Raw genomic sequence first — 115,343 nt, 5'->3', positions numbered from 1 at the left:
CGATGAAACTCATCCTCAACTCGATACGCTATGTCGGACGATCAAGAACTCTCAACTTTGACGTGGACCCGGACGTAGTTATCCCTGGCAATATTGAGCTTAAAAAAATGATGCAGGAGAAGAAAAAATTTGGTTCCCCACTTAGATAGACCAAGAACGCATAGCCTCATAAAGATAACCAGACAAGGAGAATAGTATGGCCAAAAAAAATCAGAAGAAAGACAATTCCGAGTCTGCCAAGGAGATGCGCTTACTGGAAGGAACGGCTGCAAAAAATCGAAACACGAAGGAAGGCAATAATAAGACGGCTGTCTGGATCAAAAACAGCCACCTTAAGTATGAGATAGAATTAAAGAAGCTGCAGATTGAACTGATGAAACTGCAGAACACCATGAAGGAGACCGGAGAGCGAGTTCTCGCTATTTTTGAAGGACGGGATGCGGCCGGTAAGGGGGGCACCATCAAAAGGATAACCGCCCATCTCAATCCTCGAAATACCCGGGTAGTCGCCCTTGCCAAACCGAACGAAACTGAATCAAGCCAGTGGTACTTTCAACGCTATGTCGACCACCTGCCGTCAGCTGGTGAATTTGTAATATTCGATCGAAGCTGGTATAACCGGGCCATGGTGGAGCCAGTTATGGAATTCTGTACAGATGAGCAGAATAAGAGGTTTTTAAAAGATGTCCCGATGCTTGAAGAAATGCTGGCGAAGGACGGCATCCGACTTTTTAAATTTTATTTCTCCGTTTCCAAAGATGTCCAGAAAGAACGGTTTGAATCACGAAAAACCGATCCGTTAAAACAGTACAAACTCTCTCCCGTCGACAATCTTGCCCAGGACTACTGGAATCAATATTCGATACGCAAATTCCAGATGCTGACAGAAACCAACCGGACCATCGCCCCCTGGACCATTATCCGCTCTGACAATAAAAAGATGGCCCGCATTAACTGCATGAAATTCATCCTTTCATCCATGGAATATGACAATAAGGCACCCGCCGATGAACTCGAACCAAACAATGAGGTTATTATCTCAGGCATTGAAGAAATTCGGCATATGGAAGAAATGCTGATGCACCCGGAGAAATTGCGGGGCTAGAAGTATGGTGTCGGAATGAAACAACAAAGGCGGTAAGAAGCAACACCCTCACCGCCTTTTAACTTATGACAAACAGGGATTGGTAACGACCCTAATCAGCTTGTCTTACCGCAGCACCTTTTGTATTTCTTTCCTGAGCCACATGGACAGGCAGCATTACGACCGATTTTATCCCCGTCACGTTTGACGGTTTTGTCCTCCTCAAGCTCTTTGCCGGAGGCAGCTTTGTTCATGGCCAATTCCTGTTCTTTTTTACGGCGACGCTCTTCCTCAAGCTTCTCCACATCATCTTCCTGCATGATCCGCACCCGCATCAGGTTGGAAACGACCTGGTTTTTAATCCCCTCCATCAAGCCATTGAACAGTTCGAACCCTTCCCGTTTATACTCATTCAGCGGGTTCTTCTGCCCATAGCCGCGGAGTCCGATTCCTTCTTTCAGGTGATCCATTGAGAGCAGATGATCTTTCCAGCTTGCATCAACTATCTGCAGCAGAAGAATTTTTTCGATCTGACGTTGATTTTCCAACCCATTTCGTTTTTCCTGATCCGCATAGGCCTGTCGGGCAAACTCGGTTGTCATGGCATGCAGATCCTCTTCGTTCAGATCAGCCCTCTTGTCCTCTTCGACGGTACGGTCAATATTGAAAGCCTCTATGAGCCGCTCACGGTACCCGTCCCAGTCCCATTCCTCAGAATCAACACGATCCTGATAATATTCGGAAACAATAGTTGCGACCGTATCACCTATCATATCCTGTACCACACCGGCCACATCATCGTTTTCGAGTATCTCACGACGTTGCTGGTAAATCACTTCACGTTGCTTGTTCATGACGTCATCATACTCAAGCAAGTGCTTTCTGATATCGAAGTTATGCCCCTCAACCTTTCGCTGGGCATTTTCAATGGCCTTGGAGATCATGGAATGCTCAATCGGCTCATCTTCTTCCATACCGAGTTTGTTCATAATACCGGAAATCCGATCGGAACCGAAGATCCGCAACAGATCATCTTCAAGCGAGAGAAAGAATCTTGAAGATCCGGGGTCTCCCTGGCGGCCTGCACGGCCACGAAGCTGGTTATCAATACGGCGAGATTCGTGTCGGGAGGTACCGAGAATATGCAGACCGCCTGCCTCGACAACACCCTCGCCTAATTTAATGTCTGTACCTCTACCGGCCATATTGGTGGCAATTGTCACCTTGCCTCTTTGACCGGCATTGGCAATAATTTCCGCCTCACGTTCATGGTGTTTAGCGTTTAAAACCTCATGAGCAATCTTCTCTTTTTTAAGCATACCGGCAATCTTTTCGGAGACATCAATTGAGATCGTACCAACCAGAACTGGTCGCCCTGCTTCATACATATCCTTAATTTCACGAACAACAGCCCGATATTTTGCCGCCTCGTTTTTGTAGATAACGTCGGCATAATCATCACGAACCATGGGCATATTGGTAGGCATCACCACCACGTCCAAATCGTAAATTTTCTTAAATTCAGGAGCCTCCGTATCGGCCGTACCAGTCATACCCGCCAGCTTGTCATACATCCGGAAGTAGTTCTGAAAAGTGATCGAGGCCATGGTCTGATTCTCTCGCTCAATCTTGACGCCTTCCTTTGCCTCCAGAGCCTGGTGCAGCCCATCCGAATAACGGCGGCCCTCCATGGTACGACCGGTAAACTCATCGACGATCACAACCTGACCGTTGTTGACAATATAATCGACATCCCTTTTGAACAAGGTGTGCGCTTTCATCGCCTGATTGAGGTGATGCAGATGTTCGATATTGGAAGGGTCGTAGAGGTTCTCCACTTTAAGCATTTCTTCACCGAGGGCGATACCCTCATCGGTAAGACTGACCTGCCTGGCCTTTTCATCAATTACGTAATGCTCACCTTCCTTGAATCTCGGGATGATACGATTGACATTACCGTACAGCTCTGTAGAGATATCGGCGGGTCCGGAGATGATGAGCGGTGTTCTCGCTTCATCTATAAGAATGGAATCCACCTCATCGACGATGGCAAAATTAAATCCACGCTGGCAGAAATCTTCCAGCTCAAATTTCATGTTGTCTCGCAGATAGTCAAAACCGAGTTCATTATTGGTCGCATACGTTACGTCTGCGCCATAGGCCTCTTGACGTTCTTTATCGTCCATACCATGAACGATTTTGCCTACTGTCATCCCGAGAAACTCGTAAACCTGACCCATCCACTCAGCATCACGTTTTGCCAGGTAATCGTTGACCGTTACAACATGGACGCCCTTACCTGTTATCGCATTGAGGTAAACGGCCAGGGTCGAGGTAAGGGTCTTTCCCTCGCCAGTTTTCATCTCAGCGATTTTACCCTGATGCAGTATCACACCACCGACCAGCTGAACATCATAGTGACGCTCACCCAATACCCGCTTCGCCCCCTCACGGACGACTGCAAAAGCCTCGGGAAGCAGCTCATCGAGTGTTTCACCTTTCTCATACCGCTCTCTGAACTCCACCGTCTTGGCTGCCAGTTCCTCGTCCGAGAGGGGCTGAATAGAATTTTCCAGTTCATTGATCCGCTGGACAATGGGATTTATCTGTTTGAGAACCCGGTCGTTTTTACTTCCGAACACCTTGGTAAGAACTTTTCCGATCATGATATGTGGTCACGTGTAATGGTTACAGTATTAGTGGGATATCTTCGTTTCGTACAACCCAGAAAACAGCAACAGGTTGAAACCTTTCTTCAGACCAATCACTATTTTTTAAAAATCTTCTTGTGTGCTTCGGCCTCGATATGGGGAACGTTTTTAGCTGAACCACTCGCGGATGCCTGCTTTTCAATGCCCCTGTCTTGTATCGGGGGAAGCAGCATTGTCTGCCCTGCCCAGACACCTAACAGAAACATCCATAAAAAAATACAGAAGCAAACCACTCCCACACCGAGGACTCCACTTCGGGTGAGCTCGAACTTAATCTTCTTTACCGGTGGCTTTCGCCGTGTGGCCATGGAATGCTCCGCCTACATTTTTTCCGGTGCCGAAAGACCGGCCACGGTCAATCCATTCCGGAAAACCCTGAGCAGCCCAGTGATGAGACAGAGCCGAGCCTGGCTGAGAGCCATATCGTCCGTAATAACCTTGTGTTTGTTATAATAGCTGTGAAACTGCCCCGCCAGTTCCATCAGGTAAAAAATAACCTTATGTGGTGCCAGGTCCAAGGCGGCATTTTCAATCTGGCCAGGGAACTGTGACATGGTCTTCAGTAACTCCATCTCCTCCGGCTCCACGAGTAATTCCTGATCTATTTGCTCAAACGGTAGATTCTGAATACCCTTAGCCGCAGCCTGCTCGATGATTGAACACATCCTGGCATGACCATATTGTACGTAATAAACAGGGTTTTCCTGACTCTCCTTGGTAGCCAGATCCAGGTCAAATTCGAGCTGACTATCCGCCTTTCTCATCATGAAAAAGAACCGAACTACATCAACCCCAACTTCGTCGAGCAACTCATCCACAGTTATAAAGGTCGCCTTCCTGGTGGACATCTTCACCTGTTTTCCGTCCCTCATCAGGGTAACGAACTGGTGTAACACCACCGTAATCTTTGAATCATCGTATCCGAGGGCCCTCACTCCTGCCATCACATCCGGTACTGTTGCGATATGGTCAGAACCGAAGATATCGACCATCCAATCAAAATTACGCTTGAATTTTTCCCGATGATACGCCATATCCGGTAGCCTGTACGTCGGCTCCCCGGTATTCTTGATTATTACCCGGTCCTGCTCCTGCCCGAATTCAGTGGTTTTAAACCAGGTAGCATCATCCTTCTCATACACCAGACCTTTCTGACGAAGCTCGTTCACCACATCGTCAATGTGCCCGTCCTCATAAAGGGAACGCTCGTTGTAGTAATTGTCAAAAACAATACCCATGCGTTCAAGGGTTTCGGAAATATCTTTGAAAATGTATTTTTCCGCCCGTTCCTTAAAAGGGGTAACATCTTCATGATCTTTTAGAGAATCACCATGTTCATCGACAAGTAACTGACCGATCTCCGAGATATAGTCACCCTGATAACCGTCTTCAGGGAATTCAAAAGGAAGACCTAGTTGCTCCAGGTAGCGTGCCCTGGTAGATTCACCCAGAACGCGCATCTGGCGTCCCGCGTCATTATAGTAATACTCCCGGAATACATCATGCCCGGTCGCTTCAAGCAAACGTGCAATAGAATCACCGAGGATTGCCTGGCGACCATGCCCGATGGAGAGAGGCCCGGTTGGGTTAGCACTGACAAATTCGACAATCACCTTACGTCCCTGACCGACATCTCCTTTGCCAAAACCGTCACCAGCCTCAAGAACAGTTTCAATCACACTGCGCCAGACGGCTTTTTGGATGAAGATATTCACAAAACCTGGCCCTGCAATCTCCACCTTTTCTATAAGATCGTCATGTGCGCAGAGCATATCCCCAATAATCTGGGCAATCTCACGGGGGTTGCGTTTTTCTATCCCGGCCAACACCAGGCCGAAATTTGTGGCAAAGTCGCCCTGTCCCTTATGCTTGGGGAGTTCAACAGTAAACTTTCCTGCTCCGCTATCGGACCACTTCCCCTCTTCTATCCCTTTCTGGAAGCAACTGTCCAGAAGCTCTTTTACCTTTGCTCGAATCATCAATCTTACTCTGTATAAACTCTTTGATTATTGTTCCCGAGCATGCAGAGAAGCTCGTAACTGATGGTACCGGCCCAGCCGGCAATATCATCTGCGGTAATGGTTTCCTGCCCCTGACTGCCGAGAAGGACCGCCTCATCCCCCACTTCGACACCGTCTATCTCGGTGATATCGACCATACACAGGTTCATACATACCCGGCCAAGAATCGACGCCCGCTTTCCCTTGATCAGCACCTCGCCACGGTTGGAGAGGCATCGGGGATACCCGTCTTCATAACCAACCGGCAATACGGCAAGTTTTGTTTCCCTTTCAGTCACAAAGGTATGACCATAACTTATTCCTGTTCCCGCCGCCACCGTCTTTACCATCACTACACGTGTGGTAAAGCTCATAACCGGCCGTAAACGTTTATTGCCGACAACCGCATCCTCAGGATCAGTCGACGGAGGATACCCGTATAAAGCGATTCCGGCCCGACCCATGTCACAAATTGTCTCGGGGAAGTTAAGCACTGCTCCGGAATTCGCAATGTGATTTAACACATGCACCTGCCCTCCGATAGCTTGGCAAGCGGTTTCAAATGTTCTGTATGCCTTATTTGTACTCTCAGATTTAACATTATCTGATTCAGGGAAATGGCTGACCACGCCAGCCAGATGAACTCCAGGAAGAGATTCGATCAAACGGGCAAACCGGCCAACTTCACTTGGTTGAACACCAAGTCGGCTCATGCCGCAATCGACCTTCAGGTGAATATCAATAGTCGTATCCCGCTCTAGCGCAGTCTGTGCCAACAGTTCTATAGCTTCGCTGGAAAACACGACAGGGGTCAAGCAGGAAGTAAAATAGTGGGAGACCTGATCCGGTATGAAACCGACCATTACAAAGATGGCCCCTTCAATACCAGCCTCTCGCAGCAAAACCCCTTCACGAAGCTCAGCTACACCGAAGGTTACACACCCGGCCTTTGCAAAAGCTTTGGCAGACTCTATCATGCCATGTCCATACCCATCCCCCTTGACCATGGCCAGGAGTTCTATGCCTTCCGGCATAAGAGACGACAAGAGTCGATAATTATAGGCAAGAGCTGTAATATCAACCAAAACCCTGTTGTACGACTGTAGATCTGATAAATCTTTCATAAAAAACCGTTGTCAATCACGTATTTCTTGCATGCCAGCCGAGACGGCTTGAACGAATGAGTGCACAACCAATCATAACATAAAGGAATCCGAGAACAGGAAGAGGACAGGACGACATCCTGAGGATTATACCCATTCCCATCATAAGGAGAACCAGTCCCCAGGTTTTTGTAGAATACACCGCACCCAGGCAGGTACCATCCTTAAGATGAAGGATACGATCTATACTCTTTGCAGCTGTTTTATCCAGGATATACCTTGACTTCAACACACCGGCAAGCACTGCAGGGACCAGTACTGCAAAACTATCACTCTTAGCCAGCCAGTGCAGACCTCGTGCCGTCAAAAGACAGCCGATTCCGGTCCATAGAGAAGCAGCGAGCAGAAGATGGGTTTTCCTGTGCCCTCCAGGCTTAAATCGAGAAAGGTTCTGCAACATTTAGTGCCTTACTGTCCGATGGTCATCAGATATATCCGAAAAACGAAAAGGATGCCGGATCTGTTCCCAACAAGTAAAATCTGTTGCCTGCACATATATCTTTGGCTAAGGCTACAGTACAAAAAATCGGCAATCATTCAAATAAGACAAGCCCATCCTCCCTAAGGAGAATGGGCTTGTATAGCAAAACTGAGCAGTGCGTATCTTACATTTCGTTAACAGTAAGAGCGCCCTCAGGACAAACTTCTACGCAGGTCTCACAGCCGAGGCATTCGTCAGCTTCTACAGCCTCTGCTTTACCATCTACCATCTCGAATACCTGTGCAGGACATGCGGATACACATTCTTCATCGCCAGTACATTTATCTTTATCAACTAATACTTCAAACATAATACACCTCCATCAATAGGAAAAATTAGAGCTGTATTCTTCATACGTTATCCGCGTACTCAAAATACAGTCACGAACCAGTTACTTCGTGTAGTATTCCACTTAATGTACGCCCAGATTTTTGTCAAGAAAAATCACGCCTTGGAGCTCTCCTTGATAATCCACGTATTTCCAAGACCTTACCCCATAAGAGTATTCTTGAAAAGATGCATATTCCCTAACTATAATTGTAAAAATATAGAGTTACACATCTTGAATCAAAGTGCCTTATTGACGCAGGTTCACCCATTTATTGATAGAATAAGCATCTGCCAAGAAATTTTTTTATTTTTTATACCAATTCCAATAACCTCGATGCAGTTACGGAATATATGAGTTGACCGACCTGGCCGTTTATCATTATGTTGTCATTCTTGATAAGACAATGAGAATCCTCACCCGAATTTCTCATGAACAATATGTCTATTGGTTTTTTAACAAGCTCATGACATGACATTCAGTATTGTAGCGTCGATTACTAATTCGGGCTGATCATAAAACACACTATTACAGAAAGAGATGGCAAAGAAAAAGAAGAGTAAAAAACAAGTAAAGCAAGAACTTATCGCCGAAAAAAGTGAAATGGCAATGATCGAGGGCATTCTAGAAGGAAGCCCTGACGGCATTGGAGTGGCCGTGGTCAGACTGGATTGCGGCTGCCGTAAAATGGCAGCGGTCGATAAAACGGGGGAACCCGCCTCAAAAGTGATAGTTTACAGGGATAACGCCAAGAGCGTCTGTGACAAGTGCCAGGAAGACAACGGCGCTTTCATGCGGGTAACCGAATCATTTATTCACTTTGTAGATCCACCACCGCCCGTAGAAACCATGGAGATGATCAACGCCAAGGTGCTGGGTACAACCCCTACCCATTAACACCTGAGGGGAAGGAGGATAACTCTTCAGCTTCCCCTATTGGCGCTCCCCAGACGACAGGCCCTGCACTTGTCCACAAGCCCCTTCGCCCATGTTGGAGTCCCATCCGCGTGTACATGTGTGTAAAGGGCCAGAACATTCTTCCTACACAACCCATCCCTTTTATCAAAAAAACCTTTTCCCCGCTCCACCCTGAGGGTTAGTCGGGTATCAGTTGACCATGACCACTTGAGAACTGTAGAGTAGCGGAATTCATGCCCCTTCACCTCGGTGCCAACAGGGTAAAACGGGTTTTCCTCTTCAACGGTAAAAACAGAATAACCGTGGGCCTGCGGTTTTGGAGACATACCAAAACGTGCAGGAAACACGCCTGCCAACGGATAAACGACACCCTCCTGCTCCAAAGACTCACCAAGATATATGAGCCCGCCACATTCCGCATAGATTGGCAGACCGTCCTCTGCCGCCTGCTTCACTGATGCCCTGAAACTCTCATTTGCCGCCAGCTCCCTGGCACTCGTCTCTGGGAAGCCACCGCCGATATACAACCCGTCAAGTGGTGGTAACTCCTTATCGGCAAGGGCATTGAGAGGGATGATTTCCGCACCTTCACGCTCCAGGGCCTCAAGATTTTCCGAGTAATAAAACTGAAAGGCTGCGTCCTGCATAATGCCTATTTTGACTTTTTCACCTGTAAATTCAGATCGCACAGACAGAGAACTATTAAACGTGGTACCAATCGGTTTCATGATTGATTCTATCCGGTCGATATCGACGTTTTCACTCACCGTCTCTTTTAAAAAATCAAGTGCCCCACCACTGTTATTGTATTCCTGGTAAGGGATCATGCCAAGATGACGCATGGGAAAAATATCCCTTTCCATACGGGGAATTACACCTAAAACAGGAACACCTGTGTACTTTTCCACCGCCTCACTAACCAGCCTTCGCTGCCGATTTGTAGCTACATGGTTGAGCACAACACCTTTTATCTTAATACGTTCGTCCAGCTTCATGCAACCCAACACCATCGCCGCAACCGTCCTCGTGGTTTTGGTACAGTTCACCACTAGCAGTACCGGTAGATCAAGCAGGATCGCGAGGTCGGCAGTCGAGTAACCTCCATCAGCGGTAACCCCGTCGTACAACCCCCTGTTTCCCTCCAATAACGCAATCTCAGCCTCAGCAGAGTTGCGGATAAAGGAGTTTTGCAGAATCTCTTCATCCACTAGGTATGGATCCAGGTTGTAACATTTTCGCCCGGCTGCCAGCTGCAGCCAGCCCGCATCTATATAGTCGGGCCCTTTCTTAAAAGGCACAACCTCTTTACCGGCTGAAGCAAACACCGCTGTCAGGCCGACAGAAACCACACTTTTACCTGAACCTCCGGCCAGACCTGCCACTACTAAGCCTCTTGCACCGTTCAATGCCACCTTGCTCCCCATTATCTGCTTGTCTATCTGAGACATCATTTTAACTCAGTGTTCTGTTTTGCCCTGGGCCTGCCATACCTCTTCATAGAGTTCATTGAGCCGTGTTTCCAGCTCAATCCTGTATGGTTCAAATTCATCATTCTTCAGACGGGACGGTATCGGAAACGGCTCACCAAAAGCGATCTCCACCTTCGAAAAGGGTTTTGGGAAAACGGTCCTGTCCCAGGACCTTATTGCCCAATAGCGCGAAGCGGACCAGGCGACCGGCAAGATCGGCACACCTGCCATCGAAGCCACCATCAGTGCACCCGGCTGGGCAATCCTGGGAGGTCCCTGGGAACCGTCGGCAACTATACCGGCAGATTCTCCCTTGCGAACAGCCCGAATCATCTCTTTTAAAGCCTGAACACCTTTTTTATTTCGGGAACCCCGAACGGTTGAATAACCAAAGGTGTGAGCCAGCCTGGCAATATACTCCCCATCCCGGCTGGAGCTAACCATCACGACCCCTTTATACCGACATAGTCTTGCAAAGGCCCCGATAAAGGCATAGTGCCAGAACGACACCACCACCGGTTTGCCGGCATCAAGAGTCTTACAACAGTACTCTTCTCCGCGCACGTTTACCCTGCAGGTAAAAAACATTAGTCGTGCCACAATGCCTATCAGCGGCGGCAGAACCCGTAGAGCCACTTTCTCCAGAAAACCGTCTTTCATCCCAGTTCTATTTCCAGCTTTCGTAACATCTTTATTCTGTCCCGCAATTCGGCCGCCTGTTCAAAGGCCAACTCCCGAGCCGCTTCCTGCATCTGCTGTTCCAATTTCTTAATCTCTTTTTCAAGCTCCACAACAGAGCCGTATACCGACAAATCTTCTGCGGTCTCCAAGGCAGCCACCTGTCCATCCGATACATTATTATAGCCGGAATCCTTGAGGTGCTGCTGCATGGTGTCTTTAACCTTGGAGAAAATCGTCTGCGGAACGATTCCGTTGGCTTCGTTATACTCCCGCTGCAGAAGTCGCCGACGTTCCGTTTCCTCTATCGTATACCGCATGGAGCCGGTTACATCGTCACCATACATTATAACCATTCCGTTCACATTCCTGGCTGCCCGTCCGCAGGTCTGGACAAGAGATCGCTCGGATCGCAGAAAACCTTCCTTATCTGCGTCGAGGATGGCCACCAGTGAAACCTCCGGGATATCCAACCCTTCCCTGAGCAGATTTATACCAACCAGGACATTGTATTCACCGTTCCTGAGATCCCGGATCAATTCAATCCGGTCAAGGGTCTTGATATCGGAATGGAGATACCGAACGCGAACACCGAGTTTTTCATAATAATCAGTCAGATCTTCAGCCATTCTCTTAGTAAGCGTTGTCACCAACACCGCCTCATCACGTTCGCTTCTAATACGAATCTCTTCAAGCAGGTCGTCAACCTGGCTTGAGGCTGGACGCACCTCAATACGTGGATCAAGCAAACCGGTGGGCCGGATCACCTGTTCAACAATTCTCCCATCCGCCTGCTCCAGCTCATATGGACCGGGGGTTGCAGAAACATAAATCACCTGGTGAATTCGTTTTTTGAATTCATCAAACTGCAGCGGCCGGTTATCAAGTGCCGAAGGGAGCCGAAAACCAAAATTTACCAGTGTGGTCTTTCTTGACCTGTCACCATTATACATGCCATTGAGCTGCCCGATGCCTATATGGCTCTCGTCGATAAAGAGTAGAAAATCTTCAGGAAAGTAATCAAGCAGCGTGGGAGGTGGGGACCCAACAGGTTTTCCGGTAAGGTGTCGGCTGTAATTCTCGATCCCGTTACAATACCCAAGTTCCTGGATCATCTCCAGGTCGAACATGGTGCGCTGCTCCAGCCGCTGCGCCTCAACCAGGCGATTTTCTTCATGCAGGACATTCAACCGCTCCTGCAGCTCTTCCTTTATGGTGCGGTTGGCGATCTGCAGCCGGTCTTTCGAGGTTACAAAGTGACTTCCCGGAAACACCGTATATTCAGTCAATTTTTCCAACACAACACCTCGCAGCGAGTCGATAATTGTGATCGACTCTAGGGTGTTGCCAAAGAACTCGAGCCGGACGGCCCGCTCCTCTTCATGTACCGGGAAAATATCGATGACATCCCCCCTCACCCTGAAAGTACCACGGTGAAACGAGATATCGTTACGCTCATACAACATGTAAACCAACCGCCGTTGCACATCCTCCATGGGATACTCTTCATCCCGCTTCAGAAAAAGATGCATATTTCTGTATTCTTCCGGAGAACCGAGTCCGTAAATGCAGGAAACGGATGCAACAATCAAGACATCCCGCCTGGTCAAAAGAGATCGGGTTGCTGAGTGGCGAAGTTTATCGATGGCATCGTTTATAGACGAATCCTTCTCGATATAGGTATCCGACTGGGGGATATACGCTTCCGGTTGATAATAATCATAATAGGAAACAAAATATTCCACCGCATTCTCAGGAAACAGCTCCTTAAACTCGGTGAACAATTGTGCCGCCAGTGTCTTATTCGGGGCAATCACAAGGGTTGGCCGCTGCACCCGCTCAACCACACTCGCCATGGTAAAGGTTTTTCCCGAACCTGTGACACCAAGCAGGACCTGGCTTTTCAACCCTTCTTTAACCCCTTTTTCCAAAAGAGATATGGCCCTGGGTTGATCACCGGAAGGCTCAAATGCAGTGACAAGTTTAAAAGGTGTTTCCATTTGCAGTTGTTATACACACAAAAATATTGTCAAAAGGTCGACAATGGACAGGACTTTTCAACCGGAGGCCGGCACAGTCACCAGGTCACGTATCCCTCTCCAGAGTTGAGTGTCCGGCCTATCCAGAATTTCTCATCATCATTTTAGCAATTTGGTTGTACTCCATGTATTACCTGGCATTATTTTCTTACCAAATCACAATTGATGTTCATCCAAAGTCAGCCCATGCGACACCGCCTGAACTGATGAGATAATTGGGCTAACCGTGCTGAATTCAACGTTACCAGCGCGTGAGGATACCAGAAAGGAGAGGATTCCGCCACATACGGATTACCGTAAAACCATTATCGAAAAGTGCAATCAGCTAACAAAGAAAAAGGAATCTATCAGGTATTTTTAGGCAGGTGAACACAGAAAATGGTCCCGGAGCCAAGCTCACTGGTAAATGAGATATCACCTCCCAGCCCCCGGATAATGGAATAAGCGACAGTAAGGCCCAACCCGGTGCCCTCGACCTGCGGTTTCGTGGAAAAAAAAGGTTCAAAAATCAACTCGCGGTGCTCCTGCTCGATCCCCCCACCCGAATCACCGATACAGACATCAATGGTATCGTCCCCTCTGTCTGCCCGGATACGGATAGTGCCACCGCCGGGTGTCATCGATTCAATACTGTTGTTGATAAGGTTGATAAAGGCCAGCACAAGCTGTTTCCGATCGACAAGCAGGCGGGGTAAATCTTCCTCTAAATCGAGAACCGCTTTGACCCCGTTCTGCTCCATATTATACCGGGTAATCACCAGCACCTGTTCAAGGATCTCATTGATATCATGATCCTGGACTATGGACTCTCCATCCTGGTCCAGGGTACGCAATTCACGCACCAGCTGGTTCATACGATTGCATTCCTGGTAGGCCATGTCCAGCAGCTCCCTATCCTTATCCGAGACATTTTGACGGTCTTTCAGGTCCTTGATAACGGAGCGAATACCAAAAAGAGGGTTACCGAGTTCGTGGGCGATGGAGGAGGACAACCGATCGACAGCCTCCATCTTCTTTGAATTGATCAGCTGTTTCTGAAGCTGGATCTCATAGGTCATATCCCTGAATACACAAACTCTGTTGTTCCCCCCCCCCAGACTGTTGAAAATTGGGGACAGGACAGCAGAGACCATCAGAGTCGTCCCATAACGAGTGTGTTGTTTAAGAACCCCCTGCCACGGTTTTGCGGACAGCAACCGATCGTCAATCAGTTTCTTCTCCTCGGGATTTGTATAATCGATTAAATGCCCAAGATCGCGGCCGATCAGCTCCGATGAGGAAAACCCGGTTGAATGGACAACGCCGGGATTTACATATTCTATAACGTTCTCCTGACTGGTAATAACAACCATTACAGGTGCCTGTTGCACTGCTTCACTGAGCAGCGCGCGCTCCTGATTAAGTTGCCGTTCCTTACTGATATCACGGAAAAAGGCAATCGCACCTGAACACTCGCCGTCGTTAAATACCGGATACGCACGCAGGGAAATGTACCCGGTGGTTCCATCTGGACGTTTCAGAACACCGTCCGCACTCTCAACGGCGCATATCTTTTCATAGGCCTCCTGAATCAGGGCCTTACTCTCAGAGTATTCCTGATCAAAGCTGGTATAAGAAAAAAGGCTCGTTAACTCTGCTCCCAGCACGGCTTCGTAACCATCCAGGCCTAAAATCCTGAGACAGGCATCATTGGCAAAGCTGCAGGTCCCATCCCGCTCAACTCCTAATATCCCCTCCTCAGTTGCCTCAAAAAAGAGCAGCAGTCTCTGCTCACTTTTGCCCAGATCGTTATACGCCTGCCACCCCCTTTCCTGCATGGTGTTAATGCCAGCCACCAGCTGGTCGAGCTCATCTTCGTCATGAAAGGAACTCCGTTTCAGCCGGACAGGCGCATGTCCTCTGGCGATATCGTTTTCCCTTACCTGATTTGCGATGGAGACAAGATGCTTGGTTACCAGTTTCTGGGTCAGGTAAAACATGAAGCCGGTAATTAGAAAAACCTTTAATCCATTCTGGAGGAGAGTCAGGTAAAAACTACTCAGTACTTCACCCCTGACAGGGCTGCTGTCGACGCCGAGCTCAAACACACCTCTATTGCCGGGAGAATAACCGGTGGAAAAATGTTTGCGTGAAATATGAAGATAATCGCCTTCACTCTCCCTGCCACTCAACCAATTCTGTCCAGACTCAACGGTAACCCGACCATAATCGATATCGGGATTGGTAAGAATATCATCAAGGAGTGGTGTAACTTTTTCCCCTGAACCGGAGTCAAGCACCTGGGCTACATCATCTATAGATGAGTCGAGTTGCTGGTTAAGACGGGCTTCAAGCTTCTGTATATGGCCGCGGTAGTCAAGATACACCTGTATTCCCGATACCAGCAGCGTAACCATCAGGCCGAAGAGTATCGTTGCGGCAACCAGCTTATCGGCTATGCGGGTTTTCAAAAACTTCATCAGCGAAGAACCAGACTCCAGACAACATAAGCTGTTAATTTATAATATAATACACTATGAAGAATGGGCTCAAACACCACTTGAAGATCCAGCGCCCTTCCAGCCTATTGATACTACATAGGAAACTACCATGTCTATGCGCAAAATAACATAGGCAATTGCACGGACAGAGCGTAGGTAAATCTACGCACTGCTCTCACAATTAACCATAATTTATGAAGGTTTATCTCTAACTTGGAACGATTCACTTTACAAAGGTTATTCGCATGGAAGAAGCACATTTCACGACATTCTAGACAAGGGAAGACAAAGAGAATAAAACTGAGACAGTTACGAAAGTTACAAACAAAATCACTGAGAATTCAAAGACCAGTCATAATCGAGATACTTTATTATAAGTCTATCCCCTCCGGCCTGGAGACCGTGCTGTAATTCTTCACCGGCATGAGTACGCACAAAACCTGGAATATCGTCCTTAAAATCTTCCCCAAACCATTTGAATATTTTGGAGACAAAGAGGGTTGTTCCCTCTAATCTGGTAAAATGCGGGTCGTTCAGAAACCGTCTGGTATTCTCCTGTAACTGGTCATCAAGCAACTCACCCCTGTATGCTCTATTGAGAAGCGGCGGACAACTCAGGGAGGCACAATTCACTGCAAAATGTACCCGTGGTTCATCAAACTCCTTGCGGATAATATCGTGCTCAATGTTATCGAGTGTCAGTGTGTCTCCTCCCACGACCGCAAAACGGATTGACCAGGGCGACGAAAAAAAGCCTCCTATATCCTTGATCGAACGGGGAGGTGAACCTTTTCTGAAGTTCTGTAAAATCAATTTAATGGTATAGGCGTTGTACGCATTGATATAAAACGCCAATTTCTCATTCCCGGAGAGTTGTTCAGTCGGCACCTCGGCCAATTGATGTAAATATTCATCAAGCAGTTTTTCCTGCCGCTTGAAACCATTATAATCGACCAGACCGTTCTTCACGTGGACCTGGAGCAGGGAGTCCCAATTATCGTGTATTCCCCTTACCGCCGCATGACCGTATGTGCAAAACAACAGAACACTTACCCCAACAATCCATCGCACTGCCTTCTTCATCTGTGCAACTCCTTCAATACGAAACCGATTTACAGCTCATCCTGTTATCTGGAGGTCCCCTCTACGAAACGTTTCTTTAACAGTGGCAGCAACTTTTTCATGGTTAAGGGGAGAAGGCCGAGAAGGACAAAAGAAAACAATAACTCAGGGGACAGAATCCCGGCTGGAGAATCGATCTTCGCCAACTCCTTTCCGGCGTTTACATAAACGATAGTTCCGGGCAACATGCCAAGCTGCGACACCCAGAAGAAGGTCGTCAAGCGGATAGATGTTAATCCCATCACCAGATTTATCATGAAAAAAGGGAAGATAGGGATCAACCGCAGGGTGAAGAGATAAAAACCACCTTCCCGGGCGATACCGTCATTAATGGTGGCGAGTTTGTCCCCAAATTTCCCCTGCACCCAATCCCTGAGTAACGTGCGGGCCACAAGGCAGGCCAGCGTCGCCCCGATTGTCGAGGCAAAGGAGATAACCAGAGTCCCCACTCCAAGACCCAAAAGCCCACCTCCGGCCAGAGTCATAACCACAGCGCCTGGCAGGGAAAGTGCCGTTACCAGGATATAAATAAACATGTATGCGGCTATCACACTCAAACGATGTTCCGTATACAATTGCTGAAAACGCGCCTGTGATTCCTTGATATATTCCAGGGTGAGAAACCGGTCGAGATCAAAGTAGAAGAAAACACCAACAACCAATAACGCCGCCAGCACAATCAGCGCTTTTTTTATATGTCCCTGCGTCATAAAAGTATCTCCCATACACTTCTGTGTTTTGTCCGCTGTAACCAAACTGCAAAGCAGCCACGAGTAATTATTACTCCGTCTTTGCAGTACGGGCTTATCTGTATGAGTCTTTTAATCGTCATTTTCATCCCATCGAATACAATCTTTGGGGCAATTTTTTATAGCTTCACGCACAAGGTCCTCAGGATAATAAATATTGTCAATAACTTCCATACAGCCAGTCTGTTCATTATAACGAAATACTGAAGGAGCGGTTTCCACGCAGCCAAGACATTCTGAGCATCGCCCAATATCTATATAGAGAATTCGTTTCATAATTACCAGGAGTAGATTTTAACAGGAATGCTGATAAATGAATTCAGTAGCCAATGAAACTTGACTTTAATAATAATTATTACTAAAAAATATTCCCGTATAATCTCACCTCAATGAAAGAAAAGGAGGAAGGTCCGGCCAAATTAGGAGATGAATTTGAAAACGAAACAAGCGAGCAGCATATTTGCCTCGTTCCATTCAGCAACCCGGCTATATCTGCTTGTAATCGATCCACCTCTCCATTAAGATGTGTTGGACATATTTTTTTCATCCCACTAGCCAATATTTAAACTGTTTCCGGTTGTATTTAATCACGACACTATAGATTTTTTCAGGAAACGGTAAAAAACATACGATTTAACGGAGTAATTATGAGTAATACAGAGTTGGCAAAAGGAGTGTACTGGGTAGGGGCAGTGGATTGGGACGTCCGCGATTTTCACGGCTACTCCACCTATAGAGGTACAACGTACAATGCCTTTCTTATCGTGGACGAAAAAGTCACCCTGGTGGACACGGTTAAACGTTCCCATATGGGTGATCTTGTACGCCACATCAAGGCAATCATCGATCCGGCAAAAATCGATTACCTGATCGTCAACCATGTCGAAATGGATCATTCAGGTTCCCTGCCGGAGATTATTGAGCTTATAAAGCCAGAGAAAGTCTTCTGCTCCCCCATGGGTCACAAGGCAATGCTCGATCATTTTCACCAGGACGACTGGCCTTTTGAAATCGTTAAATCGGGGTCCGAAATCAGCCTCGGCCAAAGAACCCTGCAGTTTCTTGAAACCCGTATGCTGCACTGGCCTGATTCCATGTTCACCTATTTAAAGGAGGACGGTATTCTATTCTCCAGTGACGCTTTCGGCCAACACTATGCCACCAGCGAACGGTTTGACGACCAAGTTCCCATGTCAGAGGTAATGGAAGAGTGCGGGAAATATTATGCAAATATCCTTTATCTGTTTTCACCACTGGTACAAAAACTGCTGAAATCCGTCGCTGACATGAACCTCGATATCAAGATGATCGCCCCGGACCACGGTATCATCTGGCGTTCCAACATGAGCATGATCCTCGAAGCATACCAGAAGTGGAGCTCAGGGGTCTGCACGGAGAAGGCCCTGGTAATATACGACACCATGTGGCACTCAACCGAGACTATGGCAAAATCGGTTGCCGCAGGTCTGGAGGAAGCCGGAGTCAGCTGTGAGCTTATTAACCTCAGATACAACCACCGCAGCGATGTTATGACCAAGGTTTTGAACGCCAAGGCAATCGTGCTGGGCAGCCCCACTTTAAACAACGGTGTTCTCCCCCGTATGGCAGGGTTCCTGATGTATATGCGCGGACTCAAACCCCTCAACAAACTGGGAGCGGCTTTCGGCTCTTATGGCTGGAGTGGTGAATCAGTCAAATACCTGAATACGGCCATGGAAGAGATGAATATTACCTTGGTCGAGGAGGGATTCCGCCATAAATACGTACCCGATGCTGCAAGCCTTGAAGAGTGTATGGCGATAGGCATACGAGTGGGTAAGGCCGTTAAAGAAGCAATGGCTGACTGAATATAACAAACAACCTGACCGGGGAGATGGTGTGATCAAAATCGCCGAACACAAGATTCTGGTGACAGGAATTTCTTTTGAATCCTGCTGCAACCAGGTCCGCAAGTTTTTTGATCTCACCTCCCTGGTTCTCTACGATTGCATTGAAGTTCTGGATAAACAGTGCTGTTCAGGCCAGGACGACGAATTCTTCACCGCCTTGGCAGACGCCGAGCAAAGGAACCGTAAAAGTGTCAACTCACTAGTAAAAGAGTTGCAGCAAACCGGTGCCGCAACAATCCTTGATCTCGAAAACCTGGAACATGGATACCCCAGCAAGGTACTGCACCTACTCAGCCATTTCCTAGACGGTTTTATCGGCATAGACTCCTCGTTTTACAACCTCATCGACGACAGCCACTGGCTGCCGGAACACACGGCGGCGGATATCCGGACGAACCGGGCCCGTTATTGGCTTATACATATCGACTGCTACTCTGCGACACCTGAGGAAGCAAGTCTTTTACGTATGTGACCCTGTAGCGGGAGTATCCAGTTACAGGAAAGGAGCGTTCATGAATATACTGTCCCTCTTTCAAAGTACTGACAATATCAGCAGTGAGCAGGTTCGATTGCTCATCAAGGAAACACCAGCCGAAGATATACAGCTCGTCGATGTGCGTCAACCGTCGGAATACAAACAGGAACACATCCCCGGTGCTATCCTCATACCACTCAAGGAGCTGCCCCAGAGGAAACATGAGCTCAACCGACTGATCAAAACGATAGTCTATTGCCGCTCCGGTGTCCGCAGTAAAGCCGGTTGTCAGATTCTTAGGGAAAAAGGTTTCAAAGACGTACTGAACATGACAGGAGGCATCACCCGATGGCAAGGCCATAAGGCAGCTGGAAGTGAAATAGGCGGCTTTGAGTATTTTGTGCCCGGTGACTTTGAATCCGGCTGTATCATGGCCTGGGTGATGGAAAAGGCGTTGCAGCAATTCTATTTACTTCTTGCAGAAAAGGCCACAGAATCAGCAACCAGGGAATTACTTGAATTCATGGCCCATCTCGAAGATGGCCATATGTCAAAACTCGCCGCACAATACAAACAAATACATTCTGCAGAAATCGAACCCATTGATGTAGTTGAAGGGGGAATACGAACAGAAGATTTCCTGAGTTCATTTGATGGTCGTATCGGATCAACCGAGGAAATCCTCCATATAGGAATGATGTTCGAGGCCCAGGCCTATGATCTTTACAGTCGCCTTGAAAGAAAGGAAAGAGAACCGGAATTACGACGCTTTTACCAGAAGATGGCGGAAGAAGAACAAACACACCTGGAAAGGCTGACAAATGAACTTGAAAAACATATTATATAGTCACATATGCAATAACACACTTTATTGTTATTACGATCATATCAAGACAAGAGGGTAGCTTATGAGTATTTTCGTTTACACTGCCAGTGAGCTGTACAATTGGTTAATAGCCAAGGAAAACATGATTCTGCTCGATGTCCGAAACGACAAGGATTTTGCAAGATTCCAGGTTGAAGCACCCTATCCTTTCGAAATGATAAATGTTTCATATTATGATTTCATGGAGATTGAAGACGAATGTATCGCCAGAATTCCTCGTGATAAACCGGTTCGCGTTATCTGCGCCAAAGAGGGGTCGGCTAAATATGTAGCTGAAATTCTCCATAAAAACGGTTACGACGATATAGGTTATTTGCAGGACGGCATTAAGTCATGGGGTAACATGTTGGTACCGATGCTGCTCAATTCCGGCGAAAAGTACGAAATGTACCAGTTCATCCGTCCCGGTAAGGCATCATGCAGCTACGGGCTGGTCGTCGATGGAGAGATGAGGTTGTTCGATCCTTCTCGAAACACCGATTTCTACCTCAACTTTGCCAAAGAGAAGGAGTGTAAAATTGTGCAAACCTTCGAAACACACCTCCAGGCTGACTATATCGCTGGCAGCCGGATGTTGATGGAAGCGACCGGAGCTGAATTTATGGCAAATGAAAATGATTTCAGCGGTGCCCGGTTTGACTACACCAAACTCAAGGACAATCAGGTTATCAGGTGTGGGACAGCAGAAATTGAGATACGGGTGATTTTTACTCCCGGGCACACACCCGGCTCCACCTCCTACCTGGTTGATAATCGTTTCTTGATAACCGGTGATGCTGTTTTCCTACAATCCGTCGGGCGTCCGGATCTGGGCGGCAAGGTGGATGAGTGGTCCAATGTCCTGTTTGCAACCCTTCAGGATATCCAGAAAATGGATAAGGCGCTCCTGATCTTGCCGGGGCACTATATCGACTGGCATGAAGCAAATGATAAACTCTGTTTCTGTGCTCCTCTTGGCACCGCCATTGAACACAATAAAAATATCTACGCAATTGATAACAAGGCAGATTTCCTGGCCTTCATCAAAGCAAATATGCGTGAACAACCCGAAGAATACACAACCATCCGACTCATTAATGCCAACATTGAGCAGGTCGAGAACGACAAAGCGGAAGAACTGGATCTGGGTAAAAATGAATGTGCAGCCTCTGCCTATGCTGCGCAGCAGGCAGAGAACAAATAGCGGACATTTACCATAACAATGGGTTTCATTTAGCTGCCTCCTGAAAACAAAAGAAGTCCGTTTTTTTTCAACCCCGGACTTCTTTTTTGAAACTTCAGGACCGCTTACTTGAAATAGCGATTCAGCAAACCTGCAAATGCCTGACCGTGACGGGCTTCATCCTTACACATCTCATGAACGGTGTCATGAATCGCATCAAGATTGAGTTCTTTAGCACGGCTGGCAAGCTGTTTCTTACCCTCACAGGCACCATATTCAGCACTCACACGCGCTTCCAGATTTGCTTTGGTATCGGCAACAACAACCTCACCGAGAAGTTCTGCAAACTTTGCGGCGTGTTCCGCCTCCTCCCAGGCTATACGCTTATATGCTTCAGCGACTTCGGGATACCCTTCACGATCCGCCTGACGGCTCATCGCAAGATACATACCCACCTCAGTACACTCGCCCGTGAAGTTCATTTTCAGTCCTTCTACAATCTCTGCATCGACACCTTCCGCGACACCAATGAAGTGCTCGTCCGCCCATGCCAGATTCTCACCTGAGTGTACTTTGAACTTTGCGGCATCTGCACCACATTGGGGACATTTCTCGGGAGCTGCTGAACCTTCATGATTATATCCACATACTGTACATACATATTTCTGCATAGGTGTATCCTCCTTGATATATTTGATATTAATTATCATTACTGTTTGGGCATATTTATACAAATACACTCTCCATAATGCAACACTTTTTTTTTAATGGTGTTTAAAAAAAGTATCGCGTATATCTCTCTGTAATATTTTTGCAATCGGGGTAAACATGGTACCAGATCCAACATACGAGAATGAACCTGCAGATATCTTTGTCAACCTGCCACCGTCGATCTATCGTGAGTTATACGATCTCGAGATGTCCGGCTTCCAGGATGATGTTCAGTATTACCGAAATAGACTGTCTGGAAAAAGGACTGTTCTTGAGCTTGGTTGCGGAAGTGGTCGGATAACTCGCCTGCTTTCACAGACCGGTTTTTCCGTCACTGGATGCGATATTTCCCTGCCTATGCTGATTGAGGCAAAAAGGAATGCAGTTACTGAAAAGTATGTATGCATGGATATGCTGCACACGGGATTTTCAACCCGTTTTGATAGCGTAATTATTCCATACAACACTCTGAACCTGCTCATAACGCCTGACGCCATCAGGCAATGCCTGGAAAACTGCAGATCACTGCTGACCGAAAATGGTATATTGTTACTTCAGCTTTTCACCCCAAGTACAGATATCCTGTCTCTTTCAAAAGGAGAATCCTCCTTCCAGTTCCAGCTGTTCGATAACCCGCAAGGCGGCAAGGTAGTCAAAGAAGTCCTGCGCCGGTATGACCGAACAACCAACCTCCTGACGATGACTGAAAGGTATAGAATCCGTCCGATGCAATCATTAGCCGATAATATCAATTACAGCCAGACCCTTAAATTGTTTATCCCTGGATTCTCCTTTTGGTCCGAAATTCTCTCTTCTACCGGTTTCAATATTTATGATACAGTAAACGAATACGGTGCCGGTATACCTGCTGGCGCAGGCACCGTCTTAATCCATGCCCTAACGCGCTGAATTGACTCAGGAGACTGTCCGAGAAGACCCTGTCTTCCCAGCTCTTCGTCATTTTATATAAATAACGCAGCAATATCAGACACATGCCTGCGCTTGTTTTTCTAAAATGCCTCGATCTGAGAAAAAATGTCAACTCTCGGGAACCTCCTCGTTCATGTATCTGGACACAATCGTGTATGGAAAAATTGAAATGATTTTATAATTTTTTATTCTTTCTTGACCTAGATCAAAGAATTCAATCTGTACCTATACTACACTGTTCTTAAATCGCAGAGCTATCAAACTGCGGAAATCAGGATTCCGTATCGAACTGTTCGTCCCACGCCGGACGATCAGGAAAAACAAAACACATCAGGTGGCAACACCTACAAACATCAGCCCAGGAGGCAGACATGTTTTGTAACCAGTGCGAACAGACAGCCAAAGGTATCGGATGCACCCAAATAGGGGTTTGCGGTAAAAAGGAAGATATTGCAGGCTTACAGGATCTCTTAACGTATGCCCTGCAGGGCCTTTCCCTCGTTGCCGTAGAGGGAAGGAAAATAGGGATTACTGACAACGGAGTCGACCGCTTTACTGCTGAGGCTGTTTTTGCCTGCCTGACAAACGTTGACTTTGATGCAGAACGTTTCAAGTCCTGGATCAACCAGGCCGTGAAACTGCGTGAAGCGCTCAAGGAGAAAGTGGCCGCTGCTGGTGGCAACGTCACTTTCGAGGCCGAACACGCCAATTTCACTCCTGCCTCAACGGTGGCTGAATTAGCAGCCCAGGGTGCAGCACTTGATTACATTAACGGCCTTGATGATAATGAAGATCTGCGCTCCCTCAAACAGATCACTGTATATGGTGTCCGCGGGCTGGCTGCATACGCTGATCACGCAGCAATTCTCGGACAGGAAGATGACAGCATATATGCCTATATCCATGAGACGCTCGCAGAGTTCACCAGGAAAGGACAGGAACTGGGAGAGCTCGTTGCTATAGCCCTGAAGTGCGGTGAAGTTAACCTGAAGGCAATGGAACTGCTCGACACCGGCAATACAGGAACATACGGACACCCGACTCCGACGGAAGTCCCTCTCGGTGCCAAAAAGGGTAAGGCGATACTGGTGACAGGTCATGATCTTCGTGATCTGGAACTGCTGCTCAAACAGACCGAAGGCAAAGGCATTAACATTTATACCCATGGTGAAATGCTACCTTGTCACGCGTATCCTGAACTCAAGAAATACGATCATTTCTACGGTCACTACGGAACAGCATGGCAAAATCAACAAAAAGAAATGCCTGAATTCCCCGGCGCAATACTCTTTACCACAAACTGCATCCAGAAACCGGCAGACTCGTATATCAACAACGTATTTACAACCGGTCTTGTCGGCTGGCCCGAGGTGAGCCACATCGATAACAACAAGGATTTTACCCCCGTTATTGAAAGAGCCCTGGCCCTGGATGGATTTACTGAAGACACCGACAAGGGCAGCGTACTGACAGGTTTTGCACGAAACACCGTACTTGGCGTTGCAGATAAGGTAATAGATGCAGTTAAGGCCAAGGCAATTCGTCACTTCTTTCTGGTGGGCGGCTGCGACGGAGCCAAACCGGGCCGCAATTATTACACCGAATTTGTTGAGCAGGTACCGGAAGACTGCATGGTGCTGACCCTGGCCTGCGGCAAGTTCCGGTTCTTTGACAAGAAACTTGGTGATATCGGTGGAATCCCCCGTCTTCTCGATGTGGGACAGTGCAACGATGCCTACTCTGCAATCCAGATCGCTGTCGCTCTGGCCTCCGCATTTGATTGCGACGTCAATGACCTGCCGCTGTCCATGATTCTTTCCTGGTACGAGCAGAAGGCGTGCGTAATCCTACTCACCCTGTTGAGCCTGGGCATAAAGGATATCCGTCTCGGACCCTCCCTGCCGGCATTCATCACACCCAATGTACTGAATGTGCTTGTTGAGAATTTTGAGATCAAGCCAATAGCGGAAACACCTGCTGAGGATCTGCAGACAATCCTGGGCTAAATACTAACATTTTTTGCTTTGTCATTTATAATGACAACCAACCGGGTTGAGGCTCAGGCCTCCACCCGGTTTTTGCATTCCTATAATAAATAGAGAAATGACCCACCAGCGTTTTCAACATATAAAAGGATTCCGGGCGGAAGAACTGACCCCGGACGACCTCAAAATAATCGCGACACTACTTGACAAGCATGGGGTGGAAAAAGCCAGGTTCGGCACCGGGGGCAGGCTTGCCATCGCTGCAGCCCCCGATGTTATTCAAAATGTCAGCTCTGAACTGCAACTCTTTCCCCGTTTTGAGACAGCAAACGGAATAACCTATATACATTTCTGCCCAGGATACGATCAATGCAAATATGGTGTGGCAAATGGCAAAACAATTGCTGGCAAAATATCGCAAATAGTCTTACCAAAACCACTTAAAGCCAAAGTTAAAATTGCCATAGCAGCCTGCAAAAGGTGTTGTACCGAGCCTTATATCAGAGATGTGGGGTTAATTGCCACAGCAAAGGGTTGGAAGGTTCTCTTCGGAGGAAACGGAGGCGGACGACCAAGGATTGGAGACCTGATCGCAGAAGGCCTCTCTGATGAGCAGGCTGTTGAACTGGTGCGCAGATGCCTGGTTTATTACCAACAGAACAGCAGCGTAGAATTGCGTACAGCGCGATTTATGGAAAAGATTGGCAGTAAACGTCTCTGTCAGGCTGTATTGGCTGAGTCACTATAACCATTTCAGGTTATCAACTACCCCAGTGAAAGGGGTTCCCTGCCCCGGTCCATAATCTGAACTTCAAGGATACGTGAAAAATCTTTTGAAAACTATTTATAATTGACCCAGATCAAAGAATCTTCCCGAGCCTGTGTTATAGTTAAAACATACAAGATCAGCCTGCTCCTTAAACAAGCTTGAACAGAGTGGGAATGAAGCTACTATCACTGGAGGAAAGCATGAAAAATATACGGAAGATTATAAGGATCAATGAAGAACTGTGCGACGGGTGCGGACTTTGTGTACCAGACTGCGCAGAAGGATCCCTGCAGATAATCAACGGCAAAGCCAAACTTGTGGCCGATAAACTCTGCGACGGTCTAGGTGCGTGTCTTGGCTCGTGTCCTACCGGTGCCCTTGAGATAATTGAAAGGGAAGCGGATGAATTTGACGAAGAGGCAGTGGAGAAGTTTCTTGCCGCCCAAAAGGTAGAACAAACCAAAACCCCACCTCTAGGTGGAGGGTGCCCTTCTGCTCAGTTGCAGACATTTAAACCGGCTGCCACTCCATGCCAGGCTGCCAATGTTCCCCAGGCGATCCCGACTGCAGATGATACTCCTTCGGGACTTGCTCACTGGCCGATACAGATCAGGCTTATACCGCCTACCGCGCCGTTCCTGCAAAACGCAGATATCCTGATTGCCGCCGACTGCACAGCTGTTGCCGCACGACGATTCCAGGAAAAGTATCTGGACGGGAAAGTAGTCATGATGGGCTGCCCGAAATTTGACGATGCCGAGAATTATGTGGACCGATTCACGGAAATCTTAAAGAATTGCAATCTCAAGAAGATTACTATCCTGATCATGGAAGTTCCCTGCTGCTCATCCATGAATGTGATACTGCGTCAGGCCATTCAGAAATCGGGTGCCAAAGTACCGGTGGAGCAAGTGACCTTATCGGTTCAGGGTGAAGAAATAGAACGCAAGAGATGGTAAATCAGGGAAGCTTGATTTCCCGAGGCCAATGCAACTCCAACCCGAAGGGCGATTCCGAAACACGAATACCGAACGGTTGGAGAAGCTGAAACAGGGGTCGACCAAAGTAGAAAAGCTCATCACTAACCTTCAGTGAATGTTCTTTCGAAACCTTGTCACGAAACCTGAGATCTCCGTTTACAATATTTTGCAGATCCTGCTTGGACACATTTGGCTCCCCTGCTGCCAAATCCGGAAGGGACAAGAAATCGGGACAGGGAAATGTACCATCGTGCTCGACAATCAGTGGCCATAGCGGATCATCCTCTCCAATGATGTCGCGTCGCGTCAAGGTGTCTCGATTCACCATATCCAGTATTTTTTCAGGGTCCCAACATTGAAGGACCCGGCAGGCCAGAGGACGGTGTTCGTAAAGGGAGCAGCCAGTACTGCCGATATCGAAGTAACAACAGTTCCATTGCTTTCCGGTCCCTTTCAGTTTAACCAATTCCTGCTCCAGCGGCTGAACTTTCCCAACCACCGGGTTATGCGCCATTTCGCCCTTACGCAGTGTAATCAGGTTGCTCTGCGGAATACGACCGGATTGAATCAGCCCCAGATCAGGCCCATGCAGGGCGGCCCCCCCGTTCACACAACATTGACCGCACTGTTTACAGCTCTCCTGTTGCCTGCTTAGCGTGACATCTTCATTAGTATTCATTGCTGGAAAATTACCGGGTTTGGGGAATCATTCATCCCACCCCTTGGTGATAGGGATGGTTGAGATACTGTTTTTGGGTGAGCCGTCAATCAATTTATTTGAGTAGGTCAGATATACCAGGCAATTTCGTTTTTTGTCGTAAAAGCGAACAACCTGCATGGACTTAAAGAGAATTGATGTGGATTTTCGAAAGACCCGTTTACCATCCGCTTTACCCGATGCAACGTTTTGGGGCAGTGTGATTGCACCTGTCTGACGGCAGGAAAGGGATGCATCAGAACGATCCTCAGCTAAGCCGACAGACCCGGAAAGCCCCCCGGTCTTGGCCCTGCTCAAATAACATGTCGCTCCTGGTATATCCGGATCGTCAAAGGCCTCGATAACAATTTTATCGTTGGCCCCAAGCACTTTAAACCGGGTTCGAACCTCACCAATCTGCTCAGAAAAGGCAGATGGTGCCACGCAAAGAATTACAAACAAAATAATTGCGCCCCATATCACGCACCGGGACGACTGCAGGTGTATATTCATATCTTCCTGAATCGTATAATGAAATAATATTTGGATGAAACTAACTACAAACAACAGCCAAGACTATAACATCAAGCTATCAGAAGTCCATGATATAACCGAAAACTCCATCTTCAAGCCCGGAACTCACCTTCAGGCCTGAATGATTGAATATAGCCTGCATCCGCATATTCTGACGCAAAACTTCCGCAGTAAAACCGGAAATTCCACTCGACAAGGCAATCTTTTTCAGATGCTCAAACAGGAATGAGCCTATACCGAACCCCTGCCATTCATCCCGAATGACAAAAGCAACCTCTGCCCTGTTTGTTCGTTCATCGAGATAGTACCTGCCCACGGCAATAATCTCTTCCCCGTAAGCCTCAGGTAACGTACCCACAATAGCAACATCTTTCCGGTGGTCCACATAGACAAAATTCTGGATCTGCCTTTGGCCGAATCGCTGGTTATGATTCATGAAGCGATAATACACGGTCTCCTTGGAAAGATCATACACCAGATCACGCATCAGCGGTTCATCGGTAGGGTGAACAGGACGAAACAAGATCTGGGTTCCGTTTTTGAGCAGATAACTTGTCTTCATATAGTCGCGGGAGGCGACCACAAACTTGCCCTCGACCTCAGCGAATTCTGCCCGTATGAACTTTGCCTCAATTGCCTCTTTGAGCAGCCACTCACGATCATCCGGATGGGCAATGGAGATCAGGGCCAGGGTACGATCCTGTACGGACTTCCCATGGAGGTAGGCAACCCCATACTCGGTGACTACATAATGAACAGTACCACGGGTAATAACCACCCCGCTGCCGGTCCGCAAACGTGGGACGATCCTCGACTCACCATCAACCGTACGGGATGGAATCAGCATAACGGGTCGCCCACCTTCTGAAAGAGCTGCACCACGGTTAAAATCAACCTGGCCACCGATACCGGAATAAAACATACCGCCTTCCGAGTCAGAACATATCTGCCCGGTGAGATCAACTTCCAGGGCCATGTTAAAGGTGACCATCTTGTTCTGTTTACCAATAATATTGGAGTCATTCACATATTCCGTCGGCCGGAATGAAAACAATGGATTATCATCGACATATTCATAGAGCTGGCTGGAACCCATACAAAAACTGGCAACTATCTTGCCCCGGTCGAGTGATTTTCGCGCCCCGGTAATAACCCCGGCCTCGATGAGTTCGATGATCTGGTCGGTTATCAGTTCGGTGTGAATTCCAAGATCCTTCTTATCCTTAAGATACCGCAACACAGCCTGGGGAATACGTCCGTAACCTGGTACCCTGCCCAGGCCAAACTCAAGCGTCGACCCGTCCGGCACGAGAGCCGCGGCAAACCGGGCAATATGTTGACAGACCTCTTTGGGTTCCGGCTCACTCCTTTCAAGAAGCGGCACATCAGCCTCAACAAGGATGTCAAGATCATTGATGTCAAGTTGACTGGTCCCTCTTGTCCAGGGCATCTGCGGATTTACCTGGGCGATTACCAGGGAAGCGTTTTCCGCCGCACTCCTGACGATATCGACAGACACCCCGAGGCTGACCCGGCCCCGAGAATCGGGCGGGGTCACCTGGATCAGGGCCACGTCTATGGGCAGCTGACCCGAATTAAACAGTCTCGGGATATCAGATAGGAGAATAGGTGTATAATCGCCCCTCCCTTCAGAAAAAACCTCTCTAACATTATGCCCGATAAAAAAGGAATTTACCTTGAAGATATCAGCATATCGCCGGTCAATATATGGCGCGTCGCCCTTGGTGAGCAACTCTATGATCTCCACATCGGCTACCGATTTGGAGAGGCGTACCATCGCCTCCACCAGGACTATTGGCTCTCCACAACCGGTGCCAAGAAAAACCCTGTGCCCTGATTGGATATTCTGTACTGCCTGGGCTGCACTCATTAACATATCTTTATATGTTTCCTGCCAGTCCGGATCATATTTCATTGTAATTCACCTCAACAGAGGACATTGTTTATACCGTTATCTCGGCGGGGCAACCATCATCCGAACATCAGCAACAACAGGCTCCGAACCGATATCCCCTACAATAAAAGGATTGATGTCAAGTTCGAGTATTTGTGGGAAATCGGTGGTCAACTGGCTGATTCGCTGCAACCCGGAAGCAATGGCAGTAACATCAACACCACCCTGCCCCCGACGCCCTTCCAGCATAGCGTAGGAACGCGTCGATTTGAGCATGGTTACGGCCTCCGCCTCGGTGACGGGTGCCAGGTGAAACGTTACATCCTTCATCACCTCCACAAAGATCCCCCCCAGGCCGAACATCAACATCGGACCAAACTGAGGATCGCGATTCATGCCGATAATAACTTCCAGTCCTTTACGAATCATCCTTTCTACGTAAATTCCTTCTATTTTTGCTCTTGGTGCACGTTTACCTATTTTCAACATCATCAGATTGTAGGTATCCTCTACCTGCTCCATATTCTGCACATTGAGATAGACACCACCGAGATCGCTTTTATGGACAATATCCGGCGACAACACCTTCATGGCCACCGGGAAACCAATCTGTTCCGCGACCTCCAAACTTTCTTCCAGGGTCGCAGCCAACGCACCTTGTGGAATCTTGAATCCGTATGCGGCCAAGGCAGCCTTCCCTTTCACCTCACCAACAGATAAGCGGCCGGCACGCTGACTCCTGGTAATTATACGTTCAACACGCCGCTTATTAACCCGAAACCGCGTTACCATTCGTGGGGGACGTTTTTTCCAAAGAGCATACTCATACATAACCTTTAATGCAGCAAGAGCCTGTTCCGGTGAACCATAAACAGGTACTGTCCAACGGGAATGTTCATTACGATCCAGTCCGCCTCTTCCCATCAGGATGAGCATCACCGGTTTTTTCCCTTTCGGCAGAGCCAGGATTCGCTGTTTTATATCTTCAGGATGACTCATCGTCTGCGGTGCCAGGATGAGCAATATGGCATCGACTTCGGGATTTTCTTGGCTTTCCCGAATCGCCAGCAGATACTTGTCTACTGATGAATCACCGAGCACATATACCGGACTCGGTGTAGATGAAGAGCCCCTCGGTGTCTGTTCCAGCAACCGTATTGTCGGGCGCGGTTCGATAGAAGCCAGTCGCATACCTGCTTTTTCCACGGCATCTGCAGCCAGGGTGGCCGGCCCCCCTGCATTACTAATTATCAGGACCCGGTTTCCTGCCGGTAATGGTTGCAACGATAATGCCAACCCATAGTCAAACAGTGCAGCAAAGGAATCTGCCCGGATAATTCCAGAGCGCTTAAAGGCAGCTCCATAGGCGAGGTCATGGTCTACCAGGACACCGGTATGACTGGCAGCCGTCTTCATACCCGCCTCTGTCGTACCGGCTTTCAGCATAATCACCGGCTTATTCTCTGAGGCCTGTTCAGCGGCACGCACAAATCTGTCGCCAGTTGTTATATCCTCAAGATAGCCAAGTATTACCTTGGTCTGTTCATCTTCGGCCAACCCTTTGAGAAGATCAACCTCTGAGAGATCCGCCTTATTACCAACGCTGATCGCCTTAGCCAGACCGAGTTGCAGTGAAGCGGCGCAATCGAGCATGCCAGTCAAAACCGCTCCGGATTGGGAAAAGACGCTTAAACCACCTGCAGCCGGCAGGGATGGCCCAAAAGATAGATTCATCCTGTTTTCGGTATTGATCAGGCCCAGACAATTCGGTCCAAGCAATCGCACCTTATGACGAAGACAAAACTCCATCAGTTTTCTCTCAAGTTCCGTACCGTCTTCACCATCCTCCCTGAAACCGGAAGCGACCACAACGGCTCCTTTAATTTTGACCCCCACTGCATCTTCAAGTGCCTGTATTACCCTGCCGGCCGGTACTGCCAGTATAACAAGGTCAACATCCTCACCACACTCTGCAAGAGAAGCAAAACAAGGGACCCCCAGGATCGATGTCGCCTTGGGATTTACCCCATACAATCGCCCGTCAAACCCGTCCCGCAACAGATTTTGCAGGATCATGTACCCGACCTTATTCGGATTATCAGAAGCGCCGATAACACCTATAGATTGGGGAGTAAAAAACGGAACAAGAGGTGATACGACTTCAGGGGTGATCGATGAACGCATTATACATGCCTCCTGGATAGACATCTGATAAACTGTGATATATGTTTCTTACTGTAGCATTAAGGAGGTTAACAGATCAATTCTCTCCTTCCCATAATCGAAGAAAAATGACTCCACGGTTGAAGTCGACATGGCGATGGTTTATTTTGCAGCGACACTCTTGAGAGAAATAGGATAAATCGTGCAAATAATTTTTTATAAATCAAGTCTTTGTCCACGCTGTCGTCGTGCCGGTCACCACCTGTCCGAGCTGCTTAACGAATATAGCGACCACGAGCTGGAGATTGTGGACATCCTGAATAACCCGCTCCGCAGCTGGCAGGACGGCATACGGATGATCCCGGCCATTACGGCAGGTAACAGAAAACTGAGCGGACTATATCTCACCCGGCAAAACATATCGGATTTTCTTGCTCAAACCAAACAACCGTCCTCCGACAATAATAAATCGTGAAACAGATACTAATAGACTCAATCGGCCGCCTTGACCTCCTTGTCTGGATTCTGGTGATCCTCTTTTTCTGTGGCAGCGCCCTGTTTTTTGGTGGCAACCTCCAGCTTTCTTTTATCGGGGCAGCAGGAATAATAATGGAGATGGTCCTTATCGGCATGGCCATTGAAATCATTATCGAATGTCTGAAAAAGACAAAAGGCATCGGCACAATCACCGGGTTTATCACCAATGGACCTGAAGCAATCTGCCTGCTGGTAGGACTCATCGCAGGAGATATTATTTTTGCCGCATCCACCCCCCTTGGATCAAACTTCATGAATCCCGTCCTGCTGCTGGTAGCAACTATTGTCTGCGGTCAGGTTTATAAGACTATCAGAACCAGGAGTCGCTACACTGTTCCCACAATACTCAGTACCGCATTCTTTGCCGGACTGTTTTTCCTTCTTGATCCGCAACATTATCTTTACTGGGTTCTCGGTGCCACAGCACTCAGCATCACCCTCTTTCTCCTGCGACCAGAGGAACTGGAAACTGATTCAGTTGAGGACTACAGTGTCAACCCCAGGGTATGGTTGTTTCCATCTATTATAATCCTGACTGTAGCCGGTTATTTCCTGGACGGTGTTATCACCTTTGCCGCCGATAGCTCCCATGCTCCCAAAGGGGTAATCGGCTTTATCGTACTTGCAACTCTCACCAGCTGGCCGGAATTCAAGTCCTGCCTTGGGCTGCTTGCCCGCAGGAAACACCTTGCAGCAGTCCTTAATATCACCGTTTCCAATATAACCAATATCTGGCTTGCTGTTATTGGAGTAGCAACCTATCTGTTTCTATATTGATGCTGCCTGTATTTATCCCAACAGAAATCCCATTTGTCAGCGAAGAAAGACATACATACAATTAATGTTGCTTTTTCATCCTGTTTCGCGATAGGCTTTTGACGCTGACATCAATCATTCAGGGGCGGGATAAACATGGGACAAGAGCACAAACGCAGAAAATTATTTATCAATAAGAGGTATCAGGGACGACTGCTGGCAATTTCACTTCTTTTTGTTCTTGGTGGTTGCCTTCTGTTCATCGGTATTTTCAGCGCTTTTTTCTCTGATGTGCTCACCGTCAGCTATACCGAGAACAACATCCAGCTCAGCCAGACACCGGCAGAACTCTTAAAAAATATAGTTATTCAAAACTGGTTGATCATCAGCATTGCAATTCTTGCGGTTCTTCTCCTTGCAACATTGCTGTCACACCGGGTTGCCGGCCCCCTTTACAGGTTTGAACGAACACTCGAGCTAATGCATCAGGGTTACCTGAACTACACCATCCATTTACGGGAGAAAGATGAGGGACAAGAACTGGCAAACAAGATAAACGAGTTCAATTACCAGCTGTCCCTAACTTTGCGCACAGTTGCCAACAGTTCAGCAGCAATCGGCTCACTCATTGAACAGGCACAGCAGCTGGAGCTGGAGGAAGAGACAAAAGAAGAGCTTGCAAGTCTCTGCTGGTCTCTGGGAGCACACAATAGAAAGATATCTAGGGCCTGTAACTCATACAGGCTTCAGGACAAGGACATGAGTCCTTGAATCTGGTTGAGAATGGCAAAATAAGGTCACTCATCCCTTTTTATATGAGGCGTGGGGATTATTAATGCTGCAAATACCATTCATAGGCATTTTTCAGGCCAGCATCAAGACTGAAGAACGGCTGCCAGCCCTGGTCGTTAATCCGCCTGGTATCAAGCAACTTTCTGGGAGTTCCGTCCGGTTTACTCGCATCATATACCGTCTCCCCGGTAAATCCGACAATCCTGCGGATTTGTTCGGCGACCTCACCGATAGTGGCATCTACCCCTGTACCCACATTCAAAAAAGAAGGCGCATCTGCTGCAGGAGACCAGTTTTTCATGACATGCAAACAGGCCGCCGCCATATCGTCAACATGAAGGAATTCACGACAGGCTCTGCCACTTCCCCAGAGTACCACCTTTGGCTCCTGCTGAGGTAAAAGGGACGTGGAGTCTGCAGACAGGCCAATACCTTTTTTGATATCGGCCGGAATGGCCCCATACTTCTTTTCATCGTCCTGAATTGATTCCAGGTCCCTTTCCGACGCGAGTTTAGCAAGGTGGTACTTACGAATAATGGCGGGAATTACATGGCTGTTTTCCAGATGGTAATTGTCTCCCGGCCCATAAAGGTTCGTCGGCATAACGGACAGGTAACGCGTCCCATACTGCCGATTGTATGATTCACACATCTTAATCCCGGCTATTTTGGCAACAGCATAGGGTTCATTGGTTGGTTCAAGATAACCTGAAAGAAGCGATTCCTCTGCCATCGGTTGTGGACACAGTTTCGGGTAAATACATGAACTACCAAGGAAAAGAAGGTCTTTGATCCCCTTCTTGTAAGCACCATGGATAACGTTAGCCTGAATCATCAGATTCTGGTAAATGAACTCTGCCGGATAACTGTTATTGGCGTGGATACCGCCCACCTTGGCAGCCGCCAATACTACATTATCTATCGCTTCTGTTGCAAAAAAATCACTAACCGCCGCCTGATTGGTCAAATCCAGTTCATGATGGGTACGGGTAACAATATCATTGAACCCTTCTGCTTGAAGTTTCCTGACAATAGCCGCTCCCACCATTCCCCGGTGGCCGGCCACATACACTCTCTGACCAGGGATCAATCCCATTCTCTCTCCTTCGCAACTCTCATAATCATTTGTCCAACGGTTAGTCTGACAAGAGTACCTGGCTACTCATTATAGGCAAACGTCTGGAAACCTTCCCGCTGACAGAGAGCATCACGCCTGGCCTCTTCCAGGTCGGTCTGCACCATCTCCTCTACCAGTTGTTTAAAAGATATTTGAGGTGTCCAGCCGAGTTGGTTCCTGGCTTTCGCGGGATCTCCCAGCAAGGTTTCCACCTCTGTCGGTCGAAAATATCTGGGGTCCACACGCACGATCGTATCTCCGGGCCTCACCTTAACATCACCGGAGTCGGAGGTAACCGTATCTACGATACCTGTTTCTTTGATCCCTTCCCCCTCCCAGCGCAACCCAATTCCCAACTCTGCGGCTGCAATAGAGACAAAGTCACGAACGGAGTGTTGTTCACCAGTGGCAATGACATAATCCTCCGGCTTATCCTGTTGCAACATCAACCACTGCATCTCCACATAATCCTTGGCATGCCCCCAGTCACGTTTTGCATCCATGTTCCCCAGGTACAAACACTCCTGCAATCCCAGGAGAATACGGCTTACTGCTCTGGTTATTTTTCGGGTTACAAATGTTTCACCCCTTTTGGGCGATTCATGGTTGAAAAGAATACCGTTGCAACCATATATATTATAGGCCTCCCGGTAGTTCACCACTATCCAGTAAGCATAGAGTTTAGCAACGGCATAAGGGGAGCGAGGATAAAACGGGGTTTTCTCAGTCTGAGGCATCTCCTGCACCAGTCCATACAGTTCCGACGTAGATGCCTGGTAGAATTTTGTTTTTTCCACCAGACCAAGCATCCGAATTGCCTCAAGCAAACGCAATGTCCCTAAAGCATCTGAATTGGCTGTGTATTCTGGTTCTTCAAAAGACACCGCCACATGGGATTGCGCTGCCAGGTTGTACACCTCATCAGGTCGCACCTTCTCCATGATCCTGATAAGGCTGGAAGAATCGGTCAGATCTCCGTGATGGAGGATAAAGTTCCTGTTTTCAATGTGAGGATCCTGATAGAGGTGATCGATACGATCGGTATTGAAGAGGGAGGTACGTCTCTTGATACCATGTACCTCATATCCTTTTTCAAGCAGGAACTCAGCCAGATAAGCTCCATCCTGACCGGTCACACCGGTTATTAACGCTCTTTTATTCATGATATATGTCTCATGGTAGTATTGTTTACGAGTGATCCTGGTACAAAAACATTAAAGTTTACTACTTCTTTCCATGAGACTCAAGACGAATCAGGACAAGTTGTGATAAATCGTGATTTATCCCAGGGTAAAGATCACCGCCACCCTCGTTCACAAGTCACCCAAATCTTTTCTCACCATTCATACAACACCAGATTCATCCTCACCCGGAGGTCAGTAACCGACCTTCAGATGCAATAAAAAAGGATACCTACACCTGTTCTTTCCGGTTAAGGCAACTTAATACCGCTTTAATAGAGGCAATAATGATATCCGTATCCACCCCAACTCCCCAGGTTTTAGTGCCTTCAGGTTTCTCGATTTCTATATAGGCAGCCGCCCTGGCACTGGAGCCACCATTCATGGCATGCTCGTGATAGCTGCACAGTCTGAAGTCACCAGTAATATCAGCTTTCAGTGCAGTACAAAAGGCATCAAGAGGTCCGTTTCCGTTGGATTTGATTTTCTTTACCACGCCATTTACCTCAATATCCGCCTCAACTTCTGCCATGGATTGCGTCTCTCCAAAATCGATATGCCTTTTTACTACATGAAAGCCTCTAAGAGCATAAGGTGAAGTAGCAAAAAGATATTGCTTCTCGAACGTTTTCAGGATCTCGGCATGTTGCAACTCCCGACCTTCACGGTCAGTAACCTGCTGGATAACAGCCCCGAACTCAGGATGCATTCCTTTTGGCATCTTGAAACCAAAATCCTTATCCATAACATAAGCAACACCACCTTTACCCGACTGACTGTTTATCCGAATGATCGATTCATACGTTCGGCCAACATCCGTTGGATCGATGGGAAGATACGGCACCTGCCATAAGCCACCACCTTCCTTTTCATAGGCCTTCATACCCTTATTGATTGCATCCTGGTGGGAACCTGAGAAGGCAGTATACACCAGTTCACCAGCATAGGGATGACGCGGGTGCACAGGAAGACGGCACACCCTCTCGTACACATCAACCAGTCTGTTAATATCACTCAGATCAAGTCCAGGATTCACACCCTGAGTAAGCATATTGAGAGCCAGGGTAACAATATCTACATTACCTGTCCGTTCACCATTACCGAACAGGGTTCCTTCCACTCGATCGCCACCGGCCATCAAAGCCAACTCGGTAGCTGCCACCCCGCACCCACGGTCGTTATGGGCATGGAGGGAGATTATCGCCGAGTCCCTGTCCTGCATATTTTTGCAGAACCATTCGATCTGGTCCGCGTAGATATTCGGTGACGAGAGTTCAACAGTAGCCGGCAGGTTTATAATTATCCTGTTTTCAGGTGTTGGCTCCATCACCTCCATGACCGCTTCACAAATTTCAAGAGAGAAGTCGAGCTCAGTTCCGGTAAAACTCTCTGGTGAATATTCATACCTGAACGTGGTCTCTGGGTGCTTTTTTTCTTCTTCCCGAAGAAGTTTGGCACCATCTACGGCTAACTGGATAATTTCCTTCCTGCTCATATTGAAAACGGTTCTACGCTGCAATGTGGAAGTAGAATTATAAATATGAACAATGACTTCTTTCGCACCGCTGATTGACTCATACGTCTTTCGAATCAAGTGTTCCCTGGCCTGGGTAAGGACCTGAATAACCACGCCATCCGGAATCATCTTGTCTTCAATCAACGTACGGGTGAAATCAAATTCAACCTGGGACGCGGAGGGAAAACCAACCTCAATCTCTTTGAAACCGATCTGGGTTATCAGTCGGAACATTTCCAGTTTTTTCTCAAGGCTCATCGGCTGAATAAGCGCCTGATTACCATCACGAAGATCAACACTGCACCAGATAGGCGGGGTGTTGATAGTTTTATCAGGCCAGGTGCGATCTGTTAAACCAACCTTGGGATATGATCGATATTTTTTTTCAGCTCCAGAAATCATAGGGTTTTTCCTCCGTTATGTGAACTCCCTGTAATTAGCAAAAAAAAAGGCCGCGGTTTCTGCAACCGCGGCCTCAAAGGGAATATGTGATTAAATCGTACTACATCCCCCCTGCACTGGCCGCAGTGCACCTCGGTAGAGCAAGTAGAAGGGAAAGTAGGAGTTGAATCATCATATTAACTCAATGCTGTTTTTTTCGATAAATTCGGATACAACTAATATATATCTTTTACGATCTGCCGGGCTTGTCTCTTCACCGGACCAAGTATCTCATTTCGTCAATACATTAAACGTCATAACCCTGGATTGTCAAGCGTGTTTTCACCCGGATGTCCTGAAAATAACAATTCCAGGCAGTAGAAGGCTTTAGTTTATTGCTGTTATTAAGAAGCATGAATAATGTATGTGCAGCAATTTCTGATAAAATATAGTTAGTTCCCATCCTAAAACTAGGTGTTTCGGAGTCTACGCTTAGCTGGTCCAGATCGAGGCATGTGAAAAATTTTATTACAGGCACATGATTGATATCTCGGAGTCTCGTGTCTCACTTACCGGAGGATGAAATTTTGAGCATAACGAAGATATTGACCAAAAGGGCATTTTTAGGATGGAAACTCGTTAGCAATCGCATCAGTTGAAAAGGAAACCGCCTTGTTTGTTGACATCGTTCCCACTGCACTATATATTTCGCAGTTTCACCTGACTTTCAAAGGGGTTCCGCGCCGCAACTCTGGCTGGAACCACACAATATCCTACACGAGGAAGAAGTAATGGGAAAAATCACCGGCGCCCAGGCAATCGTCAAATGCCTCCAGGAAGAGGGAGTGACCACGTTATTCGGCTATCCGGGAGGGGCTGTGCTCGATTTATATGATGCCCTTATGGACTCAGATATACATAATGTTTTATCACGTCACGAACAAGGGGCAGTACACGCAGCTGACGGTTACAGCCGTACAACCGGAGAGGTCGGAGTCGCAGTGCTTACTTCCGGGCCTGGTGCCACCAATGGTGTCACCGGCATTGCAACGGCATATATGGATTCCATTCCACTTGTTGTTCTAACCGGACAGGTGCCCAAACACCTCATCGGTAACGATGCCTTTCAGGAGGTTGACACGGTAGGTATAACCCGCCCTTGCACAAAGCATAATTACCTCGTCGGGGATAAGGACGAAATTGTACCGGTAATACGGGAAGCTTTTTATTTAGCCAAGACTGGCCGTCCAGGCCCGGTACTCGTCGACTTACCAAAAGATCTGGTAGCCAGCCTGATTGAATATCCGGAAAAAAAAGACATTCGGATGCAAAGCTATCAGCCGACGTATGAACCACACCCACGACAAATCAAGAAGGCGTGCAAGCTTATCGCCGAGGCCCAAAGACCTGTTCTGTATGTCGGTGGAGGTGTTATCCTTTCAAATGGCAGCAAGGAATTGACTCAACTTGCGGATAAGTTGCAAATCCCTGTCACCATGACCTTGATGGGTCTCGGGGCCTATCCGGGAACCAAACCCCTGTCCATGGGGATGCTTGGTATGCACGGCACCTACGCAGCCAATATGGCCGTAGCAGAGTGTGATCTGCTCATCGCCGTCGGAGCTCGTTTCGATGACAGGGTTACCGGAAAACTCGACGATTTTGCAACCGGTGCAAGGATCATACACATCGATATTGACCCGACCTCGATCAGTAAAAATGTTAAAGTAGACGTTCCCATTGTCTCTGATTGCAAAAAAGCGCTTTCTGCCATGAATAACCTGCTGGACAGCGACGATTCTTTCGACCTTGAAAAAGAGGCTGCAAAACACAAACCCTGGCGTGATAAAATCTCTGAATGGTCCAAGGAACATCCGCTCACCTACAAGGATAAGTGCACCTCAATCAAACCGCAGTTCATCATAGAGAAAATGGAACAGCTGACCGAAGGAAAGGCAATTATCACCACCGAGGTTGGCCAGAACCAGATGTGGGCTGCCCAGTTTTACCGGTTTGATGAACCACGGCATTTTGTAACCTCAGGCGGTCTCGGTACCATGGGGTTCGGCCTGCCTGCTGCCATTGGTGCCCAAATGGCTTTTCCCGATAAAATAGTAATAGATATTGCAGGTGATGGCTCCATCCAGATGAACATACAGGAACTGGCCACTGCCAGGCAGGAAGGACTACCTGTAAAAATTGCTATTCTCAACAATGGCTACCTGGGTATGGTTCGGCAGTGGCAGGAATTGTTTTACGACAAACGCTACTCCTCTACCGTGATGAATGTGGTGCCGGATTTTGTTGCCCTGGCAGAGGCGTTCGGGGCTGTTGGTTTACGGGCAACAAAGCCGGAAGAGGTGGAAGGCGTTATTCGCACGGCACTGGAAACTGACAACGTGGTTATCATGGATTTCATCATCGAACCTGAGGAAGGCGTCTACCCCATGGTACCTGCCGGTAAAGCAAATACTGAAATGCTCCTGGTTTGATACCAATTGCAACGAGTCGTAAACAGATCAACCACGACAGGAAATGAACCAATGAAAAAACGTACAATCTCCGTTTTATTGCAAAACCAGCCCGGAGTGCTGTCCAGGGTTACAGGGCTTTTTAGCGGGCGTGGGTACAATATAGAAAGTCTTTGTGTTGCAGAAACTCTCGATCCAGGCGTGTCCTGCCTGACCCTGGTGTCAAAGGGTGACGAACAGATCATTGAACAGATTACCAAACAACTGCACAAGCTGATCGATGTACTGAAGGTCAACGATATCAGTGAACAGGAATATGTTGAGCGGGAAATGGTACTCATCAGGGTCAAGGCGGAAGCAAGCACTCGTGCCGAAGTACTTCGCATCATTGATATATTCCGCGGTAAGGTTGTCGATGTCAGTGCGAAGAGTTACGCCGTTGAAGCCACCGGGACTGCATCTAAAATCCAGGCGTTTATCGATATCCTGCGGCCAATCGGCATAAAAGAAATAGTACGTACCGGCACTATCGCTATGTCAAGAGCCGACAAAAAGAAGTAAAGATCGGCTCTTGAACCATTATTTTTTTACCTGAGGAAAGTATGCTCAAACCCAAGGTTCCGGTTGCCAAAGAAGGTTATCCCTTTATCGGTGGCCTGGCATTTACCACGTTATTTTTTACCCTCCAGGGTATTTCCCTGCCAGCATGGCTCTTTTTCATTGCCACCCTTTTTTCCCTGGCTTTCTTCCGCGACCCTGAACGTTTCATCCCTCCGGCTGAAAATGAAGTGGTATCACCTGCCGACGGTCGTATTATAATTGCTGAACCGGTCACTGATGACACCTTCACCCAAAGCAGGGCCTATAAAATTTCTATTTTCATGAATGTCTTTAATGTCCACGTCAACAGGGCACCACTCTCCGGAAATGTTGACCAGGTTATCTACAGAGCTGGGAAATTCTACGCCGCGGACAGCGAAAAAGGCGGGCTGCAAAATGAATATTGCGGGGTGGTTATGTCTCATACGTCCGGATATAAAATTGCTTTTGTCCAGATAGCGGGTCTCATTGCACGTCGTATCGTCTGCTGGCTGGAGCCGGATGATAAAATAGAAAGAGGTCACAGGTTCGGACTGATCCGTTTTGGCTCACGTGTTGATCTGTATCTTCCCGAAAACTCAGACATCCGAGTGCAGGTTGGCCAGAAAGTTCGGGCCGGCGAGTCGATTTTAGCTGCGATGCCCCAGGAAAAGTCCGGGCCTTCAAGCTCATCAGCCCAATCATAGTTAACCGTGTACCGGATTGATATTCCAGCACTCTATTTCATAACATCATTTTGAGAATAATAAGCGGTAAGGCACGTGGGCGAAGGTTGGCAACTCCACCCGGAAAAAGCAGGAATATACGCCCAACTGCCGATCGTGCCCGGGAAGCTCTCTTTAGCATTATAAGCCATAAACTTGGCCAGAGCCGGGTCCTTGATTTGTTTGCCGGAACAGGTGCCCTCGGTCTTGAGGCCTGGAGCCGAGGGGCTGAATATGTCACATTTGTCGATTTTCATCTTCAGGCTTTAGAATTGTTAAGAAAGAATATTGAGATCATAATACCCGAAGAAGACCTGACTTGTATCTCCATAATCCGACACGACTTACGTAAAGGATTGCCCCTCCCAAAGCTTACAAAGAAGAACAATCACCCTTTTAACCTTATTTTCCTTGACCCTCCATACTCCAAAGGGTTATCAGTTAACGTACTGGAATGGCTTGCTTATAACAAGGCCATTTTAGCAGAAGATGCGCTTGTTATCGCTGAAGAGCGATCATCAGAGAAGCTACCGGAACAATTTGGGATATTGCAGCTTTCCGACCAAAGAACCTATGGTGACACGGGTTTCTGGATGTATAAATCCGTTTCAACCACAATCAGCTAAGGGACAGTCATGCCAACATCATTACCGGAACGACCTACTATTGCCGTCTACCCTGGAACATTTGACCCTATCACATTCGGCCACATCGACATAATAAAGCGCGGCCTGAATATGTTTGACAAGGTTGTCGTAACAGTAGCTATCAACCCTTCCAAGCAACCACTTTTCAGCCTTGAAGAAAGAATGGACATGATCAGAGAATCCTTTACCCATGAGGGCGACAGGGTGGAGGTGGACTCAGCTTCCGGTTTACTGGTAGAATATGCAGTAGAACGGAAAGCAACTGCAATCATCCGTGGCCTGAGAGCAGTCTCCGATTTTGATTACGAGTTTCAGTTGGCCCTGATGAACCGGAAACTTGAACGAGCAGTGGATACCATCTTCCTCATGCCAGGCCTTCGATGGATTTTTATCAGTTCCTCTATAATACGAGATGCTGCACGCCACGGCGGGAAAGTGAATGACATGGTTCCCCGGCACGTGGCCCACAACCTTAAAAAGAAATTTCCCGAAAATGTGCGAAGCACAGAAAGCTGAGAAACAGAAGTCACAAGAGGGCAAAGAGAGGCGGTCTCTTTTGCTGTTTGGGCTGCTTCTGCTCACCTATCCATTACTCCATTTTGCAGGGTATCGAATCCCAAGGAAACCACGCAAGATTGAAGTTAACACAAAAATACCTGCAACCGGTATTCACACTATAAAAGACGTAATTCTTTTTGATAAAGATGGTAAAAGTTGGGCAGTGTCACGTAAATGCACCCATCTCGGATGCCGAATTTCATATCATGAAGTAGAAGGATATCTGGAATGCCCTTGTCACCAATCACGCTTTTCACCGGATGGTCGGGTAATGCACGGTCCTGCCAAAAAGGCCTTGCCAGTATACGAGGTCGAAAAACATGACCAGCCCCCTTACTATATTATCTCTGTTTAAATCGCTCATTGATGTAGCGTAACAGGCGAATCGGGCAGATAATGAACCACACTCGCATTATCGATACAATATGTGCACTCCGATGGGGAAGCTGGTGTCTTGTCAGTCTTTACATCTCTTTACTCTCAGGTGTAATCGTCGGATTACAGTACAACCCCTCTGAACCGTTTTATTCAGTAACTGCTATTGACCTGCTGGTTCCTTACGGTGCGTTTTTCAGATCCCTCCATTTCTATTCCAGTCAGGGATTTTTCCTTTTTGCCTTAATCCATTTTCTCTGTGTCTATGATGCAACCGAATCGTATACGTTTCAATCCTGGTTGCTGCTTATGATTACTTTTCCCGTAATAATCTTCCTGCTTTTTACAGGGTATGTATTACGGGGAGACAACACTGGTTTTTCTGCCGGCATGATCGCTGAAGCCATCCTGCTTACAATCCCATTTATTGGAACCCTGCTCAACGATCTGCTCTTTGCCGTTACGGAACAAGGCATGCAACGTGTTTACCTGCATCATGTTATCTCCCTGGACCTGTTGTTCCTTTTCCTCGCCTGGGATCACCTACGTCGATATCGTGTACGGGTGCATGATCATATACCCTTCATCTGCCTAACCCTTCTCTTTTGTGCATGTATTGCGGCACCACTGGAACCGGAAAGGATTGGGGAAAGCTATATAGCCGGTCCCTGGTTTTTCCTTGGACTGCAGGAACTATTACGGTATTTCCACCCACTCTTTGCCGGGGTGGTCTACCCGCTTCTTTTTCTGACCTCTCTCCTAAGTACCCATAAATCATCCAGACTCCTGAATGCCTCAATCAATTTTTCCTGCTGCTGGCTTCTTCTTTATCTCCTGCTTTCCATTGTCGCCTGGATACGGTAACTCATATATTATATAAAAAAAGGGGAAACGGCACACTCTGCCGTTCCCCCTTAGTCATGTAATTATAGGATAAAAGAGTTTTGTTTATTCCCTTGTCAGTCCTCTTTTCCCTTTATTGCACTTCTCAGTTCAGCAATCTCCTGCTGCAACGTTTTCCTTAAAGAATCAATTTCCTGTCTGACGATATCCGTGACAGCACTATCAGGTACGTTCACTTCAGTCAGCGAAGTTCCACTCATCACCTCACGACTTAGAACATCCTCTAATTCGGCATCGACAGTTTCATCCCCTTCAGGTACAAAGGTGTCAATATCTCCCATCTCGTCAACAAACGCATCTTCTACCGACATGGCCGTTTCAAGCTCTTCTGTAAAATCATCCCCTAATTGTACTTCTTCCACAGGGGCCGATGAAGGTTGAGTAAAGCTCAACTTCCCATCTTCGTTGGTAACCGCCAGGCTATTCAACATAGCCTGCTGCCATTCCAGCACCTGATTCGTATCGAGGAACAACTTTTCAAGTTTTTCCTGATAATCGGTTTCCTCAGAAGAGCCAATTTTAAGCCCGTGAGCCAATTGTTTCAGCAGGCCATGCGCCTTTTCATTAGCTTCATATCTATAATCATCTACATGTTTTGCTACCGTTGAAATAAGCTGGAGATATGATTTTTCCACTGGGTTTGTCAGCCATTTTTCACTGAGAACATCAAGTTCGGCAAAAAGTCCCTCAATTACAGAATCATTAATCTCTACTCCAAGGGATTCGACACAATCAACCAGGTTGGAAACAGCTGATTGTGACTCAACGATGCGCTCTTCAGCAACCGTTTCTACATCACCATCACGTACTGTAAAAATTTCACGATATTCGCCTGTCCCATCATCGGTATCGGCGGTATCTGTTTCTGCTGCAACTTCTCTTTCTTCACTTACATCTACTGCTGAGACAGCCGCTGCTACATCCCCTTCGTCCAACCCATCCATCGCAATTTCAGGAGCATTATCACCATCTTCTTCAAATAAGCCGAAAGTTTCACTACCAGATTCGTCTTTGTCTTCGCCTTCCACCTCAACTTCAAAGGTAACGGGTTGTTCATCTTCAGGAAAAGCTGCTACGATATCTTCCTCTTCAATCTCTGCAGCAACATCTTCAATAACATTTGCCTCAACTTCAACAAGGGCTGGCTCGGGCTCTATACTATCGATCTCTTCATCAAGGGTGAAAATAACATCATCCTCTTCTTCCTGGTTACCGGAATCCCCGTTGCCAAAGAGGGCATCGAATTGTTCTGCTACAGCAGCCTCCTCAGGTGCCGGGGTGATATCATCTTCCAGTTCCTGCATTTGCTCAAGATCTTGAAGAGCAGCTGCTACACTGTCATCTTCAATACCAGGGCCAGTGGCTTCATCACCATCGCCTATCGCGAGTTCAATTTCATCATCATCGACAGGTTCGGTCATTATCTCATCAAAACTTTGCTCCAGAGATTCTTCAAGATCTCCAAAGAGATCGTCAGAGCTAATATCTTCTTCTGTACTTACAGTTGCCAACGCCTCTGCTGACGAGTCAAAAGAGACAGCTGCAGGTGCATCAAAATCATCTTCACTTTCTGTTACGTCATCATCAGCAAAAATGTCGTCATCGGTAAAGGCAGCAACAGGTGATAACGGTTCACCTTCTTCTTCATCTTCGTCACCCTCAGACTCGACATCCACACCCTGCAACGCGACATCAGCAGAAACAGAAAATGCGGGGCTTTCTTCAGTCTCAACAACTTCATCATCGCCGTCGGTGAAAAAGGCATCCAGGCGACCTGTTACCTCATCAGACAACTGCTCCTCTGGAGCCGCCCCTTCCAGTGAAACCTCACTAAATATTGACTGATCCCTTGTATCGAGCAAGGCAGGGGCTACTTCTCCGGCGACCTCAGGCAAAGCATCTTCATCGGAATCGTCATCCGCTTCAGTTTCGACATCAACACCACGCAGTGCAGTCTCCTTATCAACTTCAATGGTCGCCTGACTTTCAGAATCATCGAAATCAAAAAATGCGTCACTCAGAGCCTCAGCATCTTCCACCTCACCTTTAGCAACAACCACCTCCGGTTCTTTTTCTGGCTCAACGTTCTTCTCTTCTTCTTCACCGAAAAAATTATCTATATGAGAATCAACCTGAACGGCTGATTCACCAGACAATGCAGCAGCCTCTTCATCTTCCTGGAAGCCTCGAACCTCATCTTCTGCATAATCGGCAAAAGCCGGCGCTATGTCTGAGCCAGGCTCATAACTGCTTGGCTCTTCCTCGTCTTCAGAGACCATATCCGGCGCCATGCTAGGAGCTATAACAGTCTTAAATTTATTAAACTTCTCCACTTCCGGATAAAGGACAGCTTTTTCTTCCTCCAGACTCATTGGTGAGCGGACAATTTTCTCAAGACCGTCATAAAATGAGTGCAACAATTTGAAGGCATCCGCATGGGCATCACTCTTCTTTTTACGAATATAGGCACCAACGGTTCCTATCCCCTGCAGAAATACGAGTTTGGGCTTACTATTTGCGAATTTCTCTTCAAGACGCATAACCTCTTCACGCAGCTCAAGCAGGTCCTTTTCAGTGATTTCCCAATCAATACCAAGAACAATCGCTTTCAACGCAGTAAGGTCATGCTCCTGATCCACATCGGCATTTTTAACTTCAGACCGAACATCATTCTGGTTCTTGTCTGCGTTTGCTTCGAGTGCTGCTTCGGACTGGGCGATAAGTTTTTTAAGTTTTTCAAATTTACGAACATCAGAAAAGAGGAGCGGTTTAACTTCTTCCTCCCGAAGATCCTCGGAAAGAACTATCTTCTCAAGATTATAATACATACTGAGAAGGAGTTTAATTGCGTTAGGGTGCGAATCTGATTTGTCCCGGTAAATATACCTGCTGATCTTTTCAAGAGCCTGCAGGTATATCATCCGTATCTTATCGTCAGCCCATACATCTTTGAGATCAAGAATTTCTTCGTTAAACTGCATCAGAACTTCATCAGTAATCTCCCAATCAATGGAAAGAACCAGCGTCCTCAACCTGGATATCGGTGATTCATCGTCATCGGCAAATTCAAACAGATCGATATCACTTGTCTGGAAGGTGTCCCCGTACTCATCGGCACCAAGTGTCAGGTCGTCATCATACTGATTGTCTGTATACTGTTCCACCGCTCGCTCTCTCTAGAGTAATTTTTTCTGAATAGACACAACTGTTGAAGAGATAATCTTCTTCAATGTTTCCGCGACATTATAGCCTGTTATGGCACTTGCCTCGAAATATGGTACTTTTAACCGGCTGTTGAGATCCTTTTGCAGCAGTTCTGTCGGCAAAATAGGAATACCATGCTCTTTCAGATCCACTTTATTGTACTGCATCACCAGAGGTATTTTGAATATACTCTCTTTATAAGACTGCAGGTTCTCATGAAGTTGGTTTAAGGACCGAATGTTCTTCTCCCGCTGCTTTTCCATGGCATCGGCGACGAAAACAATCCCATCAACACCCCGCAAAACCAGTTTTCTGGTGGCATTATACTTTACCTGACCAGGAACCGTATAGAGTTGAATTTTAATATCATACCCCTTGATCTGCCCCATATCGAAAGGTAAAAAATCGAAAAACAGGGTCCGGTCGCCATGGGTTTTCAAGCTTACCATTTCAGAAACGATCTGTTTTCTGTAGGTACGGTTGACATACTCCAAATTCGTCGTCTTTCCACACCGCCCCGGTCCGTAATATACGATTTTTACCTGGACAACTTTATCTTTCAGATTAATGAAACTCAACGCTACTCCCTCCACGTGCTCTGCTGGTCATCAGCGACAGACAGGTGTTACTTATCCGGAACTTAATGAGCCTGGAAAACCTGTATCTACTTCTTTTCCCAGATCGCCCGGATTTTCTCTATCACATCGACGACATTGAGTCGCAGGAAACCTAATGAGATCTCTTTCCCAAACATGGATATAAGGAGGAGTTCGTCATCAATTTTACTGAAATGGATATTTGAATCCTGACCTTTGTGGAAAAGCAGTGAAAATTCCTGTTCACCCACAAGTTTGGCCATTGCATCCACCGTCGCAAAGTTACCTGCTGCCAGTGCGGCAAAAGAGTAGACATCGTATTTATTTTCGCCGTTGTCTTTAGCCGTTATAATATTTCCCGCCATGTCAATGATTATGACACAGTCAACACCAAGGCTTATCAGCTTATCTGTTAAAATAGTGTCTATCTGTTCAAGTTGCTCTTGACTGACAATCCCGTAATTCATGCTGCTTACCTCATTTATTTTGTAGGCAAATTAGACTACTGTGCTGCTGTTCCTTGTTGTCGGTGTCTATAATTCTCCTAGGCACTGCAGCAGCGTTAAATTGAAAACGCCGTTTGATAGCAGTTCCACCCCCCAGATCCCGGGAAAAAGTAGTACTTCAATAACGATTTCCTCATTCCCAGGAATTACTGCCACGGTAATTTCCCCCGATCGCATGGCAAAAAATCCAAAATATGCTGAAATCACTATACGATAGTTTGATCTGTATATGAAGATATTTTTTTTCTTTTTTACTTTTCATAAGGTCTTAACAATAAGATATTACTGGAACATCCTCCATGACGCTATCCCAATACGGTCATTATGAGTCCACTCGCGACTCTATTATCTATTGAAATAACAGAATTTATCACAATTACCAGCAGATCAAACTTTTATCTGTTCCGGATGCGTTGGTTAGGACTTCGAACTTCGTCTGCTTGAATATGATTTCTGCTGTCAACCATATTCTCCATTGCAGCCAAAGGTCATTTTTGCTAAGAAGTGGCTTAAGTCAAAAACCATGCGAAACAAGTGATTAACTAAATGAATATCCCCAAACCAGAAGTAGTCCTAATAGATACCCACTGCCATCTTGATATGGAGGCGTATGGGTCCGATCTTGACGAGGTACTTGATAGAGCAAAAAAGTGCGGTGTTCAGCATGTCGTAACCATCGGAATTGATCTGCCAAGTTCACATAACGCTATACAACTTGCTAAAAGTTATCAGAGCATCTCGGCAGCTGTTGGCGTACACCCGCATGACGTCGATAATATCAAGGAAACGACATATCAGGAAATTGGCGATCTTGTTGAACAGAATAGACAATATATTGTCGGTTACGGTGAAATAGGCCTCGATTACATTAAAAATTATTCAACTATTGAAAATCAGCAGAAACACTTTAGAACCCAACTTGCACTTGCCCGAGAACTGAACCTTCCCGTCATAATTCATGATCGCGAAGCCCATGACGACATCCTCCACATTATTAAAGATGTAGGCCTACCCGAAGCAGGTGGCATAATGCACTGCTTTTCAGGTGATAAAATTTTTGCACAGAAAGTACTTAAATTAGGCCTATTGCTTTCTATCCCCGGAGTTGTCACATTCAAGAACGCGAAGTCACTGCAGGAAGTAACAAAATGGGCACCAATCGATGCTCTGCTAGTTGAGACTGACGGTCCCTTTCTGAGTCCTCACCCCAAAAGAGGAAAGCGTAATGAACCTGCCCATGTTGCCTACACTGCACGCTATGCAGCGGAACTACGTAATATGAGTTTTGAGGAATTTGCCCGCCGAACGACACAAAACAGCTGCAGGATATTTAACCTACCAATACCACAACCAGATAAATAGAAACTGTCATGTCAATTGCCCAAAATTTGGAAAATATCCATAAAGAGGTAGCATCAATAGCCACCAACTGTGGTAGACAACCTGAAGAAATCCAAATTGTTGCTGTTTCAAAAAGATTTCCCTCTGAAGCAATAGAACAAGCATACAAAGCTGGACAGATGCTTTTTGGTGAAAATTACATCCAGGAAGCTGAAAAGAAAATTGCAGAGCTCGACAATAAACCCTTATTTCACTTTATTGGTCACTTACAGAGAAACAAGGCCAAAACAGCAGCACGGCTTTTTGACTGTATCGAAACAGTTGACAGTTTTAAGCTGGCCAAGAGTCTGAACGGTCACCTTGAGAGAGAAGGGAGAGTTCTGAAAATACTGTTGCAAGTCAATATAGGGAAAGACCCGAAAAAGGCGGGAACAACCGAACAGGAAACTGAAAAACTGCTTCAGGAAATTAAACAACTACCACATCTTCGAGCTGTTGGCCTCATGACAATGCCACCGCTCACAGACGCCCCTGAAGAAGCACGCCCCTACTTCAGGAATCTCAGGATGTTGTCAGAAAGACTTACCTCCAAAGGGCTCTTCGACTCTGACCACAAAGTAGAACTTTCCATGGGAATGTCAGGCGATTATCCCATTGCTATTGAAGAAGGTGCCACCATCATCCGCATCGGCACCGCTATTTTCGGAACCAGAAGTTACTAACAAAATAGAGAAGGAAGAGAGAATGAAAATCACCATGATCGGCACTGGTTATGTAGGCCTCGTAACAGGAACATGTTTTGCCGAATTTGGCCACCATGTTACCTGTGTAGATAAAGACAAAACCAAAATTGATAAACTCCTCCAGGGAGATATCCCAATCTACGAACCGGGCCTGAAAAGGTTGGTTGCCAAAAACTGCAAAGAGGGCCGATTACGATTTACGACAGACCTCTCTGATAGCGTTGCTTCAGGTGATGCAGTCTTTTTGGCAGTCGGGACACCAACCTCCAGGAGAGGAGATGGATATGCAGACCTCACGTACATTTATGAAGCAACCAAGGAAATTGCCACTGAGCTAAAAGGATACACAGTCATTGTTGATAAAAGCACAGTACCTGTAGGAACGGCGGATCAGGTGGCCCGGATCATCAGGGAGACTAATCCTGCAGCCGAATTCGACGTGGCATCCAATCCGGAATTCTTGCGCGAAGGGGCCGCTATCAGCGATTTTATGCGTCCGGACCGGGTTGTTATCGGCGTTGAAACTACAAGAGCAGAAGAAGTTTTGAGGGAGATCTACAAACCTCTCTACCTCCAGGAAACACCCATCGTGAAGACCGATATAAAGACCGCCGAGTTGACCAAATATGCGGCAAACGCCTTTCTTGCCACTAAAATTAGTTATATCAATGAAATCGCCCTTCTCTGCGACTCCATCGGAGCTGATGTCGTGTCACTGGCAAAAGGAATCGGGATGGATGGCCGTATAGGTGGTAAATTCCTGCATCCTGGTCCTGGTTACGGAGGATCGTGCTTTCCGAAAGATACTATGGCATTAATGCGAATTGCTCAGGAGCAAGGACAGAGCCTTCGTATTGTTGAAGCTGCAGTCGAGGTAAACGGAGCCCAGAAGGCCAAAATGGTTAAAAAGGTTAGAGATATCCTTGGCGGGCAGGAAGCCGGTAAAACAATTGCCGTCCTTGGCCTCACCTTCAAGCCCGAAACAGATGACATGCGCGACGCACCTGCCATTACCATCCTGCCGGCATTACTTGAAAAGGGTGCTGTTATTAAAGCTCATGATCCTCAAGGTATGGATGAAGCCAAACACCTTCTGCCAAATGGCATCATCTACACGGATAATGCGTACGAAGCCTGTACAGACGCTGATGCTGTCATCCTCATGACAGAATGGAATCAGTATCGCGCACTCGATCTTGAAAAAATCCATACTTTAATGCGAAGTCATCACTTTATTGATCTTCGCAACGTATACGAACCGGGACATGTTCGCGAGAAAGGTTTTACCTACTCCGGCGTTGGCCGGTCGTAAATCATCTCAAAAGAAAAAGGCAGACCCCAGAATGGAGTCTGCCTTTTTTATCCCTTGAACGAGAAAAGAAAAGCTGGAACAACTTACTTTCCCTTTGATGCCCTCTTGGCTGCTTTCAATGGGTTGATTCGTACTTTTGTTACCGTGATTTCCGGTTTTGCATGAGTTGCAAAATTACAGATACCCAGTCGCCACTTTGCTTCCGGGTTTAGATAACTCTGGCAATAATTCACACCATCATCTGCAACAACACGCTCGCACCCGTCGCATTTTTCAATTACCGGTTTGAAATTTCTCTCTTTATAACTCACTGCAGTCTGCTGCATAATGATTCCTCCGATTCATACCTCTATTTTTCCACTCGATATCAACATAACAGTTGCATCGAGACGCTCATCTACCTCACCACATGATTCATGTGAGAAAGCTCTCGAATATAACAAATCAAGCCAACAACAACAAGATAATATTTTTCTCTATGCTATATTTAGGCTCCAATCATACTCAATCGGTAATTAAAATGTCAGGAAATGATGTTTGCTATCCCTACACTCATTCCTGGAACCCTAACCAAATTTACAAAAAATAAATTTAAATCAACCACTTTGCTTGTATTCTCCCATGTCATAAGATATAATATGCCTGTTTCTGTCTGTAAATGTCTTATGGATTCAACAGTTTAAATTTGTAAGATCATGATCACCAGTTGTTTTTCAGTAAGGAGAGACTGATGCCTGTATATATCTGGAAAGGGAAAAACTCCTACGGCGAAAAAAGAAAAGGAGAAATTGAAGCCCCCGATCAGGCCGCTGCGTTAGCACAGGTCAAGCGGTTACGCATAGTAGACCCTGTTATCAAGGAAAAGCCGAAAGACCTTCTTGAAAATGTCTCTTTTTTTCAACCCAATGTGACTGGCAAGGATATAGTGATTTTTACCCGCCAAATGTCAACAATGATTGATGCGGGTCTACCACTTGTTCAGTGCCTCGAAATACTTGGGAAACAACAAAGCAATTCGACATTTAAAAAAGTATTAAGTGGTGTAATGTCTGACGTGGAATCCGGATCCACACTTGCTGACTCCATGAGAAAACACCCAAAGGTATTCGACAACCTCTTTACCAACATGATTGAGGCTGGCGAGACCGGTGGTATCCTAGACACCATCCTTAGTCGCCTGGCCGGATTCATGGAAAAATCGATGGCCCTGAAAAAGAAAATTAAAGGGGCCATGACGTATCCGGCAATCTGTCTGGCGATCTCTATTCTTATTCTAGCGGTTATACTTATTTTTGTTGTCCCGGTTTTTTCCCAGATGTTTGAAGATTTCGGCAGCTCGCTTCCGATGCCAACCCAGATTGTTGTTAATCTCAGTAATTTTTTTAAGAACTACTTCTTCTATATGATCGTTGCAGCCATCCTCTTATGGATGCTCTTTAAAAAAGTATACAAAACAGAAAAAGGGCAAATGACCTTTGATCGGATATTTCTACGCATGCCTGTAGTTGGGATATTGATCAGAAAGGTTGCAGTAGCCAAATTCACACGAACATTGAGTACCATGCTCCAAAGTGGTGTGCCGGTTCTTGAGGCGTTGCAAGTTGTGGGCAAAACCTCCGGGAACAAGGTCATTGAGCAGGCTGTTTTCAGAGTTGGAGATGCTATTGCAGAGGGTCGCCCCATAGCAGAACCCCTTGAAGAGAGTGGTGTTTTCCCGAACATGGTTGTTCAGATGATAAATGTTGGAGAATCCGTAGGTGCGCTTGATTCAATGCTTGAGAAAATCGCCGATTTTTATGATGAGGAGGTCGATCAGGCCGTTGAAAACCTTACTGCCATGATCGAACCATTTATGATGGTTTTTCTTGGTGGTATGATCGGTGCACTGGTGGTGGCCATGTACTTGCCCATTTTCAAAATTGCAAGTGTCGTCTAGCAGATTTCGATCAACTAGCACCAAGGAGGCTGTCCGACAATAGGAATTTTCGTTCAGATCAAGGCAAACGCGAAAAATTACCGCAGGCATATAGTTAATATTCTGAGGATAATTTTTCGCGTTTAACGAAGATATGGGCGGAAAGTGCATTCTCCGACACGCTTCTAGTAAGAGGTAACTCTAGACAAGGCATGCCTCAGTATGGCGCATGTCTTTTTTTTATTTTATAATTGTTCCCATAGCGTCGTCACTTTTTCTCGTTTTTTCCTTTCTCTTCCCAACAGAAAACAATAGTTCGACTGGAAAATACTATAAACATATTTCTGCTTATCATATCTACCTGCGCCTACTCCACTCCTTTACGCAATAGCTCTCATGATGAAATTCGGGTATTTTATTACTTTTTCACTTTCACAATTTGACTTTCTTCCATGAAAGGATATCATTAAGAAATGTTACACATAATTTCAGTTTCTTAAGGAGGAAAAAATGACTCTCACCAAAGCAGATATCGTTCAGCAAGTATATAAAAATCATGAGGGCCTGACAAAAGCCCAGGCGACGGACTCGGTTGAGGCCTTCCTGAAAATTTCAAAGGGGGCACTAATCGATGGAACAGATCTGCTTCTCAGCGGTTTCGGGAAATTCAACGTAAAAGATAAAAATGCAAGAAGAGGCCGCAATCCACAAACAGGAAGCGAACTTACTCTGGATGCACGTCGGGTTGTAACCTTCAAGCCATCCGGTATACTCAGGGAGAAGATCAACGACTAGTTCAATCCTCCTGGAAAATAACGCCGGAAGACAGTATATTCTAACATCCCAATTTGGTAACCTGTATGGTTAATATTAGACCATACAGGTTATTTTTGTTTAATCGGTTCACGCCATCTCCGTGTCGCATCATTCACCATCAAAAACACTCAGTCAACCAACTATGATTCCGACCAATTACTCCTACAGGGAGATTCCATACGAATTGCTTCAATATCATGCCAATTGGGATCTTCATCCATTTCTTGACAAGGCGGAACCTGTCACCCAAAGTCCAGCCACTATAGCCAAGGTAGGCTTAGTCACCCCGCCGTTGGTACGGGCAGACCAGGAAGGGAATTACAAATTCCTTACCGGGTGGAGAAGCTTCAATTGCCTGAAGGACTGTTCGAGTTCTATCCAATCAACCTTATGGTGCAAGGTCCTGCCTGAGCAAACACCAAAGATATCTGCACTTGCCCATCTTTACCTTAATTACAGCTGCACTCGACCGATTTCCCAAATAGAGTTTGCGCGTTTTATCTCCATCAGCAAAACAAACTTACACTCTATAAAAGAGCTTCTGAAGCTCTTTGAAAGTTTGGGATTAAAGTCCAATAAAACATACCTTGAACGGATTGAAAAACTGTTGCTCCTTGAGCCGGAAATGCAGCGGGCGATGATGGCAGGAACATTAAATGAAAATACTGCTAGAGAATTACTTCGTTTACATGCCAGTGACAGGTTAGATATTTTCAGGCTTTTTATCGATCTCGCACTAGGAGCAGGTAAACAACGACGCCTTCTCTCTCTTATTCGTGATCTTGCAGGCAGGAAAGGTATATCCTTTAGCTCCCTTATTACGGAACCGCAAATCGCCCGGATACTAGACCATCCTGAAATGAATATTCCTCAAAAGAGCCAGGCTTTATTGAGTCATTTGCAAGATCAGCTCACTCCTACCTTGAATACCGCTTCAACTTCATTCAACAAGTGGAAAGATCAGCTTGAACTGCCTGAGAATCTGAGTGTTGATCACAGCCCTAATTTCGAGAAGGATGAAATAACGCTGTCCATTCGGTTTAATGACAGGGAGCAATTTGAAAAATCTCTCCTTTTTACCCAACTACTCGACCTGAGAGACTGTTGAAAGAGTAAATTATGGGTATGAAAGTGCCCCGTGAATGACGATATCTTTGCCCAACTTCTTATATTGTGCATCTTTCAGAAAAGAAGCCTCAGCTTTACCTCTTGCACTGTAACCACTGATCAACGACAGCCCCTCTTCACCCGCAAAAAGCGGCGCTTGAAAAAGGTATGCATAATCAAAAAGCTTCTGTCGCATGAAACTCCCGTGCAATGCAGCACCGCCTTCAATAAGAACCGAACAGATCCCTGCTTTCCCAATCAGCTTCAACATTTCAGGCAAGTCAAGTTCAGTTTCGCTCAGGTGAGAGATTCGAGAGACCTTAACACCTTTTCTTTGAAGTTGATCAATCTTGTTCTCATCAGCATCTTTACTGCAAAAAATCCAGCAATACGCACCTGAAGTGGCAGAAAACACTTTCGCATTGAGTGGAATCCTGAGTTCACGATCAAGAATAACCCGAACCGGATCGCGCCCCTGCCCCTTGGCAAGTCGGGTGGTTAATGAGGGATTATCAATCAGTACAGTGTTACATCCTACCATGATCGAATCGTAACGATTACGTAACCGGTGTACATATTTGCCTGACTCTGTACCGGTAATCCAACCGCTTGTTCCACTTTCATAGTTTAACTTCCCATCAAGAGAAATCCCGGCCTTCATGATCAGGTAAGGGAGCCCGGTAGTAATGTGTTTCAGAAATGGAAGATTAATTGTACGACATTGCGCCTCAAGAACTCCTGAATGGACTTCAATACCATGCTCTTGCAAATAATCAATGCCAGAGCCGTCTACTAACGGGTTGGGATCTCTCATTCCGACAACAACCCGCGAGACTCCGGCTTTGGCAACAGCATGACTGCAGGGTGGTGTTTTCCCAGTATGATTGCATGGCTCAAGGGTCACGTACATCGTTGCCCCTTGTGCTTGAGATCCGGCATCAGCCAAGGCGTGTATCTCCGCATGTGGAGTACCTGCCTTTTTATGGTATCCTCTCCCTACAATTTCATGACCTTTTACCAGCACAGCCCCGACACAGGGATTCGGAGATGTCCTTCCCTCGCCCTTTCGGGCCTGGTTCAAGGCAATTTTCATAAAGTGGGAATCAAACTCATTCCTCATTATCACTCCGTGAATCGAGTAGCAATTTTAACTCTGACATAAACTCATTCACATCCTTGAACTGTCTATACACTGAAGCGAATCTGACGTATGCGACCTCATCGAGACGGGACAGTTCTTCCATTACCCACTCCCCAATCACCTGTGTCTGCACCTCTTTAGATCCCATGTCCTGAAGACGATGCTCCATTTCGTCGACAAATTCATCAATCCTGTCCATACTGACAGGACGTTTCTCGCAAGCCTTCTCCAACCCTGAAACCATTTTGGTCCTGTTCCAAGGTTCTCTTCGCCCGTCTTTTTTCACCAACATCGGCATCATCACCTCCAAACGCTCGTATGTGGTAAACCGCTGATCACAGGCCAGGCATGACCTCCTGCGCCGGGTAATCGTACACTCCTTATTCAACCGGGAATCAATAACCTTATTATCAAGGTGACCACAATATGGACATTTCACGGTACCTGCCTCCTCATTTGTAATTCCATTCCACTTACCTGCTGTTCCCAATAGTTCTAATGAGCACCCTCATTCATCTGGGATATAAGAAACTACAATACCCTATTTCTTCATACTTAAAAGAAAAAAGCCGTCATGCCAACAGGACTGCGGCATAACGGCTTATTGTCTTCGATCAAAAAAGAAGGGGTTTCAGAATCACCTACTATATTTGGCTATTCTGCGTTGATGTCGCCCGCCTTCAAATTCCGTCTCCATCCAAACCCTGACAATCTCTTCAGCAACTCCAAGCCCGGTCACACGTGCCCCGAGACAGAGTACGTTGGCATTGTTGTGTTCCCTGCTCATCCGGGCAGTATATTCATCATGACAAAGTGCAGCACGAATCTCCAGACTCCTGTTTACTGCTATCGACATGCCAATACCTGTACCACAAATCAGTATGCCGCGATCACCATTACCAGCAAGGATTTTTTCACGAACCTTCCCTGCAATGTCTGGGTAGTCCACTGAATCAAGTGAGTAACAGCCAACATCGGTTACCTCGTGTCCTAACTCACTAAGCACCACAATCAGATGTTCCTTTAACTCAAAACCGCCGTGATCCGCCCCTACCACCACATTCATGATGACACTCCGGTCAATTGTACTTTTTTATCCTTCATATCGCTTCATAGCCACAACAGCATTGGTTCCGCCAAAGCCAAATGAATTAGTAAGGGCCACACTAATCTTCATCTCGCGGCCATTGTTCGGCACATAATCAAGATCACATTCCGGACTCGCTTCCTTCAGATTAATAGTAGGAGGCGCAAACTGCTCGTGAATACTGAGAGCAGTAAAAACAGCCTCAATTCCTCCTGCAGCACCGAGCATATGCCCGGTCATGGATTTTGTTGAGCTGATGGCGAGTTTTTCCGCGTGAACACCAAAAACATCTTTAATAGCCTGTGTCTCACACCGGTCATTTAATGGTGTCGATGTTCCATGGGCGTTAATATAATCGATATCTTCCGGTGCCAGACCGCCATCACGCAAAGCCATTTTCATTGCTCTTCTGCCCCCTTCACCATCTTCGGGTGGAGCAGCAATATGATACGCATCACTTGATAAGCCATAACCGGCAATTTCTGCATAGATGGTTGCCCCTCGCTGAATGGCATGTTCTAGCTCTTCGAGCACCAGCATACCGCTTCCTTCCGACATCACAAAACCATCCCTGTCCTTGTCAAAAGGTCTTGAGGCAGAAGCAGGATCATCATTGCGGGTAGATAGCGCTTTCATGGAGCTGAACCCTCCCACTCCCAAGGGACATATAACCGCTTCGGCACCGCCACAAACAACAATATCGCAATTTCCATGCTGAATATTTCTGTATGCTTCACCGACAGCATGGGTTCCCGCAGCACAGGCTGTGGTAAGAGAAAGATTGGGGCCTTTTGAGCCAATCTCCATTGAGATATGCCCAGACGGCATGTTCGGTATAACCATCGGAATGAAAAACGGGGTGATTTTTTTGGGTCCCCGCTCCAGGCACACCTTGTGATATTTCTCGATGGTCGGCAAGCCCCCCATACCACATCCGGTTATAACGCCCACCCGTTCACAATTCTCTTCTGTTACCGAAAAGCCACTATCCTTCACCGCTTCCTGTGCGGCCGCAAGACCATATTGGACGAAGAGGTCTAGGTGTTTAGCTTTTTTGGCCTCAAAGAAATCCTTGGGCTGAAAATCTTTCACTTCAGCGGCAATCTTTACTTGAAAATCGTCCGTATCAAACCTGGTAATATGATCAACACCGCTTACCCCGGAGCAGATATTCTTCCAGGCCTTTTCAACCCCTGTTCCTACGGGCGTAACCAGCCCTACCCCAGTAACGACAACCCTGCGACTCACAATAAGACTCCTGTAGAAAACACACCGCAACACCACTACTGCGGGTTGCGGTTGCTAACCATTAATCTATACACACCTGTCTTAGCGAACAACACCTTTGCCGCAAGCAAGAACCATCTTAAACAGACGGTTCTTCAGTTACGTACAATCATGGGTGTTGACCAACAGGTGTGTTCTACTTCAGCTTCTGAACGTAATCGATAGCGTCCTGAACTGTGCTGATTTTCTCCGCATCTTCATCAGGAATCTCGATATCGAAACCTTCTTCCATTGCCATAATCAGTTCAACAAGGTCGAGAGAGTCTGCACCGAGGTCATCGACGAAAGAAGCGTTGGGAACAACTTTGTCTTTTTCTACACTCAGCTGCTCAACGATGATATCGATCATTTCCTGTTCAATAGCCATAATAAAATCTCCTTAATTGTATTTTCCTCAACACCAGCTCAGTGGTGCTACCTGAGGTTCATTATTTACTTAAACAACATCTTCCAAAAACTTTTTCCAATCGTCCCCACCCATGTGTTGTCACCCCATGCGAAATGAGCCGATTGAAATGAACGTCTGCCATACTCATTGGTTTAAAGGTAAATTCACTTAGCACGTTACCTATAAATTCATGAAAATGACGTAATGTCCAAGAGAAATACAAGATAGAACTATTTACCACAAAATAATTCTGAAAACTACATATACATGCCACCATTAACATGCAAGGTCTGACCAGTGATATACCGGGCATCATCCGAAACCAGATACGCCACAGCAGCAGCGACATCTTCCGGGGTCCCAAGTGACGCCATCGGGATCTCACTCAAAATCTTTTCCTGGGCAGCATCTGCCATGGACTCTGTCATCTCAGTCACGATATAACCCGGGGCTACGCAATTGATCGTAATATTCCGACTGGCATATTCCCGCGCCATCGACTTAGTCAGACCGGTCAAGCCAGCCTTTGCCGATGCGTAATTAACCTGACCACTATTCCCAGAAAAACCAATAACTGAGGAGATGTTGACGATTCGTCCCCATTTCTTTTTCATCATCGGTTTAGAGACTCCTTTTGAGCAAAGAAAAGCACCTTTCAAATTGGTATTAATCACATCATCCCAATCGCTCTCCTTCATCCTCGCCATCAGCCCGTCTCTGGTGATTCCGGCATTGTTGACCAGTATATCGATAGAACCGGCTTCGGAAACCACCTTTTTCATGGCTTCCTGCACCTGCTCTGCGTCACCGATGTCAAACTGAATAAGCTCTGCTTTACCACCATCTTGCTCAATTATCTTTTTGGTCTCTTCCGCAGCATCCGGTCGACTCACATAATTAATATAGACCATAGCCCCCATGGAGGCCAGGCGAAGACTTATAGCCCTACCAATTCCACGGCTTCCACCGGTCACAACGGCAATTTTTCCTGTCAGCATCATTCTCCTCGCTTTTGCTCAATTTTACGAATCAATTTCGGCAGGATTTCATTAATATCTCCAACGAGTCCATAATCAGCGACATCAAATATCGGTGCATTCTGATCACGGTTAATAGCCACAATCATCTCCGATGACTGCATACCGGCAACATGTTGCACTGCCCCTGATATACCACAGGCTATATATAATTTGGGTGCCACTGTCTTTCCTGTCTGCCCAACCTGGTGCGGGTACGGAATCCAGCCAGCATCAACTACAGCTCGCGAAGCGGATACATTACCGTCCATTACATCTGCCAGTTGACTGATGAGTTCAAAACCTTTTTCACTCTCCAGCCCCCTTCCTCCTGAAATCAGTATATCAGACTCCTGGATATTGACGTTCGTCTCCTCGGATACAACCGACTCAACGACCTCTATTTTCGTATCCAGCCATTTGGACAATATCTCTACATCAACTATTTCACCAATTCGAGTATCATCAAAGTCCAATGCCTTCATAACTTTTGGACGGACCGTCGCCATCTGCGGACGATGAGACGGACAGACAATCGTTGCCATGATATTACCACCGAAAGCGGGTCGCGTCTGTAGCAAGGCCCCGTCTTCCTGCCGTAGTTCAAGTGCAGTACAGTCAGCAGTCAAGCCCGCATTGAGCGTAATTGCAACTGCAGGAACAAAGGATCGACCAATAGCCGTAGCACCGGCAAGAACGATCTCTGGCTTGTTTTCCTTAATCAGGTCAGTCAGGATAGCACTGTAGGATTCTTCAGAAAAGAAGGTCAGATCCTCGTGATCAACCCTGAAAACAACATCCGCCCCGTGTCCAATCAACTGCTTAGCAACATCACCAGTACCACCACCTATGAGGACTGCAGCAACCTGCAAGCCTTTGGTATCTGCAAGTTTTCTTCCTATACCAAGAAGTTCCAGGGAAACAGGTGCCAAGGCACCACGCCTGAACTCACAATACACCATGACCCCTTGCCAATCAGTGAGGTCTGCCTGTTCTGAGATCGCTGCCAATTTAATAGACAGTGCCTCGACTTCACAATTATCAACACAGGCACCGCACAGGTTACAGCTCTCACCGATAACCGGCAGAGCATCTATCATTTCTATTGCAGCAAACGGGCAACTGTCTTCACAGACTCCGCAGCCGATACACAACTCTTCATTTAATTTCAACATAGCTGTTACTCCGGAAGTCCTATTGCAGGTAAGGTGTCAATTTCTCAACAAGTTGATCAATCTGCTCATCAAGTGTTCCTGTCAGAAGTGATCTCTCACCACGGGCCTCCGGCGGGAAGACCCTGGCTACCTGAGTCGGGGAACCTGGAAGGCCGATGCAAGAGGCATCCGCACCGATATCGTCCGCGTTCAGCACCTTCATCTCTGCCTTTTTGGCCTTCATCTTTCCCTTCAGGGACGGTACTCTAGGCTCATTAATATCTTTGACGACAGTCAGGACCACTGGAAACGGAGTGCGGACCACGTCATATCCATCGTCCATCATCCGCTCTACAAGTAAGCCCTGCTCGTTACACTCCCGAATTTTTTGTACACAGGTCACAAAAGGTATACCAAGACGAGTGGCTACACCTGGACCGACCTGGGCTGTATCTCCATCGATAGCCTGTTTCCCGCAGAGGACAACGTCGGCGCCGCCAATTGATGCAATTGCTTTTTCAAGCGTATAGGATGTTGCCCAGGTATCTGCTCCGGCAAAAGAGCGATCAGAAACAAGGACACCTTGATCTGCACCACAGGAAATCGCCAATCGCAATATAGCTTCGGCCTGAGGTGGCCCCATGGTGATGACAGTAACCTCTCCCCCATGTGCCTCCCTTAGACGTACCCCCTCTTCAAGGGCATGCTGGTCGTATGGGTTCATGATTGATTCGACCCCTTCACGGGCTAGGGTATTGGTCTCTGGGTCAAGTCGTACTTCTTTTGCATCGGGTACCTGTTTAATACATACAACTATCTTCATAACGGGTCCTGCTGTATAGAGATGGGGAAAATCATTTCCCCATCTATTTATATCGTATGGAATTGTGTACTTTTTCCTGACACCACCATGAGTAATCAGCTAAAAAAAATACAAGATTATATAGAGACTGCAAAGGATACGCCTATTATTTAGCGTACTCTTTGTTCAGCTCCTGCCCAACCACATTTCGCTGAATCTGGTTAGTGCCTTCATAGATCTGCAGGATCTTTGCGTCACGCATCATTTTCTCTGTTGGATACTCTGACATATAACCGTAGCCGGCCAGCACCTGAACTGCATCGGTGGTGACCTTCATTGCGTTATCAGTTGCAAAGATTTTGCTCATCGAAGAGACCTTGGACATGTCCTTCGGGTGGGCATCGATATGTTTGGCAGCCTGGTATACCAGTGCCCGTGAAGCTTCCGTGCCAATAGCCATATCGGCAAGCATATGTTGCACGGCCTGAAAGGCCATGATCGGTTTTCCGAACTGGACACGTTGCTTGGCGTACCTGGCGGCGACATCAAGGGCTCCCTGGGCAAGCCCAACACCGAGTGCGGCAATACCCGGACGAGAAGAGTCCAGAGTCTTCATGACCGTAATAAACCCAGTTCCCTGTCTGCCAATCAGCCGTTCTTTAGGGATACGGCAATCCTTGAAAATAAGTTCAGTGGTCGATGAGGCGCGAATACCCATCTTCTTTTCCTTCGGCCCACAGCTAAAGCCAGGATCTCCCTCTTCAACTACAAACATTGAAGCTCCACGCGGCCCCTTGGACCGATCGGTAATAGCCACAACGGTATAGATCTGTGCTTCACCACCATTGGTGATCCACTGCTTGGTTCCGTTCAAGACCCATTCATCACCATCCAGCACTGCAGTCGTCTGGATACCTGAAGCGTCCGAACCTGCATTAGCCTCGGTCAGACCGAATGCGGCAAATTTTTCACCACTGGCAACCGATGGCAAATATTTTTCCTTCATCTCCTGTGAGCCGGAGATCAATATCGGATAGATGCCAAGAGAACTGGCCGCAAAAGCTGTTCCAACCCCGATACATCCACGCCCGAGTTGCTCAAGGGCGAGCACAATGTCAAAACAACCGCCACCGAAACCACCGAATTCCTCAGGAATAGGCACACCAAAAAGATCAGCCTGTGCCATTTCATTGAGGATATCACGCGGGAACTCATGCTTTTCATCAAGCTCAGCACGATTTGGTATGATACGTTCTTCAGTGATCTGTCGGGCAATGTCGACGATCATCTGCTGCTCTTCACTTAAAAAATAGTCCATGACTGTCCTCCCTACCACTTGATCAAACCAGCCCCCCAGGTGAAACCTCCACCAAAAGAGCATAACAGTAAGTAATCATCTTTTTTAATGCGTCCCTGACGATTCGCCTCGTCGAGCGCAATCGGTATCGATGCTGCCGAAGTATTCCCATATTCGGTCACATTGATAAATACCTTCTCATCCGGTAACTCAAGTCTCTCCTTGAGCTTATTGAGAATACGGATATTCGCCTGATGGGGAATGACGAGCTGAATATCTTCCATCCCAAGGTCCATCCTCTCAAGTAATCCGCGAACAGCATCACTCATGGCACGTACGGCATGTTTGAACACCTCCCGTCCTTCCATGACGATGTGGGCACCGTCATTGTCAGGGACCATAAGATCCTTGTTCAGACTCTGAGGTGAATGCATATAGAGAAGATTCCAGAGACCTCCGTCTGAATAGAGGTCCGCACCGAGAAAACCACGCTTACGTTCGTCGTAACCGACAACCGCAGCACCGGCACCATCGCCAAACAGGATACAGGTATTGCGATCCTGCCAGTTCACCCTGGTGGAAAGCGTTTCTGCCCCGATGACGAGTATTTTCTTGTTGTGATCCGCCTGTATATATTTATCGGCAAGATCCAGGCTATATAAAAAGCCTGAACAGGCTGCATTAAGATCATAAGCAAACGCCTTATGCGCTCCTATTTCTTTTTGGACAAAACAGGCGGAGGAAGGCATCAGCATATGAGAACTGATGGTGCCGACAACGATGAGATCAAGCTCATCGGCGGTCACACCTGCCATATCAAGGGCCTTTTGAGCAGCCCATGCAGATAACTTATACGTATATTCATCCCCTGAACCAATACGTCGGGCATGAATACCTGTTCGAGAGCGAATCCACTCATCGTTTGTTTCAACGACCTTTTCCAGGTCGCTATTGGTAACCACCTTCTTCGGCAGGCATGACCCTGTACCGAGGATTACTGTACCCATTACACCTCCACTTGCCGTTCCACGCTCTCGGTAGCAATTGTTTTCACAATCTCACTGTTCACCTTTTTTTGAACCATGGTTGCTGCTCCGAGAATTCCGTTTTTTATGGCAGTTGCGTCCGATTTCCCATGGCAGACGACTCCCGTCCCATTTACTCCGAGAAGAGGGGCTCCACCATACTCCGAATAATCAACGCGTTTTTTAAAGGCCCTGAAGGCGGGTTTGGCCAGAAAAAAACCTATTTTTGCAGCAAGTGACTTTACAATTTCGTCGCGCAGCATTTTCATCGCTGCTTCAACGAGCCCCTCACTGATTTTAAGACAGATGTTGCCGACAAAGCCGTCACAGACAATAACATCCACATCACCCTTATATACGTCCCTTCCCTCGACATTACCGATAAAGTTCAACGAACTTTGCTCAAGCATGGCATATGTCTCTTTTACAAGGCTGTTCCCCTTACCGGTTTCCTCACCGATGGTCAGCAGACCGATACGGGGCTTTACCACCTCATGGCTCCGGGAATAGGCGGAAGCCATAATGGCAAACTGAAACAAATGAAGCGGCCGACAGTCCACATTGGCGCCAATGTCCATCAGCACCACCGGTTTTTTTACCGTAGGGAATATGGACGCGATACCCGGACGGGCAACACCTTTCAATCGTCCAAGCCGGCGCACAGCCGCTGCGAGTGTCGCACCTGAATTTCCGGCACTAACAACAGCATCAGCATCCCCTCGACGCACCATGTCAAAAGCGACCATGATTGACGAATCTTTTTTCTTGCGGATGGCATCGACCGGATTATCGGACATCTCCACCACCTGGGAGGAGTGCACAATATGGATTCGTGAACCTACCCCTGATTCTGGAGCGGCTTTTTTGAAATGAGAGTGCAGGAGTTTTTCATCCCCTACAAGGCTGACAGTAAGGTCAGCCTCCTTAGCGGCGAGCAGTGCCCCGGCAATCAATCCCTCCGGCCCATGGTCTCCGCCCATGGCGTCCAGGGCTATATGCACAATGACGCTCCTACTCTATGTCTGTATCAAGACTAAAGACGGTTCTCCCCTTATAGGTACCGCAGCTACCACACAGACGATGTGGCTCTTTTGGTTCTCCACAGTTGGAACAGGTTGAGATACCGGGAGCTTTCAATGCGTCATGAGATCGACGCTTGCGAGTTCTGGAATATGAATGTCTTCTTTTCGGCAGAGCCATGATTTCCTCCAATGACCTTCTAAAATGCAATCACAAAATGATTGTCAATCTTTTTTCAACGTTTTAAGTATAGCAAAAGGTGAATTCGTCCTGTCTTCAGAGCAGTTACACTCGGCGCTGTTTTTCGGAAGACCGCAATCCGGACAAATACCGGAACAGTCGCTACTGCAAAGCACTTTCTGAGGTACAGCCAGGAACAGTTGTTCCCTGAAGATCTCGTCAATATCGACGACAGGTTCCCTGAGATAGAGAATGTCACACTCTTCGTTGCTACATTCCTTCTCGGTGATTCCTGCTATCGATTCCTCCTGCATTGTTACAAGATAATAAAACTCTTCATCAATGATGCAATCGACGGGTTCTCCACATCGGGCACAACCCATCCGTACTGTTGCAGCAAGTTTTCCGGTTAAATCGATGCTTTCAGCATCCCTGGATCGGGCAACGACTTCAGCAATCTTTATATCCTGAATGCTGACACCCGTTTCATCCAGATCAGACCATTCTCCCTTTTCGACAGAGAATCGGGAACCTGACTTATCAATTTCACCAAATGTCACACGCATATGCTGCCTCTACATATCCTGAAATTATGGATACGCAAAAAAAGCAAAAATAACTAATTTATCACAGAAAGGCCAGAAAAAAATAGAGAACACTGCCGATTTTCCCTCAAACGGCCATCTGAACCATTCATAAAGCACGATTACCGGAGTAGAGAAAAACTTCAAGCAACACCAGGCAACCTGCCGGGTGTAGAAATAAATTACATGCCGAAAAAAGATTGTTGTCCTATAAAATCAAAGCCAGTCGCTCAGAACTTTTTTGCAAACGGATTGAAGACAGTTTCAACATCTTCTTAACAACAGTAAGAGCAAGCTGTGGATCATTTTTCTCAAGTCCATGGAACCTGCTCAAGCTCAGTTCTGCAAGCACGCTCTTCTCAACGGCCACCAAGGTGGCACCACGAACTGTTTTGCCTCCCAACACGCCTTCCCCAACCACTGAACCAGGTCCAAGTAAAGCAACAGCCTGTCGCTTTCCAGCCATGGACGTTTCCTTGTGCACCGCAAGTTTCCCCTCAATGATAAAGTACATGGATGTCCCCTCACCCCCTTCTTCAAACAGGCTCTCACCAGCGACAAGCCCTTGCAACCTGCACAGATTCACAAGAGGCTCCAGCACAGAGAAATCTGCCAGATCAAAAAGGTTATGAAGCACCTTATGCAGGGATGTCTCCACTGACATATCAGCCGCTTTGTGACTCGAAGGAGGCGTTCTTCTGCTCAAGAACCTTTATCAGCCCATCGAATTTTTCGGTGCGAAGTATGGATCTGAATTGCTCTTTATAGTTTCTGACCAGACTGACCCCCTCAATATTAATGTCGTAGACCATCCATTTCTCACCGGTAAGAGTCATAATATAATGAACGGGAATCTTGATGCCGCTATCCTCAATCAAGGTAGAGACCTGTGCTCGATCACCCTTAATACGCTCATCCACATACCCCACTGTCTGCCCGGAGTATCCTTCCAATTTACCGACATACACATTTTCCAGCAATTTGGTCATCAACTCAGTGAAATGATCTTTCTCTGCATCCGAAATATCATTCCAACTCCTGCCGAGAATTCGCTTTGACATCTCACGAAAATCAAAACCGGTCCTTATAGACTCCATTATCCTGGCACGCCTCTCCGACTTGTTCGCATCACCTTTCAATTCTGGGTTCGCCAGAATAGCGGTAAGGCTATTGAGTGCAGGGCGCAACTGGTCAGTTGGCCCGTTTGAGGCTAAAACTGCCCCAGGAAGAATAAGCGTCAGCAGCGACAATGCCATTATGGTTTTAAGTAGGCGCGTGTTCATCTCAGTCACATTTACTGGTTATAATTTTTTATTATATTCTGTCTGTAATCGGTATATGCCTGCCGGGTTGCAATATAGGGGTCAAGCGAGATGCGCTTCATCTCCTCATAAACATCGGGAGTTATAGAGAGCCTGTTAACATAATCGGTACCGAAAAATCCAACAGATGCCGTTGTATCCACATCCATATACGTCAGGGGATGCATATAAAAGTCGGCTGCCAAACCAAAAGAGTCCCGCACATTGGAGGGACCGAAAACCGGCCAGCAGATATATAAACCACGCCCCAACCCATATACGCCCAGGGTCTGGCCAAAATCAGCCTCCTTCGGCATGATATCAAAGGCCTCGGCAGCCGCGTCACCAAAGCCGAACACCCCGATTGTGGTGTTAATCATAAAGCGTGAGAGAACAACCCCGGCATCTTCAAACCTACCCTGTAAGACGTTATTTACTAACCGAACCGGCGCCCTGAGGTTATAAAAGAAGTTACCGATAACAAGTCGGAAATCCTCCGGTATTACGTAAGAATAACCGGTTTTCACAGGCTTGAGGACCCAGAAATAGAGTTTATCATTAAACTCAAAGGTAATCCTGTTTAAAGGCTCAAGGGGGTCGAATACCTGTTCACCGTCCGAACCATACTCATCCTCATCATCATATTCATCATCCAGCAGATCGGGCATTTCATCCACTATGGAGAAATTCTCTCCGCCGACCAGATTATCGTCTGCCAGCAACGGGGAGGCCACAAAAAAACCGAACAGCGCAGCAAGGAGAGCCTGAAAAAGTCTGTTTCTCATAGCAGCCCCCTACTTTGCACTGCCAAAGGCAAATTTGGAGATGAGTGATTCGATATCCACGGCCGACTCCGTTTCTGTTATCAGTTCGCCGGCGGCCAGCATCTCCTCATCGCCGCCGAGACTTATCTGGATGTATTTATCGCCAATGATCCCTTGCGACTTCACCGAAGCAATCGAATCGACCGGGACCGCTATCTCCTTATTCAGTTTCAGGGACAAGACGGCGTAGCTGTCCTCATTAAGGTGGATACGATCCACGCTGCCGACAACAACTCCCGATACCTGTACCGCTGCACCGGCCTTCACCCCGGACACATTATTAAACTCGGCTTCGATGATATAGTTACGACTGCTGCTGAACAATTCGACTTCACCAAGTTGGAGAGCCATGTAGCAAAGTGCAGCGAATCCGGCCAGGATAAAAAGACCGACAATGGTTTCCTGTGTTCCTTGTTTCATTTTTCCACCAGATGACTCTGATATATTTCACCCATCGTGGTCCGCACAAATTCTTTTATATGCGGTTTTTCAGCCCACTGGATTTCTTCAGGATTCTTAAAAACATCCATCTTTCCCTTGTTCAGTATAATTACCTGATCAGCCAGATTAAAAACTTTCGGAATATCATGACTGACAATAACCGAACTATACCCCAGTTGCGCCTGGGTGCGTGAGAAAAGATGGTAGATATCGTTTGTCATAACAGGGTCGAGACCTGTCGTTGGTTCGTCAAACAACAAGATCTCAGGCCCAAGTTGCAATGCCCGGGCCAAACCGACTCTTTTTCTCATCCCTCCGCTCAATTGAGCAGGAAACTTGTCCTCATGACCGTCAAGCTCAAGTTGCTTGAGTGTTGTCATGACCTGCTCGCGGATTTCCACCTCACGCTTTACGGTTCTCTCACGTAACGGCAGAGCCACGTTCTCAAAGACACTCAGCGAATCGAATAATGCTGCACCCTGAAAAAGCACACCAAATTTGGTTCGCAATTTCTCAAGCTTACGTCCCCTGATACGGGTAACATCCTCACCATCGACCAATATGGTGCCGGAATCGGCTCGCATAAGACCAAGAACCAGTTTGAGCGTTACACTCTTCCCCTGACCTGACCTGCCGGCAATAACTGTCGTTTTGGATTGAGGAATGGTAAAGTCCACATGGTCGAGCACTACCTGCCTGCCGCCATCCTTATCCGGAAAGCTTTTCACCACGTCGATAAATTCAATAGCCGGAGTCATCAGAGCAACACCGCCGTCAACAGATAATCAAAGACCAATACCGAAATCGAAGAGAGAACAACCGCCTGAGTTGTCACCTTTGAGACACTCTCCGCCCCAAAACCGGCACCACGGATTTCCCGGACTAGAAAACCGCGCCCGGTGCATATCCAGACCACGAGCAAGGCAAACACAAATGACTTGACGACGCCCAGATATATATCGTGATTTGTCACACTCGATCGCATTCCTTCCATATAACTTCCGGGATTGACACCCAACAGACTGACACCGGCAATATACCCTCCACCGATCCCAATCACATCAAAGAGCGCTGTGAGTAATGGAACAGAGATCAGTGTCGCCAGGAATTTTGGTGCAATCAGATAGCGGTACGGGTCGATGGCCATGCACTCCAAAGCATCGATCTGATCAGATATACGCATAATACCAAGCTCCGCACACATAGCAGAACCAGCCCTGCCGGCAACCATCAGGGCGGTCAGCACCGGCCCCAGTTCCATGATTATCGTCAGCGACACCGCAGAGCCGAGCATACCTTCCGCACCGAATTTATTCAGGGAGTAGTAGCCCTGCAAACCCAACACCATACCGGTAGACGCGGCGGTAAAAAATATTACGGCCACAGAACCTGCCCCGACAAAATTGACCTGGCGGAGGCACTCACGAAACCGAAACGGGCGTTTAAAAAGCCCAGCGAAGACCAGGACGAGATACATTCCCATTCTGCCAAGGTCCTGAAGGACATATATTCCGGTATCCCCAAGACGCCGGATGGGGCTAATAAGCATAAAGTACACTAAATGTTTTAACAATCCGGGCATCCGCCCAGCCAACCATCTGACGACAGCAGTAACGTCAACCGAGTCAAATAGTTATATAAATACAAATGATTAACAAGCAGTAAAGGCTACACTATTAATATATCCGTTGTTTGTCAACAGATGGTCAACCTTAATAGCAAGGCCTTACAATCTTCCTACAGGGTTATCTATGCTATTTTTTTCGCGGGTCAAAAACCTCTCGTAAACTCTCACCTATAAATATGAGTAAGATAAGTGTTCCCACCAAAACAAAAAAGGTACTCAGTGAGAGCCACCATGCATCTATATTTGCCTTCCCCTGAGCCAGCAGTTCACCAAGACTCGGCGTTGAGGGCGGCACCCCCAAGCCCAGGAAGTCGAGACTTGTCAGAGCCAGGATCGATGCCGACACCCTAAAAGGAAGAAATGTGATCACCGGTGTCATGCTGTTCGGAAGAAGATGCCTGTACATTATAGTGACATTTCCAACACCAAGGGCCCTGGCTGCCTTAACATATTCAAGATTCCTGCCGCGCAGGAACTCCGCCCGTACATAGTCCGAAAGTCCCATCCAGGCAAAAAGCGACAGCAAAACCAGGAGCAATAAAATACTCGGCTGGAAGATAGAGGCGAAAATTATAAGCAGGTACAGTTCCGGCATTGCCCCCCATATCTCAATAAATCTTTGGCAGACCAGGTCGACACGGCCACCGAAATAGCCCTGGACTGCACCAGCAACAATGCCGGTAAGGGTGCCTATGAGGGTAAGACCAAGGCCAAACAGAATACTCAGTCGAAAGCCATAGACAAGACGGGCCAGCACATCCCTTCCCCGATCATCTGTACCCAGGAGATTTTGCCGACTGGGAGGTGCAGGCAGCGGACCATCAATATCGAGGTTGATAGAGTTATAACTATGCCGGTTAGGAGGAAAGAGCGCTTTATTGCCGGGTCTCTCCATCATTTCCAGAAAAAATGGATCAAGATAATCCGTCTCTGTTTCAAAATCACCACCGAAACGAGTCTCGGGATACTCTATAACAAGTGGAAAAAACAATTCCCCTTCATACACCACCAGAAACGGTTTATCATTGCTGAGAATTTCTGCAAACAGGCTCAAGACGAAAAATATCAGGAAGATTATCAGGCTGTAATACCCACGCCTGCTTCGACGAAACCGCTTCCAACGTCTTCCGGTGGGTCCTTTCCCGTATGTACGTGTGGCTGCTGTTTTCATCCCTCACCCTTCCGCCTGATCAAAACTTATTCGTGGATCAACCAGCACGTAACTCAAATCGGACAGCAGCCTGGCGATCAGCCCGATCAAGGTGAAAAAATAGAGTAAACCGAGAACAACGGGATAATCACGGTTCATAACTGACTGATACCCAAGAAGCCCCATACCGTCGAGTGAGAATATGGTCTCTATCAACAAACTGCCGGTGAAGAACGAAGCAATAAAATAGCCAGGAAAACCTGTTATTATCGGAATTATGGCATTTTTAAAGACATGTTTATACAGTACCTCTTTTTCGGCGAGCCCTTTTGCCCTGGCGGTCACCACATACTGTTTGCGGATTTCTTCCAGGAAGGAGTTTTTGGTGAGCATCGTCATAACAGCCAGACTGCCCACTCCGGAAGCAGTGATGGGCAGGACCATATGCCAAAGATAATCCAAAACCTTCATAACAATACCCATCTCCCCCCAATTATCAGAAGTTATCCCCCTGAGCGGGAAGATATTCCAGAAACTGCCCCCCCCAAACAGCACGATGAGCAAAACACCTAGAACAAACCCTGGAATCGCATAACCGATAAGTATAAAAGTGGAGCTCAACATGTCAAACCGACTGCCATCCCGGACGGCCTTGGCGATCCCAAGAGGAATACAGACACTATAGACAAGCAGGAAGCTCCACAAGCCAAGGGACATAGAAACCGGCATCCTGGAAATCACGAGATCCACCACCCCCTGCCTGTAATAATACGACTCACCGAAATCAAAGATGAGATAGTTTTTCATCATAATAAAAAACCTCACAACCGGTGGCTTATCAAAACCGTATAGTTTTTTGAGCGCCTCCACTCTCTCACTGTCGAGCCCGGAGTCACCGCGATACATCGACCCCTGCCCGACGGAGACCTCTCCCGCTCCCTCGAAGCCCTCCATCTCCGCGACAAGCTTTTCAACAGGCCCCCCAGGCACAAACTGGGTCACGACAAAAGTCACCAGCATCACTCCGAAGAGGGTTGGTATCATCAACAACAGTCTTTTCAGGATGTACCCGGCCATCTGCTCCTCAATATTCATCTCATAGAGATGGACAACTTTTTCTGATTACCGCTCATTCACAATTGAAGGACAAGGCTCATTCATTTGGAAATATCAACTGGAACAGTCTCCATAATACCACCACGTACAGGTTACATGCAGTGAGTAACCAGATGCTGAGCCAGACGATGTTACGAGTCAGAAGTAATCGGATTATTTTTCTGTCCTTTTTATATACTATGGTGCTGGAACTTCGCCAACAGGAGTTCTATCATCCCGCCACTATTCCACCGGGTTTGTGAGGAAAACCATTTGACGCCATGCAATCTATTGACTAAAGAGAGAACAACTGACTGCAAAGGGAATATCCCCTGCTGTCTTTTCGTGTGCCGGAAATCCTACATCATATTAATATAAAGAGAACCACTCCAGCTGCCATCGTTATGATACAAACGACAAGTGAACTTATAGCCTTTGTGGAACGAGCAAGGGAAACGGATGCTGTCGCAATTGACACAGAATTTGTTTGGGAACGGACCTACTTCCCGCAACTGGGACTCATCCAAGTCGCTCTATCCGATGAGGATTGTGAGCTGATTGACCCAATTGCCATTGAGGACTTAAGCCCACTCGGTGAATTACTATCGGACCGTAATGTGGTCAAGATCCTGCACGACGCCCCACAGGACCTGGCAATCCTTTACCAGGCGACCGGGACTGCCGCCCAAAACGTTTTTGACACCAGATTGGCGGCAGGATTTGCCGATTTGCCATCAACATTATCACTCTGCAACCTGATAAAGGAGCTGCTCGACATCAACCTGTCCAAAACGGAGACGCGAACAAACTGGCTCCAACGCCCTCTCAAGGAACAACAGGTAGAATACGCCCTTGATGATGTTCGCTACCTGCGAGCCGTGCGCGTCATCCTGATGAGCAGAATTATCGGACCGAAAATCAAATCCTGGCTACAGGAAGAACTGAACCTTCTCAATAATCCCAAAAATTATATTGAGAACGGCCAGTCTCAACGCTACCGAAAAATCAGAGGTGCCGGCAGCCTCAACAGACAATCACTCTCCATGTTGCAAATGCTCTCTGCCTGGCGGGAAGAAACGGCCAAAGAGCTGAACCGGCCAAGAGGGCATATCGTCAAAGACAACGTCCTGGTAGCTATCTCCAAGAAGAAAATTATGACCCCCGAAGAGCTGCATGAGAAATCTGGCTTATCTATTAAAGCAAGCAAGAAGTACGGCGAGGCAATATGCCAGATCATTAACGAGGTAAGAGGTGCCGATGAATCGTCCTATCCCGATGCATGCCGGACAACCCGCCTTACTACCAAAGAGCGTGAAACCCTGGATACCTTGTCCAACCTTATACAATTAAAGTGTAAAGTCCTGGGTATAGACCCTGCCCTTGTCGGAAATGGCAGTGAATTAAAAGAACTGGTAAAGGTTTTTGGCAACAGGAAGCGACAGATAAAGCAGTTGCGACAGACAGAAGGATGGCGAAAAAAACTTCTGGACGACTTTTTTCGTCAACATCGATAACATCGTGCCACTTGCATTTGTTAAAACAAATACCTATTATCAGTATATAGTCAGATGAAATGCCTCCATAAAAAGAGACAATAAATAAACAGATCCCATTAATCAGGTACTAGACAAAAGACCATGAAACAACAACATCCTATCTCCTCTTTGCTTGTCACACTTTTCTGTCTTTTATTAGTCGGATTCACCCCTATGAGCAGCAAGGCAGAGGACGGGTTAAAAGGGTGGGAGATCGACTCAGAATATAACAGCTACTATAACGCCAAGGAACTCGACAAATTCAAGGGTAAGATTACTAAATTTGTTGAAATCATCCCGCTTTCCGGCATGGCACCTGGCACAGGTTTTTATTTTGATGAAGGAGACGGAGAAGCTATTCTGGTTCATCTTTGCCCTGCGGCCTTTGCCAGTGCAAAAAAAACAGGCCTTCGTAAAAATATAAAGACAAAAATCCGGGGCAGCTGGGCAGTCATTGACGGTGAGGATGTCTTCCTTGCCAGCAAGGTAAAACAGGGAGAGCACTTCTCATTCAAGGTGCGTCTCACCAAAGATGGAACTCCATTCTGGACCATGAGCCCTGAGCAACTCGCCCGAGAACAGGCCAGTGACTAATTCGATTGAGCAACCATGTCTACATTTGAAAAATTATATTGCCTGTTCGCTGTTTCGTTTGCATTTGGCATTGGAACACTGTTTGCTCTGGTGCCTGAGTCTCGATCCGCAGGCCTCCTTTTCCCCTTAAGTTTATGCGGCTTGCTGGTCAATGTTGGACTGATGTTTTTGGTTTTAAAAGACATTTTCACCAGGAATCAGTTGGCAAAAACCGATAAATATATCTGGACCTGTATTCTCCTTGTTTGTTGGCCTGCAATTCTTTTTTATCTCTCCTTGCACGGTTTTCACAAAAAAGGAACTCAATGAATTGGCAAAGAAATCTTCATGCTTTCCTGTCTGCGACTTTTTTAAGCACCGGCTCGTTCACTGCTTGACATCTTCTTTTATTAAAAGTATCTTCCACTGTTTTGATTATACGAAGGACATCTGCTTCAATCGAAGGGGGTGTCCATTTATTGCCACATCTGAAATTTTACTATTTTTGCGGTTTCCGACTTATCATCAGTCAGCGACTGCCTTGATATAAATAACGTACTATCCGGATATGTTTGAAAATCTGACAGACAAGCTCGAAGGGGTATTTAAGAAGCTTCGCGGGCACGGCATACTTACTGAAGAGAACATCCAGGAAGCGATGCGTGAAGTGCGTATTGCACTGCTGGACGCCGATGTCAATTTCAAGGTTGCCAAAAAATTCGTCGCCACCGTCACAGAGAAAGCCATCGGCCAGGAAGTCTCAAAGAGCCTCTCCCCCGGTCAACAGGTAATCAAGATAGTTCATGAGGAACTTGTCAACCTTCTGGGCGGAGACACTGAGCAGATACGGTTAGATGGACGTCAACCGGTCATTATCATGATGGCAGGTTTACAAGGCTCTGGTAAAACAACCACTTCCGGCAAGCTTGCCCGGATGCTCAAGGGAAAAGGGCGTAAACCGTACCTGGTTCCAGCAGACGTTTACCGTCCTGCCGCTATTGAACAACTCCAGGTCCTTGGTTCGCGTCTTGAAGTCCCTGTTCATCCCTCCACAACGGATATGAATCCGGTTGACATCTGTCGCCAGGCTGTCGATGAAGCTGCTGTCAAAGGGTATGACACAATTATTGTGGATACCGCCGGACGGTTGCATGTTGACGAAGCCTTAATGACGGAATTGAAGGATATCCAGGCAACGATTGAGTTGTCGGAAATTCTCTTTGTGGCTGATGCCATGACTGGCCAGGACGCCGTTACGGTTGCAGACAAGTTCAACCAGGATCTTGAAATATCCGGTGTCGTTCTCACAAAGATGGAAGGCGACGCCCGCGGTGGCGCCGCCCTGTCAATTAAGAACGTTACCGGTAAGCCAATCAAATTTGTCGGTATCGGCGAAGCCCTGGATGCCCTTGAGATATTTCATCCCGATCGTATGGCATCCCGTATCCTCGGCATGGGCGATGTCCTTACCCTGATTGAGAAAGCCGAATCGGTTGTCGACAAGAAAAAAGCGGATAAGCTGGCCAGGAAGTTACAGAAGAGCCAGTTTACCCTGGAGGATTTTCTCGACCAGATCCAGCAGATCAAGAAGATGGGGTCACTGGAGCAGATCCTCTCCATGGTACCCGGCATCAACAAGTTGAAACAACTTAAAGATGGCCCCCAACCTGACGAGAAAGAACTGGTCAAGACTGAGGCTATCATTCGTTCCATGACGCTCAAAGAGCGGAAAAACCACAAGATTATCAACAACAGCAGACGTCAGAGAATCGCATCCGGTTCCGGAACATCAGTTTCTGATGTGAACAGGGTGCTCAAAAGCTATTCTGCGATGTTGAAGATGATGAAGAAACTGCGTGGAAAGCCCGGTGCTATCAGTGGCCAAAAACGCAGAAAGCTCCCTAAAGGGCTTAGAAGATAAAGATTTTAGTGGGCCGGGACATGGTCCATGTATGGGGATAGACCCCGACAAATATAATTGGAGGATAAATCTGCAATGGCAGTTCGTATTCGTTTAACCAGGCTTGGCAGAAAGAAGAAACCTTTTTATCGTATAATCGTAGCTGACAGCGAGTGTCCTCGTGACGGTAAATTCCTTGATATCCTTGGCACCTATGATCCACTTCAGGATCCGGCCGTCATCAAGGTCGACAATGAAAAGCTGCAGGACTGGATGGGCAAGGGTGCATTGCCGACCACTACGGTTAAAAGCCTGCTGAAAAAAGCGGCCACAGGCGAATAATCTTTTATGGATGAGTTGGTAGCCTTTATTGCCAGATCACTTGTTGATCAGCCGGACGAAGTCAAGGTCAACGGCAAGGATGAGGAAGGATGCTATACCGTTGAGTTGACGGTGGCTCCAGACGATCTCGGAAAAGTGATCGGTAAACAGGGAAGAACAGCCCGGGCCATGCGCTCCATACTCTCGGCCGCCGCAGCCAAAGAGGAAAAGCGCACCAGGCTGGACATTATTGAATAACTGAATTCGGGAAATGAAGCAGAAATATGTTTTTCCCGAAGAAAAATTTTTACATATCGGTTCCGTCATAAAAGCACAGGGATTGAACGGCGAGGTTGCAATTGCACCACTGTCGGGTCAACCGGAAAGCTTTGAGGCGTATACCACCCTGGTTCTGGTTGATGACACAGGGGCGCTTTCTCCCGAGCTCACAGTTGAAAAACTGAGGATTCATAAGGGAAGAGCGATTGTGAAATTTGACAGGGTCAAAGACCGCACTTTTGCTGAAAAAACAGTAGGCATGGGTGTCCTTCTGGCCCGAAAAGATCTTCCTCCTAGTGAGGATGACGAGTACTACTGGCATGAAATTACCGGTCTCACTGTCATCACGACTGATGGAAGATATGTCGGCAAAGTGGTGTCGTTATTTTCAAACGGCGCGCAGGATATCATGGTTATATCCGATGAAAGCCAGGAATATCTGGTCCCTTTTACCGACGATATAGTGCTTGAACAAAACGATGATGAAATGATTATTCAGCCACCTCCAGGTCTGCTTGAAATGAACCGGGGTGACGAATAGTCATTTACTGCAAATGATTTTTGACATCGTAACGATTTTTCCGGACTTGCTGGAATCTCCTTTAAACGAGGGAATCATCCGCAGGGCCCGCCAGGACCATAAGATCGATATTCATACTACGAATATCCGTGATTTCGCCCTGGATAAACATGCCATGACTGACGATCGACCTTTTGGCGGCGGTGAAGGCATGGTGATGAAAGCGGAACCTCTGGCTGCTGCTGTCCAATATGTTCAGGCAAAAAGAGGTCGAGGTAACGTAATACTGCTTAGCCCTCAGGGCAGACGTCTCAACCAGAACGTGGCCCTGGAACTGGCAGACCATGAGCACCTCATTCTGGTCTGCGGTCGTTACGAAGGCGTGGACGAAAGATTCCGTGCCAGATATATTGAAGACGAGATCTCAATCGGGGATTATATTCTCTCCGGCGGAGAGCTTGCAGCAATGGTTGTCATCGATACCGTTACACGTTTACTGCCTGGAGTTCTTGGTTGCGCCGATTCGGCTGACAAGGATACCTTCAGTGAGGGGCTCCTTAAACATCCGCAGTACACGAGGCCCCGCAGCTGGCAAAACATGGATGTACCGGAAGAACTGCTCACCGGCAACCATGAGAAAATTGAAGAATACAGGTTTCTCGCCTCTATTATCAGGACTCTGGAGCGTCGTCCTGAGATGTTATGCACGAGGCTTTTCTCCAAGGCGGAGAAGAAACTTTTACGGCACCATAAGCTATATGATACAATAAACGCAGTTCTGGCAGGCCAGAACAAGGGTACAGAAGAGGGAAGACGATGAAATCAGTCAACATAGCCCTCGTGCACCACCCTGTGCTCAATAAAAAAAACGAGGTTATCGGCTCAGCCGTGACGAACCTTGACTTGCACGATATAGCAAGGGCTGCCAGAACCTACGGTGTCGCAAATTACTACATAACGACACCTTATGAAGACCAGAGAAAGCTGGCTGGCGAGATAATTGGGCACTGGCAGACAGGGCACGGTGCAACATATAACCCTGCCCGCAAAGAAGCGTTGTCTACAATCAGGCTTGCTGAGTCAGTGGAACAGGTAGTGACCGAGCTCAAACAACAGAACAAAAACCTCCTTGTTGTAGCAACGAGTGCCCGGGCATATCAAACCTGCATCAGTTATCACGACCTGAGAGAAAGAATAGAAAACGGCACCCCCGTTCTCCTTCTTTTCGGTACAGCCCATGGGCTTGCTCCCCAGGTCATGGAAATGGTTGATACTGTAGCTGAACCCTTAAAAGGGGCAACAGACTACAACCATTTATCGGTTCGATCCGCAGCCTCGATCATATTTGACAGGCTGCTTGGATGAAAAAAGGGTAATCAGGTTATTGCCCGCTTAAGAAAATAATTGCTACTGGATATACATATCCCGCACTTCAACCAATACAAGACGTTATGAGCACAATAATTGAAAGAATCAACGAAGAGCAGATGCGACAGGATCACCCGGATTTCCGTCCCGGCGATACCGTTAAGGTACATATCCGTATTATTGAGGGTACCAAAGAACGTGTCCAGATTTTCCAAGGCGTTGTCATTAAACGCAAAGGCGGAACTATGGGTGCCACCTACACCGTTCGTAAGATTTCCCACGGTGTAGGCGTGGAGAAGACGTTCTCCCTGCACAATCCTCGTATTGAGAAAATCGAAGTCGTTACCCGAGGCCGTGTACGTCGCTCACGCCTCTTCTACCTGCGTAACCTTCGTGGTAAAGCAGCAAGGATTCGCGAGAAATCAATCAACCGCTAAGGTCTTTTTCTCGTACCGTCCGTTTTCCATTACCCGGTTTGTCTCTTTGGCAACCCGGGTTTTGGTGTTTCCGGACACCGAAGTCGAACATTTCATGACAATCGACCAGGATGTGTAAGTATGTCCTTCATTTCATATGGTTATCTACTTTTTGAGCGATATTTTTCTGGTAACACATTGTACCCATATGAAATACTTTCGATTTCCACACTTCGAGCAAACCTTCTGATCCCACACCCTACGCTTTTAAGAGCTTGTGGTAAACTACTACAATGGTACTCTGGTTTCCTCCATAATGGAACCAGTAGGCACGTGAATTTTTCGGGCTATTTGACATGAGCCGTATCTCTCTGCCTCATTCCACGACAGATATCCATGATCGGTTTCAGTACGAACGATTCCTCTATAAACAGGGCTTTTCAGCTATCGCCGGTTCTGATGAGGTGGGCCGTGGTCCCTTAGCAGGGCCTGTCGTCGCTGCCAGTGTTATCTTACCTGCAGAATGTGACCGTTCTCCTTTCCTTGACTCTAAACAACTCAGCCACACCAGACTTGTGTTGGCATACGACTACCTTCATGAGCTTGGATGCCCTGTGGGCATTGGCGTCGTTTCAACCGAGACAATTGAACGGATTAATATCCTTCAGGCATCTCTTTTAGCCATGAAACGTTCCATTAATGATCTGGAACGACAAGGCCATCGACCCGACTATATACTTGTCGATGGAAAATTTGAAATTCCTTTATCGCTGCCGCAACAGGCCTTGATAAAAGGTGAGTCGAAATCAAGCTCAATAGCTGCCGCTTCCATCGCTGCCAAAGTCACACGTGATCGAATAATGGTCGAGATGGATAAGAAATTCCCTCTGTACAATTTCGCACAACATAAAGGCTACCCGACCAAGGCCCACAAACAGGCCGTCAGGGAATTCGGCCCATGCAAGATCCACCGTAAAACCTTCAAGGGAGTTAAGGAATTTGTCACCAAATCGTCGTAATCTCGGAGCTAGCGGGGAAGATATTGCTGCCAATCATCTCTGTAAAAACGGCTATAACGTGCTCAAACGAAATTTCCGAAACCGTTCCGGGGAAATTGACATCATTGCCAGGGATGGTGACGTCCTGACTTTTATCGAGGTGAAAACCAGGCGTTCGGAGAAGCACGGTTCACCAGCGGCTGCTGTAACCTATCGCAAACAACAGCAGATTTCTAAAGTTGCCCTCTACTACCTCGCTCTTCATAACCTCTTTGACCATGATGCACGTTTCGATGTTGTGTCCATTCTTCTTAGAAAGAATCAAGTACCTGATATCGAAATTATCAAGAATGCCTTTGAGCTCATTTCCTGATCGCAGACAAGGTAACACTACATACCTTTTGATTATTTCTCAGAAAACGTTACACTGAAAATATGTCTACTCCATCTATTATAGGTATCACAATGGGCTGTCCTGCAGGCATCGGTCCGGAAATTATTCTTCGTTATTTTTGCGGAAGTAATTCCGAACGTCCTTTTCGGACAGTGATCCTCGGAGATATTGCAATACTTGAAAAGTGCTCGGCTGAACTTGCTATTCCAGCGCGGTTCGTTACCTGGAAACCAGGAACACCTGTTCCTCGGCAGGGTATCCCAGTGATGGTGCTTTCGCAAATCACCGACCACAACTGGGGACATCCCACCACAGAGAGCGCACGGGCAATGGTTCATTATATCCAAACCGGGGTTCGTCTGATACAGGAAGGACACCTCAATGCCATTACCACCTGCCCAATTGCCAAGGACGCCTTGCAACAGGCAGGATTTCAATATCCCGGACATACGGAAATGCTGGTCGATCTGACCAAAGCCGAACATTATACGATGATGATGGCCGGACCATCCCTCAGGGTCACCCTGGCAACCATTCATTGCCGCCTGGCAGCTGTCCCTGAGGCCATATCCCGCACCGTTGTCGAGGATCTCATTGAAATAACAAACCGTTCCCTGCAAATGGATTTCGGCATTGGTAAGCCTGCAATTGGTGTTGCCGGACTCAATCCTCATGCAGGCGAATCAGGTATTTTCGGGAATGAGGAACATAGACACATAGAACCCGCCATCCGTTCTGCACAGGATAAAGGTATCAACGTCAGTGGGCCTTACCCTCCAGATACGATATTTTTCAAAGCCGCTGCCGGTCAGTTTGATTGTGTTGTCTGCATGTATCATGACCAGGGATTGATTCCGTTTAAGCTACTCCACTTCAAGGATGGGGTAAACGTAACGCTTGGTCTGCCCATTGTACGTACTTCAGTAGACCATGGCACCGCCTATGACATTGCCGGAAAGGGAGTAGCAGCTGCTGATAGCCTTGCAGCCGCAGTTACCATGGCCCATGAAATTCAGATGAACCGCAAAGTTTTTCAGGAAACATCCGTAAACATATGAATATAAAGCGTACAGGTAGACTGATTGTCTTCGAAGGTATTGACGGCACAGGGAAATCGACCCAACTCCCATTACTGGCACAATATCTTGAAAGTAAAGGATTCATGGTCACAGTTACCAGGGAACCTACCGACGGAGCCATCGGACAAAAAATTCGGGCCCTTTACAGCAGCCGCGAGAACACGACACCCGAAGAGGAACTGCAACTCTTTCTCGATGACCGGAAAGAACATATCGAACAAGTTGTAGGCCCTGCTCTGGCGTCAGGTAAAGTTGTTCTCTGCGACCGGTATTATCTGTCAACTGCAGCTTATCAGGGAGCCAATGGGTTTGACCCGTTGGAAATAATAAAACGGAACAACTTTGCGCCCAAACCGGATATCGCCCTGATTTTTGAGCAACCAATAGAGACAAGTCTTGAGAGAATCACCACGAGCCGTGGTGAGGCCCTCAACGATTTTGAACAGGCCGACAGTCTTAAAAAAGTGAGCGCCATATTCGATATGCTGGATTTCCCCTGCATCAGGCGGATTCAGGCAAACGATACGATAGAAAACATTCACAGGAAAGTGATCGAGGCAGTAGCCGACAGCCTGGAAGGATTACCAGTAAACTCATAGCCCCGGAGCAACCATGCTGCGTCAATTTCTCGCTTTCATCCTGCTTCTCCAGCTCGTAACCGGTTGTGCCGGCAGCCTGAAGACTGCCAGTATGGAAGAAGATCTTCCTGCAGCAGACCTTTCATGCTCCTATTTCTATTTTCTGTGGGGGACACACGCAGAATACGGTCAAAGATTTGAAGAAGCACTGGAGGCTTACCAGAAAGCATTAATTTGTGATCCGAACGCCGAAACTATTAAGAAAAAGGTTCCTGTACTGCAGATAAAACTTGGTGAGATCGAAAAAGCCATCGAATGGCTCAAGGACTATATCGAGGAACACCCGGACGATACCTCCCAGCACCTTCTGCTCGCCCACCTCTTCATCCAGCAAAAAGACAGGGAAGAAGCAATCAACCTATATTACAGGGTTCTTGAAAAAGAACCTGATAACGAAGGTATCCTGCTCAGGCTCGGTATCCTGCATACCCAGCAACAGCAATACGAGGAAGCACGAGGTATTTTCACAGGCCTTATCGAGACCAACCCGGAACTTTACCTCGCCCACATCTATCTTGCCCGCTTGCACCTTATGAACGGCCAGTTGGATGAAGCTGCCACCGAATACGAAAAGGGGCTGTTACTTAACTGGTCTCCTGAGCTTGTCTATGAGATAGTCGATCTCTATAGCCGTATAAATAACAATGAAAGAGTGTTGGAGCTTTATACCACAATTCTGGATAATAATCCGACCATTCCACGGGCTGCCCTTGGCCGTGTCCAGACCTTGTTGAATATTGGCCGTAACAATGAAGCATTCCTGGAACTGACGGAGTTGCAGCAGAACAGCGAACGTCATCCACCTCTGGACCTGGCTATTGCCAAATTCCTGCTTCGTCTCAATAAGACAAAACAGGCGGAAGATATTCTCCTTCATCTTCGTGCAGATGAGGAAACGGCCTCTGAGGCTTATTACCTGCTCGGCCTGATTGCTTATCAGAACGATGACAATGAAGCATCGATCAATTACCTCTCCCATATTCCTGCAGACAGTGAAGACTACGCCGAAGGTGTATACATGCAGGTCCGAATTCTCCGGCAGGAAAAGAGAATTGAGGTGGCTCTTCGCCTTCTCCAGACAGCTATCGATGATGAGGAGACACGCCATCCACTCTTTTATGCCCTGCTATCCTCGTTATACCAGGAACAAGGAAACGATGTAGCTTCCCTGGAAGCCCTGGTCTCCGGCAACAAAGCATTTCCGGAAAACGATCTTCTTCTTTATGAACAAGCCCTGTTACTGGAGCGTACTGGCGATCATGACCAGGCCATGACAACCATGACTAAAGTACTTACACTCAAGCCGGATCACGCAGAAGCACTCAATTTCATTGGCTACTCCTGGGCAGACAAGAATATAAACCTTGATAAAGCTCATGAGTACATATTAAGAGCTGTAGAACAAGAACCTGAAAACGGTTATATCCGCGACAGCCTCGGCTGGGTTTTGTTCCGGCTTGGTCTCCTCGATGAGGCCAGAGAACAACTCAATAAGGCTCTTGAACTTGAGCCGGACGACCCACATATCTATGATCACCTCGGTGATGTTCACACCGCTGCTCAAGATTTCGAAAAGGCAAGAAAGTCGTACGAGAGAGCCATCGAAATGTTTGAATCAGATGAAAAAATTGACGAAATCAAGAAAAAGATCGATGCCCTTCCTTCACCGTAGCCAGCCAGGAAAACGGCTGCCCCTGCTTCTTCTGCCACAAGTCCTCATCACCCTGCTCTTTTTTTCCGGCTGTGCGATTAAACCCTGGAACAGGCCACTTACCGAAAGTGAATTCAACACATTAAAACCCTTCGCAGAGACAATGAGAGACTTACAGGCACAGTGCAGTCCCTGCCTGGATGGGAACGTTACAATAAGCATCGACACCCAACTCGGAGGACGGAAACTAAGTGGATACATGATAATTGCTCCACCCGACAAGTTGAAGTTCGTGGCCCACAATCCTCTCGGTCAACCGATCATTGCAGTATCCGGTGACAAATCATCCTTCCAGTATCTGGATACAATGAAACGGGTTGTGCTCACCGGCCAGCCGCTTCTCTTATGCCGTGAACTCGGCCTTCCCGAAGTATTTGCATCAAAGTCGTGGGGAGTATGGCTATCCGGTTTTTTCCCTGCCAGGGACAAACTTGCCGGAATGAAGGAGGACAAAGAGGGGAAAGGTGTCTGGTTGAAGTTTGCAGAAGACACCTCCGGTCTCCAGGAGCACATCCTCATTCAGCATGAGATACACAGGGTTATTAGCCGAATTATCACTAGAAAAGACAAGATAGTCCTTCGCCTTGATTATCATTACCAGGACATGAAGGACAAGACCAAACTGTGCAGCCTGCCAGAAGAAATTACTGTCTCGGGATTTGACTATGCCACTGAGGTAAGTATGGAATTTTCAGATGTGGCAGAAGTGGAATTGTGGAGCCCTGCTGATTTTGACCTACCACAACCGGTGGGTTATACAACCAGGCATTTCGGGGACGAAAATCACTGAACGGTCACCTGTTTTTTATCGTCCAGAATATTTACAATCAGTACAAACAGATTGTCCTCATTGAAGAAAACCTGCTGCAGGTCATAGTCATAACCGGGGACAAGATCAAGAACCGCCCTGACCTTACCGGGATTTTCATGTCGGGCCACCCTGATTTTATCAACATACTCGCCATCTACATCCATGGTCCCCTTTATCTGGCCCGTCATCCGCATATTGTAGAAATCACAGACAATACGGGGAATGCCTTTCTCGATAGCTGACACCACGGGAGGATGAAAATCATCAAGCTTGAAAAGGATCATTTCCCCTTTTGCGGAGTTAGCGTCAAAAGAGACGTCGAGCAGAGAGGGAATCTCAGGGTTTGTCTTCACAACAGACTTTTCTCCTAAACTCCTTTTCTCTACCCTCTTACTGACAACGGACTGAACCGGCTCTGCTGCGCCTCCATCAACCGCTTTTGCTTTGTTGTTCTCCTCACCCACACCCTTGACAGGTACAACCGGTGCTGTCTTTTCAACGATCTTTTCCGGGGCGACTTCATGATTCTTTACCGAAACAACAGAAGCACTCGGTATTTTTTTCTTTTCAACAGTTTTCTGGGGGCTGGCAATAATATTCTCTTTCCGGGCAGCAGCTGGTTTCTGCTGCTGTTCGAGAATATCCACACTCAGGGTATGGGTTACCTCGTTAAATTTCCGGTTCCAACGGATCTTTTTCTGCTTCGCGAGATCAATTACAACACGAGTTTTCACCTGCGGCTCTTTGTGCATCCCGATCCGTATCCCCTGAACCAGGCTGGCACCCTCTGCCGTAACCTTTGAGCTGCCTCGATATTTCGCATTAACGAAATCGATCACCAGGCGCGGTTTTTCACCACTCAGCATAAACATCTTCGGCACATTCGTATCGGTCAGCGAAAACGTAACGGTCTCAACACCATTTTCTCCCGCTTCAAAACCAATTGTTTCCAGTACAACATTTTGCTCCGCAACCGCCTCGTATTGACAGCAGATAAACAGACCGAACGAAATCAGCAGAAGAAAAGCTATCCGCATTTACACTAACCTCTTGTATCTCAATAATAAAATTACATTTGTTTCGAAAATAATTTCTTTATCTTCCTGATTACCTCATCCAGGCTTGAAAAGTCAATCAATTTTCAGTAAATGGAAGGTATGTAGCAGGTAACCGTGTACGGTGTTTCGCCTTTGTCCACACGGCCTTACGAGATTTGCAGGCAAACAGCCTCTTCTTACAATCACCTAATTACTAACAATAACAAAGAGTTTAGCAGACAACAGACCTTCAGCGCTCCGCTTGCCGCATCACATCTTCTACCCATCTGAAAAAACAGTAAAAGTAGCAACGCATTAGACCGGGTATAACGCTGAACCTCTTGCTGATTAAATAAAGCATATGACCGATACATCTTTTCTTGCCCGCATCCAGAAGCCGGGTAGATACACGGGTTGTGAATACAACAGCGTGAGCGTCCATAAAGATACAGCAAAAATCCATTGCGGGCTTCTCTTTCCTGACCTCTATGAGATAGGTATGTCTCATCAGGGACTACAGATACTTTATCACATCCTTAACAAGGAGGAATCAGTCCGGGCCGAACGTTGTTACTGTCCAGACAAAGACGCGGAAGCACTTCTTAAAAATAAGAAGCTGCCGCTCTGCACCCTGGAATCCGGAAAACCGTTAGCCGAACTGGACATGCTCGGATTCACCCTCCCCTACGAGCTCTGCTACACCAACATCCTCACTATGCTTGAGCTGGCCGGGATTCCTTTTTTGAGCAAGGATCGGGATCACACTTTCCCACTCATCATTGGTGGCGGCGCCTGCTCAATGAACCCGGAACCTGTCGCGGACTTTTTCGATGCTATTCTCCTCGGAGATGGTGAAGAGGCAATCCTTGAAATTGCCGAAACTCTCCTGAAGGCTCGTGAAAAGCAATCGACAAGAGGACAGCTTTTGGAGCAGTTGTCCGGAGTAGAAGGTATCTACATCCCTTCCTGGTATGAACCGCAATACGATGAAAAGGGAAGCCTCACGACGATGACCGACAGACAAGGTAACAGTTCATCCCCCACACGCAGGGTGTTACCCGATCTTGACCGGCTTGATCACCTTCTCACCCCCATCGTTCCCAACGCAAAAATTGTACATGACCGCCTGGGGGTCGAAGTTGCCCGGGGCTGCACCAGGGGGTGCCGCTTCTGTCAAGCCGGTATCACGTATCGTCCGGTACGAGAGAGAAGCCCACAACAGGTCATGCAACTTGCAAATGAAGGTATAGCGAACTCAGGCTTCGATGAACTTGCCCTCCTCTCACTCTCCACCGGTGATTACTCCTGCCTGGGAGAAGTGTTGCCTCAACTCATGAACCGTTTTGCAGGCGACTATGTTTCTGTTGCCATGCCGTCCATGCGTGTCGGGACCCTGACCCCGGAGATCATGGACCAGATCAAACGTGTCCGCAAAACAGGCTTTACCATTGCCCCGGAGGCGGGAAGCGAGAGACTTCGCCGAGTTATTAACAAAGGCATTACCGAGGAGGATCTTTTATCCACCTGCACCACTGCCTTCTCCCTCGGCTGGAAGGTGATGAAATTCTATTTTATGATAGGGTTACCAACTGAAACGGATGAGGACATTGATGAAATCGTCAACCTGATTCAAAAGATAAAAAAAGAGACCAATGCAATTCCAGGCGGGAAGAAGCAGGTCACGGTCAGCATCGGTACCTTCGTTCCCAAACCGCATACTCCTTTTCAGTGGACCCCTCAGCTGACCATAGAAGAAAGCCGTCACCGGATCTCTATACTAAAGAAGAATCTTCCCAGGAAAGGATGTTCCCTCAAATATCACGATCCCGAACAGTCCTATCTGGAAGGCGTCTTTTCACGAGGTGACAGGAGGCTATCCGCCCTGCTTATCGAAGCATGGAAAATTGGTGCAAGGCTGGATGGTTGGAGCGACTATTTCAACCTTGCTCTCTGGAGACAAGCCGCCGAAAAGATCAGTTTGAACCTTGATTTCTACCTGCGCGAAAGGGGTGCGGACGAACTGCTTCCCTGGGGGCATCTGGATACAGGTGTCGATATACAGTTTCTCCAGGAAGAACGTGATAAGGCACTGCAGGAGATTTACACCCCCGACTGTCGCTACCATGGCTGCCAGCAATGCGGCCTGTGTGATTTCGAAACCATAAGACCGATTGTCCACGATCAACCTGAGCTCTCCGCCAGGCCTGCAGATCATGGCAAAAGTCCATCTCTGTCAGCACTCGATAAACGGGCAATTCCTGCCCATGATGAAAATCACATTAAATATATTGTTCATTACAGCCGCAGAGGAAACATCTGCTATCTCGGCCACCTGGAAATTCTTCAACTTGTATTCCGGGCTCTACGTCGGGCCGATATTACCACCAACTACTCAAAGGGCTACAACCCCTCTCCCAAGGTTGCCTTCGGACCTGCCCTACCGGTGGGAACGCAATCCCAGGCAGAGTTCTTCATTATGGATTTACCGGCCCCCCTCAAATCTACAGACAAGGCTGCCCGGGATCTGAGTGACAACCTGCCGCCGGGGCTTACGGTCACAAGCATCGAGTTGCATTCCGGACAGCTTCCCCAGGCCATCGAAAACTTCTACACACTGCAATTTGAAAAGCCGCTTTCAGAGGCCGAGCAGGAAAAGATCAAACAGTTCATGGCAGGTGATGAACTTGTGATAAGCAGGATACGCAAAGGCAAACACCGTCAATTTAATATCCGCCCGCTCTTTACCAGATGCGACCTCCTTTCGGCAGCTACCATGGTAATGCAGATTATCAGTAAAAGCGGTGTCCCTGGTATAAAGCCGATTGATGCGCTCAGCCATATACTGCAGCGAGATGTTGAGGAACTGATCGAAACAAAGATTACCAAAACAAGCTGGCAACCTGTTGATGAAAGTTGAGGGTACCTGTTAATACAGAATCAAGTCGGGTACCAACTGTCTGATACACCCACTATTTCAACCCATGAGGAGGCCCCATGCTAAAAAAGTTTGTACTTCGTGACGATGAGATGCCCACCCAGTGGTATAACGTGGTTCCGGACATCCCAAACGGGATTGAACCGCCGCTCGATCCGGAAACCAAACAGCCAATGGGGCCGGATAAACTAGGAGCGGTCTTCCCCATGGGGCTTCTAGAGCAGGAGATGTCTCCTGAAAGGTTTATCGACATTCCGGATGAGGTGCAGGAGATCTACAAGATCTGGCGCCCCGCACCATTGATCCGCGCCAATAACCTGGAAAAAGCTCTAGGCACCAAGGCTAAAATCTACTACAAGCACGAAGGGGTTTCACCGGTCGGCTCCCATAAAGCAAACAGCGCTGTTCCCCAAGCCTATTATAACATGAAGGAAGGCGTGAAAAGACTGGCTACCGAAACTGGTGCCGGCCAGTGGGGGTGTGCCCTGTCCTTTGCCACCTCAAAGTTCGGGCTCGACTGCAAAGTTTATATGGTTCGCGTTTCATTCGACCAGAAACCTTACCGAAAGTCGATGATGCAGACCTTCGGAGCGGAAATCATCGCCAGCCCGAGTGAGGAAACCAATACAGGAAGAAAGATACTGGCTGAATATCCGGATACCCCCGGATCACTCGGCATCGCGATCTCCGAGGCTCTAGAAGATGCTGCAACCCGTGACGATACAAAATACGCTCTGGGTTCGGTCCTCAACCATGTCTGTATCCACCAATCCATCATCGGTCTTGAAACCAGGAAACAGATGGAAATGGCCGGGGACTATCCGGACGTAATCATCGGCTGTTGTGGTGGCGGATCCAACTTTGCCGGTATTGCCGCACCCTATATCCCCGATTATCTCGAGGGGAAAAAAATCCGATTTGTCGGGCTCGAGCCTGCATCCTGTCCCTCTCTGACTATGGGTAAACTGGCTTACGACTTCGGTGATGTTGCGCAAACCACACCGCTTCTTTACATGTACACCCTGGGTCACGACTTCATCCCTCCCGGCATACACGCCGGAGGACTCAGGTATCATGGTATGTCACCAATCATCTCGGCACTGGTCAGGGAAAAAATTATCGAGCCACTCAAGGTTCACCAGCTTGAATGTTTTGAGGCCGGGGTACTCTTTGCCAAAACCGAAGGTGTTATACCCGCGCCGGAGACCTGTCATGCTATCCGGGGAGCCATTATCGAGGCGACCAGGGATCTGAACGATCCGAAAACCATCCTCTTCAATTTCTCCGGTCATGGCTTAATCGACATGGCTTCATACGACAAATATTTTTCCGGTGAGTTACAGAATTACGACTATCCGGAAGAGGAAATTGCCAAGTCCATGGCAAACCTCCCGAAAATATAATTCAATTTTCACCTTCCATCACCCATCATGTACCGATGGGTGATGGACCAGACAACCATGATTAAACGCGCTCTACGAGTATTCATTCTGATCTGTTTTCTTGTACCTCTTTCTTCCCTGCAAGCGGTGGAAGTAACCGTCCTCCCACAAGAACTGGTCAAAAATGGCGGCTATATTGTTAGCCAGAACGGTCAGATTGTCAGTCAATACAGGGAGAACGAACTTTTCCGCCCAGCCTCGACAATCAAGCTGTTAACCTCCCTGGCTGTCCTTGATGTGCTCGGGGAAAATTATCGACATCAGACGTCCTTTTATCTCGATGGTCAAAAGAGGCTATTCGTAAAAGGGAGTGGTGATCCATTCCTGACCTCCGAATATCTTTCTCAGATAGTAGCCGAACTCAAACAGAATGGTCTGAAAACAATCTCTGGCTATGTACTTGACGATACAGTTTTCATGCTTGAACATTACCTGCCGGACGGTTCGGAGAACTCCTTAAATCCCTATGATGCCCCCAACGGTGGGCTGGCCATAAATTTCAATTCCATTTCCATCATCCGCCAGGCCAACGGGACAATCGGCAGTGGAGAGGCCCAGACTCCAACTACCTCAATTGCTCGGGGTATTGGAAAAAAGCTGCCCAAAGGTAATCACCGGGTCAATATCAACCATTATCCACTCTCAGGCAGGTTGCATCCCCAGTTAAGATACACAGCCGAAGTGATTCATGAACTGGCATTAGATGCCGGCATTCAATCAGCACCGCTCATCCGTAAAGGCATTGTCCCCGAAAAGTTAGAACCAATTTTTATATTCACATCTCCAAGAACTGTTCGCGACAATATTCGCTCCTGCCTCTTTTACTCAAACAACTTTATCGCCAACCAGCTGGCCCTTACAGCTGGCGCATACCGATACGGCTTTCCGGCAACCTGGGAAAAATCCCGTCGGCTGCTGAGGGACTATGCCGCAAATAAACTGCACATCCCGGCGACATCAATCCGGGTCGAAGAAGCATCCGGACTCTCACGAAAAAACAGTGCGACCCCGCAAGCAATGCTCTCCCTGCTTGATGATTTTCTTCCCTATAGAAACCTGCTCCCTCGCAAAAATGGAGCACTTGTTAAAACCGGTACCATGAAATCGACATACTGCTACGCAGGATATTTTGACGAACAGGGAGCCATCACCTCTTTTGCCATTCTCCTGAACCAGAAACAGAACAGTCGTAGTCAACTCCTTATTTCCCTGAAAAAGCACCTCCCTGCCAACTAAATGTATTTTATACGGAAAACATAAAATTCTTTTAGAGATGGTAGTCTACGTTTACCTTCAGCGATTGCATCTCATTTAGAATGAAAAGATAGGGCCGACAGGGTCCCCAACCCGAAAGGAGAGTTATAAGGTGCTAATCCGTAATCTGCCCACATTACATCATAATGGTTATGAAATAAGTAAGTATGGAGGCATCTTATCTCTTGCTTTTCTCATGCCAAAGAGTATCCTCCAAGTAACCTGAATTGATCAATAACAACAGTTTGCGTGACACCCATGAACAAGCCGCTGTTCATCGCACAGGATTCCCTTGAAGCACTCATCGCACAAGGCAAGGTCCAGCTTGACGGTTTTAAGCTCAGCCTCACCGGTACGGCGACAACCTATCGTGTTGATCCGGCGGCCAAGGTGATTTCCTGTGAAGGAAATTCCGGGGATCCTCTTTCCATAAACGGGAAAATAATCCCCTTACAGGTATTAAACGAAAAGGGAGCTGTCATCTATCTCAATTCGATTACGATCGGGGTTCATTCGTACCTCATCGACCAGGGATATATCTGTTATAAAACCAACCAATAGAGTCACTACTACCTGAACCTTAAATAGTACTGCAAAGACGAATCATGATTCTCGCAACCGCCAAAAAAATGTTATTTATGCTTGGAATCCCGGCACTTCTGCTCACGGCTGGGTGTTCAACACCTGAAGGTAACGCAGAGCAGGGTAAACGATGGTATACCATGCACAACTGTTTCAGTTGTCATGGCAAGAATGGAAATGACGGCAGAACGGCAGAAATTGCCGCAATAGAGCTGAGTTTCAGGAGCTTTGAGAGTTACCTGCGTGATCCGGACTCACCTTCCATGCCGAAATTTCCTGAAAAAAAACTCTCAAAACAGGATGCCGCAGATATCTATGCGTGGCTGAAAAGCTTACCTAAATAGTTTCCATCCTAAAAGGATATTCGGAGGATAAATAATTTAGTCGGAACGCTGAGATTGTGCAGAAGGGTAGTTTTAGGACGGAAACTAAATAGCTTACATCCTAAGACTAGGTATTTGGGGCCAGATCGAGGCATGTGTATTTTTTCATCACAGGCTTTTAATCGATATTTGTGAATACTGTCACACCCATGTATACGAATTGAGATTTCAACTCCCTTTTCTCAACTGCAGGATACCTATCAGGATCAAAAGTGCAGGCCACCACTGTTTCAGCACCGATTTCAGTTGTCCAAGATGGACCAGCCCCAAGTTGGAAAGCAGTAATAACGCACCAACTACAATGAGAAGTATTGGACCGACACTTGCCCGCATGTTTCACCTCTTTATCCCCTCTAACCCGATTTTTTTCATGTAATTCGGGTTAGAATAATTATTTCATCTACTCAATATCCTGAAAAACGAGAGCCGCCGAAACCGATGCAGTACAATTACGAACAGTTCTTCAGGTATGATAATAAAAATAATATCATTGTGAAATGCAACATATTATAATGCCAAACAAAGCATATATTTCTGGAAATTCTCTAGCCTCACAACAATGATAAAAATCCTGCACACCTCAGACTGGCATATCGGCAAACGACTTTACTCCAAAACGAGGTATGAGGAATTCAGCGCATTCCTGGGCTGGCTCGTTGAAGAAATACAAAGACGAGCCATCGATATACTCATCGTGGCAGGAGATATCTTCGATACCACCACACCATCCAATACCAGTCAGCGTTTGTACTACCAGTTCCTGAAAGACGTTTCAGTCACCTGTTGTCGTCATATAGTAATTATTGGCGGCAATCATGATTCACCATCACTTCTGGAAGCTCCCCGCGAATTATTAGCAGTGTTGCAAGTCCGGGTAGTAGCATCCATACCGGAAAACAGAGAAGACCAGGTCCTGCTACTAAAAGATGGGGTCGGAGAGTGTGAACTTATCGTCTGCACTGTCCCTTATCTACGTGACAGGGATATCAGAGCCTCACAACCAGGTGAGTCCGGGGATGAAAAAGAACAGATCCTTCAGAAAAGTATTGCCCACCATTATGCAGAAGTGGTCGATATAGCGATCACCAAGCAGGCACAACAAGCGCCTACTGCTCCTATAGTGGCAACCGGCCATCTTTTTGCGGCCGGCGGATCAGTGGTAGAAGGCGACGGTGTACGAGATCTTTACGTCGGTTCCCTCCTCCATGTCCCGGTAACGATTTTTTCTCCCCAGATAGACTACCTGGCCCTCGGCCATCTTCATTCCGCCCAAATCCTTGGTGCTGATCCCACGAAGCGTTACAGTGGGTCCCCCCTACCCATGAGTTTTAAGGAAGCGGAAAGAAAAAAATTTGTCATCGAAGTGGAAATTGAGGACGGCAGGGTATCAACCACACCTGTCAGAATACCTACTTTTCAACGACTGCATAGCATCCATGGCGACTATGAGCAGATTCTTTATGAAATGGAAAAGATCAGCCAGGAAGCTCAGTCCGTCTGGCTGGAAATATTGTATGAAGGGAAGGAAATCATCCCCGACATGCACCACAAACTGCAAAAGGAAATCACGGGCTCCGATCTTGAAATACTTCGTATAATCAACCGTCCGCTCCAAATCAACAGTGCAGACAGTGAGCTGACCCTAAACGATCTCGAATCGATGAGTGAAGAGGGTGTATTTCTTCGCTGCCTTGAAAGTGCCCGTATTCCAGCCGACCAGCAGGACGATTTGCTTCTCCTTTTCAAAACCACCCTGCAGCAGCTCGCTGAGGAAGAGAGTTACACCAAGTAACACTCCATTATTGCCATGAAAATCCTTCAGGTACGACTCCGCAATCTCAACTCACTGGCGGGCGACTGGTTTATCGATTTCACGTCGCCTGAAATCCGCAATAGTGGGATATTTGCTATCACCGGTCCGACAGGTGCGGGCAAGTCGACAATTCTCGATGGTATCTGCCTGGCACTTTACGGCAAGACACCACGGCTTGGGCCTGTTAATAAATCATCCAACGAGATTATGACCCGGCATACCGGCGAATGCTTTGCGGAAATCGAATTCCTCACCGGAAAGGGGCGATATCGCTGTCACTGGAGCCAGCATCGGGCACGTAAAAGCCCGACAGGGGATCTCCAGCAGCAAAAGCACGAAATTGTTGACGCCCTCTCTGGAAAGGTAATCGAATCCAAGCTGAAACTCGTCGAGAAAAAGGTAATTGAAGTTACCGGCCTCGACTTTGAACAGTTTACCCGCTCCATCCTGCTGGCCCAGGGCGATTTCAATATTTTCCTCAAATCAGGCCCCGATAAGCGCGCACCCATTCTGGAACAAATAACGGGTACCTCGATTTACAGTAAAATATCTCTAAAAGTACATGAACTGACCGTTTTCGAAGAAAAAAAACGTGACCAGCTGCAGCTTGAATGCGATGGTTTCCTACCCATGACTGAGGAGCAACGGGTTGAAATTGATTCTAAACTGGCAGAACTTAACAACCTGATAATAGACCAGGAACAAAAAATCAACCAGCATCGCCAGATTCTCAACTGGTATACCGAACAGGAAAAACTGCAGCAGAAAATTACCACGCTTGAACAGGCCGAAAGAGAGCTTACGGCCAGATCCGAAACGTTGAAACCTGAAAAAGAACGCTACCTACGAGCTTTGCAGGCCCAAAAACTTGAACCTGACTATCACCGTCTGCGAGATACAGAGGACATCCAAAACGAAGAGGTCAAGAACCTCACCACCTTCAGGATAACATTAAAGCACATAACCGAAGAGCTTACCAAAACGAACAAGGTAACTAAAAGACAAATTGTCGAGCTTCAGGAATCGAAAAAGAGCTACCTTGAAAAGCAGAAACTGTTTGCTGATGTTCGCAGAATTGACCAGGAGATAGCTCATACATCCAAACTCATCAAGGAATCCGAACATGAGAGGAATAAAGTACAATTACAATGCACGGGACACCAAAAACGAATCACTGCAATTGAAAAAGATATAACCACTGTCGCCAACCGTCTGGCAGTGATACAGAACTATTACGAACAAAACAAGACCAGCCAAACCCTTCCAACCGAGATTAGCGGTATCAGGGAACACCTGGCCAACTTTAACCGCCTTTATAACCAACTTGAAATATTAGAAAAAGGGATTGACGCAAACAGTAAAGAAATATCCAAAAACAGGCTACAGACAGAAGAGTACACAGCCAGAGCAACCGAACTGAACAAGAGGAAGACAGAATGTGAAGTGCAGCACACCTTTATCCGGAAACAATGGGATACGATCTCCATCGGCAGAACAGCGGAGCAAATTCACACTGACATTTCCGATTTACAGCAAAAGCTCACAACCCTTGATCGAATCCTGGAAGCAGACCAGTTAGCAGAAAAGATCAAGCAGGACCTGAAAACCCTGCTTGCGGAAACCGAGTCATGTAACAGTCAGAAACAAAGGCTTGTCCTGCATAAAGAACAACTTGTAAAAGAGAAACTGCAACAAAAAACACTGGTAGAAAAGCAGGAAAAGATTGTTTTTCTCGCATCCCAAATTAAAAACTTTGAGTTGGAACGCAATAAACTCAAAGAAGGCAATCCCTGTCCCCTCTGCGGTTCATCCACACACCCCTACTGCCAGAATCAAGTGAACTACCCTCAACCGGATGAGGAAGAACAAAAACTGACAGACGAACGAAACAAACTGGAGGCGATACAGGAACAGTTCACGACCGCTACAGCAAACGTGGCTGAATATACAACACGATCAGAACAACTGATAAAAAACAGGCAGGAAAAAGAGCAGGAACAGCAGCAACAGATAACCAATCGAAAAACGCTGCAACAAAAACTGCAACATGCCGATACGAATTCAACAGAAACCGTTAAACAATTGGTAGAAGCAACTCTCTCAAAAAGAGATGAACTGCTCACCAGGTTGGAAAATCTGAAAAAACTGGAAAATCGGGACAACGAACTTATTCAAATCAGTCAGGAGATAGAAAAGAAACTCACTGAAACAGAAAAAGCGTTGGCTGTGAGTAGTAAGCACCACGAAACACTGACAGATGAACGAAAACAGTTACACAACGACAAACAAAACACCGATAAACAGTTGACCGAGACCTCAACTAACCTTGGAATTCTACTCAAACCGTTTACCAACCAACCGTTGTCTTATGCAAACACCGGCCACATACTCACTGAGCTTGAAGCAAAAGATAAACAGTGGCAGGAGCACACAAAGAATCTCAGCACATTATCGTCAACCCTGCAACAGCATCGCTCTGACAGGGATAAATTCGCAGCCCTCCATGAACAGGAATTACGCAAATGCACAGAACTGGACAAAAAAATCAGCGAACACGTCCGCCAGTTAAGAGACAATATAGATAAACGTAATCAATTATTTGGAGAGGATAATCCGGATAGAAAGGAGGCGGAGCTCCAACACTCCATAAACATGCAGGAAAAACGACTGGAGAAATTCCGGCAAAAGACCGAAACCTGTCAGCATGACCACGCAAGGTTGTCAGAAAGGGTTGATGCATTACATAAATCAACAGCGGCCCGGGAAGAACTCCTCATAAAACTCCGGGACACTTTCAGAACGACCCTGCTCGACAATTCGTTTGCTGATAAAGAGGATTTCATATCTTCGCTCCTGTCTGAGCAAGAGGTACAGGATCTTGCCCGAAGCCTTGCCGCTGTTGAAGACGAAATGAAAAACAACCGGGCACTACTCACCTCCTCCCACAAGGCCCTGCAGCACCTGCAGAACAGTGTCCCCACAGATACCTCAAAAGATAAGATTCTTGAGTTCCTGACGGAAGGAGGGAACAGGCTGGCCTCCCTTCAGCAAGACAAAGGGGCCTACTTGCAACAACTGTCGGATAACAACCGCCTCATAAAACAGCACGGAGAAAAAATAGAGCAACTGGCCGCGCAGCAGCGGATATATGAACGCTGGCTGGCCTGCACCAGCTCATAGGCTCCGCAGATGGCAAAAAATTCAGAAATTTTGCTCAAGGGTTGACTTTTGAGCTCATGATCAGCCATGCTAACCGCAGCCTGCGGAAAATGAGTGACAGGTATATTCTTCTACGCGATCCCGATGAACCGCTTGAACTGAAAATCATAGATACCTATCAGGCCGGTGAAATCCGCTCTATCAAAAACCTTTCAGGCGGTGAGAGTTTTTTGGTCAGTCTGGCATTGGCACTTGGACTCTCCAACATGGCAAGCCGAAATGTCCAGGTGGATTCCCTTTTTCTCGACGAAGGTTTCGGCACCTTGGATGATGAATCATTGCAAACAGCTCTTGATATCCTCTCAAGCCTGCATCGTGAAGGAAAATTGATAGGTATTATCTCCCACGTTCCGAGCCTGCGGGAGCGAATACCTGCACAAATAAAAGTCATTAAAGGGGTGGGAGGAAGGAGTCGCCTGAGTGGCGCTGGAGTAAACACAGCGGGATCGTCTTCCCTCCCTCTGTAACCCACTGCACATTCATCCATCCCACTAAAAGAGATGGTGTTCAAACTGGGTTTATCAAACTTCGTTCCGGCTCATGACAGAACAGAAAGGACTGTCAATGCACCTCGACTGGGATAGCAGGACAGGTCAGGATTTTTCACCTTGCACCACCTGTTGCACCGCCCGGCCAAGTTGGCCAAGCGAGTACGGCTTCTTTATATACAAACCGGCACCCAACCTGAGGGTATTGATCACCTCATCACTTTCCGAAAAACCACTTGCGATTAACGCTTTTTGCCCCGCTTTAAGTTGCACTGCCTGCGTGTACGTTTCATATCCGTTCATCCCCTGCCCCATCATCATATCAAGGATGAGCAGATCCGCGTTGTTCCCTTCAAGCCATTTTATCGCTTTTTCACCTGATTCCGCCTTTTCAACTTTATATCCGAGATTGCCGAGTATCTGACCGGCGATAGCCAACTGATGCGGTTCGTCATCGACAACGAGGATGGTCTCACCGTTACCAGTAAGAAAGCTGAAATCGTCGTCCGGCACCAGATTCTCAGGCTCTTTATCCGTTACCGGAAAATAGAGCATAAAACAGGAACCGTATCTATCGCTTTTTAATTGCACGCACCCCTTATGGTCCTGCATGGTATTCCAGACCACTGCAAGCCCGAGACCCGTACCGCTGCGACCAATTACCTTACGACTATAGAAGGGCTCGAAAATATGTTCCATATCTTGCTGTGATATTCCTGTACCACTATCCCCCACGGCCAGGACAGAATACACCCCCTCTGCCAACAGGAGTTCTTCAGCACGCTGTTTGCGTACCTGTGACCGATAGGTCCTGATCTGAATCTTGCCCTCACCCTGAATCGCCTCTGCCCCATTGGTTACAAGATTCATCAAACATTTGCCCACATGCACCGCAGAGCCTAGAATGGCAGGAGTATCTTGTGCCAATTCGCACTGAATGGAGACCGAGGGGTGGTTCTTGGCTAGTTTTTCAAATTCCGGAGATTGAAGATAATTCTCAACAATTCCGTTGAGATTCTCCGGTTGTATGACCATCGCCACGCCTCTGGCAACGGTGAGCAGATCGGTGACAACTTCTGCAGCCCTTTCACCCGCCTTTTGAATAGCCTTAAGAGGATCATGAAGTGGGTCTGCTTCTGGCATATTCAACAAGAGCAGTTCTGGATACGTAACAAGACCGGACAGAATATTATTGAGATCGTGAGCAACCCCCCCTGCCATTAGCCCGATCGACTCCATCTTTTGAGAGCGTCGCAGCTGTTCTTCAAGCAACATTCGCTCGGCATCTCTCTTTTTCCACTTGGTCAGGTCCCTCAGGGCAGCAGCCCGCACAACACGTCCCTGGTACTCGAGAGATTTACCGTATATAGCCAGAGGAAACTGGGAGCCATCCTTACGCTCTCCCACCACCTCATACGGTTCGTTAAACTGGTTTGAGATATTATCAAGGACCAGTTGTTGGTCCTGACGTGCGATCAGGACGGTGGTCGGCAATCCGACAATTTCTTTCGAACGGTACCCAAAAATTGCTTCGGCTTGTGAGTTCATCAACAAACAAATACCATCTTCGAGAAGAACTATGCCCTCAAAGGCCGCCTCTGAAAGTACCTTCAATCGCTCCTGGTGGAAAGCAGCAACATTCTCCATAGCTACAACTCTACCGGCAAGTTGCCTGGTTTTACGCTTTTCAAATAGATAAAGGATCAGTGCCACTGCAACCAAGGGACTGGTGCAGTATAGGAGGATTTGATACAACGTACTACTTTCCATATTTCACCGGACAAACTTGTTTTCGTATGCAGCAATTCCTGCATACATATACTGTTTTCCTGTCGAAAAACAACGAGGTACTGACGTTACGGTGGGGGAATATGGGAAGAACCGGAACAAATACCGATTATAACCGGATCAAGTGCAGAGTGTACTGAAACCGGTAAGAAAATACCACAGAAAATGATCGATTACCTGGATAGGGTAAAATATATCCCTGTTTTGGCCCGGCTTAAACTTCAATTATTCGAAAACATCCGCATCAGCGAAACGTACGCCTTTGCTATCTTTAGCTGAGAGCTGTGGTTCAATATCCTGTGGCCAGTCGATATTCAACTGGGCATCATTCCAGACAATACATCTCTCATTTTCCGGAGAATAGTAATCGGTTGTTTTATAGAGAAAATCGGCGTGTTCAGACACCACCAGGAAACCGTGACCGAAGCCTTCCGGAATCCAAAGCTGCTTTTTATTTTCAGCAGTTAACAGCACACTGACCCATTGTCCAAAAGTCTTCGAGTTTTTCCTGAGGTCGACCGCAACATCAAATACCTCACCGGAAACAACCCGCACCAGTTTCCCCTGAGGCTGTTTTATCTGGTAATGAATACCGCGCAGAACCCCTCTTACAGATCTTGAGTGATTATCCTGCACGAAGGGCTTCGTAAGCCCGGTCTCTTCCCTCCATCGCTTCTCATTATAGCTTTCAAGGAAAAAACCCCGATCATCACCAAACACCTGCGGCTCGATAATCAACACATCTTCAATAACCGTTCGTATTACATTCATCTACTACTCACTTTCCTCTTAACTTCCTTTCCTGTCCAAGCTACCTCTAGTCTGGTAACGGACAGGAAAAAACTTATTGATACATCTTCTGGTAATAGTCCTGATAACTGCCGTCGACTATTTCATTCACCCACTGCTGGTTCGCAAGATACCAGTCCACCGTCTTCTCAATGCCTTCTGCGAATTGTACTTTCGGCTGCCAACCGATTTGGTTCTTGATTTTTGAAGCATCTATGGCATACCTGCGATCATGTCCCAGTCTGTCTTTTACAAAGGTGATGAGTGAGCGCCTTGGTTCACCCGACTCAGGCAGACCAAGCTTCTTATCGATGATATCGCAAATCAAGGTCACAACCTCAATATTCTGCTTCTCGTTATTACCGCCAATATTATAACACTCACCGTTTTTACCTTTCCTCACAACCTCGAGTATTGCCTCACAGTGATCAAGCACAAATAGCCAGTCCCGGACATTTTTACCATCCCCGTATACGGGAAGGCTTTTAGCTTTCATCGAGTTGTTAAAAATCAGCGGTATCAGCTTTTCGGGAAACTGGTAAGGCCCATAATTATTGGAACAATTTGTTATCCTGACCGGCAACCCATAGGTATGAAAATAAGCACTGGCCAGATGGTCGGACGATGCCTTGGAAGCAGAATAGGGAGAGCGAGGATCAAAAGGTGTGGTCTCGGAAAACAAACCTGTTTCACCGAGTGAACCATACACTTCATCGGTGGAAACATGAAGGAAACACGGTTCAGCCCCCTTCCAGTCGCCAGTCAGCCAGCTTTTCCTGGCCGCTTCAAGTAGCGTGAAAGTCCCAATGATATTGGTCTGGATAAATGCAGCAGGCCCCGTAATCGACCTGTCTACGTGGGACTCTGCGGCAAAATGAACGACCGTATCCACCAGCTCTTCGGAAAATATTCTTTCAATTGTTTCGCTGTCGCAGATATCCGCTTTCACAAAACGATACCGCTCTCCTTCCTCGATACCATCAAGGTTACGGAGATTACCTGCATAAGTAAGTTTATCGATATTGATAACACGGTATTCCGGATACTGTTTTAACAGTAGTCTAACGAAGTTCGCACCGATAAATCCGCATCCGCCGGTAACAAGTAGTGTACGTAAATTTTTCATGAAGTGTAGTTTTTCGTTTGCATTCCTGGAAAAAGAGCCTATTCTTCTGCATTTTTTCAGCCTGTTCTTATAATAGGTCGAAGCGAATATTTAAAGAAGTTTATTTCTGATACTGTCATGACAAAGCAACTAGAAAAAGAAGTTACCCGACGCCGGACCTTCGGTATCATCAGCCACCCGGATGCTGGTAAAACGACACTGACCGAAAAACTGCTGTTATTCGGCGGTGCCATCAACATGGCCGGTGCCGTCAAATCACGGAAAGCCGAACGCCATGCCACCAGTGACTGGATGGCCATTGAGCAGGAGCGCGGCATTTCAGTCACCACCTCGGTCATGAAATTCCAGTATCGGGATTACGACATCAACCTCCTGGACACGCCTGGCCACCAGGACTTTTCCGAAGATACGTACCGAGTGCTCACGGCAGTGGATTCTGCCATTATGGTGATCGACAGTGCTAAAGGTGTCGAAGCCCAGACTGAAAAGTTGATGGAAGTGTGCAGGATGCGCAACACGCCGATCATCACCTTCATTAACAAGCTTGACCGAGAGGGCCTCTCTCCACTCGACCTCATGGCGGAGATAGAAGAAAAGCTCCAGGTGGAATGCACTCCACTCTCCTGGCCTATTGGCATGGGGAAGAGTTTTAAAGGAGTCTACAACCTGTATCGTAAACAGCTCCACTTATTCACTCCTGGCCAGGAAACCAGAATGGGTGAGGGTATCACAATCGAAGACCTTGACGATCCACAGCTCGACGAACTACTTGGTGTCCAGGCGGATGAACTGCGTGAGGACATCGAGTTACTTGAAGGAGCCGCCAATCCTTTTGAGCTTGAGCACTATCTGAGCGCTGGACAAACACCTGTGTTCTTCGGCAGTGCTATAAATAATTTCGGAGTGCAGGAAATGCTCGATAGTTTTGTGGAGATGGCTCCGGCACCAACCGCCCGGGCGGCTGCAACCAGAAATGTCGAACCAACCGAACCCGACTTTAGCGGATTTGTTTTTAAAATCCAGGCCAACATGAACCCGGCCCACAGGGACCGAATCGCCTTCTGCCGGATCTGTTCGGGAAAATTCACCCGCGGGATGAAGGTCAGACATCATCGTATAGGTAAGGACATCACTCTTGCCAATGCAACCATCTTCATGGCTCAGGAGAGAGCCAATGTGGAAGAAGCCTACCCCGGCGACATCATCGGCCTGCACAATCACGGTACCATAAAGATTGGGGACACTTTCACAATTAAGGAAGAACTCAAGTTCACGGGAATACCGAACTTTGCACCAGAACACTTCAAGCGCGTGCTGCTTAAAAACCCGTTAAAGATGAAACAGCTCCAGAAAGGGCTGATCCAGCTGGCTGAAGAAGGTGCCATCCAGGTCTTCAGACCCAAGATAGGTGCGGATTATGTTATGGGGGCCGTTGGTGTATTACAGTTTGAGGTCACCATGGCTCGCCTGAAAAACGAATATGGTGTAGATGCCATCTATGAACCGGTAAACTACCAGGCTGCACGCTGGGTCCAGTGTGCTGATAAAAAGATGCTGGCGGATTTTGAAAGGAAGAATCAGGATGCACTGGCTACCGATTCCGAGGGATTCCTCACCTTTCTGGCCCCAAGCGAGTGGATGCTGAACTTCCACATGGAGAAGTGGCCGGATATCGAGTTCATGAAAACGCGGGAAAACATCTGAGCAGAGCGTCATCACCTTCTTCCCGACCGACCTTTCTAATGGCTACATTTCATCATCCACAAAGATGATGGCATAGCCCTCAGCCAGGGAACGTGCAGTCTTTTTACGGGCGACGGTCAGGATACGCTGGATCGTCCCCCGGGACACCCCCATGCGCACTCCGGCCTCCTCCTGGGTCAAACCATCCCCGTCACATAGACGAAGCGCCTCGAGCTCATCACGATGTAATTCAATCTGTTTGAGTTCCGACAAAGGTGTTCCGGTCGGTTTATAGGCATGCCCGATAAAACTTGTTTCACATTTTCGGGTCTTTTTAGGTCGTGGTGACATAACTATTTCAATCAATTAAAATACAATCGAGCGCACACCTTGCACAACTCGTCATTTGTGGTGGTTGATATTTATACCGCCCGCAGGTAAAAAATGCAAATGCTCCCTCCTGGCCCTGCCGCAGACATATAGACATATGCACACAAATACCTTGTTTTCATCGTAACGTCAAGTAGTTTCGCCTCTTCCACAGCCATTTATTTTCACTGTTTTTCCCAAGGATTAATGAACAACAGATAGACATCAAAGCCTTTATCAAGTAAATTATTTTCGGTTTCAAACTTTATCAATAAGCGTTCCTGTAAACAACTCAGCTGCGAAATCATAATAAAAAAAACATATGTCCAACCCGATTCTCTCTAAATAATGTATAAAAAGCTCATCCCGCTCCTTTCCTGTCTTCTCCTTGCCTTTCTGACAGCAGGCTACAGCCTGTCAGGAGAAGATAAGGAGAAAAAGCCTTTCAGGGATTTAATTGTAACAACTTCTGAGACTCATCTCATTCTGTTCGGAGTCGTCAACTCCACATTTACCGACGAAATGATCTCCGCTGCCAAAAGCGGGCTACCCATTCGTTTCAATTTTCAGGTGGAATTGTACCTTGATCAGGTTGACGAGCCGGTGGTTCTCCTGGATTTTGCCCATACCCTTACCTACGACACCTTAAAGGAGAGTTATGAGATTCTGCTCGAAGAGGCCAATGCAAAAACGCAGCAGGCAAGGACTCTGGACGAAGCCAAGATGGTTATGAATGAAATAAATGGCCTGAAATTGCTGCAGTTGGAAAAGCTGGTTCCAGGCAGCCGCTATCGTTTACGAATCCGTGGCCACCTCTTTGAAAAAACTCTCCCCATGGGGATTCACAAAGTTCTTCCCTTTATCTCACCATGGGATAATGAAACGGACTGGCAAGTACTGGAATTCAACTACTGACAAGAGACTTGAAAACCGAGCCGCAATCAAAGCTGCAGGAAAACACACCAAACCTGCCCAAGTCATACGACACCAACCGCCGCTATACACGAGACCAGTTGCTGCAGAAGCGACGGCTTGTGCGCTGGGCCATATTGATCTGTCTGGGGTTGATCCCCCTCTTTGTCTGGTTTCAGAGCCATCTGTTTCAAACAGACTCCTCGCTGCCCATCAGTTCCAACATACTCATTTTCGGTTTGATCAACATCAATGTACTGATCATCCTTTTTGTCCTTTTCCTGGTACTCAGAAGCCTGGCAGAACTCTTGTTTGAACGCAGAATCAACAAATCGGGTTCAGGCCTGAAGACAAAGCTTATCGGTTCTTTCCTCTCACTCACGCTGATACCGACGATCCTGCTCTTTTTTGTTGCCCTGCAGTTCGTCTCGACAAGTATCGAATACTGGTTCAACTCCAATATTGAGGACTCACTGCAGGAATCCCTTGAACTCGCTCAATCTATCCTGCATGATGCATCCGACCGGGCTGACCGGATGAACGAGGGCATCGCCGCCAGGCTGGAAGGCCTCGAACTGCAAGACTACACTATTGATGCAATTAACCGGACCCTGGACAATATCCTGGCGTTTAATACCATCAACGGACCTGACTCAATCACCATGGTTACGGACGACAATAACCTTGAAATTGCAGTCCGCAGTCCAACCACCAAGCATATCCTGCTACCAAAAATCCCGGTCGACCTCTTACTGAAGGTGAAAAAACTACAGGTGCAGGATACGCTTATCCAGGAAACCCCACAAGGGGATCTCGTACGCAGTGTCGCTGCCATCAACATTGGCCAGGAAAATCCGATCAGCGCCATCCTGGTCACTTCGCTACTTGTCCGAAACGAACAACTCAGCCGCATGACCCTCATCTCAAAAGGTATTGAGGGATACCGGCAACTCAAGCATTTCAAGGATCCCTTCAAGTTCTGGCTCATTATCCTGCTTCTCATCGTTACCCTGCTTATTATTTTCGCCGCCATATGGTTCGGCATTTATATTTCACGTGGCATCACCAAACCATTGGAAAAACTGGTCAACGCGACCAGGAGGGTCGCCGACGGTGACCTTGAATTCAAGATGGAAAGCGATGCGGATGATGAAATCGGCATTTTGGTTAACTCGTTTAACCAAATGACAACCAACCTTAACAACTCCAACAAACAGCTGGCCGATACCCATATCGCCCTCAAAGAGAGTTCTCAGGAATCCGAGCAGCGACGCAGGTATATTGAGATAATCCTGCAAAATGTATCGGCCGGTGTCATTTCCATAGACGAACAGTCACGAATAACCACCTTCAACCGTTTTGCCGAACAGCTCCTCAATATCGATAAGAATTTTTTCATCGGCAAGAGATTTAGCGAAGTGCTTCCTGAGGATCAATCCTCACTTATCACAGGTTTTATTGATGAACTGACTATCACAGGCAAGAAATCGGTAGAGCAGCACCTGAAAATAAATGTACTCGGAAAGACCTTTTCATTACTGATTCACTTTAACAGGCTGGAAGACGATGAAGGAATACCACTTGGACATGTTCTCGTTTTCGACAACCTGACCAAGCTGGAAAAAATGCAACGTATGGCAGCATGGCGCGAAGTCGCACGACGTATTGCCCATGAGATCAAAAATCCGCTCACACCTATTCAACTCTCAGCCCAACGGCTCAGACGCCGTTACCCCGAAATTCTGGCCGAAGAAGATTCAGTCTTTGACAAGTGTACCGACACAATCATTAACCAGGTGGATGAACTCAAACGACTTGTTAGTGAATTCAGCCAGTTTGCCCGCATGCCAAAGGTCCAGAAGGCACCAGCCGATCTACCGAAACTGGCACGTAACACACTGGTCCTCTATGAGGAAGCTCACAAAATGATCAACTTCAGCTGTCGGGAAACAGACACCATCCCGGAATTTAGTTTTGACGCCGAACAGATCAAAAGATGCCTTATCAACCTGCTCGACAATGCTGTTGCAGTTTTACCAGGCGGGGGTAGAATAGATATTGAGCTATCACCTGACCACGAAAGGGGCAGTGTCTTTATTAAGGTTGCCGACTCCGGACCGGGTATATCAAAGGAAAATAAGCTCAAACTTTTTGAGCCCTATTTTTCCACCAAAAAAACGGGCACCGGACTGGGACTGGCCATCGTCTCTACCATAATCTCAGATCACGGTGGCTATATCCGGGTCAACGACAACAGCCCCAATGGCTCTATATTCACCATTGAGCTACCATTGGCCGGATACCAGAAAGAATAAAGGACTATGCCCGGAATCCCCGCACTCTCAGCCATGAGCAAACGTATCCTCATTATAGATGATGAAGCAAGCATCCAGGAAAGTCTCTCCGGCATCCTGGAAGATGAAGGTTTTGAAGCAATCGCCGTTTCATCTGCCGAAAAAGGTCTGGAATACCTTGAGGACGACGGGGCAGACCTTGTGCTACTTGACATCTGGCTTGGCGACAATATGGATGGGATGAAAGCACTTGAGATCATTAAAGATAAATTTTCCTTGCCGGTCATCATGATCTCCGGCCACGGCAATATTGAAACTGCTGTCCAGGCTACCCGCAGCGGGGCCTTTGATTTCATAGAAAAACCACTCTCTTATGACAAGATCATTCTGGCAGTAAGCAACGGCTTACGATTCTCCCAATTGGAAAGGGAGAATCGTCTGTTAAGACAGAGCACGGTTAAATCCACAAAAATCACGGGCTCATCCCCAGCGATACAAGCGGTTATGGATCAGATCGAGATGGTAGCCCCAACCGATGCTTGGGTGCTCATCCGTGGCGACCATGGTACGGGGAAGGAACTCGTCGCTCAAGCAATCCACAACCTCTCTACCTCCAAATTCAAACCGATGATCGAGGTGAATTGTGCTGCGATCCCGGAAGAGTTGATCGAATCGGAACTGTTCGGTCATGAAAAAGGCTCTTTCACAGGTGCACATTCAAGCAAGCAGGGAAAGTTCGACCAGGCCGACGGCGGTATCCTTTTTCTTGATGAGATTGGGGATATGAGCTTGAAGACCCAGGCCAAGATCCTTCGTATCCTGCAGGAACAGAAATTCGAACGGGTGGGTGGGCACAAGACAATTCAGGTCAACGTACGGGTACTCGCCGCTACCAACAAGAATCTGGAAGAAGAAATTGAAAATGGCAACTTCAGGGCTGATCTCTTCTGGCGATTGAACGTGGTACCTATCACGGTTCCTCAATTAAAGGAAAGATTAGATGACATCCCCCTCCTTGTGGAGAGCATCATGGAAAGCATGGGAGGCAAGGGACTCAAGGTTAAGGATTTCAGCCAGGATGCCTTCACAGCCATGATGGAACACTCCTGGCCCGGCAACGTACGTGAACTAAGGAACTTTATTGAAAGACTGGCAATCATGTGTCCTAAACAGACTATTACCGGAGAGCAGGTCCGGCTGTTCCTCAACCAGTCCGGTGGCATGACCAATAACAATGGTTCACCTCTCAATCCGATGTTGAACGTCGATTTCAAAGAGGCCAAACGACTGTTTGAAAAGGAATACCTACAGCAAAATCTGCTGCGTAATGATAATAATATCTCTAAAACAGCGGAACAGGTGGGCCTTGAAAGAAGCCACCTTCACAAAAAACTAAAAAGTCTTAATATCATACAGTAACCTACCTGACCCGGTATACAACGACGATGTTTTCAAGTATATACCAGGCGCAATAATCAGTCGTATCATTTAGAGGAGCACATATGGTTTTTCCGGAATATAGACCACGCAGAATGCGCAGCACTGCATCTTTTCGTTCCCTTATCAGGGAAACACATCTCTCAGCCGATCAATTCATCTACCCAATCTTTGTCATGCCGGGGAAAAAGATACGGGAAGAGATCCCCTCCATGCCTGGTGTTTTCAGAGTCTCTGTCGACATGCTGGCCAAGGAATCAAAAGAGTGCCTCGACCTTGGCATCAACTCTGTCATTCTATTTGGCCTGCCTGAGAAAAAAGACAGCATGGGCTCTGGTGCCCACGCAAAAGACGGCATCATCCAGAGGGCTGTCAGGGAGCTCAAAAACAAACACCCACAACTCATGGTGGTTACCGATGTCTGTCTTTGCGAATATACTGATCACGGCCACTGCGGTTGCCTGATCGACAAGAAGGTGGACAATGACGCAACCCTTGAGATTCTTGCCAAGACAGCCCTGTCACACGCTCAGGCCGGGGTCGACATGGTTGCACCCTCCGATATGATGGACGGAAGAATCGCAGAAATAAGGGCGGCCCTTGACGAGAACAATTTTGAATCAATCCCGATCATGTCCTACGCTGTAAAGTACGCCTCAGCATTCTATGGTCCGTTTCGGGATGCCGCAGACTGCGCCCCCCAATTCGGTGACAGGCGAAGCTACCAGATGGATCCAGCAAACAGTCGGGAGGCTCTGCGGGAAGCGACACTTGATGTTGATGAAGGAGCTGACATCCTGATGGTGAAGCCGGCTGTAGCCTACCTCGATATCATCAGCAAGTTAAAAGATGAATTCGACCTGCCCATAGCCGCCTATCACGTGAGCGGAGAGTATGCCATGATCAAGGCTGCAGCCGCAAATGGCTGGATTGACGAAGAAAAAGTCATGCTGGAGACCCTGCTCTCTATAAAAAGAGCCGGAGCCGATATCATCATCACCTATTATGCTAAAGAAATAGCAAAACTATTACGAAAGTAAAAACATTATTTCTTCAAATAAAAAAAGGGAGCCGAATTTCCGGCTCCCTTTTTTGTCTTTATTCTGGTTGTACTGTGCCTTGTTCAGACCCGAATATCAATACTGCCAGCCCGCTGTTCCTGCGGGGGTGGTGGTGTGCTTTCCTGTTCGCTGGTTTCCCGTGTTTCACTACCCTCACCGACAGGAGCAACATTGGTGGCCAGTGCGATAGCCTCTGATGAGAGGGCTACGGAATCAACAGGACCGTCCTGCTGGGTGACTTCCCTCTGGCTATCCTGCCGAACCGCTGCATCTACACCATTATCCCTATATGTACGCTCACTCTGTATCGCGTTATTAAATGCTCCAATTTCGCCAACCATGATGCACCTCAGTGTATTTCTTTCATGTTGAGATAGATTCTCATACACCTCAGTATAAGGTTAAAAAGCATGCCTGACAAGGTGGAAAGCTGAAAGTTTCACTGCGCCTGTGTTCTGAAAGTACCTGTTTGGCAGGTTTCACTAAAAAAACCATAGAGTAACAAGGGAGTTAATTTTTAGTAATTTTTTTTACCCGCTTTTCTTTTCAGAGCCTGCAACCAGGTCAGCACCGCCACACCTGCACCACAAAAATCAGCAACCAGATCAGCCAGACTCGTACTTCGACCCGGTATGAAATATTGGTGCAGTTCATCACTGAGACCATAGAGGAGACATATAGAAATGGTCACCACACCACATCTTTTTACGCGTGCCGCCCCTTTGTGCCAACCACAAGCATAGATGACACTCCATCCTAGCAAAAAGTAAATGGTGAAATGGGCAATTTTATCCTCCCCAGGGAAAAAAAGAACCGAATCAAACGTATCTCCGGGTTGATGAGAGAGAAAAAAAATAGTCCCCATGATACACAACATGGGGACCACACGTATCCACTGCGATGAAGAATCCATCTGTTATGCAGTTTCACCTTCCGTCGACGGATTCAGGTGAACTTTCTGCAACTGCTCGACACTGAATTTTTTCCTGATACGGCGTGCCATTGCATTAATCTTCTGGCTAGGAGCATCTTTCATGGCAACAACACTCTTGTCACTGTAGGCAGTAAGTTCAAGAGTTTTGTTCCTGATCCGGAATACATGACTCCAGTTCACTTCGATAGTCTCCGGATTCTCATCAATAGGAACATCCAGTCTCTCACCAGCCTTGGCAACCTGCACGCAATCACGGTCGGTCATCTCCAACAACCAGGCATCTCCTTTAGTTGTGGAGTAAAAGAAAAAGACACCAATCTCTCTGGTGACAGCCTTCTTACGTTCCGCCTGCTCCTGTATCTCTTCGACACCGCTCATCAGGGTGATCTTCAGCTGTTCCTCAGGTGAAAGCTGCCGGGTTACAGGCCTTTTGTCACCCGAACCACAACAATGTTTATATTTTTTGCCGCTCATGCACGGACATTTTTCATTCCTGCCAATCTTTGCCATAGTTTCCTGCCTTGTCAATTGAGAGGCAACACCCTTAGAGAAAGGCGATACCCCTTTTCATACTATTGTTCTTGTTACGCACACTTGCTGTAACCGCAGTCGTGGCAGGTTTCACATCCCTCTTCAAAAACCAGTGTTCCGGAGCATTCCGGGCATACCGAACTGAACCCTTTCTGAGTACCTGCCATAAACGACTTGAATAACTTACTCAATTGAGCGGGCAGGTCAAGCATATGTCCACTTGAACGGTCAAGTTGCTTGATTATTTCATCCATCGGTACATTAAACCGCAAGGCCAGGGAGACCAGACGACAGGTGGTGGTCCACATGGTAGATTTATCTTTTAAATCAACCCGGTTATCGAACGGAAATTTTGCAAAGACCTCCATCGGTTTTTCATTTTCATTAAAACAGACAATAATATAAACCGATTTCTGGTCCTGATCCTTGACCCGGTAACGCTTGGCATCCAGAGTATCCGGCAGATTGTTCTTCACCGGGCCCTGCTCGGATACCGCAGCCATTTTTTCTTCTTCCTGGGTTTCGACCTTGTTTAAGACCTGGGAATCACGAGAACCGTCACGGTATACAGTCAGCCCCTTGCAACCAAGCTTGTATCCTGTAATGTAGGACAGTTTCACCGCATCACGGTCAGAACTGTTTGGCAGGTTGATGGTTTTCGATATAGAACTGTCCACCCCACTCTGCTGGAGTCTTCCCTGCATTCGAATATGATTTTCAGGACTTATATCCTGGGCAGTGCGGAAAATTTCTTGCCACTCTTTCGGTATCTCATCATGACCGATAACCGTCCCGGAGTCGGCAACTTTGCTCATCAGCTTTTCGGAATAAAAACCTTCTTCCCGGGCCACCTGTTCAAAATATTTGTTCACCATGATCAGTCGGTCACCGTCCATTACATGCTTGACCATGACAATCGAAAAATATGGCTCGCAACCGGAAGCACAATCGGCAATCATCGATACGGTTCCGGTGGGTTGGATTGAGGTAAGAGCCGCATTGCGACGCGGTTTATAACTGTTCACTTTCCCGTCATACGCAGGAAAAGCGCCTTTTTGCACAGCAAGCTTTTCAGACTGCTCAGCAGCCCTGTCGCGGATAAACTGCATCACCTCGGCTGCCACCTCCCGCCCCCGCTCACTGGCGTACGGGATTTTCAACTGGATGAGGAGATCATGCAACCCCATGATCCCCATACCGATCTTTCTCGTCTTGAGAGTCATCTCCTCAATTTCAGGGATAGGGAAGCGATTGCAATCGATCACATTGTCAAGAAACATAGTGGCAGTTGCAACAGTCTCACCTAATCGTTGATAATCGATCCTGCCTTCTTTCACAAATCTGCCAAGGTTGATTGACCCAAGATTACAACTTTCATAAGGCAACAGCCATTGCTCGCCGCATGGATTGGTGGCTTCAAAATCACCAAGCTGCGGGGTCATATTATCTTTATTGGCCGTGTCAATAAACAGTACACCCGGTTCACCATTATGCCAGGCCAGGTCTATTATTTTCTCAAAGACTTCGCGTGCCTCAAGAGACTTAACCACTGTCCTGGAAGACGGCTCGATGAGATCATACTCCGTCCCCTCTTCCACAGCTTTCATGAACACGTCGGTAATTGCCACGCTGAAATTGAAATTATTGAATTTCTCCTGATCCTGCTTGGCAGTAATGAAATCCATGATATCAGGATGATCAATCCGCAATACCCCCATATTGGCGCCACGCCGTTTACCACCTTGCTTGATTGTCTCTGTTGCCGCATCAAAAACCGCTGCAAATGAAAGAGGACCGGAAGCGACACCCTGGGTTGAACGTACCGAAGCATTTTTCGAACGAAGCCGGGAAAAGGAATAACCTGTTCCACCACCGGTCTTATGAACCAGAGCGCCGTTGCGGATGGCAGTAAAAATACCGTCCATGGAATCTTCCACAGGCAATACAAAACAAGCGGATAACTGGCCGAGATCTGTACCGGCGTTCATTAGACACGGGGAGTTCGGCAAAAAATCCATCCGGTATATCATGTTGAAGAAATCCTCACGCATTTCCCCATATCCGTCTGATTCCTTGTCCACAACTGCTACGGCATCTGCTACCCTTCTACACAATGTTTCCCACGTTTCGGCAGGATTTCCTTCTTCATCTTTAAGGTAATAACGGCGGGCCAGAACCGTTTCAGCGGTATTGGTTAATACCTGCCGGGTCACATCAGGTGTCATAAACTTCCTCTCTTCTATACTTAGTATCTCTTATGTGAACATGCTGGTATAGAGTTCTCCATTGCTCAAGACCAACAGACATATTCCCCCTGAAAATCGAATGCGAACGATGATTTTTCGTTCTCTTACTGAATGATTCTCATTCGAGGTTTATACCCTACATTTATGGTAGCCTCAAGCACAAACTACAACATGTTGTAGGAAAATATAAAAACATTATGCCAGGCAGGAAAAATATCGGAAAAACAATCGGTAGAGGAAAACTGTAATTACAGCTTCACTTTTCTACTAAAAAGTGGCCGGAAAAATGCAAGGAGACTTGAATTTCTTTTTTCCACTGCCCGGTCCATATGGAGAACCGGGCAGGCAAGTCAGGGGAACCACCGCCTTGTCAGGCATTCATTGTCCCCCGATCAGTACTGGAATGTCTGAAGATCCTACTTTTTTTGCTGAACAGCCTACTTCCTGGCTCTCTCAACCTGCCGTTCAGTTGTTTTTCCTAAACATTTGCGTAATATTGCCTGGTAGACATCCCAATCTTTGGTGCTGATAACACTTTGCTTGGTAAAGGCTACTTCCCTGGCAGACATACTTGAACTTCTGGGCATGACTCTCTCCTTTTCGCGAGGTGACGAGTTGATATGAAAGGTACCGGTTGTAACAACCGCTACCACTATGTGGCA

The 115,343-nt window shown here is 47.2% G+C and carries 110 protein-coding genes, 2 pseudogenes and 1 riboswitch (2 of these 113 cut by a window edge); of the genes and pseudogenes, 55 read left to right on the top strand and 57 right to left on the bottom strand.

The window, feature by feature from the left end:
- A protein-coding gene (locus tag GA520_RS05005) for a polyphosphate kinase 2 (RefSeq protein WP_163339648.1) crosses the window boundary here: on the top strand, positions 1-149 show its 3' portion. The gene continues 829 nt to the left of window position 1, outside the view; 149 of the gene's 978 nt are visible here — the last part of the coding sequence; its start codon lies off the left edge, out of view; its stop codon occupies positions 147-149.
- A gap of 47 nt (positions 150-196) precedes the next feature.
- Entirely contained in the window at positions 197-1,105 is a 909-nt protein-coding gene (ppk2, locus tag GA520_RS05000) for a polyphosphate kinase 2 (RefSeq protein WP_163339649.1), read from the top strand.
- 95 nt (positions 1,106-1,200) lie between these two features.
- Here the strand turns inward: ppk2 and secA are convergent, their stop codons facing one another.
- The 6 genes from secA to GA520_RS04970 all read right to left on the bottom strand — a co-directional run bounded on the left by secA (position 1,201) and on the right by GA520_RS04970 (position 7,749).
- Positions 1,201-3,750 (bottom strand): preprotein translocase subunit SecA, encoded by a 2,550-nt coding sequence (secA, locus tag GA520_RS04995; protein WP_163339650.1) that lies wholly within the window; start codon positions 3,748-3,750, stop codon positions 1,201-1,203.
- 101 nt (positions 3,751-3,851) lie between these two features.
- Positions 3,852-4,103 carry a hypothetical protein gene (locus GA520_RS04990; RefSeq protein ID WP_163339651.1) on the bottom strand — a complete coding sequence of 84 codons (252 nt, stop codon included), beginning with the start codon at positions 4,101-4,103 and terminating at the stop codon, positions 3,852-3,854.
- 12 nt (positions 4,104-4,115) lie between these two features.
- Entirely contained in the window at positions 4,116-5,774 is a 1,659-nt protein-coding gene (argS, locus tag GA520_RS04985; RefSeq protein ID WP_163339652.1) for an arginine--tRNA ligase, read from the bottom strand.
- A 5-nt stretch (positions 5,775-5,779) separates the two neighbouring features.
- Entirely contained in the window at positions 5,780-6,919 is a 1,140-nt protein-coding gene (gene alr, locus GA520_RS04980) for an alanine racemase (protein WP_163339653.1), read from the bottom strand.
- Between the two features lie 16 nt (positions 6,920-6,935).
- Positions 6,936-7,358, bottom strand: coding sequence for a hypothetical protein (locus GA520_RS04975; protein WP_163339654.1), 423 nt, complete (start codon positions 7,356-7,358; stop codon positions 6,936-6,938).
- Positions 7,359-7,563: 205 nt separating this feature from the next.
- Positions 7,564-7,749, bottom strand: coding sequence for a 4Fe-4S binding protein (locus GA520_RS04970; protein WP_163339655.1), 186 nt, complete (start codon positions 7,747-7,749; stop codon positions 7,564-7,566).
- A gap of 558 nt (positions 7,750-8,307) precedes the next feature.
- Here GA520_RS04970 and GA520_RS04965 point away from each other — a divergent pair.
- Positions 8,308-8,664 (top strand): hypothetical protein, encoded by a 357-nt coding sequence (locus GA520_RS04965; RefSeq protein WP_163339656.1) that lies wholly within the window; start codon positions 8,308-8,310, stop codon positions 8,662-8,664.
- Positions 8,665-8,690: 26 nt separating this feature from the next.
- Here the strand turns inward: GA520_RS04965 and GA520_RS04960 are convergent, their stop codons facing one another.
- From GA520_RS04960 to GA520_RS27070, 7 genes are all read right to left on the bottom strand, one after another.
- The gene (locus GA520_RS04960) at positions 8,691-10,136 is read right to left on the bottom strand and encodes a cobyrinate a,c-diamide synthase (RefSeq protein ID WP_240910220.1); all 1,446 of its coding nucleotides are present in this window, start codon (positions 10,134-10,136) and stop codon (positions 8,691-8,693) included.
- Positions 10,137-10,142: 6 nt separating this feature from the next.
- Entirely contained in the window at positions 10,143-10,814 is a 672-nt protein-coding gene (locus GA520_RS04955; RefSeq protein ID WP_163339657.1) for a lysophospholipid acyltransferase family protein, read from the bottom strand.
- On the bottom strand, positions 10,811-12,832 hold the full coding sequence (uvrB, locus tag GA520_RS04950; RefSeq protein WP_163339658.1) for an excinuclease ABC subunit UvrB: 2,022 nt from the start codon (positions 12,830-12,832) through the stop codon (positions 10,811-10,813). The genes GA520_RS04955 and uvrB overlap by 4 nt, the downstream gene beginning before the upstream one ends.
- A 386-nt stretch (positions 12,833-13,218) precedes the next feature.
- Entirely contained in the window at positions 13,219-15,330 is a 2,112-nt protein-coding gene (locus GA520_RS04945; RefSeq protein WP_163339659.1) for a PAS domain S-box protein, read from the bottom strand.
- A gap of 351 nt (positions 15,331-15,681) precedes the next feature.
- Complete coding sequence (locus tag GA520_RS04940) at positions 15,682-16,434, bottom strand: DUF547 domain-containing protein (protein WP_163339660.1); 753 nt, start codon at positions 16,432-16,434, stop codon at positions 15,682-15,684.
- A gap of 44 nt (positions 16,435-16,478) precedes the next feature.
- Complete coding sequence (locus GA520_RS04935) at positions 16,479-17,183, bottom strand: TVP38/TMEM64 family protein (protein WP_205749355.1); 705 nt, start codon at positions 17,181-17,183, stop codon at positions 16,479-16,481.
- A gap of 111 nt (positions 17,184-17,294) precedes the next feature.
- Complete coding sequence (locus tag GA520_RS27070) at positions 17,295-17,498, bottom strand: ferredoxin (RefSeq protein ID WP_163339661.1); 204 nt, start codon at positions 17,496-17,498, stop codon at positions 17,295-17,297.
- A gap of 371 nt (positions 17,499-17,869) precedes the next feature.
- On the opposite strand from GA520_RS27070, the gene GA520_RS04930 reads away from it, so the two are divergent.
- From GA520_RS04930 to GA520_RS04915, 4 genes are all read left to right on the top strand, one after another.
- Complete coding sequence (locus tag GA520_RS04930) at positions 17,870-19,069, top strand: FprA family A-type flavoprotein (protein ID WP_163339662.1); 1,200 nt, start codon at positions 17,870-17,872, stop codon at positions 19,067-19,069.
- 31 nt (positions 19,070-19,100) lie between these two features.
- Positions 19,101-19,583: a hypothetical protein gene (locus tag GA520_RS04925; RefSeq protein WP_163339663.1), complete on the top strand. Its 483-nt coding sequence runs from the start codon at positions 19,101-19,103 to the stop codon at positions 19,581-19,583.
- A gap of 40 nt (positions 19,584-19,623) precedes the next feature.
- Positions 19,624-20,433, top strand: a complete 810-nt coding sequence (locus GA520_RS04920) for a rhodanese-like domain-containing protein (RefSeq protein ID WP_163339664.1) — start codon at positions 19,624-19,626, stop codon at positions 20,431-20,433.
- Positions 20,434-20,494: 61 nt separating this feature from the next.
- The gene (locus GA520_RS04915) at positions 20,495-21,655 is read left to right on the top strand and encodes an MBL fold metallo-hydrolase (protein ID WP_163339665.1); all 1,161 of its coding nucleotides are present in this window, start codon (positions 20,495-20,497) and stop codon (positions 21,653-21,655) included.
- A gap of 104 nt (positions 21,656-21,759) precedes the next feature.
- Here GA520_RS04915 and GA520_RS04910 read toward each other — a convergent pair whose 3' ends face one another.
- Positions 21,760-22,305 (bottom strand): NADH peroxidase, encoded by a 546-nt coding sequence (locus GA520_RS04910; protein ID WP_163339666.1) that lies wholly within the window; start codon positions 22,303-22,305, stop codon positions 21,760-21,762.
- Between the two features lie 157 nt (positions 22,306-22,462).
- Between GA520_RS04910 and GA520_RS04905 the strand changes: the two genes are divergently transcribed.
- The 4 genes from GA520_RS04905 (at position 22,463) to GA520_RS04890 (ending at position 26,988) form a co-directional block, all read left to right on the top strand.
- Positions 22,463-23,254, top strand: a complete 792-nt coding sequence (locus GA520_RS04905) for a bifunctional 2-polyprenyl-6-hydroxyphenol methylase/3-demethylubiquinol 3-O-methyltransferase UbiG (protein ID WP_163339667.1) — start codon at positions 22,463-22,465, stop codon at positions 23,252-23,254.
- A 392-nt stretch (positions 23,255-23,646) separates the two neighbouring features.
- Positions 23,647-25,281 carry a hydroxylamine reductase gene (gene hcp, locus GA520_RS04900; RefSeq protein WP_163339668.1) on the top strand — a complete coding sequence of 545 codons (1,635 nt, stop codon included), beginning with the start codon at positions 23,647-23,649 and terminating at the stop codon, positions 25,279-25,281.
- 97 nt (positions 25,282-25,378) lie between these two features.
- On the top strand, positions 25,379-26,008 hold the full coding sequence (locus tag GA520_RS04895; RefSeq protein WP_163339669.1) for a hypothetical protein: 630 nt from the start codon (positions 25,379-25,381) through the stop codon (positions 26,006-26,008).
- Positions 26,009-26,229: 221 nt separating this feature from the next.
- Positions 26,230-26,988 carry an ATP-binding protein gene (locus tag GA520_RS04890; protein ID WP_163339670.1) on the top strand — a complete coding sequence of 253 codons (759 nt, stop codon included), beginning with the start codon at positions 26,230-26,232 and terminating at the stop codon, positions 26,986-26,988.
- A 1-nt stretch (position 26,989) separates the two neighbouring features.
- Here the strand turns inward: GA520_RS04890 and GA520_RS04885 are convergent, their stop codons facing one another.
- From GA520_RS04885 to GA520_RS04870, 4 genes are all read right to left on the bottom strand, one after another.
- The gene (locus GA520_RS04885) at positions 26,990-27,688 is read right to left on the bottom strand and encodes a YkgJ family cysteine cluster protein (RefSeq protein WP_163339671.1); all 699 of its coding nucleotides are present in this window, start codon (positions 27,686-27,688) and stop codon (positions 26,990-26,992) included.
- A gap of 27 nt (positions 27,689-27,715) precedes the next feature.
- Positions 27,716-28,219: a CreA family protein gene (locus tag GA520_RS04880; RefSeq protein WP_163339672.1), complete on the bottom strand. Its 504-nt coding sequence runs from the start codon at positions 28,217-28,219 to the stop codon at positions 27,716-27,718.
- A gap of 79 nt (positions 28,220-28,298) precedes the next feature.
- Positions 28,299-30,176: a bifunctional acetyl-CoA hydrolase/transferase family protein/GNAT family N-acetyltransferase gene (locus GA520_RS04875; RefSeq protein WP_163339673.1), complete on the bottom strand. Its 1,878-nt coding sequence runs from the start codon at positions 30,174-30,176 to the stop codon at positions 28,299-28,301.
- A gap of 36 nt (positions 30,177-30,212) precedes the next feature.
- On the bottom strand, positions 30,213-32,339 hold the full coding sequence (locus tag GA520_RS04870; RefSeq protein ID WP_163339674.1) for an acetate--CoA ligase family protein: 2,127 nt from the start codon (positions 32,337-32,339) through the stop codon (positions 30,213-30,215).
- Between the two features lie 181 nt (positions 32,340-32,520).
- Between GA520_RS04870 and GA520_RS04865 the strand changes: the two genes are divergently transcribed.
- From GA520_RS04865 to GA520_RS04855, 3 genes are all read left to right on the top strand, one after another.
- A complete protein-coding gene (locus GA520_RS04865) occupies positions 32,521-32,793 on the top strand; it encodes a hypothetical protein (protein WP_163339675.1) in 273 nt (90 codons plus the stop codon).
- Complete coding sequence (locus tag GA520_RS04860; RefSeq protein WP_163339676.1) at positions 32,790-33,632, top strand: sodium:proton exchanger; 843 nt, start codon at positions 32,790-32,792, stop codon at positions 33,630-33,632. Before GA520_RS04865 ends, GA520_RS04860 begins: the two co-directional genes overlap by 4 nt.
- Before the next feature lie 135 nt (positions 33,633-33,767).
- Positions 33,768-34,382: a methyl-accepting chemotaxis protein gene (locus GA520_RS04855; protein ID WP_163339677.1), complete on the top strand. Its 615-nt coding sequence runs from the start codon at positions 33,768-33,770 to the stop codon at positions 34,380-34,382.
- Positions 34,383-34,443: 61 nt separating this feature from the next.
- On the opposite strand, the gene GA520_RS04850 is transcribed toward GA520_RS04855, so the two are convergent.
- The 3 genes from GA520_RS04850 to leuA all read right to left on the bottom strand — a co-directional run bounded on the left by GA520_RS04850 (position 34,444) and on the right by leuA (position 38,619).
- A complete protein-coding gene (locus GA520_RS04850) occupies positions 34,444-35,499 on the bottom strand; it encodes a GDP-L-fucose synthase (protein ID WP_167528822.1) in 1,056 nt (351 codons plus the stop codon).
- A gap of 62 nt (positions 35,500-35,561) precedes the next feature.
- Complete coding sequence (gene gmd / locus GA520_RS04845) at positions 35,562-36,683, bottom strand: GDP-mannose 4,6-dehydratase (RefSeq protein ID WP_163339678.1); 1,122 nt, start codon at positions 36,681-36,683, stop codon at positions 35,562-35,564.
- A 250-nt stretch (positions 36,684-36,933) separates the two neighbouring features.
- Complete coding sequence (leuA, locus tag GA520_RS04840) at positions 36,934-38,619, bottom strand: 2-isopropylmalate synthase (protein ID WP_163339679.1); 1,686 nt, start codon at positions 38,617-38,619, stop codon at positions 36,934-36,936.
- 770 nt (positions 38,620-39,389) lie between these two features.
- Between leuA and ilvB the strand changes: the two genes are divergently transcribed.
- The 7 genes from ilvB (at position 39,390) to GA520_RS04805 (ending at position 44,817) form a co-directional block, all read left to right on the top strand.
- Positions 39,390-41,090, top strand: coding sequence for a biosynthetic-type acetolactate synthase large subunit (ilvB, locus tag GA520_RS04835; protein WP_163339680.1), 1,701 nt, complete (start codon positions 39,390-39,392; stop codon positions 41,088-41,090).
- Between the two features lie 51 nt (positions 41,091-41,141).
- Positions 41,142-41,630 carry an acetolactate synthase small subunit gene (ilvN, locus tag GA520_RS04830; RefSeq protein ID WP_163339681.1) on the top strand — a complete coding sequence of 163 codons (489 nt, stop codon included), beginning with the start codon at positions 41,142-41,144 and terminating at the stop codon, positions 41,628-41,630.
- A 41-nt stretch (positions 41,631-41,671) separates the two neighbouring features.
- The gene (locus GA520_RS04825; protein ID WP_163339682.1) at positions 41,672-42,355 is read left to right on the top strand and encodes a phosphatidylserine decarboxylase family protein; all 684 of its coding nucleotides are present in this window, start codon (positions 41,672-41,674) and stop codon (positions 42,353-42,355) included.
- Positions 42,356-42,441: 86 nt separating this feature from the next.
- Entirely contained in the window at positions 42,442-42,999 is a 558-nt protein-coding gene (gene rsmD / locus GA520_RS04820) for a 16S rRNA (guanine(966)-N(2))-methyltransferase RsmD (RefSeq protein ID WP_205749356.1), read from the top strand.
- Positions 43,000-43,008: 9 nt separating this feature from the next.
- The gene (gene coaD / locus GA520_RS04815; RefSeq protein WP_163339684.1) at positions 43,009-43,536 is read left to right on the top strand and encodes a pantetheine-phosphate adenylyltransferase; all 528 of its coding nucleotides are present in this window, start codon (positions 43,009-43,011) and stop codon (positions 43,534-43,536) included.
- Positions 43,514-43,933 carry a ubiquinol-cytochrome c reductase iron-sulfur subunit gene (locus GA520_RS04810; RefSeq protein WP_163339685.1) on the top strand — a complete coding sequence of 140 codons (420 nt, stop codon included), beginning with the start codon at positions 43,514-43,516 and terminating at the stop codon, positions 43,931-43,933. Before coaD ends, GA520_RS04810 begins: the two co-directional genes overlap by 23 nt.
- A 41-nt stretch (positions 43,934-43,974) precedes the next feature.
- Positions 43,975-44,817, top strand: coding sequence for a cytochrome b N-terminal domain-containing protein (locus GA520_RS04805; RefSeq protein ID WP_163339686.1), 843 nt, complete (start codon positions 43,975-43,977; stop codon positions 44,815-44,817).
- 95 nt (positions 44,818-44,912) lie between these two features.
- Here the strand turns inward: GA520_RS04805 and GA520_RS04800 are convergent, their stop codons facing one another.
- The 3 genes from GA520_RS04800 to GA520_RS04790 all read right to left on the bottom strand — a co-directional run bounded on the left by GA520_RS04800 (position 44,913) and on the right by GA520_RS04790 (position 49,123).
- Positions 44,913-48,020, bottom strand: coding sequence for a hypothetical protein (locus GA520_RS04800; RefSeq protein WP_163339687.1), 3,108 nt, complete (start codon positions 48,018-48,020; stop codon positions 44,913-44,915).
- A gap of 12 nt (positions 48,021-48,032) precedes the next feature.
- Positions 48,033-48,638: an ATP/GTP-binding protein gene (locus GA520_RS04795; RefSeq protein WP_163339688.1), complete on the bottom strand. Its 606-nt coding sequence runs from the start codon at positions 48,636-48,638 to the stop codon at positions 48,033-48,035.
- An 86-nt stretch (positions 48,639-48,724) separates the two neighbouring features.
- Positions 48,725-49,123 (bottom strand): roadblock/LC7 domain-containing protein, encoded by a 399-nt coding sequence (locus GA520_RS04790; protein ID WP_163339689.1) that lies wholly within the window; start codon positions 49,121-49,123, stop codon positions 48,725-48,727.
- A gap of 585 nt (positions 49,124-49,708) precedes the next feature.
- Here GA520_RS04790 and GA520_RS04785 point away from each other — a divergent pair.
- From GA520_RS04785 to GA520_RS04775, 3 genes are read left to right on the top strand one after another with little or no spacing between them, the layout of a single operon-like run.
- On the top strand, positions 49,709-50,524 hold the full coding sequence (locus GA520_RS04785; protein ID WP_163339690.1) for a TatD family hydrolase: 816 nt from the start codon (positions 49,709-49,711) through the stop codon (positions 50,522-50,524).
- Between the two features lie 8 nt (positions 50,525-50,532).
- Positions 50,533-51,225 carry a YggS family pyridoxal phosphate-dependent enzyme gene (locus tag GA520_RS04780; protein ID WP_163339691.1) on the top strand — a complete coding sequence of 231 codons (693 nt, stop codon included), beginning with the start codon at positions 50,533-50,535 and terminating at the stop codon, positions 51,223-51,225.
- A 22-nt stretch (positions 51,226-51,247) separates the two neighbouring features.
- Entirely contained in the window at positions 51,248-52,558 is a 1,311-nt protein-coding gene (locus GA520_RS04775; protein ID WP_163339692.1) for a UDP-glucose/GDP-mannose dehydrogenase family protein, read from the top strand.
- Between the two features lie 83 nt (positions 52,559-52,641).
- Here GA520_RS04775 and GA520_RS04770 read toward each other — a convergent pair whose 3' ends face one another.
- Positions 52,642-52,884, bottom strand: a complete 243-nt coding sequence (locus GA520_RS04770; RefSeq protein WP_167528823.1) for a PxxKW family cysteine-rich protein — start codon at positions 52,882-52,884, stop codon at positions 52,642-52,644.
- Positions 52,885-53,288: 404 nt separating this feature from the next.
- On the opposite strand from GA520_RS04770, the gene GA520_RS04765 reads away from it, so the two are divergent.
- The 3 genes from GA520_RS04765 (at position 53,289) to GA520_RS04755 (ending at position 56,397) form a co-directional block, all read left to right on the top strand.
- The gene (locus GA520_RS04765; protein WP_163339693.1) at positions 53,289-54,494 is read left to right on the top strand and encodes a type II secretion system F family protein; all 1,206 of its coding nucleotides are present in this window, start codon (positions 53,289-53,291) and stop codon (positions 54,492-54,494) included.
- Positions 54,495-54,983: 489 nt separating this feature from the next.
- A complete protein-coding gene (locus GA520_RS04760) occupies positions 54,984-55,268 on the top strand; it encodes an integration host factor subunit alpha (protein WP_163339694.1) in 285 nt (94 codons plus the stop codon).
- 163 nt (positions 55,269-55,431) lie between these two features.
- Positions 55,432-56,397: a hypothetical protein gene (locus tag GA520_RS04755; RefSeq protein WP_163339695.1), complete on the top strand. Its 966-nt coding sequence runs from the start codon at positions 55,432-55,434 to the stop codon at positions 56,395-56,397.
- A gap of 9 nt (positions 56,398-56,406) precedes the next feature.
- On the opposite strand, the gene ribD is transcribed toward GA520_RS04755, so the two are convergent.
- From ribD to GA520_RS04650, 21 genes are all read right to left on the bottom strand, one after another.
- Entirely contained in the window at positions 56,407-57,516 is a 1,110-nt protein-coding gene (gene ribD / locus GA520_RS04750) for a bifunctional diaminohydroxyphosphoribosylaminopyrimidine deaminase/5-amino-6-(5-phosphoribosylamino)uracil reductase RibD (protein WP_240910221.1), read from the bottom strand.
- On the bottom strand, positions 57,506-57,976 hold the full coding sequence (gene nrdR / locus GA520_RS04745) for a transcriptional regulator NrdR (RefSeq protein ID WP_163339696.1): 471 nt from the start codon (positions 57,974-57,976) through the stop codon (positions 57,506-57,508). The genes ribD and nrdR overlap by 11 nt, the downstream gene beginning before the upstream one ends.
- 198 nt (positions 57,977-58,174) lie before the next feature.
- Positions 58,175-58,603: a ribose 5-phosphate isomerase B gene (gene rpiB, locus GA520_RS04740; RefSeq protein WP_163339697.1), complete on the bottom strand. Its 429-nt coding sequence runs from the start codon at positions 58,601-58,603 to the stop codon at positions 58,175-58,177.
- Positions 58,604-58,630: 27 nt separating this feature from the next.
- Positions 58,631-59,872 (bottom strand): beta-ketoacyl-ACP synthase II, encoded by a 1,242-nt coding sequence (fabF, locus tag GA520_RS04735; protein ID WP_163339698.1) that lies wholly within the window; start codon positions 59,870-59,872, stop codon positions 58,631-58,633.
- 175 nt (positions 59,873-60,047) lie between these two features.
- A complete protein-coding gene (gene acpP / locus GA520_RS04730) occupies positions 60,048-60,278 on the bottom strand; it encodes an acyl carrier protein (RefSeq protein WP_163339699.1) in 231 nt (76 codons plus the stop codon).
- A 278-nt stretch (positions 60,279-60,556) separates the two neighbouring features.
- Positions 60,557-61,300: a 3-oxoacyl-[acyl-carrier-protein] reductase gene (gene fabG, locus GA520_RS04725; protein ID WP_163339700.1), complete on the bottom strand. Its 744-nt coding sequence runs from the start codon at positions 61,298-61,300 to the stop codon at positions 60,557-60,559.
- Entirely contained in the window at positions 61,297-62,490 is a 1,194-nt protein-coding gene (locus tag GA520_RS04720) for an electron transfer flavoprotein subunit alpha (protein WP_163339701.1), read from the bottom strand. The genes fabG and GA520_RS04720 overlap by 4 nt, the downstream gene beginning before the upstream one ends.
- 19 nt (positions 62,491-62,509) lie before the next feature.
- Positions 62,510-63,292 (bottom strand): electron transfer flavoprotein subunit beta/FixA family protein, encoded by a 783-nt coding sequence (locus tag GA520_RS04715; protein WP_163339702.1) that lies wholly within the window; start codon positions 63,290-63,292, stop codon positions 62,510-62,512.
- Between the two features lie 145 nt (positions 63,293-63,437).
- On the bottom strand, positions 63,438-64,589 hold the full coding sequence (locus GA520_RS04710; protein WP_163339703.1) for an acyl-CoA dehydrogenase family protein: 1,152 nt from the start codon (positions 64,587-64,589) through the stop codon (positions 63,438-63,440).
- 11 nt (positions 64,590-64,600) lie between these two features.
- A complete protein-coding gene (locus GA520_RS04705; protein ID WP_163339704.1) occupies positions 64,601-65,575 on the bottom strand; it encodes a beta-ketoacyl-ACP synthase III in 975 nt (324 codons plus the stop codon).
- Positions 65,575-66,594, bottom strand: a complete 1,020-nt coding sequence (gene plsX, locus GA520_RS04700) for a phosphate acyltransferase PlsX (RefSeq protein WP_163339705.1) — start codon at positions 66,592-66,594, stop codon at positions 65,575-65,577. The genes GA520_RS04705 and plsX overlap by 1 nt, the downstream gene beginning before the upstream one ends.
- A 10-nt stretch (positions 66,595-66,604) precedes the next feature.
- Complete coding sequence (gene rpmF, locus GA520_RS04695) at positions 66,605-66,793, bottom strand: 50S ribosomal protein L32 (RefSeq protein WP_163339706.1); 189 nt, start codon at positions 66,791-66,793, stop codon at positions 66,605-66,607.
- A gap of 44 nt (positions 66,794-66,837) precedes the next feature.
- A complete protein-coding gene (locus GA520_RS04690; protein WP_163339707.1) occupies positions 66,838-67,359 on the bottom strand; it encodes a DUF177 domain-containing protein in 522 nt (173 codons plus the stop codon).
- Between the two features lie 226 nt (positions 67,360-67,585).
- Positions 67,586-68,041 (bottom strand): cyclic nucleotide-binding domain-containing protein, encoded by a 456-nt coding sequence (locus tag GA520_RS04685; protein ID WP_163339708.1) that lies wholly within the window; start codon positions 68,039-68,041, stop codon positions 67,586-67,588.
- A 1-nt stretch (position 68,042) separates the two neighbouring features.
- Positions 68,043-68,660, bottom strand: a complete 618-nt coding sequence (locus GA520_RS04680) for a phospholipid-binding protein MlaC (protein ID WP_163339709.1) — start codon at positions 68,658-68,660, stop codon at positions 68,043-68,045.
- Positions 68,661-68,671: 11 nt separating this feature from the next.
- On the bottom strand, positions 68,672-69,463 hold the full coding sequence (locus tag GA520_RS04675) for a VacJ family lipoprotein (protein WP_163339710.1): 792 nt from the start codon (positions 69,461-69,463) through the stop codon (positions 68,672-68,674).
- A gap of 9 nt (positions 69,464-69,472) precedes the next feature.
- Complete coding sequence (gene mlaD / locus GA520_RS04670) at positions 69,473-69,922, bottom strand: outer membrane lipid asymmetry maintenance protein MlaD (protein WP_163339711.1); 450 nt, start codon at positions 69,920-69,922, stop codon at positions 69,473-69,475.
- Positions 69,919-70,701: an ABC transporter ATP-binding protein gene (locus GA520_RS04665; protein ID WP_167528824.1), complete on the bottom strand. Its 783-nt coding sequence runs from the start codon at positions 70,699-70,701 to the stop codon at positions 69,919-69,921. The genes mlaD and GA520_RS04665 overlap by 4 nt, the downstream gene beginning before the upstream one ends.
- Positions 70,701-71,492: an ABC transporter permease gene (locus GA520_RS04660; protein ID WP_163339712.1), complete on the bottom strand. Its 792-nt coding sequence runs from the start codon at positions 71,490-71,492 to the stop codon at positions 70,701-70,703. Before GA520_RS04660 ends, GA520_RS04665 begins: the two co-directional genes overlap by 1 nt.
- A 205-nt stretch (positions 71,493-71,697) precedes the next feature.
- The gene (locus GA520_RS04655) at positions 71,698-72,741 is read right to left on the bottom strand and encodes an ABC transporter permease (protein WP_163339713.1); all 1,044 of its coding nucleotides are present in this window, start codon (positions 72,739-72,741) and stop codon (positions 71,698-71,700) included.
- A 3-nt stretch (positions 72,742-72,744) separates the two neighbouring features.
- A complete protein-coding gene (locus GA520_RS04650) occupies positions 72,745-73,797 on the bottom strand; it encodes a microcin C ABC transporter permease YejB (protein ID WP_205749357.1) in 1,053 nt (350 codons plus the stop codon).
- A gap of 422 nt (positions 73,798-74,219) precedes the next feature.
- Here GA520_RS04650 and GA520_RS04645 point away from each other — a divergent pair, with 422 nt between their 5' ends.
- The 15 genes from GA520_RS04645 to GA520_RS04575 all read left to right on the top strand — a co-directional run bounded on the left by GA520_RS04645 (position 74,220) and on the right by GA520_RS04575 (position 86,337).
- The gene (locus GA520_RS04645; RefSeq protein ID WP_163339714.1) at positions 74,220-75,329 is read left to right on the top strand and encodes a ribonuclease D; all 1,110 of its coding nucleotides are present in this window, start codon (positions 74,220-74,222) and stop codon (positions 75,327-75,329) included.
- A 195-nt stretch (positions 75,330-75,524) separates the two neighbouring features.
- Entirely contained in the window at positions 75,525-75,944 is a 420-nt protein-coding gene (locus GA520_RS04640) for a hypothetical protein (protein ID WP_163339715.1), read from the top strand.
- Between the two features lie 547 nt (positions 75,945-76,491).
- Complete coding sequence (gene ffh / locus GA520_RS04635) at positions 76,492-77,844, top strand: signal recognition particle protein (protein WP_163339716.1); 1,353 nt, start codon at positions 76,492-76,494, stop codon at positions 77,842-77,844.
- A gap of 75 nt (positions 77,845-77,919) precedes the next feature.
- Positions 77,920-78,165, top strand: a complete 246-nt coding sequence (gene rpsP, locus GA520_RS04630; protein WP_163339717.1) for a 30S ribosomal protein S16 — start codon at positions 77,920-77,922, stop codon at positions 78,163-78,165.
- 6 nt (positions 78,166-78,171) lie between these two features.
- Entirely contained in the window at positions 78,172-78,402 is a 231-nt protein-coding gene (locus GA520_RS04625; protein ID WP_163339718.1) for a KH domain-containing protein, read from the top strand.
- A gap of 13 nt (positions 78,403-78,415) precedes the next feature.
- The gene (gene rimM / locus GA520_RS04620) at positions 78,416-78,964 is read left to right on the top strand and encodes a ribosome maturation factor RimM (RefSeq protein ID WP_163339719.1); all 549 of its coding nucleotides are present in this window, start codon (positions 78,416-78,418) and stop codon (positions 78,962-78,964) included.
- On the top strand, positions 78,954-79,763 hold the full coding sequence (gene trmD / locus GA520_RS04615; protein ID WP_240910222.1) for a tRNA (guanosine(37)-N1)-methyltransferase TrmD: 810 nt from the start codon (positions 78,954-78,956) through the stop codon (positions 79,761-79,763). The genes rimM and trmD overlap by 11 nt, the downstream gene beginning before the upstream one ends.
- Positions 79,760-80,308 (top strand): RNA methyltransferase, encoded by a 549-nt coding sequence (locus GA520_RS04610; protein WP_163339720.1) that lies wholly within the window; start codon positions 79,760-79,762, stop codon positions 80,306-80,308. Before trmD ends, GA520_RS04610 begins: the two co-directional genes overlap by 4 nt.
- Before the next feature lie 86 nt (positions 80,309-80,394).
- Positions 80,395-80,748 carry a 50S ribosomal protein L19 gene (rplS, locus tag GA520_RS04605; RefSeq protein ID WP_163339721.1) on the top strand — a complete coding sequence of 118 codons (354 nt, stop codon included), beginning with the start codon at positions 80,395-80,397 and terminating at the stop codon, positions 80,746-80,748.
- A 335-nt stretch (positions 80,749-81,083) separates the two neighbouring features.
- Positions 81,084-81,746 carry a ribonuclease HII gene (locus GA520_RS04600; protein WP_163339722.1) on the top strand — a complete coding sequence of 221 codons (663 nt, stop codon included), beginning with the start codon at positions 81,084-81,086 and terminating at the stop codon, positions 81,744-81,746.
- Entirely contained in the window at positions 81,727-82,098 is a 372-nt protein-coding gene (locus GA520_RS04595) for a YraN family protein (protein WP_163339723.1), read from the top strand. The genes GA520_RS04600 and GA520_RS04595 overlap by 20 nt, the downstream gene beginning before the upstream one ends.
- Positions 82,099-82,190: 92 nt before the next feature.
- Positions 82,191-83,177, top strand: a complete 987-nt coding sequence (pdxA, locus tag GA520_RS04590; protein WP_240910223.1) for a 4-hydroxythreonine-4-phosphate dehydrogenase PdxA — start codon at positions 82,191-82,193, stop codon at positions 83,175-83,177.
- Entirely contained in the window at positions 83,174-83,797 is a 624-nt protein-coding gene (tmk, locus tag GA520_RS04585; RefSeq protein WP_205749358.1) for a dTMP kinase, read from the top strand. Before pdxA ends, tmk begins: the two co-directional genes overlap by 4 nt.
- Before the next feature lie 13 nt (positions 83,798-83,810).
- Positions 83,811-85,508, top strand: coding sequence for a tetratricopeptide repeat protein (locus tag GA520_RS04580; RefSeq protein WP_163339725.1), 1,698 nt, complete (start codon positions 83,811-83,813; stop codon positions 85,506-85,508).
- Positions 85,489-86,337, top strand: coding sequence for a hypothetical protein (locus GA520_RS04575; RefSeq protein ID WP_163339726.1), 849 nt, complete (start codon positions 85,489-85,491; stop codon positions 86,335-86,337). The genes GA520_RS04580 and GA520_RS04575 overlap by 20 nt, the downstream gene beginning before the upstream one ends.
- On the opposite strand, the gene GA520_RS04570 is transcribed toward GA520_RS04575, so the two are convergent.
- Positions 86,331-87,395: an AMIN domain-containing protein gene (locus GA520_RS04570; RefSeq protein WP_163339727.1), complete on the bottom strand. Its 1,065-nt coding sequence runs from the start codon at positions 87,393-87,395 to the stop codon at positions 86,331-86,333. The genes GA520_RS04575 and GA520_RS04570 overlap by 7 nt on opposite strands.
- Before the next feature lie 361 nt (positions 87,396-87,756).
- Here GA520_RS04570 and GA520_RS04565 point away from each other — a divergent pair, with 361 nt between their 5' ends.
- The 5 genes from GA520_RS04565 (at position 87,757) to GA520_RS04545 (ending at position 93,952) form a co-directional block, all read left to right on the top strand.
- A complete protein-coding gene (locus GA520_RS04565) occupies positions 87,757-90,312 on the top strand; it encodes a TIGR03960 family B12-binding radical SAM protein (protein WP_163339728.1) in 2,556 nt (851 codons plus the stop codon).
- 77 nt (positions 90,313-90,389) lie between these two features.
- Positions 90,390-91,733, top strand: a complete 1,344-nt coding sequence (locus GA520_RS04560; RefSeq protein WP_163339729.1) for a TrpB-like pyridoxal phosphate-dependent enzyme — start codon at positions 90,390-90,392, stop codon at positions 91,731-91,733.
- A 57-nt stretch (positions 91,734-91,790) separates the two neighbouring features.
- Positions 91,791-93,008, top strand: a complete 1,218-nt coding sequence (locus GA520_RS04555; RefSeq protein ID WP_163339730.1) for a D-alanyl-D-alanine carboxypeptidase/D-alanyl-D-alanine-endopeptidase — start codon at positions 91,791-91,793, stop codon at positions 93,006-93,008.
- Between the two features lie 276 nt (positions 93,009-93,284).
- Entirely contained in the window at positions 93,285-93,587 is a 303-nt protein-coding gene (locus tag GA520_RS04550; RefSeq protein ID WP_163339731.1) for a hypothetical protein, read from the top strand.
- 44 nt (positions 93,588-93,631) lie between these two features.
- On the top strand, positions 93,632-93,952 hold the full coding sequence (locus GA520_RS04545; protein ID WP_163339732.1) for a cytochrome c: 321 nt from the start codon (positions 93,632-93,634) through the stop codon (positions 93,950-93,952).
- Positions 93,953-94,159: 207 nt separating this feature from the next.
- Here the strand turns inward: GA520_RS04545 and GA520_RS04540 are convergent, their stop codons facing one another.
- Positions 94,160-94,324, bottom strand: coding sequence for a LiaI-LiaF-like domain-containing protein (locus GA520_RS04540; protein ID WP_167528825.1), 165 nt, complete (start codon positions 94,322-94,324; stop codon positions 94,160-94,162).
- A 226-nt stretch (positions 94,325-94,550) separates the two neighbouring features.
- On the opposite strand from GA520_RS04540, the gene GA520_RS04535 reads away from it, so the two are divergent.
- From GA520_RS04535 to GA520_RS04525, 3 genes and pseudogenes are all read left to right on the top strand, one after another.
- Complete coding sequence (locus tag GA520_RS04535) at positions 94,551-95,783, top strand: exonuclease SbcCD subunit D C-terminal domain-containing protein (protein WP_205749359.1); 1,233 nt, start codon at positions 94,551-94,553, stop codon at positions 95,781-95,783.
- A 15-nt stretch (positions 95,784-95,798) separates the two neighbouring features.
- A pseudogene (locus tag GA520_RS27065) lies at positions 95,799-96,530 on the top strand (AAA family ATPase); the annotation flags it as partial.
- A gap of 2,427 nt (positions 96,531-98,957) precedes the next feature.
- Positions 98,958-99,490, top strand: a pseudogene (locus GA520_RS04525) (SbcC/MukB-like Walker B domain-containing protein); the annotation flags it as partial.
- 126 nt (positions 99,491-99,616) lie between these two features.
- Here GA520_RS04525 and GA520_RS04520 read toward each other — a convergent pair.
- The 3 genes from GA520_RS04520 to rfbB form a co-directional block, all read right to left on the bottom strand.
- Positions 99,617-101,281 (bottom strand): response regulator, encoded by a 1,665-nt coding sequence (locus tag GA520_RS04520; RefSeq protein WP_163339733.1) that lies wholly within the window; start codon positions 101,279-101,281, stop codon positions 99,617-99,619.
- Positions 101,282-101,524: 243 nt separating this feature from the next.
- Positions 101,525-102,070, bottom strand: a complete 546-nt coding sequence (gene rfbC / locus GA520_RS04515) for a dTDP-4-dehydrorhamnose 3,5-epimerase (RefSeq protein WP_163339734.1) — start codon at positions 102,068-102,070, stop codon at positions 101,525-101,527.
- Positions 102,071-102,143: 73 nt separating this feature from the next.
- Entirely contained in the window at positions 102,144-103,214 is a 1,071-nt protein-coding gene (rfbB, locus tag GA520_RS04510; RefSeq protein ID WP_163339735.1) for a dTDP-glucose 4,6-dehydratase, read from the bottom strand.
- A gap of 117 nt (positions 103,215-103,331) precedes the next feature.
- Here rfbB and GA520_RS04505 point away from each other — a divergent pair, with 117 nt between their 5' ends.
- A complete protein-coding gene (locus tag GA520_RS04505; RefSeq protein ID WP_163339736.1) occupies positions 103,332-104,918 on the top strand; it encodes a peptide chain release factor 3 in 1,587 nt (528 codons plus the stop codon).
- 42 nt (positions 104,919-104,960) lie between these two features.
- Here GA520_RS04505 and GA520_RS04500 read toward each other — a convergent pair whose 3' ends face one another.
- A complete protein-coding gene (locus GA520_RS04500; RefSeq protein WP_163339737.1) occupies positions 104,961-105,248 on the bottom strand; it encodes a DUF134 domain-containing protein in 288 nt (95 codons plus the stop codon).
- Between the two features lie 366 nt (positions 105,249-105,614).
- Here GA520_RS04500 and GA520_RS04495 point away from each other — a divergent pair, with 366 nt between their 5' ends.
- The 4 genes from GA520_RS04495 to hemB all read left to right on the top strand — a co-directional run bounded on the left by GA520_RS04495 (position 105,615) and on the right by hemB (position 110,949).
- Positions 105,615-106,181: a DUF4390 domain-containing protein gene (locus tag GA520_RS04495; RefSeq protein WP_163339738.1), complete on the top strand. Its 567-nt coding sequence runs from the start codon at positions 105,615-105,617 to the stop codon at positions 106,179-106,181.
- Positions 106,182-106,189: 8 nt separating this feature from the next.
- Positions 106,190-108,493, top strand: coding sequence for an ATP-binding protein (locus tag GA520_RS04490; protein ID WP_240910226.1), 2,304 nt, complete (start codon positions 106,190-106,192; stop codon positions 108,491-108,493).
- A gap of 6 nt (positions 108,494-108,499) precedes the next feature.
- A complete protein-coding gene (locus GA520_RS04485) occupies positions 108,500-109,891 on the top strand; it encodes a sigma-54 dependent transcriptional regulator (RefSeq protein WP_240910227.1) in 1,392 nt (463 codons plus the stop codon).
- Positions 109,892-109,974: 83 nt separating this feature from the next.
- The gene (gene hemB / locus GA520_RS04480; protein WP_163339739.1) at positions 109,975-110,949 is read left to right on the top strand and encodes a porphobilinogen synthase; all 975 of its coding nucleotides are present in this window, start codon (positions 109,975-109,977) and stop codon (positions 110,947-110,949) included.
- Positions 110,950-111,032: 83 nt separating this feature from the next.
- Here the strand turns inward: hemB and GA520_RS04475 are convergent, their stop codons facing one another.
- The 5 genes from GA520_RS04475 to GA520_RS04455 form a co-directional block, all read right to left on the bottom strand.
- Positions 111,033-111,311, bottom strand: a complete 279-nt coding sequence (locus tag GA520_RS04475; protein WP_163339740.1) for a hypothetical protein — start codon at positions 111,309-111,311, stop codon at positions 111,033-111,035.
- A gap of 176 nt (positions 111,312-111,487) precedes the next feature.
- Positions 111,488-111,883 (bottom strand): VanZ family protein, encoded by a 396-nt coding sequence (locus GA520_RS04470; protein WP_163339741.1) that lies wholly within the window; start codon positions 111,881-111,883, stop codon positions 111,488-111,490.
- Between the two features lie 3 nt (positions 111,884-111,886).
- Positions 111,887-112,414: an SEC-C metal-binding domain-containing protein gene (locus GA520_RS04465; RefSeq protein ID WP_163339742.1), complete on the bottom strand. Its 528-nt coding sequence runs from the start codon at positions 112,412-112,414 to the stop codon at positions 111,887-111,889.
- A gap of 74 nt (positions 112,415-112,488) precedes the next feature.
- Positions 112,489-114,660 carry an adenosylcobalamin-dependent ribonucleoside-diphosphate reductase gene (locus tag GA520_RS04460; RefSeq protein ID WP_163339743.1) on the bottom strand — a complete coding sequence of 724 codons (2,172 nt, stop codon included), beginning with the start codon at positions 114,658-114,660 and terminating at the stop codon, positions 112,489-112,491.
- Between the two features lie 458 nt (positions 114,661-115,118).
- Positions 115,119-115,268 carry a hypothetical protein gene (locus GA520_RS04455; protein WP_163339744.1) on the bottom strand — a complete coding sequence of 50 codons (150 nt, stop codon included), beginning with the start codon at positions 115,266-115,268 and terminating at the stop codon, positions 115,119-115,121.
- A 53-nt stretch (positions 115,269-115,321) separates the two neighbouring features.
- A riboswitch (cobalamin riboswitch) is annotated at positions 115,322-115,343 on the bottom strand (it continues 180 nt past the right edge of the window).

Origin of the sequence: Desulfopila sp. IMCC35008 (assembly GCF_010646885.2) — a bacterium.
GTDB lineage: Bacteria > Desulfobacterota > Desulfobulbia > Desulfobulbales > Desulfocapsaceae > Desulfopila.
The sequence above is the reverse complement of the archived record's forward strand: the minus strand, read 5'-3'. Positions and strand labels throughout refer to the sequence as shown.

Coding starts and splice junctions, on each gene's coding strand:
- ppk2 (WP_163339649.1), top strand. CDS start 197: ATGGCCAAAAAAAATCAGAAGAAAGACAATTCCGAGTCTGCCAAGGAG.
- secA (WP_163339650.1), bottom strand. CDS start 3,750: ATGATCGGAAAAGTTCTTACCAAGGTGTTCGGAAGTAAAAACGACCGG.
- GA520_RS04990 (WP_163339651.1), bottom strand. CDS start 4,103: ATGGCCACACGGCGAAAGCCACCGGTAAAGAAGATTAAGTTCGAGCTC.
- argS (WP_163339652.1), bottom strand. CDS start 5,774: ATGATTCGAGCAAAGGTAAAAGAGCTTCTGGACAGTTGCTTCCAGAAA.
- alr (WP_163339653.1), bottom strand. CDS start 6,919: ATGAAAGATTTATCAGATCTACAGTCGTACAACAGGGTTTTGGTTGAT.
- GA520_RS04975 (WP_163339654.1), bottom strand. CDS start 7,358: ATGTTGCAGAACCTTTCTCGATTTAAGCCTGGAGGGCACAGGAAAACC.
- GA520_RS04970 (WP_163339655.1), bottom strand. CDS start 7,749: ATGTTTGAAGTATTAGTTGATAAAGATAAATGTACTGGCGATGAAGAA.
- GA520_RS04965 (WP_163339656.1), top strand. CDS start 8,308: ATGGCAAAGAAAAAGAAGAGTAAAAAACAAGTAAAGCAAGAACTTATC.
- GA520_RS04960 (WP_240910220.1), bottom strand. CDS start 10,136: ATGATGTCTCAGATAGACAAGCAGATAATGGGGAGCAAGGTGGCATTG.
- GA520_RS04955 (WP_163339657.1), bottom strand. CDS start 10,814: ATGAAAGACGGTTTTCTGGAGAAAGTGGCTCTACGGGTTCTGCCGCCG.
- uvrB (WP_163339658.1), bottom strand. CDS start 12,832: ATGGAAACACCTTTTAAACTTGTCACTGCATTTGAGCCTTCCGGTGAT.
- GA520_RS04945 (WP_163339659.1), bottom strand. CDS start 15,330: ATGAAGTTTTTGAAAACCCGCATAGCCGATAAGCTGGTTGCCGCAACG.
- GA520_RS04940 (WP_163339660.1), bottom strand. CDS start 16,434: ATGAAGAAGGCAGTGCGATGGATTGTTGGGGTAAGTGTTCTGTTGTTT.
- GA520_RS04935 (WP_205749355.1), bottom strand. CDS start 17,183: ATGACGCAGGGACATATAAAAAAAGCGCTGATTGTGCTGGCGGCGTTA.
- GA520_RS27070 (WP_163339661.1), bottom strand. CDS start 17,498: ATGAAACGAATTCTCTATATAGATATTGGGCGATGCTCAGAATGTCTT.
- GA520_RS04930 (WP_163339662.1), top strand. CDS start 17,870: ATGAGTAATACAGAGTTGGCAAAAGGAGTGTACTGGGTAGGGGCAGTG.
- GA520_RS04920 (WP_163339664.1), top strand. CDS start 19,624: ATGAATATACTGTCCCTCTTTCAAAGTACTGACAATATCAGCAGTGAG.
- GA520_RS04915 (WP_163339665.1), top strand. CDS start 20,495: ATGAGTATTTTCGTTTACACTGCCAGTGAGCTGTACAATTGGTTAATA.
- GA520_RS04910 (WP_163339666.1), bottom strand. CDS start 22,305: ATGCAGAAATATGTATGTACAGTATGTGGATATAATCATGAAGGTTCA.
- GA520_RS04905 (WP_163339667.1), top strand. CDS start 22,463: ATGGTACCAGATCCAACATACGAGAATGAACCTGCAGATATCTTTGTC.
- hcp (WP_163339668.1), top strand. CDS start 23,647: ATGTTTTGTAACCAGTGCGAACAGACAGCCAAAGGTATCGGATGCACC.
- GA520_RS04895 (WP_163339669.1), top strand. CDS start 25,379: ATGACCCACCAGCGTTTTCAACATATAAAAGGATTCCGGGCGGAAGAA.
- GA520_RS04890 (WP_163339670.1), top strand. CDS start 26,230: ATGAAAAATATACGGAAGATTATAAGGATCAATGAAGAACTGTGCGAC.
- GA520_RS04885 (WP_163339671.1), bottom strand. CDS start 27,688: ATGAATACTAATGAAGATGTCACGCTAAGCAGGCAACAGGAGAGCTGT.
- GA520_RS04880 (WP_163339672.1), bottom strand. CDS start 28,219: ATGAATATACACCTGCAGTCGTCCCGGTGCGTGATATGGGGCGCAATT.
- GA520_RS04875 (WP_163339673.1), bottom strand. CDS start 30,176: ATGAAATATGATCCGGACTGGCAGGAAACATATAAAGATATGTTAATG.
- GA520_RS04870 (WP_163339674.1), bottom strand. CDS start 32,339: ATGCGTTCATCGATCACCCCTGAAGTCGTATCACCTCTTGTTCCGTTT.
- GA520_RS04855 (WP_163339677.1), top strand. CDS start 33,768: ATGGGACAAGAGCACAAACGCAGAAAATTATTTATCAATAAGAGGTAT.
- GA520_RS04850 (WP_167528822.1), bottom strand. CDS start 35,499: ATGGGATTGATCCCTGGTCAGAGAGTGTATGTGGCCGGCCACCGGGGA.
- gmd (WP_163339678.1), bottom strand. CDS start 36,683: ATGAATAAAAGAGCGTTAATAACCGGTGTGACCGGTCAGGATGGAGCT.
- leuA (WP_163339679.1), bottom strand. CDS start 38,619: ATGATTTCTGGAGCTGAAAAAAAATATCGATCATATCCCAAGGTTGGT.
- ilvB (WP_163339680.1), top strand. CDS start 39,390: ATGGGAAAAATCACCGGCGCCCAGGCAATCGTCAAATGCCTCCAGGAA.
- ilvN (WP_163339681.1), top strand. CDS start 41,142: ATGAAAAAACGTACAATCTCCGTTTTATTGCAAAACCAGCCCGGAGTG.
- GA520_RS04825 (WP_163339682.1), top strand. CDS start 41,672: ATGCTCAAACCCAAGGTTCCGGTTGCCAAAGAAGGTTATCCCTTTATC.
- coaD (WP_163339684.1), top strand. CDS start 43,009: ATGCCAACATCATTACCGGAACGACCTACTATTGCCGTCTACCCTGGA.
- GA520_RS04810 (WP_163339685.1), top strand. CDS start 43,514: ATGTGCGAAGCACAGAAAGCTGAGAAACAGAAGTCACAAGAGGGCAAA.
- GA520_RS04805 (WP_163339686.1), top strand. CDS start 43,975: ATGAACCACACTCGCATTATCGATACAATATGTGCACTCCGATGGGGA.
- GA520_RS04790 (WP_163339689.1), bottom strand. CDS start 49,123: ATGAATTACGGGATTGTCAGTCAAGAGCAACTTGAACAGATAGACACT.
- GA520_RS04785 (WP_163339690.1), top strand. CDS start 49,709: ATGAATATCCCCAAACCAGAAGTAGTCCTAATAGATACCCACTGCCAT.
- GA520_RS04780 (WP_163339691.1), top strand. CDS start 50,533: ATGTCAATTGCCCAAAATTTGGAAAATATCCATAAAGAGGTAGCATCA.
- GA520_RS04775 (WP_163339692.1), top strand. CDS start 51,248: ATGAAAATCACCATGATCGGCACTGGTTATGTAGGCCTCGTAACAGGA.
- GA520_RS04770 (WP_167528823.1), bottom strand. CDS start 52,884: ATGCAGCAGACTGCAGTGAGTTATAAAGAGAGAAATTTCAAACCGGTA.
- GA520_RS04765 (WP_163339693.1), top strand. CDS start 53,289: ATGCCTGTATATATCTGGAAAGGGAAAAACTCCTACGGCGAAAAAAGA.
- GA520_RS04760 (WP_163339694.1), top strand. CDS start 54,984: ATGACTCTCACCAAAGCAGATATCGTTCAGCAAGTATATAAAAATCAT.
- GA520_RS04755 (WP_163339695.1), top strand. CDS start 55,432: ATGATTCCGACCAATTACTCCTACAGGGAGATTCCATACGAATTGCTT.
- ribD (WP_240910221.1), bottom strand. CDS start 57,516: ATGAGGAATGAGTTTGATTCCCACTTTATGAAAATTGCCTTGAACCAG.
- rpiB (WP_163339697.1), bottom strand. CDS start 58,603: ATGAATGTGGTGGTAGGGGCGGATCACGGCGGTTTTGAGTTAAAGGAA.
- acpP (WP_163339699.1), bottom strand. CDS start 60,278: ATGGCTATTGAACAGGAAATGATCGATATCATCGTTGAGCAGCTGAGT.
- fabG (WP_163339700.1), bottom strand. CDS start 61,300: ATGATGCTGACAGGAAAAATTGCCGTTGTGACCGGTGGAAGCCGTGGA.
- GA520_RS04720 (WP_163339701.1), bottom strand. CDS start 62,490: ATGTTGAAATTAAATGAAGAGTTGTGTATCGGCTGCGGAGTCTGTGAA.
- GA520_RS04715 (WP_163339702.1), bottom strand. CDS start 63,292: ATGAAGATAGTTGTATGTATTAAACAGGTACCCGATGCAAAAGAAGTA.
- GA520_RS04710 (WP_163339703.1), bottom strand. CDS start 64,589: ATGGACTATTTTTTAAGTGAAGAGCAGCAGATGATCGTCGACATTGCC.
- GA520_RS04705 (WP_163339704.1), bottom strand. CDS start 65,575: ATGGGTACAGTAATCCTCGGTACAGGGTCATGCCTGCCGAAGAAGGTG.
- rpmF (WP_163339706.1), bottom strand. CDS start 66,793: ATGGCTCTGCCGAAAAGAAGACATTCATATTCCAGAACTCGCAAGCGT.
- GA520_RS04690 (WP_163339707.1), bottom strand. CDS start 67,359: ATGCGTGTGACATTTGGTGAAATTGATAAGTCAGGTTCCCGATTCTCT.
- GA520_RS04685 (WP_163339708.1), bottom strand. CDS start 68,041: ATGTCAGTGGAGACATCCCTGCATAAGGTGCTTCATAACCTTTTTGAT.
- GA520_RS04680 (WP_163339709.1), bottom strand. CDS start 68,660: ATGAACACGCGCCTACTTAAAACCATAATGGCATTGTCGCTGCTGACG.
- GA520_RS04675 (WP_163339710.1), bottom strand. CDS start 69,463: ATGAGAAACAGACTTTTTCAGGCTCTCCTTGCTGCGCTGTTCGGTTTT.
- mlaD (WP_163339711.1), bottom strand. CDS start 69,922: ATGAAACAAGGAACACAGGAAACCATTGTCGGTCTTTTTATCCTGGCC.
- GA520_RS04665 (WP_167528824.1), bottom strand. CDS start 70,701: ATGACTCCGGCTATTGAATTTATCGACGTGGTGAAAAGCTTTCCGGAT.
- GA520_RS04660 (WP_163339712.1), bottom strand. CDS start 71,492: ATGCTTATTAGCCCCATCCGGCGTCTTGGGGATACCGGAATATATGTC.
- GA520_RS04655 (WP_163339713.1), bottom strand. CDS start 72,741: ATGAAAACAGCAGCCACACGTACATACGGGAAAGGACCCACCGGAAGA.
- GA520_RS04650 (WP_205749357.1), bottom strand. CDS start 73,797: ATGGCCGGGTACATCCTGAAAAGACTGTTGTTGATGATACCAACCCTC.
- GA520_RS04645 (WP_163339714.1), top strand. CDS start 74,220: ATGATACAAACGACAAGTGAACTTATAGCCTTTGTGGAACGAGCAAGG.
- GA520_RS04640 (WP_163339715.1), top strand. CDS start 75,525: ATGAGCAGCAAGGCAGAGGACGGGTTAAAAGGGTGGGAGATCGACTCA.
- ffh (WP_163339716.1), top strand. CDS start 76,492: ATGTTTGAAAATCTGACAGACAAGCTCGAAGGGGTATTTAAGAAGCTT.
- rpsP (WP_163339717.1), top strand. CDS start 77,920: ATGGCAGTTCGTATTCGTTTAACCAGGCTTGGCAGAAAGAAGAAACCT.
- GA520_RS04625 (WP_163339718.1), top strand. CDS start 78,172: ATGGATGAGTTGGTAGCCTTTATTGCCAGATCACTTGTTGATCAGCCG.
- rimM (WP_163339719.1), top strand. CDS start 78,416: ATGAAGCAGAAATATGTTTTTCCCGAAGAAAAATTTTTACATATCGGT.
- GA520_RS04610 (WP_163339720.1), top strand. CDS start 79,760: ATGAAATCAGTCAACATAGCCCTCGTGCACCACCCTGTGCTCAATAAA.
- rplS (WP_163339721.1), top strand. CDS start 80,395: ATGAGCACAATAATTGAAAGAATCAACGAAGAGCAGATGCGACAGGAT.
- GA520_RS04600 (WP_163339722.1), top strand. CDS start 81,084: ATGAGCCGTATCTCTCTGCCTCATTCCACGACAGATATCCATGATCGG.
- pdxA (WP_240910223.1), top strand. CDS start 82,191: ATGGGCTGTCCTGCAGGCATCGGTCCGGAAATTATTCTTCGTTATTTT.
- tmk (WP_205749358.1), top strand. CDS start 83,174: ATGAATATAAAGCGTACAGGTAGACTGATTGTCTTCGAAGGTATTGAC.
- GA520_RS04580 (WP_163339725.1), top strand. CDS start 83,811: ATGCTGCGTCAATTTCTCGCTTTCATCCTGCTTCTCCAGCTCGTAACC.
- GA520_RS04575 (WP_163339726.1), top strand. CDS start 85,489: ATGCCCTTCCTTCACCGTAGCCAGCCAGGAAAACGGCTGCCCCTGCTT.
- GA520_RS04570 (WP_163339727.1), bottom strand. CDS start 87,395: ATGCGGATAGCTTTTCTTCTGCTGATTTCGTTCGGTCTGTTTATCTGC.
- GA520_RS04565 (WP_163339728.1), top strand. CDS start 87,757: ATGACCGATACATCTTTTCTTGCCCGCATCCAGAAGCCGGGTAGATAC.
- GA520_RS04560 (WP_163339729.1), top strand. CDS start 90,390: ATGCTAAAAAAGTTTGTACTTCGTGACGATGAGATGCCCACCCAGTGG.
- GA520_RS04555 (WP_163339730.1), top strand. CDS start 91,791: ATGATTAAACGCGCTCTACGAGTATTCATTCTGATCTGTTTTCTTGTA.
- GA520_RS04550 (WP_163339731.1), top strand. CDS start 93,285: ATGAACAAGCCGCTGTTCATCGCACAGGATTCCCTTGAAGCACTCATC.
- GA520_RS04545 (WP_163339732.1), top strand. CDS start 93,632: ATGATTCTCGCAACCGCCAAAAAAATGTTATTTATGCTTGGAATCCCG.
- GA520_RS04540 (WP_167528825.1), bottom strand. CDS start 94,324: ATGCGGGCAAGTGTCGGTCCAATACTTCTCATTGTAGTTGGTGCGTTA.
- GA520_RS04535 (WP_205749359.1), top strand. CDS start 94,551: ATGATAAAAATCCTGCACACCTCAGACTGGCATATCGGCAAACGACTT.
- GA520_RS04520 (WP_163339733.1), bottom strand. CDS start 101,281: ATGGAAAGTAGTACGTTGTATCAAATCCTCCTATACTGCACCAGTCCC.
- rfbC (WP_163339734.1), bottom strand. CDS start 102,070: ATGAATGTAATACGAACGGTTATTGAAGATGTGTTGATTATCGAGCCG.
- rfbB (WP_163339735.1), bottom strand. CDS start 103,214: ATGAAAAATTTACGTACACTACTTGTTACCGGCGGATGCGGATTTATC.
- GA520_RS04505 (WP_163339736.1), top strand. CDS start 103,332: ATGACAAAGCAACTAGAAAAAGAAGTTACCCGACGCCGGACCTTCGGT.
- GA520_RS04500 (WP_163339737.1), bottom strand. CDS start 105,248: ATGTCACCACGACCTAAAAAGACCCGAAAATGTGAAACAAGTTTTATC.
- GA520_RS04495 (WP_163339738.1), top strand. CDS start 105,615: ATGTATAAAAAGCTCATCCCGCTCCTTTCCTGTCTTCTCCTTGCCTTT.
- GA520_RS04485 (WP_240910227.1), top strand. CDS start 108,500: ATGCCCGGAATCCCCGCACTCTCAGCCATGAGCAAACGTATCCTCATT.
- hemB (WP_163339739.1), top strand. CDS start 109,975: ATGGTTTTTCCGGAATATAGACCACGCAGAATGCGCAGCACTGCATCT.
- GA520_RS04475 (WP_163339740.1), bottom strand. CDS start 111,311: ATGGTTGGCGAAATTGGAGCATTTAATAACGCGATACAGAGTGAGCGT.
- GA520_RS04470 (WP_163339741.1), bottom strand. CDS start 111,883: ATGGATTCTTCATCGCAGTGGATACGTGTGGTCCCCATGTTGTGTATC.
- GA520_RS04465 (WP_163339742.1), bottom strand. CDS start 112,414: ATGGCAAAGATTGGCAGGAATGAAAAATGTCCGTGCATGAGCGGCAAA.
- GA520_RS04460 (WP_163339743.1), bottom strand. CDS start 114,660: ATGACACCTGATGTGACCCGGCAGGTATTAACCAATACCGCTGAAACG.
- GA520_RS04455 (WP_163339744.1), bottom strand. CDS start 115,268: ATGCCCAGAAGTTCAAGTATGTCTGCCAGGGAAGTAGCCTTTACCAAG.